The sequence below is a fragment of the Amycolatopsis sp. MEPSY49 genome, assembly GCF_051337345.1.
GTDB lineage: Bacteria > Actinomycetota > Actinomycetes > Mycobacteriales > Pseudonocardiaceae > Amycolatopsis.
In genome coordinates this window covers 47,040-157,145 of the sequence record NZ_JBDLYJ010000019.1, presented here as the reverse complement: position 1 = coordinate 157,145, position 110,106 = coordinate 47,040, and the positions used below count along the sequence as shown (strand labels likewise).

Annotated in this window: 113 protein-coding genes and 1 pseudogene; 67 read left to right on the top strand and 47 right to left on the bottom strand. The window is 71.1% G+C overall.

The genetic code is table 11. The features are described 5' to 3' along the window. Nucleotides 1-217: 217 nt before the first annotated feature. The 10 genes from ABFJ78_RS46160 (at nt 218) to ABFJ78_RS46115 (ending at nt 12,746) form a co-directional block, all read left to right on the top strand. Nucleotides 218-1,567, top strand: coding sequence for an MFS transporter (locus ABFJ78_RS46160; RefSeq protein ID WP_436393796.1), 1,350 nt, complete (start codon nt 218-220; stop codon nt 1,565-1,567). After that, entirely contained in the window at nt 1,564-2,184 is a 621-nt protein-coding gene (locus ABFJ78_RS46155) for a cysteine hydrolase family protein (protein WP_436393795.1), read from the top strand. The genes ABFJ78_RS46160 and ABFJ78_RS46155 overlap by 4 nt, the downstream gene beginning before the upstream one ends. Nucleotides 2,185-2,222: 38 nt before the next feature. Next, nucleotides 2,223-2,966: an alpha/beta fold hydrolase gene (locus ABFJ78_RS46150; protein ID WP_436393794.1), complete on the top strand. Its 744-nt coding sequence runs from the start codon at nt 2,223-2,225 to the stop codon at nt 2,964-2,966. Then, on the top strand, nt 2,963-4,552 hold the full coding sequence (locus ABFJ78_RS46145; RefSeq protein WP_436393793.1) for an FAD-dependent monooxygenase: 1,590 nt from the start codon (nt 2,963-2,965) through the stop codon (nt 4,550-4,552). Before ABFJ78_RS46150 ends, ABFJ78_RS46145 begins: the two co-directional genes overlap by 4 nt. Nucleotides 4,553-4,571: 19 nt before the next feature. Further along, complete coding sequence (locus ABFJ78_RS46140; RefSeq protein ID WP_436393792.1) at nt 4,572-6,674, top strand: hydantoinase/oxoprolinase family protein; 2,103 nt, start codon at nt 4,572-4,574, stop codon at nt 6,672-6,674. A gap of 7 nt (nt 6,675-6,681) precedes the next feature. Continuing rightward, entirely contained in the window at nt 6,682-9,105 is a 2,424-nt protein-coding gene (locus ABFJ78_RS46135) for a hydantoinase B/oxoprolinase family protein (protein WP_436393791.1), read from the top strand. Between the two features lie 158 nt (nt 9,106-9,263). Continuing rightward, a complete protein-coding gene (locus ABFJ78_RS46130; protein WP_436393790.1) occupies nt 9,264-9,827 on the top strand; it encodes a hypothetical protein in 564 nt (187 codons plus the stop codon). Nucleotide 9,828: 1 nt separating this feature from the next. Beyond that, a complete protein-coding gene (locus tag ABFJ78_RS46125; protein WP_436393789.1) occupies nt 9,829-11,247 on the top strand; it encodes a dihydrolipoyl dehydrogenase family protein in 1,419 nt (472 codons plus the stop codon). A 252-nt stretch (nt 11,248-11,499) separates the two neighbouring features. Next, nucleotides 11,500-12,102, top strand: coding sequence for a hypothetical protein (locus ABFJ78_RS46120; RefSeq protein WP_436393788.1), 603 nt, complete (start codon nt 11,500-11,502; stop codon nt 12,100-12,102). A 71-nt stretch (nt 12,103-12,173) separates the two neighbouring features. Beyond that, nucleotides 12,174-12,746: a DM13 domain-containing protein gene (locus tag ABFJ78_RS46115; protein WP_436393787.1), complete on the top strand. Its 573-nt coding sequence runs from the start codon at nt 12,174-12,176 to the stop codon at nt 12,744-12,746. Nucleotides 12,747-12,841: 95 nt separating this feature from the next. On the opposite strand, the gene ABFJ78_RS46110 is transcribed toward ABFJ78_RS46115, so the two are convergent. The 3 genes from ABFJ78_RS46110 to ABFJ78_RS46100 all read right to left on the bottom strand — a co-directional run bounded on the left by ABFJ78_RS46110 (nt 12,842) and on the right by ABFJ78_RS46100 (nt 14,640). Continuing rightward, nucleotides 12,842-13,270 carry a cupin domain-containing protein gene (locus ABFJ78_RS46110; RefSeq protein ID WP_436393786.1) on the bottom strand — a complete coding sequence of 143 codons (429 nt, stop codon included), beginning with the start codon at nt 13,268-13,270 and terminating at the stop codon, nt 12,842-12,844. Nucleotides 13,271-13,280: 10 nt separating this feature from the next. After that, the gene (locus ABFJ78_RS46105) at nt 13,281-13,613 is read right to left on the bottom strand and encodes a hypothetical protein (protein WP_436393785.1); all 333 of its coding nucleotides are present in this window, start codon (nt 13,611-13,613) and stop codon (nt 13,281-13,283) included. Between the two features lie 169 nt (nt 13,614-13,782). Next, on the bottom strand, nt 13,783-14,640 hold the full coding sequence (locus ABFJ78_RS46100; protein WP_436393784.1) for a TIGR03620 family F420-dependent LLM class oxidoreductase: 858 nt from the start codon (nt 14,638-14,640) through the stop codon (nt 13,783-13,785). 90 nt (nt 14,641-14,730) lie between these two features. Between ABFJ78_RS46100 and ABFJ78_RS46095 the strand changes: the two genes are divergently transcribed. Both ABFJ78_RS46095 and ABFJ78_RS46090 read left to right on the top strand, forming a co-directional pair. Beyond that, the gene (locus tag ABFJ78_RS46095) at nt 14,731-15,558 is read left to right on the top strand and encodes a LysR family transcriptional regulator (RefSeq protein WP_436393783.1); all 828 of its coding nucleotides are present in this window, start codon (nt 14,731-14,733) and stop codon (nt 15,556-15,558) included. Next, nucleotides 15,551-15,742 carry a hypothetical protein gene (locus ABFJ78_RS46090; RefSeq protein ID WP_436393782.1) on the top strand — a complete coding sequence of 64 codons (192 nt, stop codon included), beginning with the start codon at nt 15,551-15,553 and terminating at the stop codon, nt 15,740-15,742. The genes ABFJ78_RS46095 and ABFJ78_RS46090 overlap by 8 nt, the downstream gene beginning before the upstream one ends. Here ABFJ78_RS46090 and ABFJ78_RS46085 read toward each other — a convergent pair. Continuing rightward, nucleotides 15,735-15,914 (bottom strand): annotated as a pseudogene (locus ABFJ78_RS46085) (hypothetical protein); the annotation flags it as partial. The gene ABFJ78_RS46090 and the pseudogene ABFJ78_RS46085 sit on opposite strands and share 8 nt — an antisense overlap. A 156-nt stretch (nt 15,915-16,070) precedes the next feature. Here ABFJ78_RS46085 and ABFJ78_RS46080 point away from each other — a divergent pair. Next, a complete protein-coding gene (locus ABFJ78_RS46080; protein WP_436393781.1) occupies nt 16,071-16,286 on the top strand; it encodes a hypothetical protein in 216 nt (71 codons plus the stop codon). A 140-nt stretch (nt 16,287-16,426) separates the two neighbouring features. On the opposite strand, the gene ABFJ78_RS46075 is transcribed toward ABFJ78_RS46080, so the two are convergent. Further along, a complete protein-coding gene (locus ABFJ78_RS46075) occupies nt 16,427-17,584 on the bottom strand; it encodes an epoxide hydrolase family protein (RefSeq protein ID WP_436393780.1) in 1,158 nt (385 codons plus the stop codon). A 90-nt stretch (nt 17,585-17,674) separates the two neighbouring features. On the opposite strand from ABFJ78_RS46075, the gene ABFJ78_RS46070 reads away from it, so the two are divergent. Next, nucleotides 17,675-18,268, top strand: coding sequence for a TetR/AcrR family transcriptional regulator (locus tag ABFJ78_RS46070; RefSeq protein ID WP_436393779.1), 594 nt, complete (start codon nt 17,675-17,677; stop codon nt 18,266-18,268). Nucleotides 18,269-18,289: 21 nt separating this feature from the next. On the opposite strand, the gene ABFJ78_RS46065 is transcribed toward ABFJ78_RS46070, so the two are convergent. Beyond that, nucleotides 18,290-19,180: a helix-turn-helix transcriptional regulator gene (locus ABFJ78_RS46065; protein WP_436393778.1), complete on the bottom strand. Its 891-nt coding sequence runs from the start codon at nt 19,178-19,180 to the stop codon at nt 18,290-18,292. A gap of 129 nt (nt 19,181-19,309) precedes the next feature. On the opposite strand from ABFJ78_RS46065, the gene ABFJ78_RS46060 reads away from it, so the two are divergent. The 3 genes from ABFJ78_RS46060 to ABFJ78_RS46050 all read left to right on the top strand — a co-directional run bounded on the left by ABFJ78_RS46060 (nt 19,310) and on the right by ABFJ78_RS46050 (nt 22,925). Beyond that, a complete protein-coding gene (locus ABFJ78_RS46060; protein ID WP_436393777.1) occupies nt 19,310-20,263 on the top strand; it encodes an aldo/keto reductase in 954 nt (317 codons plus the stop codon). A 388-nt stretch (nt 20,264-20,651) separates the two neighbouring features. Continuing rightward, complete coding sequence (locus ABFJ78_RS46055) at nt 20,652-21,839, top strand: cupin domain-containing protein (RefSeq protein WP_436393776.1); 1,188 nt, start codon at nt 20,652-20,654, stop codon at nt 21,837-21,839. A gap of 111 nt (nt 21,840-21,950) precedes the next feature. After that, entirely contained in the window at nt 21,951-22,925 is a 975-nt protein-coding gene (locus ABFJ78_RS46050) for a sucrase ferredoxin (RefSeq protein ID WP_436393775.1), read from the top strand. A gap of 5 nt (nt 22,926-22,930) precedes the next feature. Here ABFJ78_RS46050 and ABFJ78_RS46045 read toward each other — a convergent pair whose 3' ends face one another. The 5 genes from ABFJ78_RS46045 to ABFJ78_RS46025 are packed head-to-tail and all read right to left on the bottom strand — an operon-like array spanning nt 22,931 to nt 27,733. Further along, entirely contained in the window at nt 22,931-23,758 is an 828-nt protein-coding gene (locus ABFJ78_RS46045) for a class II fructose-bisphosphate aldolase (protein ID WP_436393774.1), read from the bottom strand. Then, entirely contained in the window at nt 23,755-24,690 is a 936-nt protein-coding gene (locus ABFJ78_RS46040) for a 1-phosphofructokinase family hexose kinase (protein ID WP_436393773.1), read from the bottom strand. Before ABFJ78_RS46040 ends, ABFJ78_RS46045 begins: the two co-directional genes overlap by 4 nt. Further along, a complete protein-coding gene (locus ABFJ78_RS46035; protein ID WP_436393772.1) occupies nt 24,687-25,625 on the bottom strand; it encodes a DMT family transporter in 939 nt (312 codons plus the stop codon). The genes ABFJ78_RS46040 and ABFJ78_RS46035 overlap by 4 nt, the downstream gene beginning before the upstream one ends. Next, nucleotides 25,622-26,593, bottom strand: a complete 972-nt coding sequence (locus ABFJ78_RS46030; protein ID WP_436393771.1) for an N-acetylglucosamine kinase — start codon at nt 26,591-26,593, stop codon at nt 25,622-25,624. Before ABFJ78_RS46030 ends, ABFJ78_RS46035 begins: the two co-directional genes overlap by 4 nt. A 3-nt stretch (nt 26,594-26,596) precedes the next feature. Beyond that, nucleotides 26,597-27,733: an SIS domain-containing protein gene (locus ABFJ78_RS46025; protein ID WP_436393770.1), complete on the bottom strand. Its 1,137-nt coding sequence runs from the start codon at nt 27,731-27,733 to the stop codon at nt 26,597-26,599. 184 nt (nt 27,734-27,917) lie between these two features. Between ABFJ78_RS46025 and ABFJ78_RS46020 the strand changes: the two genes are divergently transcribed. Continuing rightward, complete coding sequence (locus tag ABFJ78_RS46020) at nt 27,918-28,751, top strand: DeoR/GlpR family DNA-binding transcription regulator (protein WP_436393769.1); 834 nt, start codon at nt 27,918-27,920, stop codon at nt 28,749-28,751. Between the two features lie 55 nt (nt 28,752-28,806). On the opposite strand, the gene ABFJ78_RS46015 is transcribed toward ABFJ78_RS46020, so the two are convergent. After that, nucleotides 28,807-29,166, bottom strand: a complete 360-nt coding sequence (locus ABFJ78_RS46015) for a DUF742 domain-containing protein (protein WP_436393768.1) — start codon at nt 29,164-29,166, stop codon at nt 28,807-28,809. A gap of 312 nt (nt 29,167-29,478) precedes the next feature. On the opposite strand from ABFJ78_RS46015, the gene ABFJ78_RS46010 reads away from it, so the two are divergent. The 3 genes from ABFJ78_RS46010 (at nt 29,479) to ABFJ78_RS46000 (ending at nt 33,979) form a co-directional block, all read left to right on the top strand. After that, nucleotides 29,479-32,463 carry a family 16 glycoside hydrolase gene (locus ABFJ78_RS46010; protein WP_436393767.1) on the top strand — a complete coding sequence of 995 codons (2,985 nt, stop codon included), beginning with the start codon at nt 29,479-29,481 and terminating at the stop codon, nt 32,461-32,463. Nucleotides 32,464-32,571: 108 nt separating this feature from the next. After that, on the top strand, nt 32,572-32,949 hold the full coding sequence (locus ABFJ78_RS46005) for a MerR family transcriptional regulator (RefSeq protein WP_436393766.1): 378 nt from the start codon (nt 32,572-32,574) through the stop codon (nt 32,947-32,949). A gap of 106 nt (nt 32,950-33,055) precedes the next feature. Further along, nucleotides 33,056-33,979, top strand: coding sequence for an NADP-dependent oxidoreductase (locus ABFJ78_RS46000; protein WP_436393765.1), 924 nt, complete (start codon nt 33,056-33,058; stop codon nt 33,977-33,979). 65 nt (nt 33,980-34,044) lie between these two features. On the opposite strand, the gene ABFJ78_RS45995 is transcribed toward ABFJ78_RS46000, so the two are convergent. Next, nucleotides 34,045-34,428: a YegP family protein gene (locus ABFJ78_RS45995; RefSeq protein WP_436393764.1), complete on the bottom strand. Its 384-nt coding sequence runs from the start codon at nt 34,426-34,428 to the stop codon at nt 34,045-34,047. Nucleotides 34,429-34,782: 354 nt separating this feature from the next. On the opposite strand from ABFJ78_RS45995, the gene ABFJ78_RS45990 reads away from it, so the two are divergent. After that, a complete protein-coding gene (locus ABFJ78_RS45990) occupies nt 34,783-36,234 on the top strand; it encodes an arabinofuranosidase catalytic domain-containing protein (RefSeq protein WP_436393763.1) in 1,452 nt (483 codons plus the stop codon). Nucleotides 36,235-36,273: 39 nt separating this feature from the next. Here the strand turns inward: ABFJ78_RS45990 and ABFJ78_RS45985 are convergent, their stop codons facing one another. Then, a complete protein-coding gene (locus tag ABFJ78_RS45985) occupies nt 36,274-37,431 on the bottom strand; it encodes a hypothetical protein (protein ID WP_436393762.1) in 1,158 nt (385 codons plus the stop codon). Nucleotides 37,432-37,455: 24 nt separating this feature from the next. Here ABFJ78_RS45985 and ABFJ78_RS45980 point away from each other — a divergent pair, with 24 nt between their 5' ends. Then, complete coding sequence (locus ABFJ78_RS45980) at nt 37,456-38,040, top strand: DivIVA domain-containing protein (RefSeq protein ID WP_436393761.1); 585 nt, start codon at nt 37,456-37,458, stop codon at nt 38,038-38,040. 13 nt (nt 38,041-38,053) lie between these two features. Here the strand turns inward: ABFJ78_RS45980 and ABFJ78_RS45975 are convergent, their stop codons facing one another. Then, on the bottom strand, nt 38,054-38,500 hold the full coding sequence (locus ABFJ78_RS45975; protein ID WP_436393760.1) for a MarR family winged helix-turn-helix transcriptional regulator: 447 nt from the start codon (nt 38,498-38,500) through the stop codon (nt 38,054-38,056). A gap of 46 nt (nt 38,501-38,546) precedes the next feature. On the opposite strand from ABFJ78_RS45975, the gene ABFJ78_RS45970 reads away from it, so the two are divergent. Continuing rightward, entirely contained in the window at nt 38,547-39,233 is a 687-nt protein-coding gene (locus ABFJ78_RS45970) for a class I SAM-dependent methyltransferase (protein WP_436393759.1), read from the top strand. Between the two features lie 31 nt (nt 39,234-39,264). On the opposite strand, the gene ABFJ78_RS45965 is transcribed toward ABFJ78_RS45970, so the two are convergent. After that, entirely contained in the window at nt 39,265-40,029 is a 765-nt protein-coding gene (locus ABFJ78_RS45965) for a DUF1206 domain-containing protein (RefSeq protein WP_436393758.1), read from the bottom strand. 138 nt (nt 40,030-40,167) lie between these two features. Between ABFJ78_RS45965 and ABFJ78_RS45960 the strand changes: the two genes are divergently transcribed. Continuing rightward, a complete protein-coding gene (locus tag ABFJ78_RS45960; protein ID WP_436393757.1) occupies nt 40,168-40,491 on the top strand; it encodes a DUF6204 family protein in 324 nt (107 codons plus the stop codon). A gap of 26 nt (nt 40,492-40,517) precedes the next feature. Here ABFJ78_RS45960 and ABFJ78_RS45955 read toward each other — a convergent pair whose 3' ends face one another. Then, entirely contained in the window at nt 40,518-40,931 is a 414-nt protein-coding gene (locus ABFJ78_RS45955; RefSeq protein WP_436393756.1) for an ATP-binding protein, read from the bottom strand. Nucleotides 40,932-41,069: 138 nt separating this feature from the next. Here ABFJ78_RS45955 and ABFJ78_RS45950 point away from each other — a divergent pair, with 138 nt between their 5' ends. Together ABFJ78_RS45950 and ABFJ78_RS45945 are read left to right on the top strand one after the other, a co-directional pair. After that, nucleotides 41,070-41,408 (top strand): helix-turn-helix domain-containing protein, encoded by a 339-nt coding sequence (locus tag ABFJ78_RS45950; protein WP_436393801.1) that lies wholly within the window; start codon nt 41,070-41,072, stop codon nt 41,406-41,408. A gap of 48 nt (nt 41,409-41,456) precedes the next feature. Beyond that, nucleotides 41,457-41,873, top strand: a complete 417-nt coding sequence (locus tag ABFJ78_RS45945; protein ID WP_436393755.1) for a VOC family protein — start codon at nt 41,457-41,459, stop codon at nt 41,871-41,873. A gap of 4 nt (nt 41,874-41,877) precedes the next feature. Here the strand turns inward: ABFJ78_RS45945 and ABFJ78_RS45940 are convergent, their stop codons facing one another. Further along, nucleotides 41,878-42,231 (bottom strand): hypothetical protein, encoded by a 354-nt coding sequence (locus tag ABFJ78_RS45940; RefSeq protein WP_436393754.1) that lies wholly within the window; start codon nt 42,229-42,231, stop codon nt 41,878-41,880. Between the two features lie 59 nt (nt 42,232-42,290). On the opposite strand from ABFJ78_RS45940, the gene ABFJ78_RS45935 reads away from it, so the two are divergent. Continuing rightward, complete coding sequence (locus ABFJ78_RS45935; protein ID WP_436393753.1) at nt 42,291-42,824, top strand: DinB family protein; 534 nt, start codon at nt 42,291-42,293, stop codon at nt 42,822-42,824. On the opposite strand, the gene ABFJ78_RS45930 is transcribed toward ABFJ78_RS45935, so the two are convergent. Both ABFJ78_RS45930 and ABFJ78_RS45925 read right to left on the bottom strand, forming a co-directional pair. Next, on the bottom strand, nt 42,799-43,743 hold the full coding sequence (locus ABFJ78_RS45930) for an aminoglycoside phosphotransferase family protein (RefSeq protein WP_436393752.1): 945 nt from the start codon (nt 43,741-43,743) through the stop codon (nt 42,799-42,801). The genes ABFJ78_RS45935 and ABFJ78_RS45930 overlap by 26 nt on opposite strands. A 91-nt stretch (nt 43,744-43,834) precedes the next feature. Further along, entirely contained in the window at nt 43,835-44,719 is an 885-nt protein-coding gene (locus ABFJ78_RS45925) for an alpha/beta fold hydrolase (RefSeq protein WP_436393751.1), read from the bottom strand. A gap of 84 nt (nt 44,720-44,803) precedes the next feature. On the opposite strand from ABFJ78_RS45925, the gene ABFJ78_RS45920 reads away from it, so the two are divergent. The 4 genes from ABFJ78_RS45920 to ABFJ78_RS45905 all read left to right on the top strand — a co-directional run bounded on the left by ABFJ78_RS45920 (nt 44,804) and on the right by ABFJ78_RS45905 (nt 47,341). Continuing rightward, a complete protein-coding gene (locus tag ABFJ78_RS45920; RefSeq protein WP_436393750.1) occupies nt 44,804-45,388 on the top strand; it encodes a TetR/AcrR family transcriptional regulator in 585 nt (194 codons plus the stop codon). A gap of 204 nt (nt 45,389-45,592) precedes the next feature. Further along, nucleotides 45,593-45,796 carry a hypothetical protein gene (locus ABFJ78_RS45915; protein WP_436393749.1) on the top strand — a complete coding sequence of 68 codons (204 nt, stop codon included), beginning with the start codon at nt 45,593-45,595 and terminating at the stop codon, nt 45,794-45,796. A gap of 119 nt (nt 45,797-45,915) precedes the next feature. After that, entirely contained in the window at nt 45,916-46,662 is a 747-nt protein-coding gene (locus ABFJ78_RS45910; protein WP_436393748.1) for a D-Ala-D-Ala carboxypeptidase family metallohydrolase, read from the top strand. An 82-nt stretch (nt 46,663-46,744) separates the two neighbouring features. Next, a complete protein-coding gene (locus ABFJ78_RS45905) occupies nt 46,745-47,341 on the top strand; it encodes a hypothetical protein (protein ID WP_436393747.1) in 597 nt (198 codons plus the stop codon). Nucleotides 47,342-47,386: 45 nt separating this feature from the next. Here the strand turns inward: ABFJ78_RS45905 and ABFJ78_RS45900 are convergent, their stop codons facing one another. From ABFJ78_RS45900 to ABFJ78_RS45880, 5 genes are all read right to left on the bottom strand, one after another. Continuing rightward, nucleotides 47,387-48,082, bottom strand: a complete 696-nt coding sequence (locus ABFJ78_RS45900; RefSeq protein WP_436393746.1) for a GAF and ANTAR domain-containing protein — start codon at nt 48,080-48,082, stop codon at nt 47,387-47,389. 198 nt (nt 48,083-48,280) lie between these two features. After that, nucleotides 48,281-49,486, bottom strand: a complete 1,206-nt coding sequence (locus tag ABFJ78_RS45895) for an RNA polymerase sigma factor (RefSeq protein WP_436393745.1) — start codon at nt 49,484-49,486, stop codon at nt 48,281-48,283. Then, the gene (locus ABFJ78_RS45890; protein ID WP_436393800.1) at nt 49,483-49,836 is read right to left on the bottom strand and encodes a YciI family protein; all 354 of its coding nucleotides are present in this window, start codon (nt 49,834-49,836) and stop codon (nt 49,483-49,485) included. The genes ABFJ78_RS45895 and ABFJ78_RS45890 overlap by 4 nt, the downstream gene beginning before the upstream one ends. Nucleotides 49,837-49,859: 23 nt before the next feature. Next, nucleotides 49,860-50,579 carry a dihydrofolate reductase family protein gene (locus ABFJ78_RS45885; RefSeq protein WP_436393744.1) on the bottom strand — a complete coding sequence of 240 codons (720 nt, stop codon included), beginning with the start codon at nt 50,577-50,579 and terminating at the stop codon, nt 49,860-49,862. Nucleotides 50,580-50,692: 113 nt separating this feature from the next. After that, nucleotides 50,693-51,436 carry an SDR family oxidoreductase gene (locus ABFJ78_RS45880; RefSeq protein ID WP_436393743.1) on the bottom strand — a complete coding sequence of 248 codons (744 nt, stop codon included), beginning with the start codon at nt 51,434-51,436 and terminating at the stop codon, nt 50,693-50,695. A 59-nt stretch (nt 51,437-51,495) separates the two neighbouring features. On the opposite strand from ABFJ78_RS45880, the gene ABFJ78_RS45875 reads away from it, so the two are divergent. The 5 genes from ABFJ78_RS45875 to ABFJ78_RS45855 all read left to right on the top strand — a co-directional run bounded on the left by ABFJ78_RS45875 (nt 51,496) and on the right by ABFJ78_RS45855 (nt 55,040). Next, entirely contained in the window at nt 51,496-51,873 is a 378-nt protein-coding gene (locus ABFJ78_RS45875) for a winged helix-turn-helix transcriptional regulator (RefSeq protein ID WP_436393742.1), read from the top strand. Nucleotides 51,874-51,963: 90 nt separating this feature from the next. After that, nucleotides 51,964-52,458, top strand: coding sequence for a SigE family RNA polymerase sigma factor (locus ABFJ78_RS45870; RefSeq protein ID WP_436393741.1), 495 nt, complete (start codon nt 51,964-51,966; stop codon nt 52,456-52,458). Next, nucleotides 52,458-53,351, top strand: a complete 894-nt coding sequence (locus ABFJ78_RS45865) for a hypothetical protein (RefSeq protein ID WP_436393740.1) — start codon at nt 52,458-52,460, stop codon at nt 53,349-53,351. Before ABFJ78_RS45870 ends, ABFJ78_RS45865 begins: the two co-directional genes overlap by 1 nt. Nucleotides 53,352-53,382: 31 nt before the next feature. Further along, on the top strand, nt 53,383-54,225 hold the full coding sequence (locus ABFJ78_RS45860; protein ID WP_436393739.1) for a serine hydrolase: 843 nt from the start codon (nt 53,383-53,385) through the stop codon (nt 54,223-54,225). A gap of 41 nt (nt 54,226-54,266) precedes the next feature. Then, nucleotides 54,267-55,040, top strand: a complete 774-nt coding sequence (locus ABFJ78_RS45855) for a maleylpyruvate isomerase family mycothiol-dependent enzyme (protein WP_436393738.1) — start codon at nt 54,267-54,269, stop codon at nt 55,038-55,040. 3 nt (nt 55,041-55,043) lie between these two features. Here ABFJ78_RS45855 and ABFJ78_RS45850 read toward each other — a convergent pair whose 3' ends face one another. From ABFJ78_RS45850 to ABFJ78_RS45830, 5 genes are all read right to left on the bottom strand, one after another. After that, nucleotides 55,044-55,970, bottom strand: coding sequence for a hypothetical protein (locus ABFJ78_RS45850; protein ID WP_436393737.1), 927 nt, complete (start codon nt 55,968-55,970; stop codon nt 55,044-55,046). Between the two features lie 6 nt (nt 55,971-55,976). Then, nucleotides 55,977-56,468: a hypothetical protein gene (locus ABFJ78_RS45845; protein ID WP_436393736.1), complete on the bottom strand. Its 492-nt coding sequence runs from the start codon at nt 56,466-56,468 to the stop codon at nt 55,977-55,979. An 89-nt stretch (nt 56,469-56,557) separates the two neighbouring features. Continuing rightward, nucleotides 56,558-58,003, bottom strand: a complete 1,446-nt coding sequence (locus tag ABFJ78_RS45840) for a flavin monoamine oxidase family protein (protein ID WP_436393735.1) — start codon at nt 58,001-58,003, stop codon at nt 56,558-56,560. After that, nucleotides 58,000-59,175, bottom strand: coding sequence for an LLM class flavin-dependent oxidoreductase (locus ABFJ78_RS45835; RefSeq protein WP_436393734.1), 1,176 nt, complete (start codon nt 59,173-59,175; stop codon nt 58,000-58,002). The genes ABFJ78_RS45840 and ABFJ78_RS45835 overlap by 4 nt, the downstream gene beginning before the upstream one ends. Nucleotides 59,176-59,318: 143 nt before the next feature. After that, nucleotides 59,319-61,607 carry an ATP-binding cassette domain-containing protein gene (locus ABFJ78_RS45830; protein ID WP_436393733.1) on the bottom strand — a complete coding sequence of 763 codons (2,289 nt, stop codon included), beginning with the start codon at nt 61,605-61,607 and terminating at the stop codon, nt 59,319-59,321. Between the two features lie 211 nt (nt 61,608-61,818). On the opposite strand from ABFJ78_RS45830, the gene ABFJ78_RS45825 reads away from it, so the two are divergent. The 9 genes from ABFJ78_RS45825 to ABFJ78_RS45785 all read left to right on the top strand — a co-directional run bounded on the left by ABFJ78_RS45825 (nt 61,819) and on the right by ABFJ78_RS45785 (nt 75,632). Next, nucleotides 61,819-62,301 carry a MarR family winged helix-turn-helix transcriptional regulator gene (locus ABFJ78_RS45825; protein WP_436393732.1) on the top strand — a complete coding sequence of 161 codons (483 nt, stop codon included), beginning with the start codon at nt 61,819-61,821 and terminating at the stop codon, nt 62,299-62,301. Nucleotides 62,302-62,727: 426 nt separating this feature from the next. Continuing rightward, nucleotides 62,728-64,509, top strand: coding sequence for a non-ribosomal peptide synthetase (locus ABFJ78_RS45820; RefSeq protein WP_436393731.1), 1,782 nt, complete (start codon nt 62,728-62,730; stop codon nt 64,507-64,509). A 57-nt stretch (nt 64,510-64,566) separates the two neighbouring features. Then, complete coding sequence (locus tag ABFJ78_RS45815) at nt 64,567-68,985, top strand: amino acid adenylation domain-containing protein (protein WP_436393730.1); 4,419 nt, start codon at nt 64,567-64,569, stop codon at nt 68,983-68,985. Nucleotides 68,986-69,035: 50 nt separating this feature from the next. Then, entirely contained in the window at nt 69,036-70,286 is a 1,251-nt protein-coding gene (locus ABFJ78_RS45810; protein WP_436393729.1) for a 3-deoxy-7-phosphoheptulonate synthase, read from the top strand. Continuing rightward, complete coding sequence (locus tag ABFJ78_RS45805; protein ID WP_436393728.1) at nt 70,283-71,050, top strand: 2,3-dihydro-2,3-dihydroxybenzoate dehydrogenase; 768 nt, start codon at nt 70,283-70,285, stop codon at nt 71,048-71,050. Before ABFJ78_RS45810 ends, ABFJ78_RS45805 begins: the two co-directional genes overlap by 4 nt. A gap of 19 nt (nt 71,051-71,069) precedes the next feature. Further along, nucleotides 71,070-71,714: an isochorismatase family protein gene (locus tag ABFJ78_RS45800; RefSeq protein WP_436393727.1), complete on the top strand. Its 645-nt coding sequence runs from the start codon at nt 71,070-71,072 to the stop codon at nt 71,712-71,714. Then, nucleotides 71,711-73,570, top strand: coding sequence for an anthranilate synthase family protein (locus tag ABFJ78_RS45795; RefSeq protein WP_436393726.1), 1,860 nt, complete (start codon nt 71,711-71,713; stop codon nt 73,568-73,570). Before ABFJ78_RS45800 ends, ABFJ78_RS45795 begins: the two co-directional genes overlap by 4 nt. Beyond that, on the top strand, nt 73,567-74,118 hold the full coding sequence (locus ABFJ78_RS45790; RefSeq protein ID WP_436393725.1) for a flavin reductase family protein: 552 nt from the start codon (nt 73,567-73,569) through the stop codon (nt 74,116-74,118). Before ABFJ78_RS45795 ends, ABFJ78_RS45790 begins: the two co-directional genes overlap by 4 nt. Further along, nucleotides 74,100-75,632 (top strand): 4-hydroxyphenylacetate 3-hydroxylase family protein, encoded by a 1,533-nt coding sequence (locus ABFJ78_RS45785; RefSeq protein WP_436393724.1) that lies wholly within the window; start codon nt 74,100-74,102, stop codon nt 75,630-75,632. Before ABFJ78_RS45790 ends, ABFJ78_RS45785 begins: the two co-directional genes overlap by 19 nt. A gap of 64 nt (nt 75,633-75,696) precedes the next feature. Here ABFJ78_RS45785 and ABFJ78_RS45780 read toward each other — a convergent pair whose 3' ends face one another. Further along, nucleotides 75,697-76,359, bottom strand: coding sequence for an O-methyltransferase (locus ABFJ78_RS45780; RefSeq protein WP_436393723.1), 663 nt, complete (start codon nt 76,357-76,359; stop codon nt 75,697-75,699). Between the two features lie 207 nt (nt 76,360-76,566). On the opposite strand from ABFJ78_RS45780, the gene ABFJ78_RS45775 reads away from it, so the two are divergent. The 5 genes from ABFJ78_RS45775 to ABFJ78_RS45755 are packed head-to-tail and all read left to right on the top strand — an operon-like array spanning nt 76,567 to nt 81,505. Beyond that, nucleotides 76,567-77,070 (top strand): VOC family protein, encoded by a 504-nt coding sequence (locus tag ABFJ78_RS45775; RefSeq protein ID WP_436393722.1) that lies wholly within the window; start codon nt 76,567-76,569, stop codon nt 77,068-77,070. Continuing rightward, the gene (locus ABFJ78_RS45770; RefSeq protein WP_436393721.1) at nt 77,070-77,984 is read left to right on the top strand and encodes a hypothetical protein; all 915 of its coding nucleotides are present in this window, start codon (nt 77,070-77,072) and stop codon (nt 77,982-77,984) included. The genes ABFJ78_RS45775 and ABFJ78_RS45770 overlap by 1 nt, the downstream gene beginning before the upstream one ends. 3 nt (nt 77,985-77,987) lie before the next feature. Further along, the gene (locus ABFJ78_RS45765; RefSeq protein WP_436393720.1) at nt 77,988-78,851 is read left to right on the top strand and encodes an LLM class flavin-dependent oxidoreductase; all 864 of its coding nucleotides are present in this window, start codon (nt 77,988-77,990) and stop codon (nt 78,849-78,851) included. Between the two features lie 10 nt (nt 78,852-78,861). Next, a complete protein-coding gene (locus tag ABFJ78_RS45760; RefSeq protein ID WP_436393719.1) occupies nt 78,862-79,731 on the top strand; it encodes a PhzF family phenazine biosynthesis protein in 870 nt (289 codons plus the stop codon). A 1-nt stretch (nt 79,732) separates the two neighbouring features. Further along, nucleotides 79,733-81,505: a gamma-glutamyltransferase family protein gene (locus ABFJ78_RS45755; protein ID WP_436393718.1), complete on the top strand. Its 1,773-nt coding sequence runs from the start codon at nt 79,733-79,735 to the stop codon at nt 81,503-81,505. Between the two features lie 3 nt (nt 81,506-81,508). On the opposite strand, the gene ABFJ78_RS45750 is transcribed toward ABFJ78_RS45755, so the two are convergent. Further along, the gene (locus ABFJ78_RS45750; protein ID WP_436393717.1) at nt 81,509-82,168 is read right to left on the bottom strand and encodes an SDR family NAD(P)-dependent oxidoreductase; all 660 of its coding nucleotides are present in this window, start codon (nt 82,166-82,168) and stop codon (nt 81,509-81,511) included. Nucleotides 82,169-82,267: 99 nt separating this feature from the next. On the opposite strand from ABFJ78_RS45750, the gene ABFJ78_RS45745 reads away from it, so the two are divergent. The 6 genes from ABFJ78_RS45745 to ABFJ78_RS45720 all read left to right on the top strand — a co-directional run bounded on the left by ABFJ78_RS45745 (nt 82,268) and on the right by ABFJ78_RS45720 (nt 91,377). Continuing rightward, a complete protein-coding gene (locus tag ABFJ78_RS45745) occupies nt 82,268-82,855 on the top strand; it encodes a TetR/AcrR family transcriptional regulator (protein ID WP_436393716.1) in 588 nt (195 codons plus the stop codon). A 218-nt stretch (nt 82,856-83,073) separates the two neighbouring features. Beyond that, entirely contained in the window at nt 83,074-84,123 is a 1,050-nt protein-coding gene (locus ABFJ78_RS45740) for a hypothetical protein (RefSeq protein WP_436393715.1), read from the top strand. Between the two features lie 11 nt (nt 84,124-84,134). Further along, on the top strand, nt 84,135-85,577 hold the full coding sequence (locus tag ABFJ78_RS45735; RefSeq protein ID WP_436393714.1) for a CHAT domain-containing protein: 1,443 nt from the start codon (nt 84,135-84,137) through the stop codon (nt 85,575-85,577). Beyond that, on the top strand, nt 85,574-88,708 hold the full coding sequence (locus tag ABFJ78_RS45730; protein ID WP_436393713.1) for a hypothetical protein: 3,135 nt from the start codon (nt 85,574-85,576) through the stop codon (nt 88,706-88,708). The genes ABFJ78_RS45735 and ABFJ78_RS45730 overlap by 4 nt, the downstream gene beginning before the upstream one ends. Continuing rightward, the gene (locus ABFJ78_RS45725; protein WP_436393712.1) at nt 88,705-89,850 is read left to right on the top strand and encodes a hypothetical protein; all 1,146 of its coding nucleotides are present in this window, start codon (nt 88,705-88,707) and stop codon (nt 89,848-89,850) included. Before ABFJ78_RS45730 ends, ABFJ78_RS45725 begins: the two co-directional genes overlap by 4 nt. Before the next feature lie 42 nt (nt 89,851-89,892). Then, nucleotides 89,893-91,377, top strand: a complete 1,485-nt coding sequence (locus ABFJ78_RS45720; protein ID WP_436393711.1) for an MFS transporter — start codon at nt 89,893-89,895, stop codon at nt 91,375-91,377. Between the two features lie 51 nt (nt 91,378-91,428). Here ABFJ78_RS45720 and ABFJ78_RS45715 read toward each other — a convergent pair whose 3' ends face one another. Next, a complete protein-coding gene (locus ABFJ78_RS45715) occupies nt 91,429-92,295 on the bottom strand; it encodes a helix-turn-helix domain-containing protein (RefSeq protein WP_436393710.1) in 867 nt (288 codons plus the stop codon). Between the two features lie 58 nt (nt 92,296-92,353). Next, nucleotides 92,354-93,256, bottom strand: a complete 903-nt coding sequence (locus tag ABFJ78_RS45710; protein ID WP_436393709.1) for a LysR family transcriptional regulator — start codon at nt 93,254-93,256, stop codon at nt 92,354-92,356. Nucleotides 93,257-93,343: 87 nt separating this feature from the next. On the opposite strand from ABFJ78_RS45710, the gene ABFJ78_RS45705 reads away from it, so the two are divergent. Next, a complete protein-coding gene (locus ABFJ78_RS45705; protein ID WP_436393708.1) occupies nt 93,344-94,132 on the top strand; it encodes an SDR family NAD(P)-dependent oxidoreductase in 789 nt (262 codons plus the stop codon). Here ABFJ78_RS45705 and ABFJ78_RS45700 read toward each other — a convergent pair. Continuing rightward, nucleotides 94,083-95,033, bottom strand: coding sequence for a LysR family transcriptional regulator (locus ABFJ78_RS45700; protein WP_436393707.1), 951 nt, complete (start codon nt 95,031-95,033; stop codon nt 94,083-94,085). The two genes, ABFJ78_RS45705 and ABFJ78_RS45700, sit on opposite strands and share 50 nt — an antisense overlap. Nucleotides 95,034-95,151: 118 nt before the next feature. On the opposite strand from ABFJ78_RS45700, the gene ABFJ78_RS45695 reads away from it, so the two are divergent. From ABFJ78_RS45695 to ABFJ78_RS45685, 3 genes are read left to right on the top strand one after another with little or no spacing between them, the layout of a single operon-like run. Next, nucleotides 95,152-95,859 (top strand): SDR family NAD(P)-dependent oxidoreductase, encoded by a 708-nt coding sequence (locus ABFJ78_RS45695; protein ID WP_436393706.1) that lies wholly within the window; start codon nt 95,152-95,154, stop codon nt 95,857-95,859. 4 nt (nt 95,860-95,863) lie between these two features. Next, nucleotides 95,864-96,211: an SgcJ/EcaC family oxidoreductase gene (locus ABFJ78_RS45690; protein WP_436393705.1), complete on the top strand. Its 348-nt coding sequence runs from the start codon at nt 95,864-95,866 to the stop codon at nt 96,209-96,211. A gap of 2 nt (nt 96,212-96,213) precedes the next feature. Continuing rightward, nucleotides 96,214-96,507: a muconolactone Delta-isomerase family protein gene (locus tag ABFJ78_RS45685; protein ID WP_436393704.1), complete on the top strand. Its 294-nt coding sequence runs from the start codon at nt 96,214-96,216 to the stop codon at nt 96,505-96,507. A 45-nt stretch (nt 96,508-96,552) separates the two neighbouring features. On the opposite strand, the gene ABFJ78_RS45680 is transcribed toward ABFJ78_RS45685, so the two are convergent. The 3 genes from ABFJ78_RS45680 to ABFJ78_RS45670 all read right to left on the bottom strand — a co-directional run bounded on the left by ABFJ78_RS45680 (nt 96,553) and on the right by ABFJ78_RS45670 (nt 98,919). Continuing rightward, complete coding sequence (locus ABFJ78_RS45680) at nt 96,553-96,915, bottom strand: HPF/RaiA family ribosome-associated protein (RefSeq protein WP_436393703.1); 363 nt, start codon at nt 96,913-96,915, stop codon at nt 96,553-96,555. A gap of 88 nt (nt 96,916-97,003) precedes the next feature. Continuing rightward, complete coding sequence (locus ABFJ78_RS45675; protein ID WP_436393702.1) at nt 97,004-97,753, bottom strand: NAD(P)-dependent oxidoreductase; 750 nt, start codon at nt 97,751-97,753, stop codon at nt 97,004-97,006. Between the two features lie 53 nt (nt 97,754-97,806). Further along, nucleotides 97,807-98,919, bottom strand: a complete 1,113-nt coding sequence (locus tag ABFJ78_RS45670) for an FAD-dependent oxidoreductase (protein WP_436393701.1) — start codon at nt 98,917-98,919, stop codon at nt 97,807-97,809. 79 nt (nt 98,920-98,998) lie between these two features. On the opposite strand from ABFJ78_RS45670, the gene ABFJ78_RS45665 reads away from it, so the two are divergent. Further along, nucleotides 98,999-99,712 carry a TetR/AcrR family transcriptional regulator gene (locus ABFJ78_RS45665; protein ID WP_436393700.1) on the top strand — a complete coding sequence of 238 codons (714 nt, stop codon included), beginning with the start codon at nt 98,999-99,001 and terminating at the stop codon, nt 99,710-99,712. Between the two features lie 249 nt (nt 99,713-99,961). Here ABFJ78_RS45665 and ABFJ78_RS45660 read toward each other — a convergent pair whose 3' ends face one another. After that, nucleotides 99,962-100,810, bottom strand: a complete 849-nt coding sequence (locus tag ABFJ78_RS45660; RefSeq protein WP_436393699.1) for a class I SAM-dependent methyltransferase — start codon at nt 100,808-100,810, stop codon at nt 99,962-99,964. A 78-nt stretch (nt 100,811-100,888) separates the two neighbouring features. Further along, the gene (locus tag ABFJ78_RS45655) at nt 100,889-101,290 is read right to left on the bottom strand and encodes a hypothetical protein (protein ID WP_436393698.1); all 402 of its coding nucleotides are present in this window, start codon (nt 101,288-101,290) and stop codon (nt 100,889-100,891) included. Between the two features lie 76 nt (nt 101,291-101,366). On the opposite strand from ABFJ78_RS45655, the gene ABFJ78_RS45650 reads away from it, so the two are divergent. From ABFJ78_RS45650 to ABFJ78_RS45635, 4 genes are all read left to right on the top strand, one after another. Next, the gene (locus tag ABFJ78_RS45650; RefSeq protein ID WP_436393697.1) at nt 101,367-101,639 is read left to right on the top strand and encodes a hypothetical protein; all 273 of its coding nucleotides are present in this window, start codon (nt 101,367-101,369) and stop codon (nt 101,637-101,639) included. A 75-nt stretch (nt 101,640-101,714) separates the two neighbouring features. Next, entirely contained in the window at nt 101,715-102,110 is a 396-nt protein-coding gene (locus ABFJ78_RS45645) for an Imm7 family immunity protein (RefSeq protein WP_436393696.1), read from the top strand. A 172-nt stretch (nt 102,111-102,282) separates the two neighbouring features. After that, entirely contained in the window at nt 102,283-102,852 is a 570-nt protein-coding gene (locus ABFJ78_RS45640; protein WP_436393695.1) for a hypothetical protein, read from the top strand. A gap of 263 nt (nt 102,853-103,115) precedes the next feature. Further along, nucleotides 103,116-103,613 carry a ParB/Srx family N-terminal domain-containing protein gene (locus tag ABFJ78_RS45635; protein WP_436393694.1) on the top strand — a complete coding sequence of 166 codons (498 nt, stop codon included), beginning with the start codon at nt 103,116-103,118 and terminating at the stop codon, nt 103,611-103,613. Between the two features lie 353 nt (nt 103,614-103,966). Here ABFJ78_RS45635 and ABFJ78_RS45630 read toward each other — a convergent pair whose 3' ends face one another. The 5 genes from ABFJ78_RS45630 to ABFJ78_RS45610 all read right to left on the bottom strand — a co-directional run bounded on the left by ABFJ78_RS45630 (nt 103,967) and on the right by ABFJ78_RS45610 (nt 108,038). After that, the gene (locus tag ABFJ78_RS45630) at nt 103,967-104,407 is read right to left on the bottom strand and encodes a hypothetical protein (RefSeq protein WP_436393693.1); all 441 of its coding nucleotides are present in this window, start codon (nt 104,405-104,407) and stop codon (nt 103,967-103,969) included. Between the two features lie 283 nt (nt 104,408-104,690). After that, nucleotides 104,691-105,206 (bottom strand): hypothetical protein, encoded by a 516-nt coding sequence (locus tag ABFJ78_RS45625; RefSeq protein WP_436393692.1) that lies wholly within the window; start codon nt 105,204-105,206, stop codon nt 104,691-104,693. 382 nt (nt 105,207-105,588) lie between these two features. Continuing rightward, the gene (locus tag ABFJ78_RS45620) at nt 105,589-106,245 is read right to left on the bottom strand and encodes an FG-GAP repeat domain-containing protein (RefSeq protein WP_086678512.1); all 657 of its coding nucleotides are present in this window, start codon (nt 106,243-106,245) and stop codon (nt 105,589-105,591) included. A 210-nt stretch (nt 106,246-106,455) separates the two neighbouring features. Continuing rightward, the gene (locus tag ABFJ78_RS45615; protein WP_436393691.1) at nt 106,456-107,244 is read right to left on the bottom strand and encodes a MerR family transcriptional regulator; all 789 of its coding nucleotides are present in this window, start codon (nt 107,242-107,244) and stop codon (nt 106,456-106,458) included. Further along, the gene (locus ABFJ78_RS45610) at nt 107,238-108,038 is read right to left on the bottom strand and encodes an alpha/beta fold hydrolase (RefSeq protein ID WP_436393690.1); all 801 of its coding nucleotides are present in this window, start codon (nt 108,036-108,038) and stop codon (nt 107,238-107,240) included. The genes ABFJ78_RS45615 and ABFJ78_RS45610 overlap by 7 nt, the downstream gene beginning before the upstream one ends. A gap of 521 nt (nt 108,039-108,559) precedes the next feature. On the opposite strand from ABFJ78_RS45610, the gene ABFJ78_RS45605 reads away from it, so the two are divergent. Continuing rightward, nucleotides 108,560-108,808 (top strand): hypothetical protein, encoded by a 249-nt coding sequence (locus ABFJ78_RS45605; RefSeq protein ID WP_436393689.1) that lies wholly within the window; start codon nt 108,560-108,562, stop codon nt 108,806-108,808. Between the two features lie 37 nt (nt 108,809-108,845). Here ABFJ78_RS45605 and ABFJ78_RS45600 read toward each other — a convergent pair whose 3' ends face one another. Together ABFJ78_RS45600 and ABFJ78_RS45595 are read right to left on the bottom strand one after the other, a co-directional pair. Continuing rightward, nucleotides 108,846-109,448 (bottom strand): NADPH-dependent FMN reductase, encoded by a 603-nt coding sequence (locus ABFJ78_RS45600; RefSeq protein ID WP_436393688.1) that lies wholly within the window; start codon nt 109,446-109,448, stop codon nt 108,846-108,848. After that, nucleotides 109,445-109,867 (bottom strand): MarR family winged helix-turn-helix transcriptional regulator, encoded by a 423-nt coding sequence (locus tag ABFJ78_RS45595; RefSeq protein WP_436393687.1) that lies wholly within the window; start codon nt 109,865-109,867, stop codon nt 109,445-109,447. The genes ABFJ78_RS45600 and ABFJ78_RS45595 overlap by 4 nt, the downstream gene beginning before the upstream one ends. Nucleotides 109,868-110,106: the final 239 nt, after the last annotated feature.

The following is a 110,106-nucleotide window of genomic DNA, read 5'->3' as shown; positions in this document are numbered from 1 at the left end:
ATGCCACCGGGGCGGGGCAACCTGCTGACCCGCAAGGCGGGCAAACAGCTGATCCAGGTGTCGTGGATCAACCCCGACTGAAGTACCGCACCGGCCACTGTGGATCGTCCTCCGTTCGAGCGCTGGTCAACTCGTCTCCGAAGTTGTAGAGTGAGCGCTACATACAGAGCTTCCCCGGGGGGACGTGTCCGGCCGCCGCAACGAAGCGAGGTTTCCCATGAACGCCCTTGAACAGGTGAAGAACTCACCGATGAGCCGGGCCCAGGTGAGAGCGGTCGCGCTCTGCCTCGTGATCAACCTGATCGACGGGTTCGACCTGCTGGTCACGTCGTTCGTCGGCCCGGCGATCACCAGGCAGTGGGGCCTGTCGCCCTCGTCGGTGGGTGTGCTGCTCAGCGGCGGGCTGGCCGGCATGGCCATCGGCGGGCTCTTCCTCGCCCCGCTGGCCGACCGCGTCGGACGCCGCCGGCTCACCCTCGGCTGTCTCGCCCTGGCGTCGCTGGGCATGCTCGCCGCCGCCGCCGCGCAGGACTTCGGCCAGCTGCTCGCCTGCCGGGTGGTGACGGGGGCGGCCGTGGGCGCGATGGCGGCCAGCCTCCCGGTGCTCACCTCCGAGTACGCGAACCACCGGCGCCGGGGGCTGGTGGTCGCGCTGATCACCACCGGCTACGGCCTGGGTTCCGTGATCGCCGGAATCGCGTCCAGCTTGCTGCTGGGCTCGTTCGGCTGGCGCTCGGTCTTCGTGTTCGGCGCCCTCGGCACGGCGCTCCTGTTCGCGGTGGCGCTGCGGTTCCTGCCGGAGTCGATGGACTTCCTGGTCGCCCGCCGTCCCCGGCAGGCGCTGGACAAGCTCAACCGGATCCTCGTCTCGATGGGCCGCACCCCGGTCGAAGACCTGCCGGCGGCGCCCTCGGCGGCGGCGTCGCGCAAGGTGGTTCTCGACTCGCTGTTCCGCGGGAGCAACGCGGTGCGGACCGTGCTGGTCTGGCTGGCGTTCGTCTCGGCGCAGCTGATGTTCTACTTCGCCAGCTCGTGGACCCCCAGCCTGCTGCTGAAGGCGGGGATGTCCAGCCGGCAGGGCATCAGCGGCGGCGTCCTCCTCAGCCTCGGTGGTGTGACGGGCGCGGTCCTGCTGGGACTGCTGGTGTCCCGGGCCGGCCCGCGGCGGCTGACCGCGGCCTACTTCGGCATCGGCGCCCTCGCGCTCATCCTGTTCTCCTTCTCGCTCGGCACGCTGGCGATCGCCCTGGTCGTGGCCGTGCTCGTCGGGTTGTTCCTCAACGGGACGGTCACCGGGATCAACGTCATCGTGCCGGGTCTGTACCCGGCCGAAGCCCGCGCGACCGCCCTCGGCATGGCGGTCGCCGTGAGCAGGCTCGGTGCGGTCCTGGCGCCCCTGCTCGCCGGATTCCTGCTGCAGGCGGGCTGGGCTCCGGCCTCGATGTTCCGCTTCTTCGCGATCCCCGGCGTCATCGGCGCCGTCGCGACGCTCCTGCTCGCCCGGTTCGGGCGGGCCGCCCGAACCGCCACGGACCGGCCGGTCGAAAGCGCGGTGGCGGACGCATGACCGAGTTCGACCCGGACCGCACCGCCGTGCTGGTCATCGACATGCAGAACGACTTCGTCGAGGAAGATGCGCCGCTGGAGTTCCCCGAAGGGCGGCGGGTCATCCCGGCGATCCAGCAGGTCCTGGCCGCCGCCCGCGGGCGGGGCATGCCGGTCGTCTACGCCGCGCACGTCCACCGCCCCGGCGGCGCCGACCTGGGAATCCACCGCGAGCTGTACCCGCCGGTGGCCGCGGGAGAAGCCCTCGTGGACGGCGCGCGCGGGGCCGGGATCCATCCCGAGCTGGCGCCACTGCCGGGCGAGCCGGTGGTCAAGAAGCACCGGTACAACGCCTTCTACGCCACGGACCTGGAGATCATCCTGCGCGGGCTCGGCGTGGAAACCGTGGTCCTCACCGGGATGACGACCGAGTGCTGCGTGCTCGGTACGGCCCGCGGCGCTTTGGAACGCGGGTTCCGGTCGGTGGTGCTCTCCGACGCGTGCGCGTCGTGCGACTACCCCGATCTCGGGGCCGGCGCGATGCCCGCGGCGGAGATGCACCTCGCCGCGTTGCGGGTGATGTCCCTGACGTCGTCGCGGCTGCTCGGCACCGGCGAGTTCCTGGCGCGGCTGCCGTGAGCCGCGGACCGACGTACGATCCACAAAGGAGGACGGACGTGCCGACCCTGGTGTTGCTCCACGGCGGCGGGCCCGGAGTGGACGCCGCGAGCAACTGGGCGAGCGTGCGGGCCGGGTTCGACGGCGAGTTCCACTGCCTCGCCCCGGATCTGCTCGGGTTCGGCTCGCAGATCGCCGGCACGGCCGGGCTCCGGGGGCCGCACGCCTGGGCGATCGCCCGGGCCCGGCAGGTGCTGGACCTGCTCGACCACCACGGCCTCGACCGCGTGCACCTGGTCGGCAACTCGGCCGCGGGCGGTGCCGCGGCGCTAGCGCTCCTGTCCATGGCGCCGCACCGCGTCGGGCGCGCGGTGGTCATGGGTGGCGCCGGGACCGGGCCGCTGCCGCCGTCGGTTCCCTTCTACGACAACCCGACGAAGGAGTCCATGCGGACCACGCTCGGCCGGCTGGTCGCGGACGAGAGTGTCCACGAAGAACTCCTGGACCGGCTCACCGATCTTCGGCTGCGGCAAGCGCTTCGCCCCGCCGCGGAGGGAGCGTTCCGCGCGATGTTCGCCGATGCCGCCGGCGGGCCGCCGCCGGTCGATCTCACGAAGATCACCACCCCGGTCCTCGCAATGCACGGCGAGCTCGACCGGGTGCAGCCGGTCGAAGTCTCCGAGCGCCTGGCCGGCGCGTTGCCGCACGGGCACTTGCACGTCGTGGCCGGGGCCGGGCACTGGATCCACGTCGACCGGCCGGACGAGTTCACCAAGCTGGTAGGGGAGTTCCTGAGCGCATGACCGAAATTCTGATCGTCGGCGCCGGTCCCGCCGGTCTGACCCTCGCCATCGACCTCGCGCAGCGAGGCGTCGCCTGCCGCGTGATCGAGGCGACCGAGGAGCGGCCCGGCAATCCCCGGTGCAACACGACGTCCGCGCGGTCGATGGAGATCTTCCGGCGGCTCGGGCTGGCCGACGAGATCCGCCGCGCCGGGCTGCCCGGGGACTACCCGACGTCGGTCCGGTACCGGACGACGTTGGACGGCGAGGAGATCTTCCGGATCGACCTGCCGTCCGCGCACGACGTCCTGGCGGGCAAAGGCAAGGACGACTGGCCCACCCCGGAACCGCAGCACCGGATCTCGCAGCTCTACCTCGAGCCCATCCTGGAGAAGCACGCGCGCAAGCTGCCCGGGCTGACCCTCGAGCGCGGCACCCGGCTGATCGAACTCCGGCAGCACGACGACCACGTCGAGGCCGTCGTGGAGACCGCGGGGGAGAGGCGCACCCTGCGCCCCGCGTATGTGGTCGGCTGCGACGGCGCCCACAGCACCGTCCGCCGGCAGCTGGGCATCCGCTACGTTGGCGTCGACGCGATCCAACGGTTCGTGTCGACGTTCGTCCGCTCGCCCGAGCTGGGCCGGCTGGCCGCGAAAGACCGGGCGTGGACGTACTGGACCTACGGCCGCCGGATCGCGTCGCTCATCGCCATCGACGGCGATTCGTTGTGGCTCAACCACGTCGCCTTCGCCCCGGACCACGAGACCGAGGGCGAGGACCCGGAACAACTGCTGCGGGAGTCCGTGGGCAAGCCCGTCGAGCACGAGGTGCTCGGCGTGGTGCGCTGGACCGGCCGCCGCCTGGTCGCCCGGCGGTACCGCGCCGGCCGGGTGTTCCTGGCCGGCGACGCCGCCCACATCTGGATCCCCGTCGGCGGGTTCGGCATGAACGCCGGCATCCAGGACGCGGCGACGCTCGCGTGGATGCTGGCCGCCGTCCACCACGGCTGGGCCCCGCCCGAACTGCTGGACGCCTACGAACTCGAGCGCAAGCCGGTCGGTGAGCAGTTCGCCACCGCGGTGGGCGCCCAGGCCCGCACGTCGTTCGCGGACGTCTCCCCGGACATCCACCTGACCGGCCCCGAGGGCGAGCGGGCCCGCGCGGAGTTCGCCGCGCGGCTGGCCGTCACCGAGCCGCGGCGGTATTCCCCCGACGGCTTCAGCTTCGGCTACCACTACGCGGCCTCGCCGCTGATCGTCGGCGGCGAAGACCAGGCCGAGATCACCATGGGGGACTACCAGCAGCGGCCGCGGCCCGGGTTCCGGCTGCCGCACGCCTGGCTCGACGACGGCCGGTCGGTGTTCGACGTGCTCGGCTCCGGCTTCACCCTGCTGCGAACCGATCCGAGGGCCGGGACGACGTCCTGGACCCTGGCGGCGCGTGAACTCGGCGTTCCGCTGGCCGTCGTCGACCTGCCCGGCCGCTACCCCGCCGCGCTGCTGCTGGTGCGCCCGGACCAGCACATCGCCTGGATGGGTGGCGTGGACGCTCGTCCGGACGAGCTCCTCCACACCGTCACCGGCCGCGTCCCGGCCCACCAGGCCTGAGAACACCAGGAGAACCGCAATGCCATACGCACTGGGCATCGACGTCGGCGGCACGTTCACCGACGCGGTCGCCTCCGACGGCGCCGGGCGGATCGTGTCCGCCAAGACGCCGACGACGCCGCCTAACCGCGAGGTCGGGGTCATGCGCGCGATCGAGGACCTCGCCGGGGAGCTGGGCATCGGTGTCGGCGAGCTGCTTTCGCAGACCGACTACATCGCCCACGGCACGACCGCGTCGATCAACGCCCTGGTCCAGGGGCAGGTCGCCGACGTGGGGCTGATCGCCACCAAGGGGCACCGGGACGCGATCTACATCATGAACGCCGAAGGCCGCACCCTCGGCCGCTCGGCCCACGAAATCCAGGACACGCTCCGGCAGCGCAAACCCGCGCCGCTGATCCCGAAGTACCGGGCCCTCGAAGTGACCGAGCGGATCGACCACGCCGGGAAGATTTTGGTTCCGCTGGACGAGGACGAGGTGCGCCGGGTCGCACAGTCCCTTGTGGACCAGGGTGTCGAGGCGATCGCGGTGTGCCTGTTGTGGTCGTTCAAGAACGGCGTGCACGAGCAGCGCGTCCGCGCGCTGATCCACGAGATCGCGCCGGACATGTACGTCACGCTGTCCTCGGAGGTCAGTCCCCGCATCCGCGAGTTCGCGCGGACCTCGACGACGATCATGAACGCCCAGGTCGGCCCGCGGCTGCGCACCTACCTGCTGCCGCTGCAGAAGCAGCTGGAGGAGGGCGGGCTCAGGGGACCGCTGCTGGTCATGCAGAGCGAAGGCGGCACCATCACCGCCGAACGGGCCCCGGAGCACGCCATCACCACCGTGGGGTCCGTGCTGTCGGGCGGGGTCGTCGGCGGGATGCGCCTGGCCGAACAGCTGGGCCACCGCAACGTCATCACCACCGACGTCGGCGGCACGACGTTCCTCGCGGGCCTGATCGTCGACGGCGAGCCGGTGATGGCGCCCGGCTCCATCGTCAACCAGTTCCCGATCAACGCGGCGACGATCCGCGTGCACACCATCGGGTCCGGTGGCGGCGCGCTCGCGTCCGTGGACGAGGGCGGCAACCTGCGGCTCGGCCCGCAGAGCGCCGAAGCCGTCCCCGGTCCGGCGTGCTACGGGAACGGCGGCACGCGGCCGACGAACACCGACGCGAACCTGGTGCTCGGCATCCTCGGCGAGCGGGGTCTGCTCGGCGGCCGCAAGCCGCTGCGCATGGACTTGGCGCGCGAGGCGATCCGCGAGCACGTCGCCGAGCCGCTCGGCCTCACCGTGGAGGAAGCGGCGATCGCCATCCACGAGGTGCAGAACGCGCAGGCGGGCGACCTGCTGCGCCGGGCCGTCGTGCAGGCCGGCTACGACCCGCGCGACTTCGTCGCCTACGCCTTCGGAGGAGCGGGACCCGCGCACTGCGCCGGGTACTGCCAGGACCTGGGCGTGCGCGAGGTCGTCGTTCCGCTCGGGCCGGTCGCGTCCGCTTTCTCGGCGTACGGTCTCGCGGCCTCGGATGTCTCGTTGAGCGCCGAGCTGTCCGATCCGTCGTCCTTCCCGGTCGACCACACCGTGCTCGAGTCCCACTTCGCGCGGTTGGAGGCCGACCTGCAGCGCGCTCTCGAGCGGCAGAAGGTGAAGTTCCACGACGTCTCGCTGCACCGGGAGATCGACCTGCGGTATTCGATGCAGGTCACCGAGCTCGCGACCACCGTCCCCGACGCGGAGTTCACCGAGCGCACCGGCGACGAAATCCTCGAGCGCTTCGAAGAACAGTACGAGCGCATCAACGGCAGCGGCGCCGGGTACCGCGAGGCCGGCGTCCAGGCGATCACCTACCGCGTGCAGGCCAAGGCCGGCCTCGGGTTCCCGATCGGGCTGCCGGCCGTCCCCGAGGCCGACGGGCCCGACCCGCGAGAGGCGCTGCTCGAAGAGCGCTCCGTTTGTCTCGACTCGCAACTCGGCTACGTGATGACGCCCGTCTACGACTACGCACGGCTGCGCGCGGGCCACGAACTCGCCGGACCGGCGATCGTCGACGTCCCGACCACCGTGGTCGTGGTCCCGGCCGGGGTCACCGGCCGCGTCGACCACCTCGGCAACCTCGTGCTGCGCTATCAGTGAGGACACCATGACTTCCAGGATTCCCGGAGCGGACGAGTTCACCAGCCGCCCCATGCCCCGCGAGGAACTGCTGCGGCAGATCTCGTCTTCCTTGCCGCTGCACCAGATCGACGACGCCGACGTCGACGCCCTGACCTACGAGGTCGTCCGGCACCGGCTGTGGGCGATCACCCAGGAGATGGGGGAGACGCTGCGGCGCATGTCGGGCTCGCACGTCGTCACCGAATCCAACGACTTCAACTTCTCCATCTGCGACGAGCTCGGCGAGCAGGTGCAGGTCGGCACCTACAACATCGGCCTGATCGGGTCGATGGACCTGGCCATCACCTGGACGTTGCGCAACCGCGGCGACAACCCGGGCATCGCCGAGGGCGACATGTTCCTGTGCAACGACCCGTGGATCGGCGGCGGCCTGCACCAGAACGACGCCGCGGTCCTCGCGCCGATCTTCCACGACGGCAAGCTGTTCGGCTGGACGACGGCCATCGCCCACCAGGTCGACCTGGGCGGTCCGCGGCCGGGGTCCTTCAGCCCGTCCGCGCAGGACGTCTTCGGCGAGGCCGTCCCGACGCCGCCGATGAAGGTCGTGCGCTCCGGCGTGCTGCAGCGCGACGTCGCCGACGCGTGGGTCCGCCGCTCACGGCTCCCGCACCTGGTGGGCCTCGACCTGCGCGCGAAGATCGCCGCCAACAAGAACGCGGCCGAGCAGATCCTGCGGCTCATCACCAAGTACGGCGCCGACACGGTCAAGTCCGTGATGCGCCGGATGATGGACGACGCCGAACGCCGGCTACGCGCGAAGCTCAAGACGCTGCCCGACGGGACGTGGAGCGCGGTCGGCTACCAGGAACAGTCGCAGACCGGCGACCGCGGCCTGCACGCGATCAAGGTCGCGATGACCAAGGAAGCCGACAAGCTCGTCTTCGACTTCCGCGGCACGGCGGAGCAGACCGGCATCATCAACTGCCCCTACCCGGGACTGCGGGCCGGCATCGTCTTCACGATGCTTCCGTTGCTGGCGGGAGACATCCCGTGGGCGGCGGGCGGGTTGATGCGCTGCTTCGAGATCATCACCGACGAGGACACCATCACCAACGCGTCCTTCCCGGCGGCGGTGGGCAAAGGCCCGTTCGGCCCGGCCTGGGGCTCGGGCAACCTGGTCGCCGAGGTGCTGGCCAAGATGCTGGACGCCGAACCGGACCACCGCAGCGACGTGCAGTCCATCTGCAACGGCACCACGGACCTCTGCGTGGTGTCCGGTGTGGACACTCGCGGCGGCGGCAGCAAGGGCTTCGTGTCGCCGGTGTTCGACGTGATGGCGGGCGGCTACGGCGCGCAGGTTTACCACGACGGTGTCGACACCGGCGGCCGGTTGATCATCCCCTCGGCGCGGGCGCCGGACGTCGAGATGACCGAGTACCTCTATCCCCTCGTCGCCCTGTGGCGCCGGGAGCAGACCGACTCCGGCGGCCCGGGCCGGCAGCGGGGCGGGATGAGCGGCTCGGTCTGCTACGTCCAGCACCCGGACCAGAACGGAACCCTGTCCCTGGTCGTGTCCGGCACCGGCAAGGTGGCGAACCAGAACGTCGGCCTCGCCGGCGGTTACCCCGGCAACTCCCAGCTCGACCTGGTCGTGCGGGGAGTGAACGAACCCCAGCTCGCCCAGGCGGTCACCATCCCCGGCCACCTGGGCGAGCTGGGCGGGGAGATCGAGGTGCTGCCGTGTGAAGGCGAGTCGAACCTGGGCCCCGGCGATGCGCTCTACCTGCACTGGCAGGCCGGTGGCGGATACGGCGACCCGCTGCTCCGCGCGCCCGAGAGCGTGCGTGAGGACGTGCAGCAGGTCCGGGTGACGGCGGACGCGGCCGAGGACGTCTACGGCGTGGTGCTCCGCGGCGGCGAAGTGGACGTGGCCGCGACCGAAGAGCGACGGGCGAAACTGCGGCGTCGCCGGGCTTCCGGCACCGGACTGACCGGGCTCACGCCCATCGGCACACCGGACCTGGGCGAGGTGCGCCGGCTCGACGACAACCTCGCCGTCCTCGACAGCGGGACGGTCGCGTGCGTCCACTGTGGAACGGAGATCGGGCCCCTGGAAGGGAGTGCGTTCGTCGCTTCGCTGGCCCGCCGGGACGCGGCGCCGACCGAAGCGGGTCCGCACATCTGGCACGACCCGCTGGAGTACGTCGACGCGGAAGTCGTGTTCCGCCAGTTGTGCTGTCCCGGCTGCTTCACCGCGGTCAACTCCCGCGTCGTCCCCGTCGACCACCCTCTTCNGGGTCCGCACATCTGGCACGACCCGCTGGAGTACGTCGACGCGGAAGTCGTGTTCCGCCAGTTGTGCTGTCCCGGCTGCTTCACCGCGGTCAACTCCCGCGTCGTCCCCGTCGACCACCCTCTTCCGGTCGACGAGTACCGCGGCTGGGCCTGAGCCGACCCAGCGGATCCCCGCGGATCCGCTGGGTCTTCCGGCACGTAAGGAATTGGATAGAACGATCTGTCTTGACTTCAGGTGACGAGGCCGCCATGCTGAGATGAGATAGAACGTTCGGTCTTGTCGGGGAGATTCCCCACAGCCTTGAAGGGATCATGGTGACTACTGTCGACTCGCCCGCCGTAGGTGGGTTCGCACCGGCTCTGCGCCGGTTGTACTTCGTGCGGTTCGCGTTCGCCATCGTGTGGGCGGTCCTGGTGTTCCTGACGACCAAGTCCGGCCTGGGGGCGGCCGGCGTCGTCCTGGTCGTCGTGTACCCGCTGTTCGACGTGGGCGCGGCCATTGTGGACGCCCGCTCGGCCAAGAGCGGCGGGTCGGTCACCGGCCTGTACGTGAACATGGCGATCAGCCTGCTGGCCACCATCGGCATCGGCGTCGCCGCCGCTTCCGGCGTCCCGGCGGTGCTGCGGGTATGGGGCGCCTGGGCGATCGTCGCCGGGCTGGTCCAGCTGATCGTCGCCATCAGCCGCCGCAAGATGGGTGGCCAGTGGCCGATGATCCTCAGTGGCGGCATCTCCGTGCTGGCCGGCGCCAACTTCATCATCGGTGCCTCCGGGGCGAACCCGTCGCTGTCCAATGTGGCCGGTTACGCCGTGCTTGGCGGCATCTTCTTCCTCGTCTCGGCGATCCGCCTCGGCCGCGCCGCGAAGGGGAACTGACGTGACCACCTACGACGTCGTCGTCATCGGCGCGGGCCCGGTCGGGGAGAACGTGGCCGACCGCGTCGTGCAGGGCGGGCTGACCGCCGCGATCGTGGAGCGGGAACTGGTCGGGGGCGAGTGCTCCTACTGGGCCTGCATGCCCACCAAGGCGTTGCTGCGCAGCGGTGCGGCACTCCGGGCCGCCCGGCAGGTGCCCGGCGCGCGGGAGGCGGTGACGGGCGAGCTCGACGTGGCCGCCGTGCTCCGCCGGCGCGACTCGTTCGCCTCGAACTGGAACGACGAAGGCCAGGTGTCCTGGCTCGACTCGGCCGGGATCCCGCTGCACCGCGGACACGGCCGGATCGCCGGCGACCGGGTCGTCGAGGTGACCGCCGCCGACGGCACCACCACGACGCTGACGGCGCGGCACGCGGTCGTGATCGCCACCGGCAGCGGCGCGCTGGTCCCGGACATCGAGGGCCTCCGCGACGCGAAACCGTGGACCAGCCGGGAAACAGTGGCGGCCAAAGAAGTTCCGGCCCGGCTCGCCGTCATCGGCGGCGGGGTGGTCGCCTCGGAGATGGCGACCGCGTTCTCCGAGCTGGGCTCGTCGGTGACGATGCTGGCCCGCGACGGCGTGCTGCACCTCAACGAGCCGTTCGTCGGCGAGCAGGTGGCTGCTTCCTTGCAGGACAAGGGTGTTTCGGTCCGCATCGGCGCCGAGGCAGGCTCCGTCAAGCGCAACGACGACGGCACGGTGTCGATCACGCTCACCGACGGCGAGCAGGTCGAAGCCGACGAACTGCTCGTCGCGATCGGCCGCACGCCGAACACCCAGGACATCGGCCTCGACAACGTCGGCCTGAAGCCGGGTGCCTGGCTCGCGGTCGACGGCACCATGCGCGTGGATGGCGTCGAGGGCGGCTGGCTCTACGCCGCAGGGGACGTGAACCGGCGCGTTCTGCTGACGCACCAAGGCAAGTACCAGGCCCGGGTGGTCGGCGACGTCATCGTGGCTCGCGTGAAGGAGGAGCCCGTCGACGACGCTCCTTGGGGCCGCCACGCGGCGACCGCCGACGAGCGCGCGGTCCCGCAGGTCGTCTTCACCGAACCGGAGATCGCGTCGGTGGGCCTCACCGCGGCCAACGCCGAGGCCGCCGGGCTGCGGATCCGGGTCGTCGACTACGACCTGGCCGCGACCGCCGGCTCCGCCGTGCACGCCGAGGGCTACCGCGGCCACGCCCGGATGGTCGTCGACGAGGACCGCAAGGTGATCGTCGGCTTCACCCTCGTCGGCCCGGACGTCGCGGAGATGCTCCACGCGGCGACGATCGCGGTGGCCGGCGAGGTGCCGATCGACCGGCTCTGGCACGCGGTCCCGGCCTTCCCCACGGTCAGCGAGGTGTGGCTGCGGCTGCTCGAAGCCTACGGCCGCTGACCCACCCGGTGCCCCGGCCCCGCCGCGATCCGGCGGGGCGGGGCGCCGGCACGCCTTCCTTCTCCTGCTTGAACAGCACAGGCGCACCGTGCTCGAAGTGGACGGAGCGCAGCACTGCTCGATCGCGGGTTCTCCAAGCCCGCCCGGTACGCGGAGACCACGCGCCGGGCGACCCGCGCATGGTCGTGGCCGTAAGGGTTCTCTAATCTCGTTGCCCGCTCGATCACCCGCGGGCCGGGCTATGGTCGCCCGGTGATCGGGTCACGATGGCGGCGCGGTGTCTTCTTCGCCGTGCCGGGACTCCTGCTCGCGGGCTTCGGTGCGGCGCATCCCGCGCACCTCGATACGGCCACCGCCTCCCGGTGGGCGTCGCTGCACGTCGTCCTGCTCCCGGTCTTCCCCCTGCTTGCCGTGGCGCAGTGGCTCCTGCTCACTTCGGCGCCACCCTGGCTTCGGTGGCCTGGGCGGCTGGCCGCGTTCGCCTTCGCGGCGTTCTACGGCGGTCTCGACGCCGTCGCGGGGATCGCCGCGGGCACGGTGGTGCACGCCCAGCACGGCGCTACCCCGGTGGTCGGTGCCGTCTTCGAAATCGGGGACCTGCTCGGGTCCATCGGCGCGGCCTGCTTCCTCGCCGCCACCATCTCGATCGTCGTCGCGGCCGCCCTGCGGGCGAGGTGGCGGGCGGCTCCGGGTGCCGTGGTTCTCCTGCTCGCGAGCGTGTCGTTTCTGGACAGTCACATCTTCTGGCCGCGTGGCGTGTTCACGATGATCGGCGTTGCCGTCGGGATGTCCTTGTTGTCTCTGGCCGGCGAGCGCGGCCTCGGCGTGCTCGAGTCGCCCGTAAGAGATCGGTAACCCGCGACGGGGCTCGGCTGGGCGATTCGTCCCGTTTAATGAGGCATCGGCGGACGATGGAGGAGACCGAGATGACCCGCACGAGGCGCCTGCTCACCCGGCCCTGGCTGATCGGCGTACTGGTAACAGGCCTGGTCGCGGTCACCGCGGGTTTGTACTGGTTCCAGCCGTGGCAGCTGTGGGTGGATGAGACGGTGCAGGAATCCCTCCCTTCCGCCGAGCCGGTGTCCCGGCCTCCGGTGCCGGTGTCGAAATCTTCGGCGCCGGCCGTACCGCCGTCCGTGCCGGTGGTGCTCGCGACCGGCACGCTGATCAGCCACGAGCACCAGACCAGCGGCACTGTCCGGGTCCTGCGCGCCGCCGACGGCTCACTCGTGCTACGCCTGGAAGACCTCGCCACCAGCAGCGGCCCGGACGTGCACGTCTGGCTCACCGACGCGCCGGTGAAGCCGGGCAAGGACGGCTGGGACGTCTTCGACGACGGCAAGTACCTCGACGCGGGCGAACTCAAGGGCAACAAGGGGAACCAGAACTACCCACTGCCGACGGGCACCGACCTGGCCGGCTACACCAGCGTCAGCATCTGGTGCGACCGCTTCGACGTCTCCTTCGGTGCCGCGGAACTGACCGGCCGGCCTGCTTGACGCCGACGGCGCGGGTCATCGCGGATCGAGTCCGGAGTCGATGTACTCGCTCAGCAGGCGGGATCGGTGTATTCGACGACGTCGAGCGCCACGGGTCAGTCCTCGGGCACGTCGACCGGGGACCACAGGCTGGGCAGGTTGACCACGATGCCCTCCTGGCTGCTGCGGGCGATGATCACGACGGCTTCTTCGTCGGTCGGGTTCTCCTCGCGGTGCGGCACGTACGGCGGCACGAAGATGTAGTCGCCGGGCCCGGTTTCGATGCGGATTTCCTCGTCGCCGTCGGCGAAGACGAACACCGGGTGGCCGGATTTCACGTAGATGGCCGTCTCGGCTTCGCCGTGGTGGTGGTCACCGGAGTTGGTGACCGGTGCGACGTGGGTCTCGCCCATCCACACCTTCGACGATCCGACCGTCTTGCCGGAGATGGCCTCCAGCCGGGTCATCCCGGTGGTCTGGTTGGTGTCGCCGGTCAGGTCCGCGCCGCGGATGTGGCGCAGCGGCTGGTGCCAGAGGTCGCTCATGGATGTCCCTTCAGGTGGCGACGCGGGCCGGGGCCGCGCCGGTGCCGTGGTAGCTCAGGGCGGGCCGGGGCTCGCCGCGGACAGCGAGGAACTCGCCGTCGACCGCCACCACGGCGTTGCGCACTGTGACCTCGCCGGCCGGGCGCAGGGCGCGGCTGACCGCCTTGATGAACGGGGCGGGGATGTCCTGGGTGGACGCGACGGCTTCGCACGTGATCGGCCACGTGGTGTCCGCGGCGAGCGCGAGCAACACCCTGATCGCGTAGTCCGCCCTGGCCGAGATGCGCATGCCCGCCATCATCCCCGGACCAGCGCCGGCGCGCGCTTCGCGGCGCACAGCCATTCCGGGAACTGGACGATCTCGGCGGCGACGCTGCGGTCTCGGGCGGGGCCACTCGGTCGGTCTCGCCGTGCAGGACCAGGACGGGCACGTCCGGTACGGCGGCCCGGCCCGGCCCCAGGCGCTCCCGACGCCGTCCAGGGCCGGTCCCAGCTGGAATGTCATGGACCGATCACCGCACCCTCACGCCAGTGTGAGGTTCGACCCGTCCCACTGCATGGGCGACGGCGCGGAGCGTGGCGATCGGGTCGTCGCCGAGGGGGTAGACGCCGACCTGGTCCGCGCCCGCGGTGCGGTGCGCCAGCAGCCGCGTCGCGACGGTGGCCGGGTCGCCGTGGGCGACGAGCGCGTCGAGGAGGCGGTCGCTGCCCGTGCCGGACAGGTCGTCGTCGGTGAAGCCGAGCCGCCGGAGGTTGGCGGCGTAGTTGGTCACGCCCAGCGCGGTTCCCGGCGGCGCCGATCGGGCGATCGCGCGAGCCCGTTCCGGATCGGGTTCGACCAGGGCGAAGTGGCCCGGCAGGACCAGTTTGCCCGCGCCGAGGACCGTCCTTGCCCGGCGGGTGTGCTCCGGGGTGACCAGGCACGGGACGGTTCCGGCGGCGCGGTCGCGAGCCAGGCGCAGCATCCTCGGTCCGAGCGCGGCGACCACGACCCGGCCGGCCGGCACACCGGCGGCGGTGAGACGGTCCAAATAGGACGCCAGCTTTTCGTGCGGCGAGGCGTATTCGGTATGGACCTCGCGGTGTCCGATTCCGACGCCGAGGAGAAAACGGCCGGGATGTCTGCCCTCGATCCGGTGGTAGGACGCGGCGACGGTCTCCGCGTCCGCGGTCCACACGTTCACCACGCTCGTGCCGACGAGCAGCCGCGTGGTCGCGTCGAGCAGCCTCTCGGCGAAGGCGAGGTCGGCGGGAGGTGAGGCGTCCAGCCAAAGCGTTCCGTAGCCGGCGCGCTCGACTTCCGCGGCGCTTTCCGGGGTCACTTCGTGCTCGCGCAGGTGGGCGCCGAGCAGACCGGGATCGAGGTTCATGCTCCGACTCCAGCACCGCGGGACGCCGCGAACCAGGGCCAGTGCGGACGCGCAGCGATAACCTGACGGCATCGTCGCAGGGGAGGACAGGTGGAACTACGGGCGTTGCGGTACTTCGTCACGGTCGCGGACGAGCTGCACTTCGGGCGGGCGGCAGAGCGGCTGCACATCGCCCAGCCGGCGGTCAGCAGGCAGGTCGCCCGGCTGGAGCGCGAGCTGGGGGAGCGGCTGTTCGACCGCTCGCCGCGGCGGGTCCGGCTGACCGCGGCCGGGCACCGGGTGCTCGCGGCGGCCCGGGACGCGCTCGCGGCCGCCGACCGGGTTCGCGGCGCCGCGGCCGGTCCCGCCGGGGCCATGCGCATCGGCACGGCCGCCGGGGTCGCCGCGCGGCTGGAACGGGGGATCGACGCGCTGCGTGCGCAGTCCCCGGCGTTCGAGGTCGTGCTCGTCGACCTGCCGCCGGCCGATCGCCTCACCGCGTTGCGGCAGGGCGAGATCGATTTGGCGCTGGTCCGAGGCGTGGCTGCGTCGCCAGGAGTGCGGGTGCTGCCGGCGTGGACGGAAGCGCTGTTCGCGGTCGTGTCCGCGCGGCACCCGGCCGCCGGTCGCGAAGTTGTGGGCGTCGCCGAGCTGGCCGACGGTGAAGTGCGGGTCCACGACTCCGCAGTGCTGCGCGAAGCCGGCGTGCGCGAGCCACCGCGACGCCCACCCGGCACGGTCCAGGACACGATCGTCGAGATCGGCTCGGATCCGCGGGCCTGGACGGTACTGCCGGCCGATCAGGTGGCGGAGATCAGATCGACGCGGGTACGGGCGATCCCGCTCGCACCGCGGACGACGATCACGGGTAGCGTCGTGGTCCCGGACGCCCTCCCGCACACTTGCGCGTCGGCCACCCGGGCGGCGTTCGGTGACTGACGCCGGACCGTTGCTGGTCCTTCCCACCGCGCGGCTGCGCGACGCCCGGCTCGCCGCGCACGCGGAGTGGGGGCCGGGCCCGCACGAGGACGGTTTCGGGCCTCGGCGCGCGGCCGCGGTCTGGCCGGGTGGGCGCTGGGGCAACTGCTCGCCGAAGCCCATAGCCTCGGAATCGATCACGTGACGCTGTCTGCGAGGCAGGCAAACCGCCTCGGCGAAAACGATCGAACCCCGCGGCGGAGCTTCGGTGAGCCGACATCGCTCAGACCACAGCGGTAGCCGACTCCGCGGACGGTGGTGATCGGATCGACGTGCGGCTCGAGTTTGGCCCGCAGCTTCCGCACGTCCACGGTCCGGTCGTTGCCGTCGCTTCGCGGTCGTCACCGGCGAAAGCCGTTCCGCATCAGCACGACAAGATGCCTGATTTGTCCGGTATGGTGAAAGCCGGCCGCACCTCGAGCGCTGGATGAGCGCGCCGGGTGGCATTCCAGTCGATCGAAGAGAGGCACCTGATGAGCCTGTTCGACATGATCAAGGACAAGGCTTCCGAGCTGCTCGGCGGGGCGAGCGACAAGCTCGCGGAGGCCACCGGTCAGGTCGAGCAGTCCGTGGCCGGGGTGGCCGAGTCGGGGCAGGGCGTCGTCGACGCGGTGAGCGGGCAGGGGGCGGACGTCCTCGACGCGACCGGCGCGGTCGGGGACGCCATCGACCCGGATGCTCGCAACTGATCCTGTCGCATCACGCGTTGTCGGTTTCGGATCGCGGGGGCGGGCGAGCTGGTCGACCGGGCCTGGCCCGCAGGGCAGCACTGGACGGGTAGCTCCCCTGCGGTGCCGTCACTGTCGTGGTGCTTACCGGATGCAGAGGTTCATGTCGGCGTACCGGAACGAAGGGTGCGCAGGCCGGTGCGGATTTCGCCGACCAGGATTTCGGGCTGTTCCAAGGCCGCGAAGTGCCCGCCCTTGTCGGCCTCGCCGTAGTGGATCAAATTGCTGTAGGTGTCTTCGATCCAGCTTCGTGGCAGGCGTGGGATGTCCCTCGGGAAGACGGTGACCGCGACCGGAAGCGTCAGTTTCGGGCCGGCGAAAGTGAGCCCTTTGTTCTCCCAGTAGATGCGGCCGGACGACGCTGCGCTGTTGGTGAACCAGTAGAGGGATATCGCATCGAGCATGGCGTCGATGCTCAGGGTGTCCTCGGCGAGCCCGTGGTTGTCGGTCTTGGACTGGAACTTCTCGTAGATCCAGGCTGCCTGACCGGCGGGAGAGTCCGCCAGGGCGAATCCGACGGTCTCCGGCTTCGTGCCCTGGAGGTGGTTCGACCCACCGAGCTCGCCGGTGTAGCGGGCGAGGGTCTCCACCGCGTAGCGCTCTTCAGGTGACAAGGTGTCGGGTATCCGGGCGGGAAAGGCGTACTGGGTGTTCAGGTGGATTCCGAGCAGCCCCTCGGGTCGCATGGCTCCGAGTGCGGTGGTGACGACGGCGCCCCAGTCGCCGCCTTGCGCGGCCCAGCTGGTGTAGCCGAGACGCTTCATCAGTTCCACCCACGCGCCGGCGATGCGCGACACGGTCCACCCGGTTTCCGTGGGCTTCCGGGAGAACCCGAACCCGGGGAGCGACGGGATGACGACGTCGAAGGAATCGGCGGCGTCCCCGCCGAACGAAACCGGATCGGTCAGCGGGCCGATCAGCTTGAGGAATTCGACGATCGAGCCCGGCCATCCGTGCGTGAGGAGCAGCGGCATCGCGTGGGGATTCCCGGACCGGACGTGGATGAAGTGGATGTCCAGCCCGTCGATCTCGGTCAGGAACTGGGGGAAGCGGTTGAGTTCGGACTCGAAGCGCCGCCAGTCGTAGCGGTGCTGCCAGTGGTCGACCAGAGACCGGGCGTTCGCCACGCGAACCCCTTGCGACCAGTCGTCCACCGTTTCCGGATCCGGCCATCGGGTTCTGGCCAGCCGCTGCTGGACGTCGTCGATCTCCGAATCCGGGATCGAGACGGTGAACGGGCGGACGAGGGTCGAGGTCATGGCCTTGCTCCTGAGCTTCGACGCACAACTCTTCGTTGCACACTGGTGTGCAATCTACGTCATTGCACACCGGTGTGCAACAATGCTGCCGTGTCCGCCGAGTCCTCCCGTGCGCGCTCGACGAAGGAGACGCGCGATCGCATCCTCGACGTCGCCCTCGACTTGCTGGGCGACGACCCCGACGCCGGGATGGGCGACATCGCCGCCGCGGCCGGCGTCGTCCGCCGCACGGTCTACGGCCATTTCCCCTCGCGCCTCGACCTGGTCCGGACGCTCACGGAACGGGCCGTCACCGAGATGACGGCCGTGCTCACCGGAGCCGACGCCGCCGACGCGGACGCGGCGTGGAGCGAATTCGTCGCCCGCGTCTGGCCGGTGGCGCACCGGTACCGAGTGCTGCTGGCGCTGCGCCGTGGCGAGTACGGCGAGGCGATCCACGGCCTGCTCGGGCCGGTTGACGAGCTTCTCGCCGACCTCGTGGAACGGGGCCAGGACAGCGATGTGTTCGCACGGCACCTGCCGGCCGGCATGCTGAGCCAGCTCGCCTACGGCGTCGTGTTCGCGGTCGCGGACCACGACCTGTCGAACGGGCCCCTCGGCGCCCGGGCGGCGACGATCACGAGCCTGCTGCTGCTGGGAGTTCCCGAGGCGCGCGCGATCGCTCTCGTGGGCGACCAGCCCTGAGTCCGTGCCCGGGGCACGGACTCAGGGAGACTCCGCCCGGGATCGCGTCGCCGCCCAGCTGGCGAGGACCTTGAGCCGGTCTTCGGACGCGGTGCCGGGTTCGGCGGTGTAGCTGATCAGGTTGTGCACGGCGCGGCCGGACAGGGGCAGGTCGAGGGACTGGAAGGTCAGGTCCAGGTCGCCGACGTCGGGATGCCGGAGTCGTTTGCTGCCGTCGTGGTGGATCAGGACGTCGTGCGCGGCCCACCGGCGGCGGAACTCGGGGCTGAGGGTGGACAGCTCGCCGATGAGCTCGCGCAGTGCCCGGTCGTGGGGCTCGCGCCCGGCCTCGGCGCGAAGCAGCGCCGCGGTGGCACTGCATGCGGCGTCCCAGCCGACGAAGAAGCCGGGTGCGCCGGGGTCGAGGAAGATGTAGCGGGCGATGTTGGGGCGGCCGCGCCGGTCGACGGTGGCGCTGCCGAACATCGGCGCGTACACGGCTCGGGCCAGGGGATTGCTCGCGACGACGTCCGTCCGGCCGTTGCGGACGAACGCCGAGGACAGCGTCATGGAGTCGAGCAGCCACTGAACCCGCGGCGGGACCTCGACGTCCCGGCGGCGAGACGGCGTGCGGTTCCCCGGCCGCGACGACCGGGCCACGTCGAACAGGTAGGTGCGTTCGTCGTCGTCCAGCCGCAGGGCGCGAGCGACCGCGTCGAGGACGTCCTCGGACACGCCGCCGACGTGCCCCTTCTCCAGCCGCGTGTACCACTCCGTGCTCACGCCGGCGAGGACGGCGACCTCCTCGCGCCGCAGCCCGGCGACCCGGCGCCGAGCACTGGTCGGCAGCCCGGCCTGCGCCGGGGTGATCCGGGCGCGTCGGCTGGCGAGGAAGTCCCGGATTTCGCCGCGGTTCCCGTGCTGCTGGTCCATGCCCTTGACGGTAACCGCCGGTCAGGGCGCGAGGGGGGTGGAGCTTGTACCCCCGATAACCGCGACCTTCTCCGGTGGCGGCGATCGCGGTCTCCTGGGGATCGACCGTTCCGTATGGAGGTACGAGACATGACGAGCAAGACGCTGACCGCGTCGCCGGTGGCGCTGGGCACGTGGGCGTGGGGAGACAGCGGCGAGGCGGGCGACGGCCATTTCGGCAGCCGGCTGACCGAGTCCGGCCTGCGAGAGGTCGTCGAGAAGGCGCACTCGAACGGGTTCACCCTGTGGGACACCGCCGTGGTGTACGGCATGGGCCGCTCGGAAACGGTCCTCGCTCAGGCGCTCAAGGGCTACGACCGCGACGAATACCAGCTGTCGACGAAGTTCACCCCGCAAGCCGCGGGCGACGGCGACAACCCGGTCGCGGACATGCTGGAGCGGAGCCTCGACCGACTGGACACGGACTACGTGGATCTGTACTGGATCCACAACCCGGCCGACGTGGCCCGGTGGACGCCCATGCTGATCCCGCTGCTGCGGAGCGGCACGATCAAGCAGGTCGGCGTGTCGAACCACACCCTGACGCAGATCGCGTTCGCCGACCGGATCCTCGGCGAGGCCGGCTTCCGGGTGGAGGCGGTCCAGAACCACTACAGCCTCCTGCACCGCAGCTCCGAGCGCGCGGGCATTCTCGACCACTGCCGCGAGCACGACGTGCGGTTCTTCTCCTACATGGTCCTCGAGCAGGGGGCGTTGTCCGGCAGGTACGGCCCGGCCCACCCGATGCCGGAGGGCAGCGACCGCGCGGCGGCGTACAACGGCATCCTGCCCCGGCTGCGGGCGCTGACGGACCGGATGGGAGCGATCGGCGCGGACCGGGGCGCGTCCGCCGCCGACGTCGCCACCGCGTGGGCCATCGCCAAGGGGACCACCCCGATCATCGGGGTCACGAAGGCCGGGTACCTCGACGGGTTGGTCCGGGCTCGCGGAATCGAGCTCGCCGCCGAGGAGATCGCGGAGCTGGAGGCACTGGCGGACGCCGCGGACGTCGACACGCGCGGCTGGTGGGAACCCGACATGTAGCACCTTGACGACCAAGGAAATCCGGAGACCTCCATGGCCACTCCGGGGGGCATGACCTGATCGAAGTGCATGGGGCCGAGGTGCTGAAGCCGGCGACGATTTCGCCGGCGGCGATAACGCCACCGGACCCGCGCCGCGATCTCCGGACCGGCGCCGGGCCGACCAAGAACAACTCAAATGACCGATGCCCGGCCCCGCGCTCTCACGTAGCGTGGGAAGCCCAGTCGTCGACGTTTGCGAGGTTCCGGATGGGTCAGGGACAGACAACCGACAACGAAGTGACCGCCAGTGGCCTGCTGCTCAGTGTCGAGCCGTTGACCGCCGCCGTGGACCGGGGCAAGGCCAACGGTGCCGTGGCCGACAACGACGGCAACGACTAGCCGTTGCCGTGACGGAGATCCCCGGACTGGCCGACCTCGTGGCTCCGCTCGAGGTCGGCCAGTTCTTCGACGACGTCCTGGGGAAGGCGCCGCGGCGCTTCCCGGGGGAGCGGGGCCGGTTCGCCGGCCTGCTCCCGTGGCCGGAGGTGGACCGGGTGCTGCGGCAGCACCGCCTGGAGTTCCCCCGGCTGCGGCTGGCGCTCGACGGCGACGTCGTGCCCGCCCACACCTACACCGAGATGGTGTCGACCCGGCGCAACGGCCTGGTGCCGCGCGTGCTGCCGGCGCCCTTCGCCGAGCACTTGCGCGACGGCGCGACGCTCGTGGTCGACTCGGTCAACGAGCTGGTCGACGGGGTCGGTGAGCTGGCGGGCCGGCTCGAGCACGACCTGCGCGAGCGGATCCAGGTCAACCTGTACGCGGGCTGGGGCACCACGCACGGCTTCGACGTGCACTGGGACGACCACGACGCGTTCATCATCCAGCTCTCCGGCCGCAAGCGCTGGCGCCTGCACGGCGTCACCCGGCGCTCGCCGCTGCAGCGGGACGTCGAGCTGCCGGAACGTCCCGAGGGCGATCCGCACGAGGACTTCCTGCTCGAGGACGGCGACGTCCTCTACCTGCCGCGCGGGCACTGGCACGACGTGTCCGCCGTCGGCGAGGAGTCGCTGCACCTGACCATCGGGTTCACCGCCGCCACCGGCGTCGACCTCGTCGCGTGGCTGGCCGACCAGGTGCGGGCCGACGAGGTGTTCCGCGAGGACCTGCCCCGGTTCGCCGGCCCGGCGGCTCGGGCTGCGCGGGCCGAGGCGCTGCGGCACCGGCTGGCCGAGCTCGTCGCCGGGGACGTCGTCGACCGGTTCCTCGCCGACCGCGACGCCCAGGCGCCCGCGCAGACCCGCGTCGGGCTGCCGTGGGCGGCGACGGCGGCGCTGCTGCCCCCGGACGACGACTTCGAGGTCCGGCTGCTCGCCCCGCGGGCCGCGCTGACCGACGGGGACGGCACGGTCGCCCTGGTCGCCGCCGGGAAACGCCTGGTCTTCGCGGCGCCCGCGCGGCCGGTCCTGGCCGCGCTGCTCGGCGGTCTCCCGCAGCCGTTCAAGGTGCTCGCCGACGCCGCGCCGGGCGTCGATCGGGCGACGGTGCGTGCGTTGCTGGGCGAGCTGGTCACCCAGGGGCTCGTCGCGCGAGCGTGAGGCCACCCGGAATGCCCGGTTTGTCGCCGTGTGCCGCCTGATCGGGCGGCGGTGCACGGCGAGCCGGTCACATAGGGGGATTGTCGCGCGGAGATTCGGGTACGCTTAGGCATGCCTAAGTCGAGCTCTCTGGCTGAGGCGCCCCTCTGTTCCTCGGGACCGGGCGCGGCGCCTGGCTGCGCCGCGCTGACCCGCGACCTCGGCGGCGACCCGGCCGGGACCGCCGCCCGCATGACGTCGTGGCTGCTCGTCGAGCAGCCCGGGGCCTGGTCGACCGGCGCCCTCGAGGACGTCATGGCCGAAGCCTTCCCCGTGGCGGCGCTGGACGCCGCGCGGGACGCCGGCCTGCGTCCGCTGCTGATCCGCAAGCCGGGCCGCCACGCCCGCGTCCCGGGCGCCCCGCGCGCGGTCTACGTCGCCAGCGGCCGGCCCGGGCACCGCTGGCTGGAACGCCTCGACGTCACCGACCTCGGCGAACTCGCCCAGCTGGACCTCGAAGCCGTGGCCGCCGGGCGCCGCGGGCACGGCGAGCCGGTGTCCGGCCCGCTCTTCCTCGTCTGCACCCACGGCAGCAAGGACATGTGCTGCGCGGTCTTCGGCCGCCCACTGGTGAGCGGCCTGGCGCAGAACCACCCCGGCCACGTGTGGGAGGTCAGCCACGTCGGCGGCGACCGCTGGGCGGGCAACCTCCTGACGGTGCCGGACGGCTTCCTCCACGGCAGCCTCGCGGTGACCGAGGCCGAGCTCGTGGCGAAGGAGGCGCTCGGCGGCAACGTCCGCCTGGAGCACCTGCGCGGGCGCACGTCCGCGCCGAGCCCGTGGGCGCAGTTCGCCGAGATCGAGGTCCGCGGCCGCACCGGCCTGCGCGGGATCGACGCGGTGCTGGCGGTCGAGGAGGAGACCGACGGCGACGACCGGCGGGTGCTGGTGAACGCGGGCGGCCGCCGGTACGAGGTCGTCGTGCGGCGGACGCCGGGGACCGCGTCGGGCCACAGCCGGTGCTCCGAGCGCGTGGTGCTGTCGCGGTTCGAGGCGGAGTCGGTGCGAGACCTGGGGCGTGCGCACCGCCGCGGCGACGTCGAGTAGGAGCCTCAGCGCGCGCCGGCCAGGAGCTCCACCAGCCGCGCCACCTCGTCGCGCATCCGGTCGCGGCCGGGGGAGAGGTACCGGCGTGGGTCGGTGAGGCTCTCCCGCTCGGCGAGGGTCGCGCGGACCGCGCCGGTCAGGACCTGGTTGAGCCGGGTGCCGACGTTGACCTTGCGGATGCCGCGCCCGACCGCCCGCCGGACGCCGTCGTCGGGCACTCCGGACGAGCCGTGCAGGACCAGCGGCACGGGCACCGCGGCGGCGAGCCGGCCGATGAGTTCGTCGTCCAGCACGGCGTCGCGGCCGGCCATCGCGTGCGACGACCCGACGGCCACCGCGAGGGCGTCGACGCCGGTCGCGGCGACGAACGCGGCCGCTTCGGCCGGGTCGGTCCGGACGCCCGGTGCGTGCGCGCCGTCCTTGCCGCCGATCTCGCCGAGTTCGGCCTCCACCCAGCACTCCGCGGCGTGACACCGTTCGGTGACCGCCCGGGTGCGCGCCACGTTCTCCGCGTAGGCCGAGCTCGCGGCGTCGAACATGATCGACCGGATGCCCAGCGCGAGACCCTGGTCGACCAGCGTCTCGTCCTCGATGTGGTCGAGGTGCACCAGGACCGGCACCGCGGCGGCGGCGGCCATGCTCAGGCACGCGGTGCCGAACGGGTCGAGTGAGCCGTGGTAGCGGACGGCGTTCTGGGAGATCTGCAGGATGACGGGGAGGCCGGCCTGCTCGGCGCCCGCCACGATGGCCTCCGCGTGCTCCAGGAGGATCGCGTTGAACGCCCCGACCGCCCCCCGCAGGCCGGTGAAAAGGGTCCGGGCATCGGTGTTCACGCGATCTCCTTCACAGCGAGCGCGGCGAGCCAGCCGGCTCGGGCCTCGAGGTCGACTTCGCCCGCGACGGGGCACAGGACAGCGGCGGCCGACGTCGCGACGACGTCGGCCAGCGCGGCGGGCCAGTCCACTGTGGACACACCGGCGGCCGCCAGGTGGCGGGCGAGCGCGGCGGCGGCCGCGTCGCCGGCGCCGGTGGGGTTGCCGACGACCTTTTCGACCGGCCGGACGACGAACTCGTGGCCGGCGGTCACCGCGACCACACCCTCTTCGCCGAGCGTGGCGACGACGGCGGCGGCGCCGTCCCGGACCAGCTGCCGGCCGGCCGCGACGACGTCGAGGCGCTTTCCGCACAGTTCGGCCAGTTCGTCACGGTTCGGTACGAGCACACTTCCCGTCGTCGCCGCGGCGCGCAAAGCGGCGCCGGAGACGTCGGCGATCACCGGGACGCCGGCTTCGGCGCCGAGCTCCGCCAGCCGCGCGGGCACCTCGTCGCCGAGCCCGGGCGGCACGCTCCCGGAGACGACCACCGCTCCCACACCGGCCGCCAGCTCGGCGCGGAAGGCCGCCACGACCTCGTCCCGGGTGCCGGCCGCCACGGCCGGACCACGCTCCTGCAAGCTCGTCGTGACGCCGTCGTCCGCCACCACCGCCACGGTCCGGCGAACCGCGGCCAGCGCCGGGACCAGGCGGTGGGGGAGACCGAGCCGGTCGAGCCCGGCCCGGAACTCGTCCGGCTCCGCGCGGGCGGTCAACGCCAGCACGCGGCTGTCGCTGCCCAGCTGCCGGGCCACCGCGGCGACGTTCACGCCCTTGCCGCCGGCGCGGCTGCGCACGCCCGCCACGCGAACGGTCTCGCCGACCGCCAGCCCGGCCACCCGGTAGGTGACGTCGATCGCGGGGTTGAGGGTGACGGTGAGGATCGTCGTCACGACGCGGCTTCCCGCCGATCGGCCGGCGCGGGGGCCACGGACGGTTCTTCGCCGCTCTTCTCGGTGCTGTAGACCATGAGCGAGGAGCCCACGAGCGCGAGCACGATGCCGGCGACCTGGAAACCGCTCGGCAGGGTCTGGAAGACGATCAGCGAAAGCACGATGGTCAGCACGGGCGCCAGCGCGTTGGTGATCGGCGCGACGATCGTGGCCTTGCCCCGGCTCATGGCCATCACGAGGAACAGCGCGCCCACGGCGTTGAGCAGCTGCGTGATCGCGGTCAACGCGGGCGCCTGCCACGGGAACGCCAGCGGAAGCCCGCCCATCATGATCAGCGCGACCGGGATCAGCAGCAGCCCGCTGACGGTCATCCAGCCGAACGTCGTCGCGTCGTTGACCCCGACGACCGCCGCCTTGCGCATGAAGTACGCCTGCACGCCCCAGGCGACGCAGACCAGGATCGCGAGCCACAAGTAGGTCCCGCTCGTCTCCTGCGAGTCGCCCGAAGACACCGAGAACAGGACGATCGCGACCAGCGCGAGGACGACGCCGATCCAGCTGAGCGCGGTGAGCCGTTCCCGCAGGGCCGCGAACGCCATCAGGACGGTGATCGCCGGGGAGAGCGCCACGATCGGGAAGATGATGTAGGCCGGCCCGATGGTGAGCGCCTTGAACAGCACCAGCTGCCCGCCGGCGCCGGTCAGGCCGATCAGCAGGCCGTAGACCGCGGCGATCGGGCGCCGGTCGATCTTCTGCCCGCGCAAGGAAAAGTACGCGGGGATGAGCATGGTGACCGACCAGATGACGTAGACCATCGGGTCCGGGTAGCCGTAGCGGGAGGTGGGCAGGCTGGAGAACGCGCCCCAGACACCCCAGAACAGGACCAGCAGGCCGGCGTAGGGAATCCAGGCGGCGCGGCGCTTCGATGCGCTCATGACAACCCCTCCAAGGTGGGGACGGCGGAAATCCGGTCGAGCGGGATGGGCCGGCCCGCCAGCCGGGCGGCGTAGACCGCCGCGCCGACGTGCGGCGGCAGCAGGGGCTCTCGCAGCTCGTAGCCGTGGCTGCCGTGCTGGAGCGCTTCGCGGAAGGACCCCAGGAGGTGCGCCGAGCCGAACATGCCGCCGGAGTAGGAGACCGGCACGGTCTCCTCCGGCTCGAACCCCAGCGCGGCGGCCCCGGCTTCGACGTGCAGGGCGAGCTCCCGCCCGGCGCGTCCGAGGATGACGGCCGCGGTGGGGTCGCCCGCCTCCGCGGCCCGGGTGACGACCTTGCTGAGGTCCGCGATCTTCCCGCGGTCGCCGTGCCACCGGTTCATGACGATGTCGATGGCGTCGAGGTCGGTGGTCACGCCGAGCGTCCGGCGCATCTCCTCGGCCAGCGCGCTCGCCGGCTGGCGCCCGTCGCTCATCCGGGAGAACGCGCCGAGACCTCGGACCGCCACCCAGTAGCCGGAGCCTTCGTCGCCGAACAGCTCGCTCCAGCCGCCGGCCCGCCACCGCCGTCCCCGGTGTTCCCCGTAGGCGATGGACCCGGTGCCCGCGACGACGTTGATCCCGTCCGCGCCGCCGAGGGACGCCGCCCAGCCGCAGATCATGTCGTTGCCGCACGCGTAACCGACGTCGCCCAGGATCCGGCGGGGGAGCGCGTCGAGCACCGGGACGTCGGCGGAAATCTCGCCGTAGCAAGGAATGCCGAAGAAGGCGTAGGAGAGGTCGGCGACGTCGATGCCCGCGGTGGCGCACACTTCGCCGATTCCCTGACGCAGCAACGGTTCGACGATGCCGATGCCCTGCTGCAGGTAGTAGAGGCCGGCCGTGCGGGCTTCCGCGACGACGCGTCCTCCCGCGTCGATCAGGCAGAAGGCGGTTTTCGTGCCGCCGCCGTCCACACCGAGGAACATGGCTCAGCCCTCCGCCGGGTTCGGGAACTCGTGGATGACGACCCCGCGGACCACGCGGTTGACTTCCCCGCCGGGGAACGGGTTGTCGGGGGTCAGGCCGTGGGCGAGCGAACACGCCAGGGCGATCGACTGCGCCGGGATGGCCGCCACGATGGCCCGCACGGAGTCGGGCAGGTGCGCGATTCCCGGGATCGGCCAGCCGCCGGCGTCGGCGCCGACGACCAGGACCCGCTCGGCGCCCAGGGACTCCACCAGTTCGCGCGTGATGTCGTCGTCGTAGCGGCGGGTGTACGGGTCGCCGGACGGGAAGACGACCGCGACGGTCCGGTCGTCGAGGACCGACTTGGGGCCGTGGCGGAAACCCAGCGGGGTGTCGGCGACCGCGACGACCGCGCCGGCGGTGAGTTCGAGGCACTTCAGCGCGGCCTCGCGGGCGAGCCCTTTGAACGCGCCGGAGCCGAGGTAGACCAGCCGGGCCGGATCGGCGGCGGCGACCGCTTCCGCCCGGCTCGCCGCGCCGGCCAGGACGTCTTCCGCGGCCCGGGCCGCGGCGTCGACGTCGACCTCGAGGCCCAGGGCGAGCAGCGCCGCCAGGGTCATCCCGGTGAACGACGACGTCATGGCGAACCCGCGGTCGTTCAGCCGGTCGGGAAGCGCCACCACGACCGCGTTCTTGGCGTCCGCCCAGCGGCGGGCCAGCGCGCCGGCGGGATTGCAGGTGATGACGATGTGGTGCAGCGCGGGAGTGAGCCGCTGCAGCAGCTCGGCCGCGGCGGCCGACTCGGGGCTGTCGCCGCTGCGGGCGAACGACACCAGCAGCACCGGCCGGTCGTCGGCGACGGACGACGGGCCGGCGACGATGTCCGTCGTCGCGATCGGCTCGATCGGCCGGCCGAGGTGCCGGGCGAGGTCGGGGGCCACGACTTCCCCGATGTAGGCCGAGGTCCCCGCGCCGGTGAGGACGATCCGGGTCCGCGGATCGACGAGCGCGTCGCCGAGCAGGCGGTCGATGTCGGCCCGCGCGGCGGCGACGGTCCGCGCCACCTCGGGCCACGTGCCGGGCTGCTGCCGGATCTCGCCGGCGGTGCGGCTTTCGCCCGGCTGCCGCCGGTGCCCCGGTTGTTCTTGCTGCGCTGACACCCACATCACCTTTCGGTCGCGGCCGGTTCGGCCGAGCGGTCCGCTCTTGGTACGTCGTGCCGGGTCCGGCGAGCAAGAGTTGCCGCGCAAACGCGCATCGCGGATGTTCGTTTGCCGCGTTACCGCTGGTGAGTTGTCGGATCGATGCGTGAAAGTGTTCGAAACAGTCGTATAGTGTGCAAGTATGAGCCTTGCTGATGTGCGGGTCCGAGAGCGCGCGTCCCGGTCCGAACGGATGGCGGAGATGGTGCGCGAACTGGGCGAAACGGGCCGCCTGCGCGTCGGGGAGCTCGCCCGCCGGTTCGGCGTCTCCGAGGCCACGCTGCGCCGGGACCTGACGGCGTTGGAGGAGCAGCGGCTGCTGACCCGGACCCACGGCGGCGCGCTGGCCCAGGGGGTGGCCGACGAGCTGCCGGTCCGGTACCGCGAAGGCCAGTCGAGGGACGCGAAACGGGCGATCGCCCGGCTGGCGGTGCGCAGGCTGCCCGCCGGTCCGCACGTGATCGCGCTGACCGGCGGCACGACCACGGGTGAGCTGGCGAAGGAGCTGCCCGACCGCGCGGACTTCACGGTGGTGACGAACGCGCTGAACACGGCCATGGAGATCGTGCTGCGGCCCCGGGTGAAGCTCGTCGTCGTCGGCGGTGTCTCCCGGCCGCGGTCCTACGAGCTCGTCGGCCCGTGGGCGGAGCAGGTGCTGGCGTCGATCAACATCGGCACGGCCTTCATCGGGGTCGACGGCATCGACGCGGCGGGCGGCATCACCACCCACGACGAGAACGAGGCGAGGACGAACCGCGCGATGCTCGCCCGCGCGCAGCGGGTGGTCGTCATCGCGGACGGCAGCAAGCTCGGCAAGCGCACGCTGGCGCGGATCGGGGACATCACCGAAGTCGACGAGCTGATCACGGATTCCTCGGCCGACGCGGGCAGCGTGGCGGCGATCCGGGCGGCGGGAGTGCGGGTGACGGTCGTCGAAGTGCCCGCACAAGCGGAGAACGGCCGATCGATCGCGTGAGAAGGTGCTCGTGGCGCGGGAATCCTTTGTGGACTGACGCCGACCGCGACCGTGGCTACGTCATCGCGTGAAGCCCACGCAGAACCCGCTCCATGAAGTTGATGCTGGGACGATCGCCGGTGGCCTGCTGCGTGTCCTGAACCGTCACCAGGCCGCGGTCGGCGAGGTCGGACACCAGGACTCGGGCGACACCAAGGGGAATCCGCCGGTACGCGGCGATTTCCGCGACCGATTGCGACGAGCGGCACAGGAGGCAGATCGCGGCCTCTTCGCGGGAGCAGCCGTGCTCCGGGGTACGGCCTCGCTCGGTTGCCGCGATGAGCGTTTCGAGGGGGAGCGTGCGCGTCGGCCGCGTACGTCCATGAGTGCGGAAGTACGGCCGGACAAGATCTGCCGTGCCCGGGTCGAGCCCCAACGCCGGCTCCACATCGGCTCCTCACTGAAACCATCGACTGACGGAAAGCATTCGCCGGTCGGCCAATCATCGGCAATCGACCGAACGGGTAAGGGCTGGTGACAGTCGGCAGTTTCGCCGCCTGCTCGGGACCCGGGAAGCCGCGCCGGCCGGGCGAGCTGCCGGACGGCGTCATCGATCGCTTCCGACTTATGCGTCTGTACGGCGTAATTTCGCTCAAACAGGACATACTTTCGTTGACTTCGTGCAAAAGTCGTCCCTACGCTCACCGAGCGTCAGGTAGAGACCCTGGCTCTTCCCCGGGGAGCAAAGATGCTTCTTGCCGTCCGCGAACGCTGCCGCCGAGCGCTCTTGACAACAACAGCCCTGTTCACAGCCCTGTCAGCGGTCGTCGCCGTGCCCGCTCACGCCGCCGTGCCGCCTCAAGAGCCGGGTGTGACCCTTCGGGTGTTCGACATGCAAACCGAGCTGAACAAGCTGTGCACCATCAAGCCCGGGTTGACCCCCAACGTCGACAAGCTGATGCCGACGGTCAACTGGAGCAGCACCGCCGACTTCGGTGTCGGCGACTTCTTCGTGTCCGAGGTGACCGGGAACATCGCCATCGCGACCGCCGGCACCCACCAGTTCCGGCTGACCAGTGACGACGGCTCCCGGCTGAGCATCGACGGGCAGCCGGTGATCACCAACGACGGACTGCACGGCTCGGCCGCGGTGACCGGCTCGGTCCCGCTGACCACCGGCTACCACGCGCTGCGGATCGAGCACTTCGACAACGCCGGCGAACAGCAGCTCCTGCTCGAATGGCAGCCGCCCGGCTCGTCGGCCTTCGCGATCGTGCCCAACTCAGTGCTCAGCACCGACGCCGGGGTCGTCCGGGTGACCTCGCCGGGGAAGAAGGAATGCGAAGGCACCGCCGACTCCCCGGGCGACGGCCTGCCGCTGACCGGCGTCCACCCCGGCTTCACGCTGACCGACCTGCGTCCCGACGGCTTCCAGCCGCAGGTGACCGGGATGGATTGGCTGCCCGACGGCCGGCTCGCCATCGCGACCTGGGGCGGCTCGAACAACACCGCCGGCGAAGTCCAGCTGATCAGCAACGCCACCGGAACCACGGATCCGTCCCGGGTGCGGACCCAGCGGATCGCCAGTGGCCTCAAGGAACCGATGGGCGTCAAGTACGTCGACGGCAAGCTGTACGTGTCGGAGAAGACGCGGCTCGTCGAACTGAACGACACCAACGGCGACGGCGTCACCGACGTCTACCGGACGGTCGGGACCTGGCCGTTCGGCGGCAACTTCCACGAGTTCGCGTTCGGCCTGCTGTACAAGGACGGGTTCTTCTACGTCAACCTCTCGGTGGCGATCGACCTGGGCGGTGCGACCACCAACCCGCAGCCCGCGCCGGGCCGCGGCGTCACCATCAAGGTCGACAAGAACACCGGTGCCGTCTCGACCATCGCCGGTGGCCTGCGCACCCCGCACGGCATCGGCTGGGGTCCCGAAGGCGACATCTTCGTCACCGACAACCAAGGCGGCTGGCTACCGGCGAACAAGCTGGTGCGCGTCAAGCAGAACCGGTTCTTCAACCACTACACGAACCCGGCGGGCCCGTTCGACGCGCAGCCGGTGACCGCGCCGGTGGTGTGGTTGCCGCACAACGAAATCGCCAACTCGCCCAGCAACCCGGTCCAGCTGACCCAGGGCACCTTCGCCGGCCAGCTCGTCTACGGCGACGTGACCTATGGCGGCCTCCAGCGGGTCCACCTGGAGAAGGTCAACGGCGAGTACCAGGGCGCGGTGTTCCGGATGACCCAGGGCCTCGAGTCCGGCGTGAGCCGGATCAGCCTCGGCCCGGACGGCGCGATCTACACCGGCGGCATCGACGGCGGCGGCAACTGGGGACAGCCGGGCAAGCTCGCCTACGGCCTGCAGAAGCTGACTCCCAACGGCACGAACGCCTTCGACATCCTCGCCATGCGGGCTGTCGCGGGCGGCTTCGAAATCGAGTACACCCAGCCGCTGTCCGCCGCGACCGTGCAGGACCTGAGCAGGAAGTACCAGGCCTCCCAATGGCGCTACGTGCCGACCGCCGCTTACGGCGGCCCGAAAGTGGACGAACAGACGCTCGCCGTCACGGGCGCGACGGTTTCCGCTGACCGCAAGAAGGTCACGGTGCAGATCTCCGGCCTCCAGGCCGGCCGGGTCGTGCACGTGCGGTCGCCACGGCCGTTCGCGTCGGAATCCGGCACGGCGTTGTGGAGCACCGAAGCGTGGTACACCCTGAACTCGCTTCCGGGCGGACCGCCGGCCAGTGTGACCTACGAAGCGGAGCGGGCAACCCTGACCGGCGGCGCGGGCGTCAACACCGACCACCCGGGTTACCAGGGCACCGGGTTCGTCGACGGGTACTGGAACTCCGGCGCCGCCACGACGTTCGCGGTGAACGTGCCCACGGCCGGGACCTACAACGTCGGCCTGCGGTATTCGAACGGCCCGAACCCCAGCGCCGGCACGAAGTCGGTGAGCGTCTACGTCAACGGCACCAAGGTCCGGCAGACCCGGCTGGCGAGCACGACCACGTGGGACAACTGGGCGCTGCAACCGGAAGCGCTGCCGCTCGCCGCGGGCGCGAATTCGATCTCCTACCGGTTCGACGGCGGCGACGCCGGCAACGTCAACCTCGACAACATCACCGTCACCGCGGCCACCCGCGTCCCGTTGTTCACCGGGTCCACTTTGGACGCCTGGGAGCTGCGTTCCGGGGGCGCGGCCCCGTGGCCGGTCGCGGGCGGCTCGATGGAAGCCCTCGGCGGCGACATCCGGACGCGGCAGAAGTTCGGCGACTTCAAGCTGCACGTCGAGTGGTACGAGCCGAACTACCCGCCGGAGGTGACCGGGCAGGCACGCGGGAACAGCGGCGTCTACCTGCAGGACCGGTACGAGCTGCAGGTGCTCGACTCCTACGGCGACACCAGTCTCGCCAACGACGAGGCCGGCGCGATCTACTCGCAGAAGGCGCCGGACGTCAACGCCGCCACCGCGCCGCTGACGTGGCAGACCTACGACATCACGTTCCGGGCGGCGCGGTTCGACAGCGCCGGGACCAAGACCGACAACGCCCGGGTGACCGTCGTCTGGAACGGGGTGACCGTCCACAACGACGTCGCCATCACCGGCCCCACCGGGGGCGGCGACCCGGAAGGCCCCGGGCTCGGCGCGATCCGGCTGCAGGACCACGGCGACGCCGGCGAGAACCCGAGGTTCCGCAACGTCTGGGTGGAACCGATCGGCTGACCATCGGCCGGCGGGGCTCGTTCATCGGGTTCCGCCGGCCGACGGGCCACCCCGCGGGGTGCTCGGACACGGGGCCGCCGCCGTCGCCCGCGGCGTAACCTCGTCGGTATGAGGATCGGTGAACTGTCCAAGCGGACCGGCGTGAGTTCGCGCTCACTGCGGTACTACGAGGCGCAGGGCCTGCTGACCAGTTCCCGCTCCGACGCCGGCCAGCGCCACTATTCCGACGCCGAAGTCGAGCGCGTGGCGCTCATCCGGCAGCTGTTCGACGCGGGGATGTCCAGCCGGGTGATCGCGGCCGTGCTGCCGTGCGTCGAGCTCCCGGGCGACCCCGACGTCGTCGAGGCGGCGTTCGCCACGATGGCGCGCGAGCGGGATCGGATCGACGCCGACATCGCGCGCCTGATCGAAGCCCGGAACGCGCTCGACACGGTGATGGCGGCCAACCGGCGGCACCAGGCGGGACTGGTGACCCGGCCGGCTTGACGCTGTGACCCGCGCCTCAGCCGGTTGCCTCTGACACCGGTGTGAACGGTGAGGATGGCCGCAGGGCCCGGAACCACCGGGCCGGTCACCCGGAAGGCAGCGGAAAATGGGACAGGCGTGGGGTTTCGGCAGGTACGGCGGGCCCGAGGTGCAGGAGTTCTTCGATCGTCCCGATCCCGTCCCCGGTCCCGATGAGGTGCTGATCCGGGTCGACGTCGCCGGGGTGAACCCCCTTGACCACCTCCTGCGCGCGGGCCTGGTGCCCGGGCTCGACGGCGGGCGTCCGTTCCCCCTCGTGCTCGGCATGGAGGCCGCGGGGACCGTGCTCGCGCTGGGGGAGGACGTCGACGGGCTCGAGGTGGGCGACGCGGTCTTCGGCTTCGCGCTGACCGGCGGCGGCACGTACGCCGAGACGACGGTGCTCTCGGCGCCGAACACCGCCCGCATCCCGGCGGGCCTGTCCGCCGCTGTGGCGGCGACGCTGCCGGTCGCGGGAACGACCGCGGTGGACGCGCTCGACCAGCTCGGCCTCCCGGCCGGCGCCACGATCCTGGTCAACGGCGTCGGCGGCGGGGTCGGCCTGGCGGTCGCCCGGCTGGCCGCCGCGCGCGGGCTGCGGGTGTTCGGTACCGGCAGTGCCGCCAAGCGCGAGCAGGCCGAAGCGGCCGGAGTGCGGTTCCTCGACTACACCGCCGAGGACGTCGTCGCCGCGGCGCGCGAGCTGGTTCCCGGCGGTTTCGACGGGATCGTCGACCTGGTCGGCGGCACCTCGCTGCGGGCGGTCGCCCCGCTGGCGCGCGAGCCCCGCAACGTCATCGCCGTGGGCGATCAGTCCGTGCCCGACCTCGGCGGCCGGTTCGTCGAGCGGCGTCTCGACCGCGCGAACCTGGAGCGTGCCGCCCGGCTGGCGGTGGACGGAGTCCTGGCCCCGGTGATCACCGCGGTCCACCCGCTGGCCGACGCCCCGGCCGCGCTCGCCGCCGTCGAGAGCGGTCACCCCGCGGGCAAGGTCGTCATCAAGGTGACCTGAGCGGTGCTAGGTGAGTTCCGGGGACCGGCGAACCCGCCGATCCCCGGAGCCCGACGATCGGGAAATCAGGAATCCGCTTCGACGATCGACGCTCCCGCGGCGGCTCTTCGGACGGCTTCACAGCCGGCCCGGGCGCTCGATTTGCTTTCGTAGGCCTCGCCGGTGGCGACCACTTCGCCATTGCCGGCTTTGAGGCGGAAGCGGTACTTACCGGCCTTGTCCTGGTAGACCTCGAACTTTCCGGCCACGGTGACCTCCTTGTCCCGCGAGCGTTCGGTGTCGGTCGACGCTACTCCGAAAGCCGGCCGCGGCGTGATCAATCCCGCCGCCCGCTCGCGGCAGATCCTGTTAACGCGAACATTCGGCCATGATCGCCTGACTGCCTGACAGCGGCCGGTCGCGGGTTTGCCCAGTTCTACGGGATGTTCAGCCAAGATTGCCGGACTCATCGGCTGAACATGGACTGTTAGCGATAACAGAAGGTCCTTGTCGCTTCCGGCTGTGGCCGTTATCGTGCTGGGTGTGCTTCCGGTGGTCCTGACCCGGGCACGACCGGTGACACGTCAAGTTCTGCTCGCAAGGAGGCGGCGCATGAACACTCACGCGAACGTGGCTCCCGGCTAGTCGCCGTCCCGCATTTTCCGGCCGGCATTCCACGGGATCGAGAACATCGACGATCCCCTCGACGAAACGGTTTCCGGAGTTTCCCGTACTGACGCACCGCTTCCGGGTTCGCAGGCACACGAAAGGAGACAGCAATGGGTTTTCGGGTTCTCCGCAGCCGCTGGCGAAAGGTGCTCGCGGTGGGAGCCGCCGCTCTGCTCACCGGCGCGGCGCTGACCGTCACGACGGGCACGGCCACGGCCGCCGGCACCGGGCCGTGCGACATCTACGCGTCCGGCGGCACTCCCTGCGTCGCCGCGCACAGCACCACTCGCGCGCTGTTCGGGTCCTACGGCGGGTCGCTCTACCAGGTCCGCCGCTGGTCCGACGGCGCCACCGCCAACATCGGCGTGCTCAGCGCCGGCGGCTACGCGAACGCTGCGGCGCAGGACTCGTTCTGCTCGGGCACGTACTGCACGATCGTGCGGATCTACGACCAGACCTCGCGCCACAACGACCTGACCATCGCGCCCGGCGGCGGCGCCAACCCCACCGCCGACCAGGGCGCGAACGCCGCGGCCCTGCCGGTGACCGCGGGCGGCCACAAGGTGTACGGCGTCTACATTTCGGCCGGCAACGGCTACCGCAACAACAACACCAACGGTATCGCCACCGGCAGCGCCCCCGAGGGCATGTACATGGTCACCGAGGGCACGCACTTCAACGACCGCTGCTGCTTCGACTACGGCAACGCCGAAACCAGCAACAACGACACCGGCAACGGTGACATGGACGCCATCTACTTCGGCACGCTGTGCTGGTTCTCGCCGTGCAGCGGCTCGGCCCCGAAGGTGATGGCCGACCTGGAGAACGGCCTGTTCGCCGGCGGGAACGGCTCGAACACCGCGAACACCGGCCGCGGCAGCGCGTTCGTCACCGCGGTGACCAAGAACAACGGCACCTCGACGTACGCGATCAAGGACGGCAACGCCCAGTCCGGCGGCCTCGCGACCCGGTGGAACGGATCCCTGCCGACGCAGGGCGGCTACCAGCCGATGACCAAGCAGGGCGCCATCATCCTCGGCATCGGCGGCGACAACAGCAACGGTTCGGTCGGCTCGTTCTTCGAAGGCGTGATGACGTCGGGCTACCCGTCCGACGCCACGGAGAACTCGGTGCAGGCGAACATCGTCTCGGTGGGCTACGCCAAGAGCGTCACGTTCCCGGTCAACGGCGCGAGCTACCGCCTGACGAACCTGGCGGCCGGCAAGGTGCTCGACGCGGCCGACTGCGGCACCGCCAACGGCACCGCGGTCCAGCTGTGGCAGAACCTGAACAACGCCTGCCAGCAGTGGCGCTTCACCAGCGTCGGCGCGAACAAGTGGACCATCACCAACGTCAACTCGGGCACGGTGCTCGACGCGGTCAACTGCGGCTTGGCGCTCGGCACGGCCACGGACCTGTGGCAGTCGCTCGGCAACAAGTGCCAGCAGTGGGCGGTGATCCCCGCCGGCAACGGCCGCTACGAGCTGGTGGTCGAGAACAGCGGCATGGTCCTCGACGACCAGAACTGCGGCACGGCCAACGGCACGAAGGCGCAGATGTGGATGTGGCTCAACAACACCTGCCAGCTCTGGTCGTTCTCGTCGTAGGCCCTCGGCTGCGGCGCGGGCGACCCACCCGCGCCGCGGTCACGGTCGCGCGGTGCCGGCACGACGAAGGCGCTCGCGGGCATCGCTCTCCGACAGCGAGGTGACGGGCAGCCCGGTCGCGTGCTGGAACTTGGCGTCGCAGGCCCTGGTCCACACGCCCGCCGCCCATGCGCGTTCACGTTCGTCGGCGCTGAGGTCCCGGCCACGCGCAAGGCCGTACGCGACGAGGAACCGCTGCGTGTCTTCGACGGTGGCCAGCTCGTTCGCGTCGACGGTCGAGTACAGCGCGGCGGCGAAGCCGGCCAGGACGTCTTCGCTGTCCGCGGTCACGCTGTCCCAGTCGTGGACCACCAGCAGCGCGTCTTCGCTCCAGCGGAGGTTGCCGGCAAGCCAGTCGCAGTGGCCGATCACAGCGGCGGACTCGCCGATCCGCAACCGATCGCGAGCCCGGCGCCCGGCGTCGTCGATCCACTCCGCGCCGGCCGCGGCATCGAGGTCGACCTCGGAGTCCTCCGGGCGCGGCCACAGGCCGTCCCCGGCGTGCTTCCAGTCCGCCCACGACGGTGCCGGGGCGAGCGAGGACACCTCAGCCGGACCGGGGGCCAGCCGGATCAGCCGCGCGAACGCCTCGGCGAAGGCAGCGGGCGCGCGGTCCGCGCTCGGCAGCACGGCGCCGCCAGGGACGTAGCCCTCCGCGGTGGCGACGTCACCACCGAGGGGAGCGGCGCCGGTGAGCGGCTCCGGGCAGGGATAACCGGCGTGGAACAAGTGACGCTGGACTTCGACACACGCCGCCACCCGCGGCGCGTCCGGACGAACCTTGACCACGACCTCCCGGCCGTCCGCCAGCCGCAGCCCGATGACGACGGACAAGTGCCCGGACCTGAATATTTCCTCCGTCGGCGAGCTAGCCAGATGTTCCCGGCACCAGTGCGCGAGAACGCCGGGATCGACCGCACGCGCGCGAGGTGGCATCTCGGCATCCTGACAGACGAACCACCTCGCCGTGTGCTCTTCGAGCAACCCGGCCCGACCCGCCGAGCCGGCGTAGCGGGCCGAGCCCGGCCAGGAGAGCGGGAAAATAAACATCACCATCGGGTGAATGCGGGTTGGCGTGCCCTTTTCGCCGAACAGAAGGAATGATTCCACCGAAAGTGCTCTTGGCGCACCGATCGGTGTTTTCGGATTGCCGGTCATCTCGAACTTGCCGACACTCGGGGCATGGAGAACACGGTTTCCGAACCCGAGGCAGCGCCGGAGTCCGACGTCCGGTTCCCGATCGTCCTGCGGGGTTACGACCGCCGGCAGGTGGACGAGTACGTGCGGGTCGCGGAGAAGCGGGTGGATCGGCACGAGAAGGCGCGGCGGGTCGCGGAGCGCAGGCTGGCCAAGGCTCAGGTACCCGCCCCGCGGGCGCCGGAACCGGACGGTGCCGCCGGGCTCGGCAAGCGGATCGAAAAGATCCTCCAGGTCGCGAAATCCGAGGCCGCGGAGATCAAGGAACAGGCCCGCAAGGAGAGTGAGGCACTGGTGGCGGCCGCGGAGAAAACCGTCGCCGAGGCGGAAAGCGCCGCCGCGGAGACCGACCGCGCCGCGCAGCGGGACGCCCAGCTCACCCTTTCCCGTGCGGAGGAGGAAGCCGCCGCCATCCGGGCCGCCCACCGGGCGGTGCTGGACCAGCTGGGCCGGATCGTCGACGCCGTCGAGGAACTGCGTGACCGGTTCGGCGGCGAGGCCGACGCCGACGCCGGTGGGGAGAGCCCGGCCGAACCCGGGACTGTGGACTCCGTGCCTTCCCCCGCTTGACCGGAGCCAGGCGTCAGGGGCGGTGTTCCGGCCGCCGGGACACCACCTGGCCGGCCGCGACGAGGAGCCTCCGGAGCTCGCGCCGATCCTGTTCGCCGAGCCTGGCCAGGACCCGATCCTCGGCCTCGGCCACCTCGGGGTCGAGGCGCGCGAGCAGGGTCGCGCCCGCGTGCGTCAACGTGGCGGGCAACGACCTCCCGGACGACACCGTGGCGGGCCGCGTCACCAGACCGCGATCCTGCAGCTCGCGAACCACCTTGTTCATCGCCTGGGGGGACACCTGGGCCTCGCGGGCCAGCTGGGCGTTGGACTTCGGCGACTGCGACAGCATCCGCAGGCAGAGGTACTCGGGCGCCGCCAGCTCCGCCGGCCCCAGCACAGTCGCGGCCACCTCGGCGCGCAAGGCCGCGGTGACGCGGTGCAGCAGGTAGCCGAGCGGCTCGCCCCGGACTCCTTCCATGTCAACCATGTTGACATATATCAACCGGGTTGACACTCTGGGGTGCATGACGAGCTCACCGAGCGACGCGTTGTTCGAATCCGCCTATCGAGGCCAGGCTCCCGAACTGGGGCAGGGCTCCCGGCCGCCGTGGAGCATCGGCGAACCGCAACCCGAGATCGCCGCGCTCATCGACGCGGGCGCCTTCCACGGCGACGTCCTCGACGCCGGCTGTGGTGAAGGCGCGACGGCGCTCCACCTCGCCGAGCGGGGTTTCCCGACCGTGGGTCTGGACCAGTCGCCGACCGCGATCGCGCTCGCGCGTGCCGAAGCCGCCCGCCGCGGCTTGGGCAACGCCGGCTTCGCGGTCGCCGACATCAGCACGTTCACCGGGTACGACGGCCGTTTCGGCACCGTCGTCGACAGCACCTTGTTCCACTCGATCCCGGTCGGGCTGCGCCGGGGGTACCAGGAATCGATCGTGCGCGCCGCGGCGCCCGGCGCGTCCTATTTCGTGCTGGTGTTCGACAGCGCGACCGTGCCCTCGGGCAAGGTCAACCCGGTCTCGGCGGCGGAACTGCGGGAGGTGGTGGGCGCGTACTGGACGATCGACGAGATCCGGCCGGCCCGCATCCACGCCAACGTCCCCGAGAACTTCCCGGACTTCGCGGACTTCGCCGGCCGCGATGTCCGAGACGAGGGCAACGGCCGCAAGTCGGCACCTGCCTGGCTGCTGTCGGCGCACTTGTCCTGACGGTGTCGTCGGACGGACACCGTGCCGAGCCTCAGATCTTGCGGTACCGGCTTTCGAGCAACGCGAACACGCCGAAGACGGCGATGCCGGCGGCCAGCGCCAGCAGCAGTGCCTGTCCGTAGGGCTGGAGCGCGAGCGTCTTGAGCGCGGGGTCCAGGCCGCCGGCTTTGGCGGGGTCGTAGTCGACGGCGGCGACGACGAACATCGCGCCCACGGTGCCGTAGGTGACCGCCATGGCGCACCAGCCCACCTGGCCCAGCCGCTCCGTCGACCGCCGGAGCGTCCGGGAGGCGCCGTCGAGGTCGAGGTCGTGGACGAACTTCTTCTTGATCCCGCGATAGGCGAGGAAGGCCGCGACCACGATCACGCCGCCGCCGGCCGCGATCACCGCGGCGGCTCCCCAGGGCTGGGCCAGGACCGTGGCCACCACCGATCCCGCTTTCCCGGAGCCGCCGGTCGCGATCTTGCCGGCGCTGTAGGCGACGAGGCCGTACAGGACGACCTCGACCCCGCTGGTCGCCCGCCGCACCCACCGCCGGCGTGGTGCCACGTGCCGGTGGCCGGTGATCGCTTCGGCGAGCTGCCACAGCGCGAGCAGGCCGGTGCCGGCGGCGACCAGCCAGAGCAGCCACGCTCCGCCGCCCGCGGCGACGATCTGCAACGCGCCGGCCTTGTCGGCCTTCTCGTTGTCGCCGAGGGCCACCTGCGCCGCCAGCCACGCGACGACCAGGTGCACGAAGGCGTAGCAGGTGAGGCCGATTCGGGCGAGCAGGGTGAAACCTCTGAAGTCGGGCACCCGGGGGATCCTGGTTCATTCCGGCCCGGTTGGCCAGGCCCCGGCGCGACTTCGCCGGTGCGGCTCTGCCGGAGGCTGCTTTGGCGCACCGCGAAAAACGAGTTCGTCCGCGGAACCGGCGTCGCTACCCTGACGCACATGCCGGCCTACCGCGTCCTCGTCCGGGGCAAGTTCGACCGGCCGGCCGGGGCCGTCCGCGAGAAGCTCCTGGCCAACGCGAACGATGGTGCTCTCGCCGACTTGTCGTTCGGCGAAACGGGAACGCTGACCTACAGCCGGCACCTGGGCGGGTTCAGCTTCCGCGTCCGGATCGACGTCGCCGCGGGCGAAGGCGCCGAGCGGCGGGCGCACGAGGACGCCGAACTGCGGGCGACGGACCTGCTGGAGCGCGAAGGGTATCCCTACCGCGACCTCACGGTCAGCTCGACCTGCATGGACGACGTCCGGACCACGCGCCGCTGAGCGGTCCGCCGGTCAAGCAGGCGTTCTCATCCGGACGGCCGGACGGTCGGGACGATCTCGGCCCATACCGTTTTCCCGGCCGGCCGCTGGTCCTGCCCCCAGGCGATGGTGCAGTGCTCGACCAGCGCGAGTCCCCGCCCGCCGGTTTCCGAAGGCGGGCGCGGGCACGCCGGATCGTGGCACGAGTCGTCGACTTCGATGCGCAGCCAGCCCGCCCGGCGCAGCAACCGCACCTGCCGGGGCGGGGTCCCGTGCCGGAGCGCGTTCGACACGAGCTCGTCCAGCACCATGATCGTGTCGGCCAGGTCCGCTTCGGACAGATCGCTCAGCGCGGAGCGGGCCCATCGGCGAACCCAGGACAGTTCGGCCAGATCGTCCTCGACGTCCAGCACCCGGGTTTCGACCTGCTCGCCGGTCACCGGCGCGTATTCGGTCGGCATCGGACCCCGCTTTCCTCGTCGGTCTTCGGCCGGGTACCCGTGATCGGTGCGGTGACACCACGAACGTTGTGGTGTGATCGGGACGTGAGCCGTGCCGGGGAGGAGACCAACCGCCGCCTGCTGCGGGCCCGCGACACCATGGACCGCGACTACGCCAAGCCGCTGGACGTGGCCGCGCTGGCGCGGGTCGCCCACGTCTCGGTGCCGCACTTCAGCCGGACCTTCCGGGCCACCTTCGGCGAGACCCCGCACCGCTACCTGCAACGCCGCCGGGTGGAGCGGGCCATGTTCCTGCTGCGCTCGGGCGACCGGAGCGTCACCGACATCTGCCTGGAGGTCGGCTTCACCAGCCTCGGGACGTTCAGCCGGACCTTCCGGGACATCGTCGGCGAGTCGCCGACGGCCTACCGGGGGCGCGGTCCGCTGGCGGACGTGCCGACCTGCTTCGCCATGGCGTGGATGCGGCCGCGGAGCTGATCGTTTCGGATAAGCGTCCCGGCGCTCTGCTGCACTACCGTCGCCGCCATGCTCAACGCAATCACGATCTCTCAGATCTTCGTGCTCGACCAGGACGAGGCGCTCGACTTCTACGTCGGCAAGCTCGGCCTGGAAGTCCACACCGACGCCGACCTGGGCTTCATGCGGTGGCTGACGATCAACGTGCCCGGCCGGCCGGACCGGGAGATCCTCCTGGAGAAGCCCGGCCCGCCCCGGATGGACGAGGCCACCGCGAACCAGGTCCGCGACCTGCTGACGAAGGGCGCGATGGGTGGCTCGCTGTTCTTCACCAGCGACGACTGCCGCAAGACCTACGAAACGCTGCTGGCCAAGGGCGTCGAATTCACCGACGAGCCGACCGAGCGCCCGTACGGGATCGACTGCGGCCTGCGCGACCCGTTCGGCAACAGCATCCGGTTCAGCCAGCCGCTGTCCGGCTCCTGACTCCTCAGCGCAGCCAGCGCACCGCCGCGTCGGCGCAGTCCTCGGGGCTGCTGTTGAACGCGATGGCCGCGTCGGGCGCGTGCCGGCGGACGAGGTTGACCACTCGCTCGAAGAGCTCGAGCAGGGGCTCGTGGGTGCGGATGCCGCCACCGATCACGACGCAGTCGTAGGTGTGGCCGGTCAACGCCTCCGCGACGGCCTGTTCGGGACGCTCGTCGGGGGAGACCAGGCAGTAGTCGGCCGCGATGCCGTGATCGTCGAACCGGGCCCGGCCGCGGGCGATCGCGGCCTGGACCGGTTCGGGGTCCCAGCCTGCCAGCTTGGCGGGGTCGAGACCGATGACCAGCACTCGTGTCATCGCCGAGACGATACGCGGACCGGTTGCCGGGCAACGCCTTTTCCGGCGACCATGGGGCCATGTCCGCCGGCATCCCCCCGCTGGCCGGGGAAGACCACGCCTGCGCCGAGTGCGGGCTGTCCTATCCCGCGCTCACGCTCGACGCCGCCCGGGCGATCATCGGGTCGCTGCCCGGCGCGGTGGACGCCGTGGCCGGGCCCGCGTCGCGGGAGGACCTCCGGCGCCGGCCCGCGCCCGGCCGGTGGTCGGCGTTGGAGTACCTCGTCCACCTGCGCGATGTCTGCGTCACGTACACGATCCGGGTGCACCGCGCCCGCACCGAGGACCGGCCCGTGCTCGAGCCGATGCTCAACGACCTGCGCGCACGACGTTTCCGCTACAACGACCGGTCGTTCGACGGAGTGCGAGACGAACTCGCGGCCTGCGCCGCCGGGCTCGGCGACGAGATCGCGCGGCTGGAACCGGCGGACTGCGAACGCGTCGTGACCCGCCTGCCGGGCGAGCACCGCACGGCCCGGTGGCTGGTCCGCCAGGCGGCCCACGAGGTCAGGCACCACCTCGAAGACATCAGGCGCTGCCTGGCCGCTTGCTAGCCTGACCCTCGAGCCGGTGCAACGCGGCGCCGAGGAAGGCGTCCCGCCGGTGCCCGAGAAGGCCGGCGTCGAGGTCCCGTCGGCCCCGGTCGTGGAGTGCCGGAACGCAGAACGCCATGTCGGCCAGGGTGCCGGACGCCGCGACGACGTCCCAGTAGGCGACCTGATCCGCCCGTCGGCCGGTTGCCCGCTGCCAGCCTTCCAGCACCAGCTCGGCGGCGGCCGGCCCGAACATCAGGGCGGCGTCGAAGCGCGCCGCGCCGAGGTCGATCCCCGGCGGTCCGGCACCGGCGCAGTCCCAGTCGACCAGGCCGGTGCAGTGGTCGCCGGACCACAGGGTGTTCCCGAACCACAGGTCGCCGTGCACGAAGACCGTCGGGCTTTCGGGCACGGGCAGCCGGTCCAGGAGTTCCTCCGCGGCCGCCAGTAGGGCGGTGGTGCCCTTTTCCCGGCGTTGGGCGGCGAAGTCGACATCCGCTATCGAGCGGGTCCGCGGCGGCAGCGCGGGCCCGGGCGCCAGCGGGACCGACTGCAGCGCGGCCGCGACGGCCCCCAAGCCCCGCAGCCGTTCGGTGGAGGCGACCGCCGGGATCCGGCTGTGTCCGGGCAGGACCGTGGTCAGCACCGCGAGCGCACCCGCCGCGGCACCGTCGAGATCCGTGGCGACGAGCCGGGCGGCGGGCAGCCGATGGTCACCGGCGACTCGCAGGGCCGCCACCTCGGTGGCGAACCGCCGGCAGTGGTCGGGATCGGTGGGGTCGCCGAGCCGCAGCACGGCCGCTTCGACCCGGCCGGCGGGTTCGAACCGCAGCAACCACGGATTGGCGTCCTCGCGCAAGCCGGTCACGGCGGCCACGCGGACGTCGCCTCCCGCCGCGCCGGTCACCCAGCGCAGGACCCGCTCGGACAGCTCTGGCACCGCAATCACCCCTGTCGCGCCGGGAAACCGAGGAGCCACGATGCCACGAGTTCTGTCGGCGACGGCGCAAGCCGGGCCGCGCGCCCGCGGTTCACGTCCGCGCTTCGGCTTCGGCGAAGAACGCCAGCACCCGTTCGTTGACCGCGTCGGCGGCTTCGCCGGCGATGGCGTGGGTCGCTTCGGGCCAGACCTCGACGCGCGCGTCCGGCAGCAGGGCGCGTGCGCGAGCGCTCGCCTTGACGGCGTCGTGGATCACGCTGCGGCCGGCGATCAGCGCGAGGACGGGGAGCCCGATCGACCGGAGCTGCTCGTCGGTCAGCAGGTCCGGGGTGGGCAACGCGATCCGGTAGGCGCGGATGCCCGCCTCGATGACCGCGGCGACCGGGTCGTCCGGGGCGACCTGCGCGCCGCCGGAGATCCACCGGATGAAGGCCGGGCGGCCCCAGTGGCCGATGCCGGGGATGAGCGCGAGGGTCGTGCGGAAGAGCAGGGAAACCGGGAGCTCGCCGAAGGTGCGGACCGGGTCGATCAGGGTCAGCGACGCCAGGCGCTGCCCCGAGCGTGCGGCGTGGTTGGCGGCGAGCCAGCCGCCGAACGAGTATCCGACGAGGTGCACGGTTTCCGCGCCGAGCGCGTCGAGGACCTCGGTGAGCCACGCGGCCTGGCCGGCGCTGTCCCGGATCGGGGCGGTTTGGGTGCTCCGGCCCGGCTCGCCGATCAGGTCGAGCGCGTACACGGGGCCGCGGCGCGCCCACGCCGGGAGGTTCGGTGCCCACATGACGGCGCTGCCGGCCCGGCCCGGCAGCAGCACCGCGGGGATCGCCGGCCCCGAGCCGAACCGGTAGACCCGCGCGGTCCCGAAGGACGTCTCGACGTCGTGCTGGGCGGCCGGTGCCGGCAGCGCGGCCAGCCCGCGTTCGTACACCGCGTCGTACTCCCGTTCGGCGTGCCCGGAGGTGAACCCGCTCAGCTTCATCGTGCCCCCTTGTTTTGCGATACGATCGGATTGTAAAGAAGCGGCAGGCCGGTTCGCAAGCCGACCGTATTGGAAAAGGGACCCGTGCCGAAGGTCGTCGATCACGAGGAACGCCGGCGGCGGATCGCGGCGACACTGCGCCGCATCGCCGCCGACGAGGGTCTCGAAGCGGTCAGCCTGGGCCAGGTCGCGGCGGCCGCGGGCATCTCGAAGGGACAGGTGCAGCACTACTTCCCGAACAAGAACGCGATGCTGCGCTACGCGGTCCGGACACTGCGCGATCAGGTCGAGCGCCAGGTGGCGACGGAGGCCGCGGACGCGCCACCGGACCTGCGGACGGTCCTGGTGGCGCTGCTGCCCCTCGACGACGAGAGCCGGACGGAAGCGCTGGCGGCCAACGCGTTCGTCTGGCGCGCGTTCAAGGACGACGAGATCGCCGCGTGGTTCCGAGCCGGGTACGACCAGCTGCGCGAGGCACTCGCCGCCCTGGTGACGGCCGAGCACGGCCTGACCGGCGTCGACGCCGCCCGCGAAGCGGATCTGCTCCTGGCGCTGACAGCCGGTCTGGCCGACGCGGTCCTGCTCGGGCACCGGACCGGGGCCGAGGCCGTCGAGCTGATCGACCTCCAGCTGCGGCGGCTCACCGGTGGCTTGACTTCAAGCACTTGAAGTTCCGCATGCTGGTCCCGTGGCGACAGGAATCGCGCGCAAGCAGGTCTGGCCGACCATCCTCGAGGCGTCCCGGCGCGCCTGAAGGCGCGGCTCTGGGACGCCCGCGACCGCGGCGACACCCATCGTGCGGCTGCTGGCCGACGGGCACCGGGTCCGCGCCACCGTACGTTCGGTTGTCGTCGTACAAGCAAACAGTCCTTTGTGGATCGTCAGAATCGTGATCTCGACCGGGAAGCGGAGGTCCGGGCCGCCGCCGAGAGCGACCCGGCCATGCGGGAAGCGGCCGCCCGCCTCGGGCGCGTGCGGGTCATCCGCACGGAAAAGGCGCGGAGGGTGCTCGGTTGGCGTACTCGCCCGGTCGGGGAGACCGTGGCCGACACCGCCCGCGGCCTCCTGGCCGGTTGAACGGACTTGTGGTGCGAACGCCCCACAGTGCGGTGCTCGCACCCGCTCTACCGTGCTGGACAGTGAATCGCAGACCGGCTGCGGGTCTCACCTTCCCCGTTTCGAAAGGTGTTCCTGTCATGCGCGTTCGTCTTCTGCTGCCCCTGCTCGCCCTGCTCTCGGTGGTGGCCGCTCCGGCTTCCGCGGCCGCCGATCCCGATCCCGTGACGGCGATGTCGGTCACCGATGCCTGCTACACCTGGGGACGCACGCTGGCGCAAGGCGCGTCCGGCGACGACGTCCGGCAATTGCAGATCCGGGTCGCGGGTTACCCGGGGTACGGCGGTGTCCTGGCCATCGACGGCCAGTTCGGGCCGGGGACGAAGGCGGCGGTCACCCGGTTCCAGCAGGCCTACGGCCTCGGCGCGGACGGCATCGCCGGGCCCGCGACGTTCGGCAGGATCTACCAGCTGCAGGACGACGACTGCACGCCGGTCAACTTCAGCTACGCCGAGCTGAACAGGTGCAACGCGGACTGGTCGGGCGGCAACGTCCCGCCGGCGACCGCAAAGGCCAACGCTCTGGTGTCGATGTGGAAACTGCAGGCGATGCGGCACGCGATGGGCGACCGCCCGATCGTGGTGAACGGCGGTTTCCGCAGCGTGGCGTGCAACAACGCGGTCGGCGGAGCAGCGGCCAGCCGGCACCTTTACGGGGACGCGGTCGACCTGGGAGCAGGCGCGCAGGGGTTCTGCGGATTGGCGCTGCAGGCCCGCAACCACGGGTTCAGCGAGATCCTCGGACCGGGCTACCCGGGCCACAGCGACCACACCCACGTGGCGCACCGCTCGACCCGCTTCTGGTCGGCGTCCTCCTGCGGAATCTGACGGTCTGGCCGGGGCCACACCGCGGTTCGCACGAGCAAATAGCTCCGTGTCGTTTCGGCCGGTCCGGCCTTACCTTCGGGCGGTGGCGAACGAACTGACCATTCCGCTCCTGCCCTGTCCTTCCATCGACGAGATCGCGTCGTTCTACGAGATGCTCGGCTTCGAGATCACCTATCGGCAGACGCGGCCGAACCCGCACGTCGCCGTGCGACGCGAAGACCTCAACCTGCACTTCTTCGGCATGGACGACTACGACCCGGCGCAGTCGTACAGCACGTGCCTGGTCATCGTGGCGGACACCGGCGAGCTGTTCGAAGCCTTCGCGGCGGGGATGCGGTCCGTGCACGGAAAACTGCTCGTCTCCGGCATCCCGCGCATGACCCGGCCGCGGCTGCGCAACGACCGGTACACCGGGTTCACCGTCGTCGATCCGGGTGGCAACTGGATCCGGATCAACCAGGCCGCCCAGGAACCCGAGCCGCGGACCAGGCTCGCCAAAGCCATGGAGAACGCCGCGCGGCAGGCGGACGCGCGCGGCGACGAACGCCAGGGCCTGAAGATCCTGGAAGGCGCGTTGAAGCGGGCGACCGGCGACGAACCGGAGTTCCAGGCGGCGCGGGAGTACCGCGACGAGCTCCTCGACCGGATCGAGGGGGCCGAGCCGCGTCCTGGCGCTTGAGCGCGGCTTCGGCAGCTCGCCAGGTGGGTGCACAGGACCTCGTGCTTACAGCTCGCGTCGGTGTTCGACGAGCCAGGCGGCGACCTCGTGCAGTTTCGTGTTGGTCCGCTGGGAGTACTCGACGAGCAGCCGGAACGCCTCGACGGGCCTGAGGTCGTGGCGTTGCATGAGGATGCCCTTCGCCATGCCGATGGTGTCGCGGTTCTCGACGGCCGTGTGCAGCTGAGCTTCGGTTTGCGCGCCGACGAGCGCGATGGCCGCGTGGGTGGCGAAGAGGGCGCCGTCGGCCTCGGTCCGGTCGCTGAACGCGTCCCGTGCGCGGGAGTACAGGTTCAGGGCGCCGAGGGTGGTGTCGGTGACGAACAGGCGGTAGGACAGCACCGAGCGGATCCCGGTGCGGGCTGTTTCGGGGGAGAAGACCGGCCAGCGGTCCTCTTCGGTGAGGTCTCCGGTCCGGTACACGTGGTGTTCGGCGATGGCGTCCAGGGCGGGGCCTTGGTTCGTGCGGTGCTGGATTTCGTCGATGGTGGCGACGAGGTGGTCGGTGGGGGCGACGGTGCGGACGCCGCCGCCTTTCGCGATCAGGGCGATCCCGGCGTATTCGGCGCCGGCGACGTGGTCCACGGCGGCTTTGACGATCGCGGCGAGGGTGGTGTCGACGTCGGGCTCAGCCTGCAAAGTCCGAGCGATTTCGCTGAGCACGATGCTCAGATCCGGCGAACCGTATCCCTCGTCAGTCATACCGTTCCCTCCCGTGCTGACCTGCGTATCAGCGTATCGGGACCGGTCGTTTCGCGGGCGCGTGGGCCGCCGCCCCCGGTTTCCGCGAATAGCGGATCCAATCCACTTTTTCCCTGAAATCACTCTGCCGAGGTATTGTGTTCGACAATTTCGGGACCGTTGTTCTTTGGATTGTTGACCGTTGTGCGGCGCAGCCGGTCACTCCAGCCGCGCGGCCCGGGTCAGGAGATGGCGTTTCTCGGGTTCGCTGGTGGTGCGCCGGGCCGCCTCCCGGTAGCCGACCCGGGCCGCGTCGTGGTCGCCGGCCATCTCCAGCAGATGAGCCCGTACGGACATGAAGTGATGGGACGCCGAGATGCGCTCGTCGGCCGAGAGGGCGTCCAGCAGGGCCAGCCCGGCCGCCGGTCCGTGGACCTCGGCGACCGCCACCGCCCGGTTGAGCGTCACCGTCGGATTGGGTGCCACGCGCTCGAGAACCGTGTAGAGCGCCAGGATCTGCCGCCAGTCGGTGGCTTCGGCGGTGGGTGACTCGTCGTGGACGGCGGCGATGGCCGCTTGCAACTGGTACGGCCCGACCGGGCCCTTCGGCAGCGTGTCGGTCACCAGGGTCACGCCCTCGGCGATCGCTTCGGTGTCCCAGAGCGTCCGGTCCTGCTCGCTCAACGGCACCAACGACCCGTCCGTCGCCGTGCGGGCTCCGCGGCGGGCGTCGGTCAGCAACAGCAGCGCCAGCAGCCCGGCCACCTCGCCGTCGTCCCGGACCAGCCGGTGCAGCTCGCGGGCCAGCCGGATGGCCTCGGCCGTCAGCTCGGCCCGCACCAGCCGCGTCCCCGACGTGGCCGTGTAGCCCTCGTTGAAGACCAGGTAGATCACCTGGAGCACGACGCCGAGCCGCGCCGCCTGCTCGGCCGGCGGTGGCAGTTCGAAGCCGGCGCCCGCTGCCTTGATGCGGTGCTTCGCCCGGCTGATGCGCTGCGCCATCGTCGCCTCGGGCACGAGGAACGCCCGGGCGATTTCGGCGGTCGACAGGCCGCCGACGGCCCGCAGGGTCAGCGCGATCTGCGACGGGGCCGTCAGCACCGGGTGGCAGCACAGGAACAGCAGCGTGAGGGTGTCGTCACCGGCCTGGACCTCGGCACCGGCGGGAGGAGCGCGGAGGGCGTCCGCCTCCTCCCGCCGGCGACGGGCGGCGTCGCTGCGCACCTGGTCGGCGAGGCGCCGCGACGCCACCGTCACCAGCCACGCCCGGGGGTTCTCCGGCCACCCCCGCACCGGCCACTGGGCCGCTGCCTCCGCCAGCGCCTCCTGGACGGCGTCCTCGCAGGCGTCGAACTGGCCGTACCTCCGCACCAGCGCCCCGAGGACCTCCGGAACCAGCCGCCGGACGGCCTGCCAGCCCGTCACGGCGCGACGTCGGCCTCGTCCATCAGCGGCCGGACCTCGACACCCCAGTACCGCGCCGACGGCGCGCGGGCCGCGATCTCCAGGGCCCGCTCCAGGCTGTCGCAGTCGATGATCGAGAAGCTGCCCAGGAACTCCTTGGCCTCGGCGTAGGGGCCGTCGGTGATCACCGGGGTCCCGTCGGTGACCCGGACCATCTTGGTGTTCACCTCGTCGGCGACGCCGTAGGCGCCGATCAGCTCGCCGGACTCGGACAGCTCCTGGTTGAGGGCGTCGGTCTCGCGGATGATTTCGGCGAGGGTCTCCGCTCCCACCGAGGTGAAGGCTTCCTCGTTGCCGTAGATCAGCAGCATGTACTTCACGGGTCGGTCCTCTCTCACTGCCGGGCCGCGGTGACCAGGTCGCCGCCGGCGCCGCGGTCGTCCAGCACCAGCTTCGACCGCCCGCCGACGGTGTAGCGGAGGTGGGTGACCCCGGGCGCCTCGACGACCCGGACCGGGACGAGCTCGATGCCGTCGTCCGCGCCGAGCCCGAGGCCCGCGTCGAACAGGCGCTGGCCGTCGCCCAGCAGCACCGGGCTGACGTGCAGCTCGAGCTGGTCGAGCAGCCCGGCGGCCAGCACCTGGCGCAGCAGTTCCCCGCCGCCCGCCACCGCCACATCCTTGTCCCCGGCGGCGGCCCGGGCCAGCTCGACCGCCCGTTCGGGTCCGTCGGTGACGAAGGTGAAGGAGGTGCCGCCCCGGCGTTCGAGGACCTCCCGGGGCCGGTGGGTGACGACGAACACCGGGGCCCGGAACGGCGGTTCGTCGCCCCAGGGGACCTCGCCGGCGTCGAACATGCGCCGGCCCATGACGTAGGCCCCGGCCGCCGCGAACGTCTCCGCGACGATCTCGGAGTCGACCGACTGCTCGCCGCCGGCGAAGCCCTGCCGCTCGCGCCAGGCCATGGCGTCGACGGCCCAGCGGGTGACCCGGAAGAACCCGGGCGCTTCGGGGCCGCGCAGCCAGCCACTGAGGTCGTGGGGGTGTCGTGCGTCCCGCGGTCCGGTGTAGAAGCCGTCGAGGGACACCGACATCTGGGCGGTCACCTTGGTCATCGTTCGTGCTCCACTCGTGCTGGCGGCCCTCTTGGCCGCCGATGCCCCTCAGTCGGAGCCGGCCGTCCGTTCTCGACACCGCCGGCGAGGAATTTCCTCGACGCTCACCCCGGTCAGGACGCACTCCTCGTCAGCCCACCGTCGACGTAGGTCGTCGTGCCCGTCACGTACGCCGCCCGTGGCGAAGCCAGGAACGCGGCGACGTCGGCGAACTCCCGGACGGTTCCCCAGCGCCGCACCGGGATCTCCTCGGCGAGCCCGGGCGGCACGCCGTCCGGGAACACGGCGTCCCGGCGCGAGGTGGCGATCCGGCCCGGGGCCAGGGTGTTGACGGTGATGCCGTCCGGTCCCAGCTCGTCGGCCAGGGTTTTCAGGTACCCGTGGATCCCGGGACGGACCGCGTTCGACGCCGCCATGCCCGGCGTGGGCTCCCGGACCCCGGTCGTCGTGATCGCCAGGATCCGCCCGGCGGAACTGCGGCGCAGGTGCCCGACACCGGCCTGGACCAGCCGGACGAGCGGGAGCAGCACCACCTCGGCGGCCTCGGCGACGTGCTCGGCCGTGAGGTCCAGTGCGCTGCTCGGGGGTGGCCCGCCGCTGTTCCACAGCAGGATGTCCAACCCCCCGAACCGCCGCACCGTTTCCGCGACGATCCGCGCGGGTTCATCCGGCCGGCTCAGGTCGGCGGGCACCGCGTGCGCGCCGATCCTGGCGGCGTGGCCGGCCAGCACGTCGGCGCGCCGGGCGGTCATGACGACGTCGGCGCCCTCGTCCGCCAGTACTTCCGCGATGCCCAGGCCCAGTCCGGACGACGAGCCGCTGACCAGGGCGATCTTGCCCTTCAGCTCCAGATCCATGCGGGCGAAGGTATCTTCGGAAGATCGGTATCTTCAACGAAACCCGAAGGGACCAGGCGATGGGTGCCGCGCACGACCTGCCGGCCGCCCGGTGCCCGAGCTGGGCGGCGCTCAACCTGGTCGGCGCGCGCTGGGTGCCGACCGTGCTCAACGCCCTGGACGCCGGCCCGATGCGGTTCACCGAGCTCAAGAAGGCCGTCGAAGGGGTGACGGCCAAGGCGCTGACGGAGACGCTGCGGACCCTGGAGTGCGACGGGATCGTCGACCGCGCCGAGACGCCCGCGGCGACGCCGCCGAGGGTGGAGTACTCGCTCACCCCGCTGGGGCGTTCGCTGTTCGAGGTGCTCACCCCGGTGCGGGAGTGGGCCGAGCAGCACGCCGGCGCCATCGCCGCGGCCCGCCGGCGGTACCGGCCGGACGCGGCGGCGGCCCGCTGATCGGTTCGCCAGTGTCGGGCGATCCCGGCGTCCGGAGAATTTCTCCGCCGCAACCGCAACAGACCGCGGGGGCAGCGGCATCTTACGGGTGTGCAGTTCGAAGAGTTCTCGCGCGAGCAGCTGCCCGGACTGGTGCGGTTCGCCGCCGTGCTGACCGGGGATCGGGAACTGGCCCAGGATGTCGTGCAGGACGCGCTCGTGCGGGCGCACCAGGGGTGGCGGCAGGTGGTCGCGGCCGATCGGCCTGACCTCTACCTGCGGAAGATGGTCGTCAACGGCTATCTCGGCTGGCGCCGCCGGTGGTACCAGCGGTCCGTGCACCCCACCTCGGACGTGGGCCGGTTCCGGGAGCCGACCGCGCCCGATCCGGCGCGGCGGATCGCCGACGCCGACCAGCTCAGCGGGCTGCTCGCGCGGCTCAGCCGGGCCCAGCGGGCGTCCATCGTGCTGCGGTTCTACGAGGACCGCGACGACGACGACATCGCCGCCGTGCTCGGCTGCGCGCCCGGGACCGTGCGCAGCCACATCTCGCGCGGCCTGAGCTCGCTGCGCGTCGGGATCGAAGAAGGCAAGGAGAGCGTGTGATGACCGACCTCGACGAGCTGCGCCGCGTGCTGCGCGCCCAGGAGTCGCTGGCCCCCGACCCCGGTGCCGTGCTCGCCGGCGCCACCCGCCGGATCCGGCGGCGACGGGTGACCAGCGTCGCCGCGGTGACGCTCGCCGTGGCCGCCCTCGGCGCGGGTGCCGTCGGGCTGCTGAACCGGGGTGCCCCCGCGGCGGTGCCGCCCGCCACGCTCGCGAGCCCGGCGTCGTCCGCCGCGGCGAGCGAGGCGCCGGACGCCGCGAAGGTGCCGCCGGCCGCGCCGGCGATCAGCCTCGAGGACAAGTCGTGGACACTGCTGGTCTGGTCCGTCCGCCCGCACTCCGCCAGCCTCCACTACGGGCAGGACAGCCGGTACGGGTTGGACATCGACGTCCAGGACGGCACCGCCCCCGGGAGCGTGCTGCCCGCCAAACCCACGTCCGCCGGTCAGCTTTCGAACCCGAAGACGGTCATCTGGCAGGACGGCCCGCAGCGGTGGATCCGGGTGCGGACCACGAAACCGGTGACGGCCGCGGAAATGGTCGGCCTCCTGGCGAAGATCGGCACGAAACCGCCGGTGCTCGCGTCCCCGCTGAAGTCGCTGCAGGTCCCCGCCGGGCAGAAGGTCGCGGCCTTCAGCAGCGAGCCCGAGACCAACACCCTGGTGCTCTGCCCCGACCTCGAGGCGGACATGGCGCCGCTCGACCCCGGGTGCTTCTCCCTGTTCGTCTTCGTGACCGGCACCGGTGAATCGACCGGCGAGGTCGATCCGAAGGACCCGCTGCCCGCGCACCAGAGCCGGCACCTCGGGGGGTACACCCTCGAACTGAACAGCTCGTACCCCAACAAGGCGGCCGGGCTGGCCCTGCTGGATTCCGTGCGGCTCAACCGATAAGCGCGGGCGTCGCCCGGCCGAGGGGGTTCCGATGCGTGTTTCCGTGCTCGTCGTCCTGGTCTGCCTCGTCTTCGGTGCGCTCACCGCGGCGGTCTGCCTTCGTCCCGCGAAGGCGCCCGCCGCGGCGGGACGGCCGGTGTCGTACGTACCGCCGCCGCCGGCCACGATCGTGCCCGTGCCGGCGGAAGCCGAGGTGACCGTCGACGTCCGCGGCGAGTGGTCGTGGTCGTTGCGGGACCTCGGCTCCGGCGCCGTCGTCGGCGACGGAACCCTGCGCAACACGACCGAGTCCATGATCAAGGTCTGGCTCGCCGTGGACTTCCTCGCCTCGCGGGACTCGCGCGTCACGGCCGAGGACGAGGCCCGGGTGACCCGGATGATCCGCGGCAGCGACGACCGCGCCGCGCAGACGCTGTACCTGCGCCTCGGCGGGGACGCCTCGATCGCACGGATGATCCGGACCTGCGAGCTGCGGGAGACGGCGATCCACCCGGGCTGGTGGTCCAAGACCACGATGTCCGCGGCCGACGCGACCGCGCTCGGCCGGTGCGTCGCCCGCGGCCCGGGTGTGAGCCCGCGGTGGCGGGACAAGCTGCTCGGCCTGATGCGGTCGGTCGACGCGAGCGACGCGTTCGGCATCCCGGAGGCGCCGGCCTTCGCGGGCCTGCGCCCGGCGGTCAAGAACGGCTGGACCCGGCACGGCACCTGGTGGGCGGTGAACTGCCTGGCGCTCTGGGACCGCTGGGTGCTCGCGGTCATGGTGCACTACCCGGAGCAAGGAGACGGGCACCGGTACGGCGCCGGGGTGTGCGGGAACGTCGCCCAGCAGCTGTTCGGCCGCGCGGACCCCGGTACGCGCCGAATCGGCGGGTGATCCACGGAACATCCGCGGCCACCCGCGAGTTGACGTCTGGCATGAGCCCACTCGTGGACCGCACGATCACCGCCCTGCGCGCCGAGCACGACGTGCTCGCCGCCCTCGTCCGCACCCTCACCGACGAGCAGCTGGCCGCCCGCAGCGGCGCCTCGGAATGGACCGTCGCCCAGGCCCTGTCCCACCTCGGCAGCGGCGCGGAGATCGGCCGCGCACCGATCGCCCGGGCCGCGGGGGAGACCGTCGAGGCCGAAGACAACCAGACGATCTGGGCCCGCTGGGACGGTTCCACGCCGCGCGCGCAGGCCGAAGGCTTCCTGGAGCACAACGCCCGTTGGCTGGACCTGGTCGAGGCGCTCACGCCCGAGCAGCGGACGTCGCTGACCGTCGACCTCGGCTTCCTGCCGGAGCCGGTTCCGCTGGTGACCGCCGTGGGCATGCGGCTCAGCGAGGTCGCCAACCACTCGTGGGACGTGCGGGTGGCGTTCGACCCGGCGGCCGGGGTGGACGCCGGCTCGGCCGAGGTGCTCGTCGACCTCCTGACCGGGCCGATCGGGTTCATGGTGGGCTTCCTCGCGAAGCCGGCCGAGCTCGCGCAGCCGGCGTCGGTCGCGGTGCCCGGTGGCGGCCTGGTGATCGACGACGCCGTGACCGTCGTGGACCACCTCGAGTCGCCGTCCGCGACGTTCACCGGCTCGGCCGAGGCGTTCGTCCGGCTGCTCAGCGGCCGGCTCAAGGCGCCGTACGACAGTGGGGTCACGGTCGAGGGGAACATCACGCTCGACGACCTGCGGCGGGTGTTCCCGGGCTTCTGAGGATCAGCACGTCCCGCCCGGCCTCGTGCCGGGCGGGGCGAATTCCAGGCGCAGCGCGTCCGAGCGGGGGACGACGAACGACACGCCGTTCGACGCCCGCCAGCCCGCGGTGACGAACACGTACTGCCCGCCGGACTGGAGCAGCAGCTTCAACCCCGTGTACCGGTACTTGTACGCGGCTTCCGGCTGTCCACAAGCGACTTGCCGGACACCGTCCGCTTCGAGGCTGAGGCTGCGCTCGCTGTAGACGGTCACGGCGGGCATCGCGGAAATCCGCGCCGCGGTGGTGAACGCCTCCCGGACGCCGACCTGGGCCGAGTAGTCGGAGACCGCCCAGAACAGCCCGAACGCCACGAGCAGGTACGTGGTGATCCATTCGGCGACGAGGAACGCCGGGGCGTGCGTGCCGGGCACCAGCCGGCGCCAGCCGACCACCGCGAGGACCACGCCGGCCGCGAACGCGAGCCCCGGCACCCCGGCGTAGAAGTCGAACAGGTCCCCGCCGAGTACCTCGGGCACGGTGACACCGACGAGGGCCAGGCCCGTGACCGCCGCGATCGGGGGACCGAACCGGGCCAGCCTGGCCCGGATCCGGTCCGGCAGCAGGAACCGCGCGAGCCGGACGACGGCGAACAGGACGAGCCCGATCCCCGCCGCGGCGCCGATCGGCAGGTGCAGCCCGAAGGCGCCGCGCGCGAGGATCTCTTCCGCGGTCTGGTCCAGCACGGTGTAGTGCACCCGGAAGTAGCCGAAGAACTGCTGCGTGTAGACGAGTCCGAAGAAGTACAGCAACGCGCTGAACAGCGCGAGGTTCGCCGCCACCGACGCGATGACCTTGAGCGCCTGCGAAGCCCCGGCCTTCGTGCGGGCGGCACCGTCGTCGGGTTCGGGCCGCCGCAGGCCGGTGCGGCGGACACTGCGACCGGGCACCGGGACCTACGGTGTTTCCGAAGGCGTGTCCGACGTGCTTTCCTCCGGCGGAACCGGCTCCCGGGTGTCCGGGCACGGTGCGGTGTGGACGGTGATGACCCCGCCGCGCCCGACCTCCAGGGGCGGGGTGAGCAACACGGCGCACGCGGTTTCACTGCCGTCGATCCGGACGGTGATCCCGCACCGCGGTCGCGGGCACCCCAGGCCCTGGGTGTCTTCGTCCAGTTTCCCCTCGATGGAATCCCGGACGTCCTTGGCCAGGCGGTCGCGCGACCCGACCTGCGTGCTGTCGTACTTGATCGGGCTGCCCACCGCACCGGGCGGGTCCGAACTCTTCGGCGGATCCGATTCCGGTTGCCCGGAAGGCTCCGCCGAGGGCCCGGACGTCGCCGAACCCGATTCACCGGATGTCGCCGCCGGGTTTTCGGGCGCGGACGTCCCGCCGCACCCCGCCACCAGAATCGCGGCCGCTGCCGCCGCGCTCCAGAACACCTTCATCGGAGTCGCCCCCTCACCTGGACTTCTTGGGTAGAGGAGGCGCGGATCCGCGGAAAAATACAACCACCGATCCGGTGATCCGGGGGAATTCAGCCGGCCGTGCTCAGTTCGACAAAAGCGCGGACGCCCGATTCGAGCGCGTAGTTCATCGATCCGCCGTTGGGTTCGAAACTGGTGTGCTCACCCGCGAAGTGGATGCGGTTCTCCGGCGCGCGGATGGCCGGCATCAGCTTGCTGTGGCCACGCTCGGGCAGGACGTACGACCCCTCGATCCACGGCTCGTGGTCCCACGCCACCGAAACCCCCAGTTCGAACTGCTCGTGCGCGCCCGGGAACATCGTGTCCACGTGGTCCAGCACGAACCGCACGCGCTCCTCGGCGGTCATCGCCGCGATCGCGCGGGCGCGCCAGCCCGTCATCAGGACCTCGAGGATCCGCCTCGGACCGGGCTGGTTCGCCGTCGCGTCGCGGACCCAGCGGATCGGCAGGTCCGTCGACACCGACACGTTGTGCCCCTTCCAGAACTGCTCGCGCACCTGGAGGTAGACCCGGACGATGGACGCGTACCGCAGCTTGCGCATCGCCTCGATCTTGGCCTCCGTCAGCCGGGCGTGGCTGACGTCGACGTGGCGGATCGCGCTGAAGGGCACCGTCACCACCACCCGGTCGGCGCTGAGCCGGGCCAGCCGGCCGTGGTCGAGGTAGGTGACCGTGGCCGAATCGCCGTCCTGGTCGAGCCGGACGACCGGCGCCCGGTAGCGGATGCGGTCGCGCAGCTCGTGGGCGAAGACGCGGGGCAGCTCGTCGGTGCCGCCCTCGATCTTCCCCCACCCGTCGGTCGAGGTGAGCAGCGAGCGGTAACCGCTTTCATGACGCAGCCACGACAACGCCGACGCCGACAGCAGGTCGCCGCCGCGCATCTCCAGGAACATCGGTTCCATCAGGTCGATCGCCGTTTGCGAAGCGCCGCGGGCGCGCAGCACTTCGTCCACAGAGGATTGATCGAGCTCCTCGAGGTCGGCCGAGGGTGCCCAGTGCGGCGCGGTCAGGGCGGCGCCGAGCTCGTCCGCGGCCGCCGTGACGTAGCGGGCGATCAGCTCGGGCACGCCGAGCCCGCGCTCGTGCTCGGCGAACGGAAGATCGGCCGCCGCGAGGGAATCCGCGTCCGGGCGGACGAACTTGCCGTCGACGAAGTAGGAGAAGTCCTGGTCGAGCAGGTCCGACCGGTCCAGCCCGACGCCGAGCCGCCGGCGGTAGTGGGTGACGTAGTGGCATTCCGGGGTCACGGTCATCGCGCCGGCCTCGACGTGCAGGCCGTCCGCGAACGGCTGCCGCAGCGTGCGGGCACGGCCGCCGGCGCGTTCGGTGGCTTCGAGCACGGTGACTTCGCAGCCGGTCCGGTGCAGCTCGTAGGCGGCGGCGAGGCCGGCCAGCCCCGCCCCGACGACGATCGCCGTCCGGGGCGGGCGCAGGCCGCGCAGGTCGTCGCCCAGGTGCCGGCGCAGGTCCGCCGGGGTGAGGGAGGGCACGGTCACCAGCTCCAGCCGCGCTCCGCGGGCGGGGTCCAGACGTTCGCCTTCTCCAGGTACGGGAAGACCTCGCCCATCAGCTCGATCTGCTCGGCTTCGTACATCACCGGCAGGAACATGAAGCCGCGCACACCGGTCTCGCGGTGCAGGTCCAGCAGCTGCCCGGCGACCGTCTCCGGCGAGCCGACCAGCACCTTGCTGCCGCACGCCAGGCCGAGGGTGCGGGCGATGTCGTCGAACTCGCCCTCGTAGTTCTCCTGGTAGGTCTCGCTGCCGCCCATCAGCTCGGTCGCGATGTCGCGGGCGGCGCCCATGTCGAGCGAGTCGCGCACCCACGAGAACTTCTCCTGGGCCTCGGTGTCGGTCTTGCCGAGCAGCACGCCGACGGCGCCGGCCATGTTGACGTCCAGGGGGTCCCGGCCGGCCGCTTCGGTGCGCCCGGCCAGCGAGTCGACCGTCTTGCGGACCTTCGAGTAGTCGTCCGGCAACGGCGTGAACGCGAAGTCGCAGGTTTCGGCGATCAGCTGCTGGCCCGCGGCCGAGACGCCGGCGTTGAACAGGCACGGCCACGGCTGCTGCTCGATGTGCGGGCCGATCAGGCTGCCGCGCAGGTCGTGGTACTCGCCGTGGAACTCGACGTGCTCGCCGCGCGCGGCCCACAGCGCCTTGACGGCTTCGACGGCCTCGGTGGTGATCTTGTAGCGCAGGTCGTGGTCGGTGTCGGTGGGGGCGCCGAGCAGTTCGGCTTCCGGCGTCTTCCAGCCCGGCACGATGTTCCAGCCCCAGCGGCCACCGCTCAGCGCGTCCAGGTTGGCGCCGAGGCGGGCGATGACACCGGGGGAGAGGTAGCGGGTGTGCATGGTGGTGACGACGCCGATGTGCTGCGTCGCGGCCATCACGACCGGCGCGTAGACCGGCGCCGAGATATGCGGCTGGGCGTGCCCGATGCGGGCGCTGTTCTCGCCGTGGGTGATGTAGCCGTCGGCGAAGAAGACGTAGTCCATGCCGATGTCTTCGACGCGGCGCGCCAGGTCCATCTGCGTGGCCGGGTCGAGCGAGTCCGGGTTGCGGTCGGCGACCGCCTTGGACGTCGCGGTGGGCGTCGGCGAGCTGAGCCACATGAAGCCGAATCGCAGCTGCCCGTCGGGGAGGCGGTCCTTGGTCGTGCCACGGGACATGCGCATCTCCTGTCCGATAGTTGCTTTCCGGAAACCATGGTAATCACGCTATCAGGTGAGATGTCAACCGTTTCCCTTGTGGATCAACTAAGATCCACTAGTTATCGAGTCCATTGTGGACTGTTAACGAATACGGCGGGAAATCATTTTGAGTGTTCGAGGTCCGCCCGCAGGTATTCGGCCGTGTAGGACTCGCGGTCCTTCAGCAGCTTCTCCGGCGTCCCCTCGAACAGCACGCGCCCACCATGGCGCCCGGCCTCCGGGCCCAGGTCGATCACCCAGTCCGCGTGCTTCACGACGTCGAGGTCGTGCTCGATCACCACCACCGTGTTGCCGCCGTCCACCAAGCGGTCCAGCAGGTCCAGCAGGTGCCCGATGTCGGCCATGTGCAGGCCGGTGGTCGGTTCGTCGAACAGGTAGACGTTGCCGGTCTCCCGCAATCGGTGCGCGAGCTTGACCCGCTGGCGCTCGCCGCCGGACAACGTCGACAGCGGCTGCCCCAGCGTCAGGTACGGCAGGCCGACCTCGGCCAGCAGCTCCAGCTTGCGCGTGATCGGCTCTTCGGCGAAGAAGCCGAGCGCCTCTTCGACGGTCAGCGCGAGGACGTCGACGATGTTCTTGCCCCGCAACGTCTTGTCGAGCACCTCGGGCCGGTAGCGCTGCCCGTCGCACGCCTCGCAGATCGTCGTCACCGGGTCCATGTACGCCAGGTCCGTCTCGATGACGCCGCGGCCCTTGCACTCCGGGCAGCCGCCTTCGGAGTTGAAGCTGAACAACCCCGGCTGCGCGTTGTTGGCCTCGGCGAACAGCTTCCGGATGACGTCCATGACGTCCAGGTAGGTCGCCGGCGTCGAGCGCGTCGACACCCCGATGGCCGACTGGTCGATCATGACCGCGTCCGGGTGCTGCTTGCGCAGTGCGCCCGAGACGAGGGTGCTCTTGCCCGAGCCCGCCACCCCGGTCACGACGGTGAGCACGCCGGTGGGGACGTCGACCGTCACGTCGTGCAGGTTGTGCAGATCGGCCTTCTCGATCGGCAGCTGCCCGGTCGGCTCGCGGAACTCCTCCTTGAGCCCCGGGATGTGCGTCAGGCACTTGCCGGTGAGCGTCGACGCGCGCCGCAGCTGCTTGACCGTGCCTTCGAAGACGACCTCGCCGCCGTGCGTGCCCGCGCCGGGGCCCATGTCGACGACGTGGTCGGCGATGGCGATGACGTCGCGGTCGTGCTCGACGACCAGGACCGTGTTGCCCTTGTCCCGCAGCTCGCACAGCAGTTCGTTGAGCCGGTGCACGTCCCGCGGGTGCAGCCCGACGCTCGGCTCGTCGAAGACGTACGTCAGGTCGGTGAGGCTGCTGCCGAGGTGCTTGACCGTCTTGAGGCGCTGGCCCTCACCGCCGGACAGCGTCGACGTCTCACGGTCGAGGCTCAGGTAACCCAGGCCTATCGCTTCGACGCGCTCGAGCGCCGCCAGCGCGCCGGCCAGTACCGACTTCGCCGCCGGGATGTCGAGCGACTTCAGTTCGGCGATCAGCTCGCTGACCTCCATCGCGCAGTGGTCGGCGATGGTCTTGCCGTGGATCTTCGACGCCAGCGCGGCCTTGTTCAGCCGGCCGCCCTTGCAGACCGCGCACGGCCCTTCGACGACGATCTTCTCCACCTCGCGGCGGTCGCGCTCCTTGAGCGTGTCCAGGCCGTTCTTGAGGTAGCGGCGGGTGAGCTTGACGACGACGCCTTCGTATTCGTTCGAGTAGTTCTGCCGCTTTCCGGAGCGGTCCACCCGGAACCCGCCGCCGTGCAGCAGCAGGTCCCATTCCTTCTTCGTGAACTTCTTGAGCGGCTTGTCCGGGTCGAACAGCCCGGACTGGGCGTAGAGCTGCCACATGTAGCTGCCGATGGCGAACAGCGGCGAGTCCAGCGCGCCTTCGTTGAGCGTCTTGTCGTAGTCGATCAGCAGGTCGAGGTCGAGCTTCGTGGTCTTGCCCAGGCCCTGGCACTCTTCGCACATGCCCTGGGGGTCGTTGAAGGAGTACAGGTTCGACGACCCCGCGCTAGGCTTGCCGTACCGGGAGAACAGCACGCGCAGCATCGCGTGGATCTCGGTCATCGTGCCGACGGTCGAGCGGGCGTTGCCGCCGATCGGCTTCTGGTCGACCACGATCGCCGTGGAGAGGTTGCTCATCCGCTCCGCGCGCGGCCGCTCGTGCTTGGGCAGCCGGTTGCGGACGAACCAGCTGAACGTCTCGCTGAGCTGCCGCTGCGACTCGACCGCGATCGTGTCGAACACGATCGACGACTTGCCCGAGCCCGACACGCCGGTGAACACGGTGATCTCGCCCTTGGGGATGCAGAGCGAGACGTTCTTCAGGTTGTTCTCGCACGCACCCTCGAGCACGATGTGGCCGCCGGTGCGCCGGGTCTGCCCGTTCGCCATGACCTGCGCCTCCTCGTCCCGGGGCGGCGGGTGCGCGGCACCGGGGTCGATCGGACGATTGGTTTCCGTTCGGCAATCACTTTACCAGCTCGAGTCCTTCGCGGCCGCGCGAGGAGCCCAGTGGGCCGACGGTGACCTGCGGGCGAACGGGAAGTGATATCCTCTGATCTTCCGAGTGCGGCGCGCTTTCCCTCGAAGGTTGAGGTGGGCAATGACCAAGTACCACGGTTCCCCGACCGCCCCGCCGGGCCGTCCCGGCGAACTGGAGAACGCGCTCTCCTACCTCCAATGCGTGCTGGTGGCGCGGCGCACGCGCGCGACTCCGGAGAAGATCACCTGGTCGCAATACGACGTGCTGGAGACGCTGCGGATCCACGGCCCGATGACGCCCTCGGCGATCGGGGAGTCCCTGGGCATCTCGCGGCAGAGCACGTCCAAGCTGCTGCGCGTGCTCAAGGACCAGTTCCTCATCGAGCAGACCTCGCGCGGCACCGACCGGCGCGAGCAGACGACGTCGCTGACCGAAGAGGGCGAAGAGTTCCTCATGCGCGCAGCTCAGGGCCGCCGGGAGACCGCGAAGGTCGCCGGCGCGGCGTTGACCGCGGGCGAGGCGAGCCTGTTCGCCGAGCTCTGCCAGAAGGTCGCCGACTCCCTGCACTCCACACCCCAGCCTTTCCCGCTCCGCGACGTCTGAGCCGCGCCGGTCACGCCCGGCCCCCAGTCGTGCACACCCGGTGGCGGATGCCCCGGCTCCCGGGCGCCCAAACGCGCCGGTCGCGATGTCACCCCGCGTACACGCCGACCGCGCTCGCGCGCCGTTGCGCCGATCGGAGCAGCGCGCACCGCTGATGGTCGTCAATCCGCACCGGATCCCCGGGCCCGGGTTGCACCGGCCACAATGGCCGGTACCGTACGCGCGCGAATTCACGGCTATTCACTATTTTCTCGGGTAATCGTTTTCAGCCGATAAACGCGACCCTCGGTTATTTGAGCATTCGACGATTTCCCGCGGGTTGACAGCCCTGGGTGCCCTTTGCATACTGGTTGCTGAAAAGAAATCATCTCTCCCGAATTGATCATTGCTGCCGCCGTGCGCGGCGCCACCGGAGGAGGGGGATCCATGCCCGTTGACGGAAATCCGGCCGGGCGCGAAGAACTCGTGCTGCCGCGGCTGTTCGAGCGCGCCGCCGCCGGCCATCCACATCGGACGGCCCTGAGCGGTGACGGCCCCGAAGTGTCCTATTCGGACTTGAACGCCCGGGCCAACCGGCTCGCCCGGACCCTGCGCACGATGCAGGTCCGCGGCGGCGCACCGGCCGGCCTCTACCTGGACCGCTCGACGGACCTCGTGGTCACGCTGCTCGCGGTCCTCAAGGCCGGCGGGTGCGTCGTCCCGCTCAACCCGGCCTACCCGGCCCGGATGATCCGCCACATCGTCGAGGCGACCGGCCTGCGGACGATCGTCCACCAGGGACAGCCGTCGCTGGCCGAAGCGGGCCTCCCGGTCCGGCAGGCGCACGTCGCCGACCTGGTGGGGGAAAGCGCTTCACAGGAGGACGGTAACCTGCCCGCGGCACCGGCCGCCGGGGACGACGCGTTCGTCCTGTTCACCTCCGGGTCCACCGGACGGCCCAAGGGCGTCCGGCTGGCGCACCGCGGCCTCGCCCGGCTGGCGGTCGCCGACCCGAAGCTGACCATCACCCCGGACGACTGCCTGGTGCAGCTGGCCGCGTTCTCCTTCGCCGCCTCCGGCAACGAGTTCTGGCTGAGCCTGCTCAACGGCGCCGAGCTCGTCCTGCTGCCGCCGGGCCTGCCGTCGCTGTCCGATCTGCGGGACGTCGTCAAGAAGCGCGGGGTCAGCGTGCTGAGCCTGCCCTGTGGATTGTTCAACCTCCTGGTCGACAACGAACTGGACGTCCTGCGCGAGCTGCGCGTGATCATGGTCAGCGGCGACTTCCCGTCCCCGGCGCACCTGGCGACCGCCGCGGAGCACACGACCGCCGCGATCTTCAACGGCTACGGCTGCACCGAGAACTCGGCGATCTCGTCGCTGTACCCGGTCACGCCCGAGGTCCGCGGCCTCGACCGGGTGCCGGTCGGCAAGCCGCTGTCCGGTGTCACCATGGACGTGCTCGACTCCGACCTCAGGCCGTGCCCGGCCGGCGACGTCGGCGAGCTGGTCATCGGCGGCCTGGGCGTCGCCAACGGCTACCTCGACCTGCCGGACGTGCAAGCGGAAAAGTTCGTCGACGGCGGTACGCGCTACCGCACCGGCGACCTGGCCCGGCTGACCCCCGACGGCGACGTCGTGCTCGTCGGCCGGTCCGACAGCCTCGTCAAGATCCGCGGGTTCCGCGTCGAGACCAGCGCGGTCGAGCTCGCCCTGAAGTCGTTCGACGACGTCGAGCACGCCGTCGTCAAGGCGTTCGGCAACGAGGCCGGCGAAAAGAGCCTCGTCGCGTTCTACACCACCTGGAGCGGGCAGGAGATCGGCGCCGGCGAACTGATCGCCCAGCTCGCCGACTCCCTGCCGGAGTACATGATCCCGTCGGACTTCCACCGGCTCGACGCGATGCCGGCGAACCTCAACGGAAAGATCGACCGGGCCGCGCTGCACGACCCGCGCGCCCGGTCCCGGGAAGAAAAGGAGCACCCCATGACGAGCCCCCTCGAGACGGTCATCCTGCAGATGTGGCGCGACATCATCGGCACGGACGACTACTCCGCCACCGACCCGTTCGTCGGCCACGGCGGCAATTCCCTGCACTTCGTGAAGTTCGCTTCCGGGCTGCAGTCGGTCTTCGCGGTCGAAGTGCGCCCCGAAGACGTGTTCCGGCACGGCACCGTCCGCGGGCTGGCCGAGCACATCGAGTCGCTGCGAGCGGGCGCCCCCGCCCGCTGAGCCGGCCGACCGAACCGACGCACGGGGGGCCGCGATGATCGGAGAGGTACGCACACCATGGACAACCCACTCGAGTCGGTGATCCGCCGGGCCCGCTCCGGCGTCGCGGGGGGCTCCTCCGCGGCCGGCGACGAGCAGCTCGCCGGGCTGCTCAGCGCGTTGCTGGGGGTCACCCTGGGGGCCGAAGACGTCCGGCGCCACGATGATCCCGCCGACCTGGCCCGGCACATCGACGACCTGCGGGGCGGCCCGCCCGGGCTGACCGCGACCGCGGCGGACGGTCCCGCCCCCGCGTCCTACGGCCAGCGCGGCATCTGGTTCATCGACCAGTACTCGCCGCGCCCGGCGGCGTACAACGCGCCGTTCGTGTTCACCGTCAAGACCCCGCTCGACACCGGCGTGCTGCACGAGAGCCTCCGCGCGCTCGTGGCCCGCCACGAAATCCTGCGCACCACGTTCACCGCCGCGGACGGCGACGTCCGCCAGCACGTCGGCGCGGAGCCGGCCTGCGACTTCTCGACCGTCGAGCTGAGCGAGGCTCGTCAGCTGGACGACGTCGTCGCCGAGGTCGTCGACACCGAGTTCGACCTGGCCGCCGGACCGCTGGTCAAGGTGGTCTGCGCGGTCGAGCCCGACGGGCCGGTGCACGTCGTGAGCGTCATCCACCACATCGTCTTCGACGCGGCCTCGGCCGGGGTGTTCCTCACCGAGTGGTTCACCCGCTACCACGCCGCGCTCGCCGGGGACGCCTACGACGAAGGCGAACCCCGCCCGCAGTACCGCGACTTCGCCCGCCGGCAACGGGAAACCGTCCGCGGGGACCGCCTGGAAGAGCTGCTCGCGCACTGGGAGTCCCGGCTCGCCGGGCCGCTGCCCCTGCTCGACCTGCCCACCGACCGCCCGCGGCCGCAGGAGCAGTCGCACCGCGGCGACATCATCCGGTTCGACCTCCCGCCGGAGCTCACCGACCGGCTGCGCCGCCTGGCCGCGGACGAAGGCGTCACCCTGTTCATGCTGCTGGAGGCCGCCTACGCCGCGTTCCTCCACCTGCACACGCGCCAGGACGACCTCCTCGTCGGCAGCCCGGTCTCGCTGCGGGACCTGCCGGAGACAGCCGACATGCTCGGCTACTTCGTCAACATGGTCGTCTTCCGCCACACCGTGCGCGCCGACCTGCCGCTCCGGGAGCTGTACGCGCAGGCGAGCACGGAGGTCACCGAGGCGCTGCGGCACAAGGACGCACCGTTCGAGAAGGTCATCGAACGGGTCAACCCGCCGCGCAGCCCGAGCCACGCGCCGGTGTTCCAGACCATGTTCGTGCTGCCGGACTCCGACTGGGCGGCCCTGGACCGGCTCGGCCTGGACGCCGACCTCGACCTCTACGTCAGCCGCAGCTCCAAGTACGACCTCTCGCTGATCGTCGAGCAGGACGGGACCGCGCTGCGCGGGGTGTTCGAGTACGACACGGCGTTGTTCGAACGCGAAAGCGTCGAGGCCTTCGGCGACCGGTACGTCCGGCTGCTCGAGGCGCTCGTCGAAAACCCCGGCGGCACGGTCGGCGAGCTGGGCCTGCTCTCGGAAGAGCAGGAGCGGGAGGTCCTGGACTGGTGCGCGCCGCCGCCGGAGGACACCACCCGCCGCCCGGTCGCGGAGCTGTTCGAGACGCAGGCCGCGGTCACCCCGGACGCGCCCGCGCTGGAGCACGGCGACCGCGTGCTGACCTACCGCGAGCTCAACGGCCGCGCCAACCGCCTGGCCCGGGACCTGCGGGCGAAGGGCGTCGGACGCGGCGACCGCGTCGGCATCCACATCCCGCGGTCGCCGGAGATGGTCGTCGCGCTGCTGGGGGTGCTGAAGGCGGGGGCCGCGTACGTGCCGGTCGATCCGTTCTACCCGGCCGAGCGGATCGAGTACATGCTGGCCGACTCCGGCGTCGCGCTGGTGCTGGAGTCCGGGGAGCCGGAGTCCGCCGACGAATCGGACCTGGGGCGGCTGAAGAGCGGCGACGACGAGATCTACGTGATCTACACGTCCGGGTCCACCGGGCGTCCCAAGGGCGTCGTGCTCACCGAGGCGACGGTCACCAACCTCGTCGAGTACATGCGGCGGACCTCGCCGATCGGCGCGACCGGCCGGACGCTGCAGTACATGACGCTGTCGTTCGACGTCTCGGTGATGGAGATCCTGGGGACGCTCTGCGCGGGCGGCACGCTCGTGCTGATCGACGAAGACCTGCAGAAGGACCTGCACCGGCTGACGGACTTCCTGCGGGAGCGCCGGATTTCGCGCACGTACCTGCCTTATGTCGCCGTGCAGCAGCTGGCCGCGGTGGCCGAGGACAAGCCGTTCCCGGACCTGGTGGAGGTCGCCTCCGTCGGCGAGCAGCTGGTGATCACCCCGCAGATCCGCGAGTTCTTCGCCCGGCGCCCGGAAATCCGGTTCCTCAACATGTACGGCCCGTCCGAGACGCACCTCGCGTCCGCGCACGAGCTGACCGGGGACCCGGCCGGGTGGCCGGAGGCGCCGTCGATCGGCGGCCCCATCGGCGGCCTGTCGATGCTGGCCCTCGACGAGGGCGGCCGGCTCGTCCCGCCCGGCGTGCCGGGGGAGCTGTACCTCGGCGGCGACCTGCTCTCGCCCGGCTACCACGGCCTGCCCGAGCAGACCCGCGAACGGTTCGTGGAGACGCCGTTCGGGCGGCTCTACCGCACCGGCGACCTGGTTCGCTACGACCGCGACGGCGAGTTCGACTACCTGGGGCGCGCCGACACCCAGATCAAGATCCGCGGCTACCGCGTCGAACCCGCCGAGGTCGAGGCGGCGCTCAACGAGCTGCCCGGCGTTCGCGTCTCCGCCGTCGCCGCCGTGGCGTTCGGCGCGGGGGACCGGCGGCTGGCCGGCTACCTGGTCACCGACGACGAGATCGACCCGGTCGCGGTGCGGGCCGCGCTGGCCGGGACGCTGCCGGACTACCTGGTGCCGTCGCACTTCGTGCGGCTCGCCGCGCTGCCGACCGCGCCCAGCGGCAAGATCGACCGCAAGGCGCTGCCGGACCTGTTCGACGCGGGTGCGAAAACCACGTCCCGGCCGCCGGAAACGCCGACCGAGCTGGCCGTCGCCGAAGCGTGGACGGACCTGCTGGGCACCGGCGGGGTCGGCGTCGACGAGGACTTCTTCGCCGCCGGCGGGCACTCGATCCTGGCGACCGAGCTGATGTACCGGCTGCGCAAGCGGTTCGCGGTCGACGTCCCGCTGCGGACGCTCTTCGACGACCCGACCGTCGGCGGGATGGCCGCGCGCATCGACGCCCTGGTGACCGGCACCGACGACGGCGGCCGCGTCGACCTGCGCGCCGACGTGAAGCTGCCGGAGCACATCCGGGCCACCGAAGGTCCGGCGACCGCCGAGGACGTGCTGCTCACCGGCGCCACCGGGTTCCTCGGCATCCACCTGCTGCGCGAGCTGCTGGCCGAGACCACCGGCCGGGTGCACTGCCTGGTCCGCGCCGCGGACGCCGAGAGCGCGTGGAAGCGGATCGCCGGGACGGCCGATCGGTACGGCATCGGGGAGTTCCTCGACCGCGACCGCGTCACCGCCGTGCCGGGCGACCTCGCCGCCGACCGCCTGGGACTGTCCGAACCGGACTACGACGACCTGGCTCACCGCGTCGGCACGATCCACCACACGGCGGCGCACATCAACTTCGTCGCCCCTTACGCTTCGGTCAAACAGGCCAATGTGGACGGTCTGGTCCGGGTCGTCGAGTTCGCGGCGGCCGGGCCGGTCAAGCCGGTGCACTACACCTCCACCGTGGCGGTGTTCTCGCCGAAGCCGCGGGCCGAGCCGATCACCGAAGACGACGTCCCGGACGACTCGGACGACCTCACGATCGGCTACACGCAGAGCAAGTGGGTCGCCGAGGAGGTCGCGCGGCTGGCCCGGGACCGCGGGGTGCCGGTGACGATCTACCGCATCGGCCGGATCGCCGGCGACAGCGAGACCGGCGCGCTGCAGACCGAGGACTTCCTCTGGCGCCAGGTCAAGAGCTTCCTCGAACTGGGTGTGGTCCCGCCGCCCGAGGAGCACGACACCGACCTGCTGCCCGTCGACTTCGTCGGCCGCGCCCTGGTCCGGCTCGCGCGGGCGCGGCCCGCCGAAAACCGGACGTGGCACCTGTTCAACCCGGACATCAAGACGTTCGACGTCGTCTACCGGGCCATCCGCGAACTGGGGTACCCGCTGCGGGAGATCCCGGTGGGGGAGTGGCGGGCGGCGCTGGCCGACCGCGCCAACCCGCTGTCCGCGATGGCCCCGCTCTACCAGGAAGGCGCGCTCGACATCGGCGACAACGTCTACGCCAACGAGCGAACCGGACGCGAACTGGCCCGGCTGGGCCTGCGCTGGCCGGAAATCACCCCGGCCGTGTTCACGAGAATGATCGGCTACTTCCGTGAAACGGGCGAATTCACCGGCTGAGGCGGTCTCGCCCCCGTTCCCGATTTTCCCTCTCCAGCAAGGAATGCGCGATGAGGAAGACGCTGCCCGCACGAGCCCGGCCGGTGCTGCACCGCACCCCCGAGCCGGGCGCCGAGACCCTGGCCGGCTACCCGGCCGCCCAGCAACCCGAGTGGCCCGACCGAGCGGAGCTCGCCGAGGTCCGCGACACCCTGGCCGGGCGTGACGACGTCGTCGGCCCCGCCGAGGTGCTGCAGCTGCGGTCCCTGCTGGCCCGCGCGGCCGAAGGCGAGTTCTGCGTGCTGCAGGCCGGCGACTGCGCCGAGGACCCGGCCGACACCGGGGTCCGGGCGGTCGCCCGCAAGGTCGGCATGCTCGACACGCTCGCCGAGGTGATGCGCGTCGGCTCCGGCCGCCCGGTCCTGGAGGTCGGCCGGATCGCCGGCCAGTACGCCAAGCCGCGCTCGGCGAACGTCGAGGAGGTCGACGGCCGGGAGCTGCCGGTCTACCGCGGCCCGATCGTCAACAGCCCCGAGCCGACGGCGGAGGCCCGCACGCCCGACCCTGCCCGGATCCTGGCCGCGCACCGGGCCGCGCTCGGCGTCCGCGCGTCGCTCGGGCGGCTCGGCCGCGGTGCCGGCGCCGACCCGGCCGACCGGATCTGGACCAGCCACGAGGCCCTGCTGCTGGACTACGAAGTCCCGCTGGTGCGCGGGATGCCGGGCGGGCGCCGCTACCTCGCCTCGACGCACTGGCCGTGGATCGGCGAGCGGACCCGGCGCCCGGACGGCGCCCACGTGCACCTGCTGTCCACTGTGGTCAACCCGGTGGCGGCCAAGGTGAGCGCGAAGGCGTCGATCGAAGACGTCCTCGAGCTGTGCGGGCGGCTCGACCCGTTCCGCACCCCCGGGCGCCTCACGCTGATCCCGCGGTTCGGCGCGGCCCGGGTCGGGCAGCTCGCGCCACTGGTGCGGGCGGTGCGCGCCGCCGGGCACCCCGTGCTGTGGCTGTGCGATCCCATGCACGGCAACACGGTCGTCGCCGACGACGGGCTCAAGGTCCGCTGGCTCGAGGACATCATGAACGAGCTGCGCCAGTTCGTCCGGATCGTCACCGTCGAAGGCGGCGCGTGCGCCGGGCTGCACGTGGAGGCGTCCCCGAGCGAGATCTCGGAGTGCCACGGCGCCGGCATCACGGCGGCGCGCGGACCCGGCTACACGACGCTGTGCGACCCGCGGCTGAACCTGACCCAGGCCGTCGCGCTGACCGCGCACTGGCAGCCCGCGGCCGCCTGCGAACTGAGGACGGAGCTGGCGTCGTGAACGTGACCCTGGTGACCGGCGCGGCGAGCGGGATCGGCGCCGCCACGGCGGCCCTGCTGGCCGAGCGCGGGCACACCCTCGCCCTGTTCGACCGCGACGAGGCCGCCCTGACCGACGTGGCGAAACCGCTGCTGGACGCCGGCGGCAGCGTCTACACCTACACCGTGGACGTCACCTCCAGCGCGGAGGTCGACGCCGCCGTCGAGCGGGTCGAGAACGGCTTCGGCCCCATCTCCGGCCTGGCGAACGTCGCCGGCGTGCTGCGGATGGGCCGCGTGGCCGAACTGTCCGACGAGGACTGGAACGCGACCTTCGCGGTCAACGCGACCGGCGTCTTCCACGTCTGCCGGGCCGTGTCCCGCCGGATGGCCACGCGGAAGACCGGCTCGATCGTCACCGTCGCGTCCAACGCCGCCGGCGTGCCGCGCAGCCACATGGCCGCCTACGCCGCGTCGAAGGCGGCCGCGACCAGCCTGACCCACAGCCTCGGCCTGGACCTCGCCCCGCTCGGCGTCCGCTGCAACGTCGTCGCGCCGGGCTCGACCGACACCCCGATGCTGCGGTCCATGTGGACGGACGAGACCGGCTCGAAGTCCACTTTGGACGGGGATCCCGGCCGGTTCCGGCTGGGCATCCCGCTCGGGCGCATCGGCTCGCCCGAGGACGTCGCCCGCAGCGTGGCGTTCCTGCTGTCCGACGAAGCCCGGCACGTGACGCTGGCGACCCTGCTCGTCGACGGCGGCGCGGCCCTCGGCGCCGTCTGAACGAGCTGAAGGAGGCCTGATGAGCGGCATCACGATCGAACCGTACGACCTGCCCACGACCGTCCCGGTCAGCACCGCGGGCTGGCGGCCCCACCCGGGCCGCGCGGCCCTGCTGATCCACGACATGCAGCGCTACTTCGTCGGCTTCTACCCGGAGGACGGCGTCCTGCGGCGGACGCTGGTCGGCAACATCGTCCGGACCCGGGAAACCGCGGACCGGCTGGGCATCCCGGTGTACTACACCGCGCAGCCCGGTTCGATGACGCCCGAGGACCGCGGGCTGCTGCGGGACATCTGGGGTCCGGGCATGAAGGCCACCCCGGCCGACCGGCAGGTGATCGACGAGCTCACGCCGACACCGGCGGACCTCGTGCTGACCAAGTGGCGCTACAGCGCGTTCCACCGCACCGACCTGCTCGACCGGTTGCGGGCGGCCGGGCGCGACCAGCTGATCGTCTGCGGGATCTACGCGCACGTCGGCTGCCTGGTCACCGCCGTCGAGGCGTTCACGCACGACATCGAAACGTTCTTCGTCGCCGACGCGGTAGCCGACTTCGGCCCGGCCGAGCACCGGCTGGCCGTCGACTACGCGGCGCGCAACTGCGCGGTCGCCACCACCACCGCGGCGCTGGTCGGGGAGCTGGAAGGCGCGGTGGTCGCGTGAGCCCGCTGCCGATCCGCGCGGGGTCGCCGTACGCGATCCTGCACCGGCCCGGCAGCGGCCGCGGCGACCAGGTCGAGGTCGTCTCCGGGCCGGTCCGCACGGCCGGACGGCTGGCCGACCTGACCCTGGACGAGGGGTCGTGGGAAGGCCGGGGCCGGCACACCAAGCTGGTCCTGCTCCCGTACCGGCAGCTCGCCGAGCGCGGCTACGACTGCCCGGACGACCGGGTTCCGCTGCAGGTGATGGACATCGAATCCCAGGCGACGCTGACCGTCGCCGAGACCCTGGCCGCGCTGCCCGACCGCGCCCCGCCGCTGGAGGACCGCGCGTTCGACCTCGGCGACGACGAGTACGCCCGCACGGTCGAGCGGATCCTCGACGACGAGATCGGCGCCGGCGAGGGCGCGAACTTCGTGCTCTCCCGCAGCCTGCGCGGCCGGTTCCCGGGCTTCGACGACGACGTCGCCCGGGCGGTGTTCAAGCGCCTGCTCGGCGCGGAAGCCGGGGCGTACTGGACGTTCCTGGTCTTCACCGGCGAGCGCTACCTGCTGGGCAGCACGCCGGAGCAGCACGTCCGGCTGTACGACCGCACGGTCACGATGAACCCGATCAGCGGCACCTACCGCTACCCGGAAGGCGGCGCCGACGCCGGCGGCCTGCTCGAGTTCCTCCACGACGAGAAGGAGGCCGACGAGCTCTGCATGGTCGTCGACGAGGAACTGAAGATGATGGCCGAGCTGTGCGACCGCGGCATCCGGGTGTCCGGGCCGCGGCTGCGGCGCATGTCCCGGCTGGCGCACACCGAGTACTCCCTCGAAGGCGAGACCGGCAAGCCGCTGACCGAGGTGCTGCGGCACACGCTGCTCGCGCCGACCGTCACCGGCAGCCCGCTGGTCAACGCCTGCCGGGTGATCCGCCGCTACGAGCCGAAGGGACGCGGCTACTACAGCGGCGTCATCGGGCTCGTCGGCAGCGACGACGACGGTCGCCGCTCGCTGGACTCGGCGATCCTCATCCGCACCGCGGACATCTCGCCGGGCGGCGACGTCCGGCTGGCGGCCGGGTCGACGATCGTGCGCGAGTCCGCGCCGCTGTCGGAAGCCGCCGAGACGACGGCGAAGGTGTCGGCGGTCCTGAAGTCGCTGTCCGGCGAAGCCCGCCAGGCCGCGACACCCCCGCCACCGACGTCGTCGGACGAGGTGCGCTCGGCGCTGAAAGCCCGCAACAGCGGGAAGTCCCGGTTCTGGCTCGACGGCACCCGGCCCGGCACCGGCTCCCGGGTGCGGATCGCGGTGGTCGACGCCGAAGACGCGTTCACCGCGATGCTGGCCTACCAGCTGAAGTCGGTGAACTGCGCCGTGACGACCGTGCCGTGGGACGCAGGCGAGCTGCCGGAGCACGACCTGGTACTGCTCGGCCCCGGCCCCGGCGACCCCAACGACGTCGAGGGCGCGAAGGTCGGCCGGCTGCGCTCGCTCGCCGCGGACCTGCTGCGCTCGGGCCGTCCGCTCGCCGGGGTCTGCCTGGGCCACCAGGTCCTCTGCGCCGAGCTGGGATTGCCCGTCCGGCGGCTCGCCCGGCCCAACCAGGGGCGTCAGGCGCACGTGACGATCGACGGCGCGCGCCGGGCCGTCGGGTTCTACAACAGCTTCGCCGCGCGCACCGCCGACGACCGCGTCGCCGTGCCCGGCCGCGCGCCCGCCGAGGTCGTCCGCGGCCTCGACGACCAGGTCATCGGCCTGCGCGGGCCACGGCTGGCCACCATCCAGTTCCACGCCGAGTCGTTCCTCACCGAGGACGGCCCGGCGATCCTGCGCGACGTAGTCGACCACGCCACCGAAGGAGGAAACCCGTGACCACGACCGCCCCGGCGTTCGACCGCGCCCGGCTGAGGGCCTTCCTCGGCCACTTCACCACCGGCGTCACCGTCGTGACCTACCGCCGCGGCGAGCTGGTGCGCGGCGCGACCGTCAACGCGTTCACGTCCGTGTCGCTCGACCCGCCGCTCGTGCTCGTCTCGCTGGACCGGCGCAGCCGCTCGGTCAACCACCTCGGCGACGGCCCGTTCGTCGTCAACATCCTGGCCGAGGGCCAGCGGGACGTCGCCCTGCACTTCGCAGGCAAGCCGATGGCCGACGACGCCGTGCCGTGGGCCGACCTCGACTCGCCGGTACCGCGCCTCGCGGGCACGGTCGGGCACGTCGAGTGCACGCCGTGGCGCGCCTACGACGGCGGCGACCACGTGCTGCACGTCGGCGAAGTCACCGGCCTGGACCTGGCCGGCGGGCGGCCGCTGCTGTTCTTCGGCGGCGACTTCCCGCGCCTGGCAGAAGATCCCGAAGCACCGCACTGGTCGTGGTCGCTCGACGGCCCGACCCCCCAACGATGGGAGGCAATCAGGTGAGCGAGACGACGACCCGGCCGCTGACCGGGGACGAGTACCTGGAAAGCATCCGCGACGACCGCGAGATCTGGGCCTACGGCGAACGCGTCGACGACGTGACCAAGCACCCCGCGTTCCGCAACACCGCGCGGATGACCGCCCGGCTGTACGACGCCCTGCACGACCCGGAAAAGCAGGACGTGCTGACCACGCCGACCGACACCGGCAGCGGCGGGTTCACGCACAAGTTCTTCCGCGCCCCGAAGTCCACACAGGACCTACTGGGCGACCGGGACGCGATAGCCGAGTGGGCCCGGATGAGCTACGGCTGGCTCGGCCGCAGCCCGGACTACAAGGCGAGCTTCCTGGCCACCCTGGGCGTCGACCCGGGCTACTACGGCGAGTTCGAGGGCAACGCGCGCCGCTGGTACGCCGAGGCGCAGGAGAAGGTCCTGTTCTGGAACCACGCGATCATCAACCCGCCGGTCGACCGGCACAAGGCGGCCGACGACGTCGGGGACGTGTTCGTGCACGTCGAGGAGGAACGCGACGACGGCCTCGTCGTCAGCGGCGCCAAGGTCGTCGCGACCGGGTCCGCGCTGACCCACGGCAACTTCATCGCCCACTACGGGCTGCCGGTGAAGAAGCGCGAGTTCGCGCTCGTGGCGACGCTGCCGATGGACTCGCCGGGGCTCAAGCTGATCTGCCGGCCGTCCTACGCGCTGCAGGCCGACACGATGGGCAGCCCGTTCGACTACCCGCTTTCCAGCCGCCTGGACGAGAACGACACGATCTTCGTGCTCGACAAGGTGAAGATCCCGTGGGAGAACGTCTTCGTCTACGGCGACCAGGCCAAGGCGGCGACTTTCCTGTCGGCGTCGGGATTCCTGAACCGCTCGACGTTCCACGGCGTCACGCGGCTGGCCGTCAAGCTGGACTTCCTGGCCGGGCTGCTGCTCAAGGGCGTCGACGTCACCGGCACCAAGGACTTCCGCGGCATCCAGACCCGCATCGGCGAGGTCCTGGCGTGGCGCAACCTGTTCTGGGGCCTGAGTGACGCGATGGCGCTGAACCCCGACCCGTGGAAGGACGGCGCGCTGCTGCCGAAGCTCGACTACGGCATGGCCTACCGCTGGTTCATGACGATCGGCTACCCGCGGGTGCGCGAGATCATCCACCAAGACCTCGGCAGCGCGCTGATCTACCTCAACTCGCACGCCAGCGACTTCCAGAACCCGGAGCTGCGGCCCTACCTGGACAAGTACGTCCGGGGTTCGTCGGGCTACGACGCCGTCGAGCGGGTCAAGCTGATGAAGCTGATCTGGGACTCCGTCGGCACCGAGTTCGCCGGCCGCAACGAGCTCTACGAGCGCAACTTCTCGGGCAACCACGAGAACGTCCGGATCGAGCTGCTCACCGCGCAGCAGATGTCCGGGCAGGTCGACGGCTACAAGGGTTTCGCCGAGCAGTGCCTGGCCGAGTACGACCTGGACGGCTGGACCGCCCCGGACCTGATCGACCCCGATCGGCTCTGACGTGTGTCCCGGATGGACGGAGGGCCTCCCCGCGGTGCGGGAAGGCCCTCCGGTCGTCCGGTGCTCAGCTCTCGACGAGCATCAGGCAGAACCCGTCGTGGCCGCGACTGCCGACGGTCTGCACGGTCGTCGCGGTGACGCGCGGCTCGTCGGCCACCAGCTGGTTGAACCGCCGCACGCCCCGCACCGCGGGGTTGGGGCTGCCGGCCTCGACGACCAGCCCGTCGAGCACCACGTTGTCCACGACGATCACGCTGCCCGGGCGGGTCAGCTCCAGCGCCCAGCCGAAGTACTCCGGGATGTTCGCCTTGTCGGCGTCGATGAACACGAAGTCGAACGGCTCGCCGCCCGCCAGCGCCGGCAGCGTGTCGAGGGCCTTGCCGACGCGCAGGTCGACCACATCGGACAGGCCCGCGTTGTCGATGTTCCGCCGCGCGACCGCGGCGAAGGACGGCTCGGCCTCCAGCGTGGTCAGCGTGCCGCCCTCGGGCAGCGCCCTGGCCAGCCAGATCGCGCTGTAGCCGCCGAACGCGCCGATCTCGAGGATGCGGCGCGCGCCGTGGGTGCGCGCGAGCAGGTGGAGGAACTTGCCCTGGTTGGGTGCCACCGCGATCTCCGGCAGCCCGGCCTCGGCGCTCGCCTTGGCCGCGAGGTCCAGGGCGGCGTCGTGCTCCACCATCAGGGTCGAGGTGTAGGTGTCGATTTTCGTCCACTGGTCTTCGCTCATGCCTCCCGATCGTACTTGAGGAACGCGCTCGGCTATAGGGATAATCGAGATTCTTTTGCCGCCAACTTGATTTCCCGGCGGCAACCAATGTAGGCTCGAAGGAGATCGGGCGGTTGATTTCACAGCCACCCCCGCTGATCGATCAAGGCCACTCTCGAGGCGCTGTCTGGGAATGTTCACCCGGCGCCGGAAGAAAGGATGGCGACCATGACCGAGCACGCCGTGGCGACCCTCGAGTCGCCCCGTCTCGCCCCGCTGCGCGCGGCCACGTTCCACCACCTGGGGATCCAGACCGCCGACCTGGACAACTGCGTCTCGTGGTACCAGGACTTCTTCGGCTGCAAGGAAAACTGGTCCCTGGCGGAGTTCTCCGAACTGACCACGAGCCGGCTGCCCGGCATCGTGAAGCTCGTCGAGCTGCGGGCCGGCGGCACCCGGTTCCACCTCTTCGAGCGCGCCGGCGAGGGGGCCGAAGCACCCGATCCCGGCAACGCGCAGTTCCAGCACGTCTGCATGGAGGTCGGCTCGCCCGCGGAAATGCGCGCGTGGCAGCGGCACTGGACAAAACTGTACGAGTCCGGCCGATATCATTTCACCCGCGACGAACCGGCGACGGAGATCGTCACCGACGCCGACGGCGTGCAGAGTTTCTACGCGTTCGACGTGAACGGCCTGGAATACGAATTCACCTGGATTCCGGAGGTCGCGTGATGACCGTTCCCGTGCTCACCGAGGTCCCCGTGCGCGAGGGGTGGGACTTCGGCGACTTCCCCTACGGTCTCGAACCGCTGACCATCCCGGACGCGGGCACCGAACCCGACGGCGACGGGCCGTGTTCCCGGTTCGCCGGCTTGTGCGCGCACCTGGAGCACCTGTCCCGCGAGGGCGCGCCGGGCACGGTCGAGCCGGTCGAGTCGTCCGACCGGCTCTACTGGTTCCGCTGGATCACCGGCCACCAGGTCACGTTCGTGCTGTGGCAGCTGGTGGCCCGCGAACTGGCGCTGGCCGAACGCGGCGAGCGTGATCGCGAGGCCGCGCTCGCGTCGGCCGCGCTGTTCACCCGCGGCTTCAGCGCGATGCTGCTCTACACCAGCTCGACGCCGATCGACGTCTACCACGAGGTCATCCGGCCCAGCATGTTCCTGCAGCACCGCGGGTTCAGCGGCACCTGGGCGCCGGACTTCGCGCCGGTCCGCGACCTCTACCGCGGCAAGGGCCTGCCGGACGACGACTCGCCCGGAGTCAAGGCGCTGCGCGACGAAGTCGGCTTCTACCAACGGGTGCACGGCGGGATCGCGGCGAAACTGGTCCCCAGTGGACGGTCGCTGCTGCAGGACGCGTCCGGCGCCGCCGAGACCCACCACCCGGACGTCCTCGGCGTCGTCTACGACAACTACTTCATGACGCTGCGGGCGCCGACGTCGCTGCCGGACGTCGTCGCGCAGCTGCTGCGCCGCCTCAACGCCGTGGCGCTCGACGTGTCCGAGAACGGCGTCGACTCCGTCTCCGACGCCGAGGACCCGCCGAAGGAGCTGACCAGTCCCGAGGTCCGCGCCTGCGAGGCCGGGTTCGTCGGCCTGCTCGCCGACGTCGCCGCGTGCGCCGCCGGCTCACCGGCGGACTGAGCCGTGCGCCACGGCATCGTCCTGCTGCCCGAGCAGCGCTGGTCCGCCGCGCGGGACCGCTGGCGCCGCGCCGAAGAGCTCGGGTTCGACCACGCCTGGACCTACGACCACCTGATGTGGCGCTGGCTGCGCGACGAAACCTGGTTCGGCTGCCTGCCGACGCTCACCGCCGCGGCCGGGGTCACGTCGAAGCTGCGGCTCGGCTCGCTCGTCGCGACCCCGACGTTCCGCCACCCGATCCCGTTCGCCAAGGAACTGATGACGCTCGACGACATTTCCGGTGGCCGGCTGATCTGCGGCGTCGGCTCGGGGGCCGGGGGATACGACGAAAGCGTCTTCGGCTCCGCGCCGCGGGGCAGCCGCCACGGGCGGTTCGCGGAGTTCCTCGAACTCACGGAACTCCTGCTGCGGCAACCGCTCACGTCGTACGAAGGCCAGTACTACCGCTGTGAAGACGCGCGGATGGAGCCGGGGTGCGTGCAGCGGCCGCGGGTGCCGTTCGCGGTCGCGGCGACCGGCCCGAAGGCGATGGGCCTGGCCGCGCGGTACGGCGAAACGTGGCTCACCGCGGGCGCGCCGGGCCGGTTCGACGCCCGCCGCTGGGACCTGGTCGTGCCGGCGCTGAAGGACCAGCTCCGCGCGTTCGAGGACGCCTGCGTCGCGGCCGGGCGGGACCCGGCGTCGGCCGGGAAGCTGCTGGTGACCGGCGCGACCGTCGGGGGCGTGCTGGACTCCGCACAGTCCTTCCGGGACGCCTCGGGCACGTTCGCCGACCTCGGCTTCACCGACCTGGTCGTGCACTGGCCCCGCGAATCCGAGCCCTACCAAGGGGATGAGCGCGTCCTCGACTCGCTGGACCTGTCCTGAAGGGAGCGGCATGCCCGCGTACGAGATCGTCAACATGTTCGCCGACCACGTCTACGCCGGCAGCGCGCTCGGCGTCGTCCCGAAGGCCGGCGACCTCGACACCGCGGGCATGCAGGCGCTGGCCCGCGAGATCAACCACACCGAGACGGCGTTCGTCCTGCCGCCCACCGGCACCGGGGCCCACTATCGCGTCCGGGTCTTCACTCCCGAGGCGGAATCGCCGTTCGGCGGGCATTCCAGTGTCGGGACGGCGGTGACGCTCGCGCGGCTCGGCCTGGTGCCCGCCGGGCGGGTCGTACAGGAGTGCGGGCCGAAGCGGCTGCCCCTGGACGTGTCCGCCGAAGCGGGCAAGATCACCGCGAACGACCCTCTGGCCAGCGAACCACTCGACCCGGGGACCCTGCTCGGCGCCGTCGGCCTGCCCGCCCCCGCAGCCGACGGCGCCCTTCCCGCCGCGTGCGGTTTCGGCCCGGCGTTCCACTTCCTGCCGGTGCGCGCCGACGCCGTCGCGGCCGCGGAACCCGACTTCGCCCGGATGGCCGCCGCCGGCCTCGCCGACGTGCTCGTGTTCAGCTGGGACCCGGTGACGAACACCGCGCACGGCCGCCTGTTCGCACCCGGCTACGGGATGCCGGAGGACCCGGCGTGCTCCTCGGCCGCGCTCGGCCTCGGCGTCTGGCTCGTCGAGGCGGGCCGGCTCACCGGCGACGGCGTGCACGACTTCACCTTGCGCCAAGGCCGTGAGCAGGGCCGTCCGTCCACTTTGTACTGCTCGGTCCGGGTCGCCGACGGCCGGCCGGTGTCGGCGTCGGTGTCCGGCGCCGTGCTGCCGGCCGGGTCCGGCGAGCTGGCCGACCCGGACCGCGAGAAGGGAAGCTGACGTGCTCGACCGACCCGAACTGCTCGGCACCCGCGGAGCCGTGTCCTCCACGCACTGGCTGGCTTCGGCCGCCGGCACGGCGATGTTCGACCTCGGCGGCAACGCCTTCGACGCGGCCGTCGCGACGGCGCTCGTCATCCAGGTCGTCGAACCGCACCTCAACGGCCCGGGCGGCGACGTCCCGATCCTGGTCCACGACGGCGCGACCGGCGACGTCGAGGTCGTCTGCGGTCAGGGCCCGATGCCGGAAGCGGCGACGCCCCAGGCGTTCCGCGACCGCGGCGTCGACGGGATCCCCGGCTCGGGCCTGCTGCCGGCCGTCGTGCCCGGCGCGTTCGGCGCGTGGCTCCGGCTGCTGCGCGACCGCGGCCGCCTGGATCTGGGTACCGTGCTCGCCCCGGCGATCGCGTACGCCGACGACGGTTTTCCGTTGCTGCCCAAGGCGGCGGACATGATCGAGGTCCTCGAACCGCTGTTCCGCGAGGAGTGGACCGCGTCCGGCGAGGTCTACCTGCCCGACGGGCGGCCGCCCCGGGCCGGCAGCCGGCTGCGCAACCGGCCGCTGGCCGCGACCTACCGGCGGATCCTCGCCGAGTCCGAAGCGGCCCCGGGCGGGCGCGAGAACCGGATCGACGCCGCGGTTGCCGTGTTCTACCAGGGGTTCGTCGCCGAGGCGATCGACAAGCACCTCGCCACGGCCGAGCCGCTGGACTGCACGGGCCGCCGCAACGGCGGCCTGCTCACCGGCCACGACCTGGCGTCCTGGCGGCCGACGATCGAGCCGGCGGTCACCGCGGACTACCGCGGCCACACCGTGCACAAGGCGGGCCCGTGGTCGCAGGGCCCGGTGTTCCTCCAGCAGCTGGGTTTGCTCGAAGGGTTCGACCTGGCGGCGATGGACCACGGCGGCGCGGAGCACCTGCACACGGTCGTCGAGTGCGCGAAGCTCGCGTTCGCCGACCGGGAGGCCTTCTACGGCGACCCGGCGTTTTCCGACGTCCCGCTCGACCGGCTGCTCGATCCGGAGTACGCCGCCGCCCGGCGTGACCTGGTGGGGGAGCGGGCGTGCGGTGCCCTGCGCCCGGGCCTGGACGGCTGGTTCCCGGAGCCGCCGCTGCCCGCTCCGGCCGACCCGGACTGGCGGGCCCAGCTCGCCGACGGCATCCCGGCGGTGGTGAAGCTGACCGCGGCCAAGGGCGACACGTGCTGCATCAGCGCGTCGGACCGCGAAGGCAACATGGTCGTCGCGACCCCGAGCGGCGGCTGGCTGAAGAGCTCGCCGGTCATCCCCGGGCTCGGCTTCCCGCTCGGCACCCGCGGGCAGATGGCGTTGCTGGACGAAGGCCACCCGAACACGGTCGCGCCGGGCAAGCGCCCGCGGACCACGCTCAGCCCGACGCTGGTGACCAAGGAGGGCCGGCCGCACCTGGCGTTCGGCACCCCGGGCGGCGACCAGCAGGACCAGTGGACGCTGAACTTCTTCGTCGGCCACGTGGACGGCGGTCTGCGTCCGCAGGCGGCGATCGAGCAGCGGGCGTTCCACACCGACCAGGTGCCGTCGTCGTTCGCGCCGCGCTCGGCCCGCCCGAACCGCCTGGTGGTCGAGGCCGGGTGTCCGGCCGACGTGGTCGCGGAGCTGCGCGAGCGGGGCCACGACGTCGTGCTGGCGCCGGAGAAGTCCCTGGGCAAGGTGTGCGCGACGGGGTTCGACGACGGTTTCGTCCTGGCCGCCGCGAGCCCCCGGGGGCAGCAGGCGTACGCCGTCGCCCGGTGAGCCCTACCACGGCACGGGCTCGCCGTGGCGGTCCAGGAACCGCAGGCCGGGCTTCCGCGCCTCGGCTTCGAGGACGTCGACGACCTCCGGGATGCTCTTTTCGGGGTCCAGCGGCGCGTCGGGCCCGCCGAGCCGGGTGTGGTTGTGGCCCGGGTCGATGAGCAGCTTGGTCCGCCCGTCCTCGACCGTCCGGGTCGCGTAGCTGCGCATCAGCTGGTTGAGCGCGGCCTTGCTGGCCTTGTACAGCTCGTAGCCGTCTTCGGTGTTCAGCGAGACGCTGCCCTGCTCGGATGACATGACGGCGATGGTCCCGTCGGGCGCGACGAGGTCGCTCAAGGCTTCGACGGTCCGCAGCGGGCTCAGCGCGTTGGTGACCATCACCTCGGTGAAGACGTCCGTGGGGACCTCGCCGATCGGCGTGTTCCCGCGGTCGATCGCGGCGTTGACGAAGAGGAGGTCGAGCCGGCGTCCGGTCAGGCGCTCGCGCAGGGCGGCCAGCTGCTCGGTGCTCGTCATCTCCAGGGTTTCGATCTCGAGCCGGTCGTCGGGGCGGTCGCCACGGGTCGTCGCGATGACGTGCCAGCCGCGGCTGGTCAGTTCACGGGCGAGGACGAGCCCGAGACCGCGGGAGGCGCCGACGACGAGGGCTTGCTTGGGGGACACGGGAGCTCCTTCGGGTGGTGAGCCACCGAGACTAGACGCGACGTTGCGTCTAGACAAGACGCGGCGTCCGGTCAGGGGCGGCCGGGTAGGGTGTCGCGCATGCCCGACAGCCCCCGCCCGCGTTCCGGCAACCGGCGCGACGAAACCGCGCGCCTGGCCGTGCTGCACGCCGCGGACGACCTGCTCGCCGAACACGGCTTCGCCGCGCTGACCGTCGAGGCGATCGCGCGCCGCGCCGGCGTCGCCAAGCAGACGATCTACCGCTGGTGGCCGTCGAAGGTCGAGATCCTCCTCGACACGCTCGTCGAGGACGGCGCCAAGCAGTTTCCGGTGCCGGCGGGCAAGGCCACGGCCGAAGCCATCCGCGGCTACCTCCGCGCGTTCGCCCGGTTCCTCACCCGCGACCCGCCGGGCAAGGTCCTGCTCGCGCTCCTCGCGCAGGCCCAGCACGATCCGGCCACGGCGCAGAGCTTCCAGGAGCGTTATCTGGGGCCACGCCGCGAGCAGGAGCGCGCGTTGCTGACCCGAGCGATCGAAGCGGGCGAGATCGCTCCGCGGCTCGGGCCCGACGCCGCCCTCGACGCCCTGGTGGGTCCGCTGGTGTATGCCGCCCTGACCGGCGCGGCCATTCCGCGGGGCATGATCGGCACGCTCGTGGAAGACGTGCTCAAGCCTCGCTCGAATTGACGGCCGCGCAGCGGATCGATCGCCGGCTCGAATATTTGACGGAATTGCCCGCCGTCGTGTCGGCGGCGAAGAAAAAATGACGGTCACGCATCCGTCGCGGTGAATTGCTGCCGCGCAGTGCGCGTTGGGGTGGTCCATCGGCCACCCCAACGGCCGTTGTCGAGATTCTTTCCGCGTCGTAGAGTATTTCCTCTCACGCGGGAGCGAGGGCGGAGCGCATGGGTAAACTGGAGCAGCGCAGCGGCGAGCTGCTTTCCTGGCTGCGGGCCGGCTCGCCGCCGGGAAGCGCGTGCCTGCGGCTTCCCCCGGAACGGGTGGATCCGCCCCCGCTCGCGGAGCCGTTCCAGGCGAGAGCGCATTACTTCAAGGTCCGCGTGCACGAGATGTGCCTGTCCCACCGGCGGCGTTGGTTCGCCACCTATGACCCGCTGGTGTTGACCGCCACCGGATTCCGCTACAGCGGTGAACCGAGGACCTTGCCTTTCACCATCGGGCCGTCGTTGATCAAACAGAACTTGAGCGAAGTGCCCGGCGGATTCCGGTTCACCGACACGACGGTCGCCGGCCCGCACCCGTATCAGGGCGGCGTGCTCGACCTCACGATCGTCCTGTACCGGCTTCGCGGCGACCAAGTGGCTCGCCGGCTCCTGTCCCTGGTCGACTCCTGCAGCAGGCTGATCGATTTCGGCACCTCGTTCGACGCCTACTCGAAGGTCGCGAACGTGGTGCTCGACGGCCTCGACCAGGTGCTCGGCCTCCAGGAGACGGTGCCCATGCTCGGTCACCGGATCGAGTTCGACCCGGTGGACGAGTTCCGGGCCGGTCACTACGTCCTCGCGCTGAGCGGTGAGCTCGACCCGGGCGAGTTGTGGGTCCGACACAACCGGCTCGAACGCGGCCGGACGCCGGACACCGCGAGCCCGGTGGATGACGCCGACTACGTGCTCTACAGCCTCGCACGGGAGGACGACCGCAACGACGCCGAGGAACTGCCGTGGTTCCGGCCGCTCTGGCAACGCGTGGTGCGCGAAGCCGGCGTGCCCAGGGAAGACGCCTGGCGCACGGCCAAAGCACACATGGCCGTGCTCGGCGAGGCGCTCGAGCTCAGCCCGGACCTCACCCGAGGTCAGGCCCGCCGGCTGCGCGACGAACTGATCACCGACATGAAGACGGTGCACGACCGGGCGCTGAGCCTGGCCGAGCTCGGCCCGGCCGGCGCGGCCGTGGACGAGGTCCGCCGGGACTTCGCCGAAATCCTCGACCTGTGAGCTGACTGGCGATGGCCGAACTGCCCTGCCGCTTGGAGTTCCTCAGCGACGACGAAGTCCAGTACCAGGACTGGGCCCAGCGCGAAGCGTCCGGTGAGATCGACCGGTCCGGTCTTCTCTGGCGCACGACCGAGTGGCTGTGCAGCTACCTCGAGGACCGTGGCGATGCCTGCAAACGGACCGAGATCGAGCTCTTGGGCCGGCACCTGTACGAACTGGCTTTCGACGCCAGCCAGCGGCAAGGCCGAAACGCGGTGCGTGAGTGCTTCGAGGCTTCGTTCGAAGCCTTCGACAAGCTCCGCGACGAGCAGACCACGCGTCTTCGGATCGAGCTGGTCTTCCACCAGAAGGCCGAGTTGCTTTCCCAGCTCCCGTGGGAGTTCCTGTTCAAGCCGGGCACGTCCGGCACCGGCGTGTTCCTGGCGGGGCGGAGCCGCCTGGTCCTCACCCGGCACGTGCCCGAGCACACTCCGTCGAACGGTGGACCCGCGCGCAAAGTGCACATCCTCGCCGCTCACTGCCAACCCGACGGCCAGAACGAGATCAAATCCGGGGAAGTGGTGCTCGCCGCCCTCCGCGACCTCGAGGCGACCGGCTCGGTCGTCGTGGACGAGGCGGCCAACCCGACCTACGAGCAACTGCGTGACCAGTACGCCCGGGTCCGGCCGCAGCTGCTGCACCTCGTGGCGCACGGCGAGGAGGGCGGCGTCCTCATGCAGCGCCCGCCGGAGGAGATCGAACGTGACATCTCCCTCTGGAAAGCCGCGAAGAGAGCGGGTCAGGACCCCGAACCGGTCCGGACGAGCCGGACCGTGTCCGCGGACGACCTGATCGCCATGTTCGGCGAAGACGCGCCGGAGCTGGTGTTCCTCCAGGCTTGCAAAGGAGGCGCGCGAACCAGGCAGGGGATGTTCACCACGGCGCAGCGGCTGGTGCACGGCAGGGTCGCCGCCGTCGTCGCCATGCAGTACGCCATCGTCGACTTGGACGCCCAGCTGTTCGCGGATCGGTTCTACCGGACGATCGCCGACGGTCGCTCCATCGGGGACGCGGTCACCGCCGGCCGGCGCGCCCTCGGCCAGCGGGCGGACCACGCGGTGCACTGGGACGACCCGGCGTTCGGCACCCCGGTCCTGTACCTCCAGCGCGACAGCGACAGCCCGTTGGTGCTGAAGCCCGAGAACGAGCTCGCGGTGCCGCCCGCGGTCGCCAGCCCCAACCGGGTGGTGCCGCCCACGCCGAGCAAGTGCTCCCGCTGCACCACGCTGACGACCGAGTACTTCTGCATCGAATGCGGATATCCCGTCCACTGCCGCAGCTGCGGCGAGCACATCGCCGGCCCGGCCAAGTTCTGCGGGCAATGCGGAAATCGGATCCAGCACGCGGCCGACCGCGCCGAGCGTTCGGTGGCGTCCAACTCGCCGATGCGCACGGGGAAGGACAAGCTGTTGTGACGACGAGTCCGGTTCCCGGAGCCACCGAAGTCCGTACGTGCGTGCGCTGCGGTGCGCACGTCGACCGCTGGCTGAACTTCTGCACGAGCTGCGGGTCGTCGCTGAGCGGTCAGACCCCCGTCAAACGGCTCGCCCCGCCGGCCGTGCGGGAGTTGCTCGCCCGGCATCGGGACGACGTTCGCGCGGCTTGGTTTCACCTCGGCGCGGTTCTGCTCGAGCAGAACCGACACGAGGAAGCGAAGAGCGCACTCGACAAGGCCCGGTACGAGTCGGGGAACACGCCGACCGACGCCGAGGTCGGCCTTCTGCGGGCGTGGGTGCTGGACGAGTCCGGTCAGCTGTCGGCCGCGCTGCAGGCCTACCTGGACGTGATCCTTCTCGACCCGCAGCTCACCGGCGACGTCCTCCCCGCCGCGCAGACGCTGCTGACCGTCGACGAGGCGGCGATGCTCGGCCCCTGGATCAGAGCGACATGGCTGCCCCGGCTTCGCGCGGCGACCGGTGCCGACCAGCGCGCGCTCGTCCTCTTCCAGACCCGGCTGGCCGTGCTCACCGGCAACGGGCCCGAAGCCGCCGCCGCGCTCGCCGAGGCGCTGCGGTCGGGCGTTGTCGCGGGCGCCGACGAGCTGGCCGGCCTGCCGGACGCTCCGTTGCCCGAGGCGCAGTGGCGGTTCCTCCTCGGTCTGGCCCTCAAGGAGCTCGGCGAGTACGAAGCAGCGTTGGGGTTCATCGGCGAAGCCCAGGCACGGCAGCTGCCCGACGCCGGGGCGTTCGGCGCCGCGGAAGCCATGGCGGCGGAGGCGGATCTGCGCGACACCCTCACGCCGGACTCGGCGGAAGCCGAGGAGATGCGGTACGAGGCGGCGAACATGTTCGCGACCGTCGGCGAGCACGACCGCGCGATCGCGCTGTTCGCGCGGTTGGCCGTCCGGTCGGGGAAGAACCCGGAGTTGCACTGGAGCTGGGCCGACTCGATCAGGATGGCGAGCTACCGGAGCGAGCTGCCACCGGCCGAAGTGTGCCGGCAGATCATGGATCGGTGGTGGGCCGGCAGCTCGATCGCCTTGCCCGAGGAATCCTCAAGCTGGGCCTATCTGGTGCCGGCCCTCGCCATGGAAACACTGTCCTGGCGGGACCCGACCCGCCCGCGCGAACCGCTTTGGCAGGCGTGCCTGTTCGCCGAACGGATGGTGCACCTCGGTCCGGCCGACATGACGCCCCACTTGATCCTCGCCCGCTGCCACCGCCAGCTGGAGAACTACGCCGTCGCGATGGTTTCGGTACTCGCGGCGATGGAAGTGGCACCGGAGGGCAGCACCGACGCCGCCGACGAGCACGCCGTGCTGATGAGCTACCTGTATCCCGAGCAGGCGCGGGCCGAACTCGCCGACGCCGCCGAGGCGGCCGGCGAAGAGGCGTGGCCGGCTCGATGGGAACTCGTGCTGAGCGCAGCCCGGTCCGGCGACGCGGAGAGTGCTTCCGCCGGCCTCGCCGGGTTGACGCCGGATGCCGCGGACCCATGGCAGGTGTGGGCCTACGGCTACGTGCTGCGCCTGCTGGACCGGGACGACGAGGCGGTGGCCTGGTTCACCCAGCTTCGCGAAGCATCCGCGGCGGACCGGTCCTGGACCTGGTTCCGGGCCTATGCCGCCTACGCCCTGGGTGACCTCGATGCGGCGGTGGCCGAGGTCGACGGATTCCTGAGCGAGGTCGCCGCGTCGAGCCATCGCCGGCACGACTTCCTGGTGCTCGGCGGAATCTGCAGGCTGGCGCAGGGCAGGCGGGCGCTCGGGGACAGGGTATTGCGCGAGGCCGCCGGGCTGATCCGCACCCAGCGTGACGCGCTCGACGCGGTGGCTGATCTGCGTGCCCTCGTGGTTCGCGCAGGCGACCCGGAACTGGTCGCTTCGGCCGCCACGTTGACCGAGCTGTTCCAGCACCGGGCCGCCGAACTGGCCGCACCCGTGTTGGACGTGAAGGCGGCCCGCGCGGAGCTGGCCCGGATCGTGGGGGAGGCCACCGGCCCGGCCGCGATCGCCAGCCTGGCGACGTTCGCGCGCTTGTCCTGCAACGAGAATGTCGCGGAGGCGATCGCCGGCTACCTCACCCTGATGGAGCATCGCGAACTCTTCCCGGAAGCCGCAGTGGGCCTTTGCGACGCAGGTCTGATCGATATCGACGACCGGCTTCGCCGGTCGGACCCGGCGGCCGCGGTGGATCTGATCGGCGAACTGCGCGAGCCGCTGACCACCGCGGCCGAGACACGAATCGCCTGGCAGGCGAATTTCGATGCGCGAGAGGCATTCGCGTGCTTCTGGCTGGGGCAGCCGGAGACCGGCCGCGCCCGGTTCGCCGAAGCGGTGGCGGGAATCCGGGCCCAGTTGGAGTCGGCCGGTGCCGAAATCGGAGACCTCTGGCGGCAGCTGGTGCCGGATCCCAAGGCTTACTGGCGGATTGCGGACCACCTGACGGGTCCGCTCGACGATGATTTGCGATCAGCTGTCGGCCGCCTCGCACACTGTCTCGACGAGTTCCTCGGTTGCATTCCGGACGGCTTCGAGGTCGCCCCCTGTGAACTGGTGATCGGATATGCCCTCGTGCCGGCCGGCGACGCGGTGGACGACACTCTGTTCACCGACCTTCTCCCCGCGATGTTCGAGGAGGTTCAGTCGGCCTCCGGCATGCTGCTCCCGCAGGTGGCCGTCCTCGCGGACCCGGGCCTCGGTCCGGCGGAATACCGGATCAGCCTCTGGGGCAACGAGCTGTGCGCGGGGACGGCGCCGCCCGGCGACCCGCAGCCGCTGGCACTGGTGACCCGGCGGCTGGGCGAAGTGCTGCGGGCGAACCTGCCCGACCTGGTTTGCCTCGACATGACCGACAAGCTGCTGACGCGCTGGACCGCCGATCGGCCGGATCTGCTCGGCCGCGCGATCCCCGACGACGCCGCCTTGGTGAAACTCAATCTCGTCCTTCGCGGGCTGCTGGCTCGCGGCCTTCCCCTCGGCGACGGACAGGCGGTGCTGGAGGAGTTCGCCGGGCTCAGCTCGGGCAGGGGCGTGCAGGTCGGCGAGCTCATCGACTCCTGCGCGTACCGCCTCACCCCGGCGACCGGTGCGGAGCCGCGGTCATGACCGCGCGAATGACCCTGCGCCTCGAGGTCGACGCCGATGTGCTGTCCGGGTGCGACGAAGAACTCGCTTCCCGGCGTGCGGTCGCGGAGATCGCCGGGTTGCTGACCGGCCTGGGAGTCGATGTCCCGGTGTCGGTCGCGGTCACTGCCACATCCGACTTGGATGCGGTGGCCGTGCTGTGCCGGGAACGAGAGACCGTCGCGACCCTTTCGAAGCGCCGTCGCCGCAAACCGGCTCTCCCCGGCCTCGTTCCCGACCTGGTTACGTCGCCACCGGCCGAGGCGGCCGAGCTGCTGGGGCTCGTCGCCCGGCAGCTCGCGGCCCAGGACCTGCCGCGCCTGCTGGGCGAGGACGTCGTGCGCGATCTTCCGGTACCGGCCGGCGTGGCCCGGCATCTGCTCGACCTGTGGACCCGGATCCCCAATGCCGTGGCCGCGGCCGAGTTCGGAGAGGAGTTCGGGCCGGACGAGCTCGCCGAGGCGATCTTCGCGGCGAGCCGGCCGGCCGAGGTCCGGTTGCGGATCGCACCGGACTACCTGCGTGCGATCACCGGTCCGGCGCACGAGGAAGCCTTCGCGTTCGTCCGGCCGAGGCTGAGCCGGGCGCTCGGGCTACCGCCGCCACCGCTGCACTTCGAGGCCACGTCGGAGATCAGCGGGCAGCTGATCCAGCCGGTGGTCAACGACGTCCCGACCATGCCGATCCGGGGTCTCGCACCCGACGCGCTGATGGTGGCGGAGCGAGCGGATCGGTTGCGGGAGGCGGGGTTCACGGCGGAGCCGGCGCCGGCCGGCGAGTTCGCGTACGTGCCGGCTCACGAACTGCCCCGGTTGACCGGAACGTACACCTGCTGGAACCCCGCCGAGGCGATCGCGGCCTGGTGGGAAGAGTTCGCGCCGGTCATCGCCTGGCGGACCTTCGACGCGCGAACCGTCGAACAGCTGATGGATGCGATGTGGCCGCGCTTGCCGGTGTTGGTGCGCGTGGCCGGCCAGTTCCCCGCCCGGCGGCTGGCCGGCCGGCTTCGCTCGCGCTACCGGTCGGACTCCAGCCTCCACCAGCTGCCCCTCGTGCTGGAACGCGAGCTCGAGAGCTTGCTGCTCGGTCCGTCGTCCCCGGTGACAGGCGAAATCCGAGACTGAGGCCGGCCCCGCGTCTCGGTTCCCGCACGTAGCGTCGAGTGCATGCGAGCGGAGCTCGAAGCGACCGGTGATGTCGTGCTGTCGACCGGCCGTCGCGCGTGGACGGTCGGCGTCATGTGCACCGCCGTCGGCCTGGTGATCGCCATGGTCACCATCGTCAACGCCGCCCTGCCCGCCCTCGCCGCCGACACCGGCGCGAGCCAGGCGGACCAGACGTGGATCGTCGACGTCTACACGCTGGTGCTGGCCGCGCTCGTGCTGCCGGCCGGCGCGCTGGGGGACCGGTACGGGCGCCGCGGCGTGCTCGTCGCCGGCCTGCTCGTGTTCGCCGTGGGCTGCGCCGCGCCGGTGTTCCTCGACACGTCGACGTGGCTGATCGTGGCCCGGGCCGTCACCGGGTTCGGCGCGGCGATGATCATGCCGGCCACGCTGTCGATCATCACCGCGAGCTTCCCGGCGCGGCGGCGCGGGCGGGCCATCGGGATCTGGGCGGCGGTGGCCGGCGTCGGCGGACTCGGCGGCCTGGTGCTCGCCGGGGTGCTGCTGCAGCACTTTTCGTGGCACTCGGTGTTCCTCGGGCCGGCGGTGCTGTCGGTGGTCCTGGTGGCCGCGAGCCTGACCGTGCCGACGTCGCGCGGGCCGGCGGACTTCGACGTCGTCGGCGCGGTGCTCAGCGCCCTGGCGATCGGGGCGGTGGTGTTCGGCATCCTGCGCGTCGCCGATCTGGGCTGGGGCCACGGCGTCGTGCTCGGGTCGATCGCGGGCGGGCTGGTGCTGGGCGCGCTCTTCGTCGCCTGCGAGCTGCGGCGGGCGTCGCCACTGCTGGACGTCCGGCTGTTCGGCAACGCGGCCTTCGCGGCCGGCTCGGTTTCGGTGACCGTCCAGTTCACCGCGGCGTTCGGGATGTTCTACGCGCTGGCGCAGTACCTGCAGCTGGTGCAGGGGTATTCGGCGTTGAAGTCGGGGTTGGCGCTGTGGCCGGTCGCGGTGTCGCTCTTCCCGCTGTCGCTGGCTTCGGCCCCGCTGGTCCGCCGGTTCGGGCTGCGGGCGGTGACGTGCGCGGGGCTCGCGGTGATCGTCGTCGGCATGGTCCTCATCGGACAGCTGGACGCCGGAAGTGGTTACGTGGCCTTGGCGATCGCGGTGTGCGTGCTGGGCGCGGGCATCGGCGTGACGGCCCCGGCGGCGACGAGCGCGATCCTCGACAACGTACCGCCGTCGCAGTACGGCGTGGCATCGGCGGTGAACGACGCGACACGCGAAGTCGGTGCGGCACTGGGGATCGCGCTCGTGGGCAGCGTCCTTTCCGCCGCGTACACGGATTCCGTCCGTTCGGCGACGGTGTCGTTGCCCCCGGCGGCGCGTGAGATCGCGGAGGGTTCGCTGGCGGGTGCGCTCGCGGTGGACGTGCATCTGGCGCCGGCGGCCCGCGCGGCTTTCGCGCACGGCATGGGGATCAGCATGCTGGCGCCGGCGGCGGTGGTGGTGGCGGGCATCGTCGCGACGGCGGTGCTGGTGCGCCGCTAGCCGGTGCAGCCGAGCTGCGCAGGTCTGCCGCGACTCCTGGCGCCGGCCGGGTCAGCGGGTCCGATCGGGTGTGCCGGCGGGCTCGGCCGCCCACGAAGCCAGGATCCGCAGCCCATCGCGGGCGGCCGAGCCGGGTTCCGCCGTCAGGACCATCAGGCGTTGCCCGCTGCCGTCCGGGCTTTCCCACATGTCGCAGTCCAGCGTGAGTTCGCCGACCACCGGGTGGTGGTAGCGCTTGACGCCGTAGCCCTGGCTCGTCACGTGGTGCGCCGCCCACCACGTGCGGAACTCCGGGTGGTGCACCGCCAGCTCGCCGACGAGCTCCGCCAGCTCCGGCGCGTCCGGGTCGCGCGCGGCTTCCAGGTGCAGGGCCGCCACCGCCGTGCGGGCCGCCTCGTCCCAGTCCATGTGCAGCGCGCGCACCTGCGGGTCGGCGAAGAGCAGGTACACGTAGTTGCGGCGGTTCGCCGGGTAGCGCGCGAAGTCGGTGAACAGCGCGGCGGCCGACTCGTTCCACGCGACGACGTCCAGCCGGCGGCCGAGCACCATCGCGGGCGTCTCGGGCAGCTGGTCGAGGAGCCGCTTCATGGCCGGACGCAGCTTTTCGCCCGCCCGGCGCCGCGGCCGGCGGAAGGGCTTGCCCGCCAGTTCGTACACATAGGACTGCTGGTCGTCGTCCAGCCGCAGCGCGCGGGCCAGGGTGGCGAGCACCGACGACGACGCCTGCACGCGCCCCTGTTCGAGCCGCGTCAGGTAGTCGACGCTGATCGCGGCGAGCTGCGCGACCTCTTCCCGGCGAAGCCCGGCCACGCGCCGCGGCGAGGACGGCTCCGGCAGGCCGAGGTCACGCGGGTTCAGCTGCGCGCGACGCGCCTTGAGGAAGTCGCCGAGCTCCTTCGGCCGTCCGGTGGGCTCCATGCGTCCGATTGTCCCCCGGGACGGGCGGTCGTGGGTGGGCAGGTTTCGTCCCCCGCTGTCAGCCGCGCAGTTCGGCGGCCTGCTCCCGGAGTGCCTCGACCACGGCGGTAGCACCCGCCGAACGCCCCGGCCGGGTGACCACCACCGCGCTCCGGCCGCGCCACGCCGGGTCCTCGACCGCGACCACCACGACCCCGTCCGGCACCGACGCCGCCGCGACGCCCGGCAGCAGCGCGATCCCCAGCCCGGCCCCCACCAGGCCCAGCCGGGTCGTCCAGCTCCGGACCGCCCAGCCGACCCGCGGCTCGGACAGCGTCGGCCACGCGCCGAACTGCGGCTCGCCCCGGCCGCCGCGGCCGACGATCCACGTCTCCTCGGTCAGATCGGCCACCTCGACCCGCCGGTGCCGGGCGAGCCGGTGCCCGGCCGGCACCGCGACGCGCAGGTCGTCCTCCGTCAGCACGTCCTGGTGCAGGCCCGCGAGGTCGTAGCCCGGCAACCCCTCGCCGACGCCGATCACCACCACCTCCGTGCGGCCGCCGCGCAGGCGGGCGAGCAACGCCGGCGTCGCCCCTTCGTCCAGCGTGACGACCAGCCCGGGGTGCCGGGTCCGCAGGACGGCCAGCGCGCGAGGGACCAGGACCGCCGCCGCGGCCGGGAACGCGCCGACCGACAGCCGGCCCGCCAGCCGGTCGCGCAGGCCGGCCAGTTCCTGCTCCGCCGTGTCGACGACCGCGAGCGCGGTGGCGGCGTGCCGGGCCAGCGCCGCGCCGGCCGGCGTCGGGCGCACCCCTCGCGCGTGCCGCTCGAACAACGCCGTGCCCGCGGCCGCCTCCATCATCGCCACCTGCCGCGAGATCGCCGACTGCGTGTAGCCCAGGGACGCGGCCGCCGCCGTGAACGAGCCGGTCGCCGCGACCTCGCGGACGACCCGCAAGCCGGTCAGCGTCACTTCGCTCATGCCGCCAGCCTAGCCATGACGAGATCGCATGGCTTCCATGAAAAGGCATCGCTGGTGCTCATGGGAGACCGAGCGCAGCATGGAAGCATGATTTGGTTCATCACAGGATCTTCGAAGGGCTTCGGCCGCCACTGGGCCGAAGCCGCCCTCGACCGGGGCGACCGGGTCGCCGCGACCGCGCGGCACCCCGAGCAGCTCGGCGACCTCGTCGAAAAGTACGGCGACGCCGTCCTCCCGCTCCGCCTCGACGTCACCGACCGCGCCGCCGCGTTCGCGACCGTCCGCCAGGCCGCGGACCACTTCGGCGGGCTCGACGTCGTCGTCAACAACGCCGGCTACGGGCACTTCGGCCGCGTCGAGGAACTCACCGAAGACGACGTCCGCGCCCAGCTGGAGACGAACTTCTTCGGCGCCCTCTGGGTCACCCAGGCGGCCCTGCCGATCCTGCGCGCCCAGCGCCACGGCCACATCGTGCAGGTCACCAGCGAGGGCGGCGTGACCGCGTTCCCTGGCATCGGCGCCTACCACGCGTCGAAGTGGGCGCTGGAAGGGCTTTCCCAGTCCCTGGCGCAGGAAGTCGCCGAATTCGGCATCCACGTCACCAACCTGGAGCCCGGGCCGTACGCCACCGAGTGGCTCGACGTCGGCTCGCGCCGGAGCACCCCGAACCCGGACTACCCGGCCGCCGGCGAGGGCCACTGGGACGTCGGCGACCCGCACGCCACCCGGGCGGCGATCCTCGAGCTCGTCGACGCCGCCGACCCGCCGCTGCGGATGTTCCTCGGCAAGTCCCTCGCCGCGGTCACCGAGGAGTACCAGGCCCGGCTCAAGACGTGGAACGACTGGCAGGACGTGGCGGTGCGGGCGTTCGGCTGAGCGCCGCGTGCGGGTCGTCGGCGGGCAGCCACCCGAGGTCCGGCGAGCCGACGTCCCGGGTGAGGGCCTCGATGGCCGCGAGGACCGGCGCGCGCGTCTCGTCGCGCCGCGACACCAGCGACCACGTCCAGAACGGCGCCGGGCCGGCCACCGGGCGGCGCGCGAGATCCGGCGGGGCCGGTGTCGTCTGGCCCTTCGGGTTGTTGAGCACCGGGCGCCGCAGGCGGCGGACGTGGTCGAAGAACGCCGGCCCCGTCGACCCGCCCTCCTCGACGCGCACCACCTCGGCGCCGGTGGCCGAGGCGAACTCCTCGGCGTAGGCGTTCCACGACGCCCAGCTGGCGGTGTCGGCGTCGATCAGCACGACGACGTCCTTCGCCCGGACCTCGGCGGTCCGCGTGCCGGTGCCGAACGCGTGGAGCCGGTCGACGCCGAGCAGGCGGGCTTCGAGGCCGTGCTCGGCCAGGTCGGCGGCCCGCGCCCAGCAGATCGCCAGGTCGAGGCTCCGGTCGGCGACCCGCTGCAGCTGGGCGTGCGAGGGCAGCACCCACGTGTCGACGTGCAGGTGCGCGACGCCGGCGACGCGGTCGAGCAGGTCGGCGGGCCGCCAGCTGACGTACCCCAGCCGCACCGGCTCGCGCGCGGCGATCCCGGCCGCCGAGCGGCGCAGCGCGTCGGCCTGCTCCAGCAGCGCGCGGACCTGTGGCAGCAGCGACTCGCCGCATTCGGTGAGGGTGACCGAGCGGCGGTCGCGGTCGAACAGCCGCACGCCGAGGTCGCGTTCGAGCGCCTTGATCTGCTGGGACAGCGAGGGCCCGGCGATGCGCAACCGCTCCGCGGCCCGGCCGAAGTTCAGTTCTGTGGCGACGGCCACGAAGTACCGAAGCTGGCGTAGCTCCATACCGGGAGCTTAGTGCGGTGGGAGGTCCGGGCTCCCAGCTGAGAGCGAACCGGTCGTGGCGGACCGCGGCGGACGGGCACATCCTCGGCTCAGGAACCACATCCCACCAGGAGGTTTCATGAGCACCCAGAAGGTCGCGGTCGTCACCGGTGCCTCGCAGGGCATCGGCGCGGCCGTGGTCGAGGCGTACCGGAAGCTCGGCTACGCCGTGGTCGCGAACTCGCGATCCATCACCCCGTCGGGCGACGCCGGGATCTTGACCGTGGCGGGCGACATCGCCGACCCGGCGGTCGGCGCCCGCGTCATCGAGCAGGCCCTGGCGACGTTCGGCCGCGTCGACACGCTGGTGAACAACGCCGGCGTCTTCATCGCGAAGCCGTTCACCGAGTACACCGACGCCGACTACGAGCTGGCGACCGGCGTGAACCTGCGCGGCTTCTTCGAGGTCACGAAGCACGCCATCGCCGCGATGCTCGAGGTCGGCGGCGGGCACGTCGTCAACGTCACGACCAGCCTGACCGACCACGCGAACAGCGCCGTGCCGTCGGCGCTGGCGTCGCTGACCAAGGGCGGGCTGAACGCGGTCACGAAGTCCCTCGCGATCGAGTACGCGACACGCGGTGTCCGCGTGAACGCCGTGTCGCCGGGCATCATCCGTACCCCGATGCACCCGGAGTCGACGCACGAAGCGCTCGCGGGCCTGCACCCGGTCGGACGGATCGGCGACACCGGCGACATCGTCGACGCGGTCGTCTACCTGGAGGGCGCGCCGTTCGTGACGGGCGAGATCCTGCACGTTGACGGCGGCCAGAGCGCGGGACACTGACGCCATGGACATCCTGACCGGAGTGCTGGACGCCTGGAAGTCGGCGGTCGACGCGCACGAGCCCGAGCGTGTGGCGGCGGTCTTCACCGAAGACGCGATCTTCCAGGGCCTGCACCCGTACAGCGTGGGCCGCGACGGCGTGGCCGCGTACTACGACTCGCAGCCGCTCGGCATGACCGCGGACTACCGGATCGTGGAGTCCCGCCGGCTGGCGGAGGACGTGGTCCTGGGCTACGCGGCGGTCGACTTCGGCTTCACGGACCGGCCGACGCTGTCGGTGCACCTGAGCGTGGTCGTCCGTCGGGTCGGCGATGACTGGCTGATCGCCCACTACCAGGTCTCGAGGCTCTGACGATGGAATTCCTCGTCGACATGAGGACCACGGTCCCGCCGGGAACTTCGGACGAAGAGGTGGCGGACACGCGCCGTCGCGAGGCGGCGCGGAGCCGCGAGCTGGCGGCGCAGGGCCACATCCTGCGGTTGTGGAAGCCGCCCGAGGGACCGGGGGAGTGGCACACGATCGGGTTGTTCGCGGCCACGGACGAGGGAGAACTGCAGGCGGTGCTCGAGTCGATGCCGTTGCACGCGTGGATGGCGGTGACGGTGACGCCGGTGAAGCCGCATCCGAGCGACCCGGGCGGGCGCTGAGCGGAAGCCCCGCCCGCCGGTCACGGCCGGTGGGCGGGGCTTCGATCAGACCTGCGGCTCGTCTTCCGGAGGCGGCATGTGCCGGATGCTGTCGCTGCCCTTGTGGTCGTGGGCGCGCGTGTACCGGGAATCCAGCAGCCGCCCCAGTTTGTGGGCCGCGCCGCTGTAGGCGTCGTCCACAGTGGTCGCGTGGTGGGTGACCGCGACGGGTTGCTTGCCGCCCGGCCGGGCCTCGATCACGCACTTCTTGTCTTCCGGCTTGCTGCCGCCGTCCTCGCTGAGGTGCACCTCCACCCGGGTCAACCATCCGCCGAACCGGGAGAGGCTGTTCTCCAGTTCGGTGGTCACGTAGGTGGCCAGTCCTTCGCCACCGGGGATGTTGTGGTCGGTGTTGACCTGGATCTGCACGAGCACCCTCCAAAGCCGGGGACAGCGGTGAACCCGGTCAGTACCACGGTCTTGGCCGGCTCAAACCCGGCGGCCTGTCCGCCGGGTTTCAGCTTCTGTCCTTGCCGCGTGCGTTGGCGCGGAACCATGCGAGCAGGGTGGGATTGCCGGTGGTGGTGATGACGCTGACCGTGCGCCCGGCGTATCGGTTGCCCTCCACCAGGTCCAGCATGCTCGCCGCGAGGTCGACGCGCGCGGTGAACCTCCCGTCGGCGTGGCCGTCGGCGAGCGTGTAGCTCGTCGCCGCGGGCAGGTGGTACAGCCCGCTCGGCCGCACGACCGTCCACTCCAGACCGCTGGCGCGGACGAGTGCTTCCATGCGCCGCATGTCGTCGTAGAGCGTCTTGCCGAGCACCCGCGTCACGTAGGGCAGGAGCACCCGGTTGAACAGGAAGCCGCCGTCGGGGTACGGCCGCGGGTCGACGCCGCTCGAACTGACCACGACGAGCCTGCGCACGTCGTGCCGGCGCATCGCGGTGATGATGGTGGCGGTGCCTTGGGAGTAGGTCGTGATCGGCGCTTTCCCGGCGGGCACCCCCAAGGCCGACAACACCGCGTCCTGCCCGGTCACGGCGGTGCCGACGGCGTCCGGGTCGAACACGTCGGCACCGACGATCCGGAGCTGGTCGTGGTGCGCCGGAATCGAGCCCGGACGCCGGGTGACGGCGGTGACGTGGTGGCCGGCGGCGAGGGCGCGGTCGATGAGCAGGCGCCCGGTCGGCCCGGCGGCGCCGAAGATCGCGATACGGATGGCGTTCGTCCTTTCCGGAGAGGTGGGCGACCACAAGATGCCGGCCACCCCGTCCCCGTGACGTGACGCGTGCCACTCGCCGGAACCGGCGAACCGGGCCGTCAGCCGGCCGGTTGCGGGACGAAGTCGGGAAGCGCGCCGAGGCTGTGGCGCACGGCCTCGGCGCCGTACTCGAACATCTGCCGCTCGTAGTCGCCGACCGCGTCGAGGAGGCTTCCGCGGCTCTCAATCAGGCAGCGGCGCAGCAGGTCGGCGTCGCGCAGGGCGGTGTTCGCGCCGTTGCCGCCGGTCGGGGAGGTGGCGTGGATGGCGTCGCCGAGCAGCGTGACCGGGCCGGGCGCCCAGCGCTCGCGGGGCTCGACCACCCGGATGGACAGCAGGGTGCTGTTGTCCGGATCGGACTGCTCGATGAGCGCCCGCAGGTCCGGGTGCCAGCCCTCGGTCCTGGCCAGTACGGCCTCCTGCGGGGTCGCGGCGCCGACCGAGCCGTCCGGCGGCAGGATCATGGCCCAGCGCACGTAGTCGCGGACGTCGGGCAGGGTCACCTCGGGCGCCAGTGCTTCGGCCGCTTCCTTCGGCGGGGTGCGGAAGCGCATCGCGCCGAGCAGCAGGCTCACGCCGGCTCCGGCGATCTTCGAGCCGAACGCCCGCTCCAACCCGGCGAACTGCTCGGTCAGCGGCGTGCGGCCGATGACGAACCGGACGCCGGTGTCGGTCGGGGTGGTCCGCGGCGACAGCACCGCGCGGACGGCGGAGCCGACGCCGTCGGCCCCGACGAGCAGGTCGGCGACCAGCGGGTCGCTCTCCGCGAAATGGGCTTCGACCCGGCCGTCGTCGAGCACGTCGTAGCTGGTCAGCGCGGCCCCGGTGCGCACGGTTAGCCCGGTCAGCAGCAGGTGCCGCAGCACCTGCCGGTCGGCCACGGTCCCGGTCCGGCCGGGGCCGAGCTCGCCGATCTTGTTCAGCCGCGGGTCCAGGACCAGCCGCTCGCCGTAGGCGTCGCCGACGACCGCGTCCAGCAGCGGGTGCCAGCGTGGCGGCAGGCAGCCTCGCAGGGCGGCCAGCCCGGCCGGGTTCAGCACGAGCCGGTAGCCCTGGAACCGCGCGGTGATCGCGGGGTCGCGCTCGTGGACGTCGGCCTCGATCCCGGCCTGGCGCAGGCCCTGGGCCAGGCACAGTCCGCCCAGCCCGGCGCCCGCGATGGAAACTCGCATCACGCACCTCCTTCACGAACTTAGTTCGTCGATTACGAACTAAGTTCTACCACTCGAACTAAGTTCGCTTCAAGCTATAGTGACCGGCATGCCTTCCGACCCCCGGCGACGCCGGGCAGCCCGGCACGCCGGTGCCGCCACGGCGTCGCCCAAGAAGCCGATCACGGTCGACCGGATCACGGACGCTGCCCTGCAGGTGGTGGCGACCGAGGGCTACGACGCGCTGACCATCCGCCGGGTCGCCGCGGTGCTGGGCACCGGGCCGTCCTCGCTGTACGCGCACATCGTCACCAAGGACGACATCGACGACCTGCTCGTCGGCCGGCTCTGCGCCGAGCTCGTGCTGCCCGAACCGGACCCGGCCAGGTGGCGGACGCAGATCCTCGACGCGTACACGCAGATCCGCGACCAGTACCTGAAGTACCCCGGAGTTTCCCGGGCGGCGCTGGGCATGGTCCCCACCAACCTCGACGCGTTGCGGGTCCGCGAGCGGCTCTTCGCGATCCTGCTGGCCGGTGGAATCGAGCCGCGGACCGCGGCGTGGGCTCTCGACGCGTTGTCCCTTTACGTCAGTGCGTACGCGCTGGAGCAGTCGCTGGTCCAGCAGCGGCGGAAACACCCGGACGACGAGTGGGTCCTCGGCCGCGAGGAACTGGTGAGCCGGTTCTCCGCGCTGCCGGCGGAGACGTTTCCGCAGACCCGCCGTTATGCGGCGGAGCTGACATCGGGAAGCGGCCACGACCGGTTCGAGTTCACGCTCGGCTTGCTGATCGACAACCTCACGCGGCGGTAGTCCCACCAGCCCGAAAGGCGGCCCGCTCGGTCCTGTGCCGACTCATCGAGGAAGGCATCTTGCGTGGCGCTGTGCCGATCACGGTGCGGCCGTACGACCCGGCCAAGCTGCCGCTCTGGGGCAAGAAGCCCTGACGCGTCCCGGTGTACGGTCACGCGAGGACCGGCCTCCGCGAGTTCCGCGTGATGTGCCACGAAGCGGCCCGGCGCACCGGCGGGTGGGTGGCCGGGTTCCGCATCGCCGAGGGCGTCACACCGAACTTCCACCAGGGAGCCCTCGACCACGGCGGCCGTCGCTTGTCGATCGTGTGGTGGATTGTCCCAACCGCTTGACGCGCACCACGCCCGTCAACATCGGGAGGGTGAACTCGCCGCTGGTCGTTTCCGGTCTGCACGCGAGGAAAGCACGGATCCGGCCGAGCGTGGCCTCTCGTTCCCGCTCCGGCATGACCAGCACACCCGCGCGCGTCGCGATCGTCGCGACCAAGGTGTCGGCGGTGCGAACCTGCCCATGCGTGAACTCGGCTTGCTCGGCTGAGCCGAACCGAGCGACCTCGCCGGCGCCGGGAACGTGCAAGCCCGTGGTCGCGGCGCGCCAGTTGCCGAAAGTGTCGCGCGGACCGATGGCCGCGCTGCCGCTGATCCGCCCGAGTCCGGCGACCCAGGCCACCCGATCGTCCAGGACGTTCCACAGGCCGGCCAGGACGCCGCCGGGCCTGAGAACCCGGGCCATCTCCGGCCCGGCCACCGCCATGTCGAACCAGTGCAAAGCATTGCCGGCCAGGACGGCATCGACCGACGCGTCCGGCAAGGGAATCGCCTCGGCACTACCCGCCAGGGCATCGACACCCGGCAGCACACGGCGCAGTTCGGCCAGCATCGCCGGGTCGGGTTCGACCGCGGTGACGTCGGCACCCAGGGCGACCAGGGTACCGGTCAGCTTGCCGGTACCGGCCCCGAGATCCAGCACCCGCGAGCCGGCCGCGGGTTCCAGCGCCCAGCGCACCGCGGCCGAGGCATAATCCGGACGGTGCTCGGCGTAGGCGATCGCCGCCGCGCCGAAGGACGAGGCGTGCCGGAGCCGCGTTTCCGGGTGCATCGAATCACCCTATCTCCGCTCGTCGGCATGACCGGGCATCATGAATCGGTGACGTTCGTGAGCAACGCGCAAGCTGCGCTAGCCGGCCCACTGTCCCTTCTTCGGCCGGGTGAACCACTCCGCAGCGTGGCGGGCCAGGTCCTCGACTGACGCCCCGTTCGCCGGGAAAACCAGGCCGTCGGGCCCCGTCAGGTCGATCAGCGCCTCCTCGGCTCTCACCCCGTCGTCCCAGTTGAGACACGACGGACTCCAGCCACCGCGGATGCCACGGCCGTCGAAGTCCAAGCGAAGCGTCGCGCTGACGGTACGTCCCTCGATGAGATCCAAGGACACCAGGAGCCAGGGAGTGCCGTCATCGTCGGCGTGCAACCAGTAGTCCAGTCGTGGAAGCAGCGCGTTCAGTGAGGTCGCGAAGGCAAGTTCCGCTTGTGTCGGTTCGCCCTCGCGCTGTCCACCCCAGTCGATGTTCTCGGCGGTCACCCCGCGACCCTAGCGTCCCCTTGAGTCGCGGGACCTCAGCGTAACCGGACGCAAGCCCACCGAGGAAACTGGTCGAGTGCCGAGCAGCGAACGAAAGACCCGGGCGGCCATACGCCGTGCCGCGGTCGAAGGCGTAGCGGCCTATCTTGCCGACGAGGACGCGGAGGTCCACAACATCACCGAGGCCGCCGTCCGGGAGAACGCACTGATGGCAGCGTTGAACCTGACCGCGCTGGCGGCGGCGGCTGTCACGGCCCTCGCCGAGGCGACAGGCAGTACGCCATTTGATGCCCTGCGCTCGATCGACCAAGGAGCAGAACTGCGCTCGCGCCCGATGCACCACGACTGATCTGCGAAATCGGCGTACAACCGCAACGGTGCGGTGAGCGGGTTGAGCGGATGTTCGCATGGTTAGGCTTTCGCCATGTTCGAGTACCACGGGTGGATCACGCTTCGCTCGACGGCTGAAGCGCTTGACGACGAACCACCACTTCGCCTCGGTGAGATCGAGGCCTTGGTCGATGAATCCGCCGATTACGCGCTGATGGATCTTCAACCGATGAATGGCACGTACTACATCCACCTCGGCGGAAACCCGAACCGCCGTGGGCAACACGGTCGAGCGGTGATCGACTTGTTCGCCGAAGTCGGGCGGCTTGCGCCGGGGTCATACGGGCTGCTGTACGTCTACGACAACGAAGACCCGGAGCATATGCTGAGTTTCCGTGTCCATCGGCTGGTCCGGGGCACGGTCACCGAGCATGCGGACCACCTGCTCTCACCGGTGATCCCCACGCTGGAAGATGCGGACATGAGCTGACCATCACGACCACACTCCCGCTTTTCGGCATGAGAGTGCGCTGACCCGGCCGCCGCCCCATCCGCCTAGCCCGACGGGTGATTCCACCGGGGTTGCTCATCTCTTCATCGGTATGTGCGTCGCGAGTGGGCGAATGGACGTCCGAACGGCACTGGACCGGTAGTGTCGACCGGTGGGGTTCACCGAGCGGGCACGCAGGGTGCGTGATGGACGGTTGGCGCACGGCCGGCGGGTCGCGGCGTTGTGTTCGTGTGTGCACCTGTATCACCCGATCGGCTACCGGGCGACGCTGAGCTTTCTCGGTGAGCTGGCCGGTCCGTATCAGCGGCATGAAACGGCTCTGGTGCGGGCCTTGGAGGCGTTGGAGGCCAGTCGAGTGGCGTGGCGTGCCGAGGCGGTTTCGTACGTCGGCTTCCGCGTGCGGCAGAAGAGGCTCGGTCACCGCCTGCCTGCGCCTGGCGAGCCGCCGGTGGCCAGGATGGGCGGGCACTGGTACTCGTCGAACCCGGATGTGTCGCGCCGGGCGGCGTTGCACGCGCTGAAGCTCTGGGAGCGGGATAGTGACCCGGGCTCCGCGAACCACGACGTTGCGTCGATGGTGCGGTGCTGCATCGCCACCGGCGGGCGGCTGACGGAGGAGTGGCTGGAGGTTCTTGCGCGCCTACGAACGAGGGACGGGCCGGCGGAGGTTCGCTGGCCGATTTCGTTGGTGGTGTCCGCGACAGGCGCGGGCCAGGTGTGACTCGCCCAGTGGCAAGAGCGCGCGTTGCCCTGTCGCCATAGGCTGGTATTCGATCCGAGACGTGTACCGCGACGCGGTCAGTGATACCGAACGGAGCCCCCCTCGGCCGACTACGATGTTCGGTGATGAAGATCGGCGCGGTGCTCGGCGGTGGTGCCAAAGCCACTGTGGCCGCCTAGCAGTTCGAGCCGGCCGACACGGCCCGCGCCACTCGGCTGATCGGCCGAGCCCGCGTGAGCGTCGCGTTGCGGCATGCTCGGTGGGTGGACGACGAACAGCACAGGGACGAGTTCGTGGGCGAGCAGACCAGCCCGTTGATCTATTGGGTTCATTATGTCTTGATGCCGATGGGCCAGGTGCCTCGAGAGTTGCCTTGGCACGAGGACTGCATGCGCGACGCGGCGGGCGGTGAGACGCCTACTCGCGAGCGATCCGATGTTGCCGGCGTGCGGAATTGCTGCTGGTATCACGGTGGGGACTGGCATGCGGTCATCAGGACAGCGGTCCGGTTGATCGCTCAAGCCAAGGCGACGGGCGTGGAGCACAACTACCAGCTTTGCCGGGAAGTACATGACGCTGCTCGTGCGGACGGGATGGGCGGATGGCCATTGCAGGCGTTGACGAGTCTGGTCAAGAACCCGATCCTGATTCGCGAAGAAGCCGATTCGCGGTTCGTCATCGACGGTGGCCAGCACCGCATACGTGCCATGCGCGACGCCGGTGTCACTGAAATCCTCATCGGTAAACCGAGCTGGCGATGAGGTGTTCAGGAGTGTTCCGTCAATGCGAAGAAGCACACTTTGCCGGGGCACTATCCCGCGCTCGTCGGCGTCGTGAACTGCTATGGAGATCATGACCGCGCTGCGTGGGCTCGAGGTGCTCGCTCTTCGGCATGTGCGTGCGTCGCGGATCGCAATGTCAGGCCGATTTCGGTTGTCGGGCAAGGGTGGAGAGCGCGTCAAGGCTGTGGCGCACAGCTTTCACGCCGTACTCGAAACCTCCCCGGACAGAACACCTAGGTCAGGTAGCGGCGCAGCAGGGCGGCGTTCGCGTCGTTACCGCCGGTCGGGAAGGCGGTGTGGACAGCGTCGCCGCACCCCCAGGGCCTTGCCGCTCAAGTGTCGTACCTGCCGCTGTCCCAGGGCTCGGTGAACGCCATGTAGTTGCCTGGACGTAGCACCACCCACCACGGATCGTCCTCCTCGTCGCCGGGCCGGGGGATGAGACCGAAGGTGGTGCCGAACCGCTCGACAGCGAAGGGTGCGACCTCGATTCGAGTGAAAGTGACCTGGCCAAGTTCCCGCAGTCTGGCCTCATATCGACTCTGGCGGCGGTCCCGATCCATTTGGGCTCGCGGCCCGAACTCGTCGATCTTGGCTTCCAGTAACCGTCCGGATTGATCGAACAGGAACAGGGCAACGAACTCGTTCCCCGGGCCTTTCGCAGCCGATTCGAACGGCGTGGTCAGGAAGAATTGCCGACCGTCAGCCGTGCGGCCGACATGCTCGGCGTGGTAGGTGTCGTGGTCGATCGCGATGAGATCCGGTGCGCCCATGAGATCAGAGAGTAGCCGGGCGGGCGGACGAGGTGCGGTCACGTCAGGCAGTCAAACCAGCACGCTCATCGGCATGACCGGACGTTCGACTGCCGCCGCCGCGGGGGTCCCACAAGAGCTGGCAAACGAGACCATCCGGACCTGTACGTGCGCGCCAGTCGAGGGTGTGGGAGTGCTATCCGACTCGTACGTGTCAGGGGATTCGCTGCCCTCTCGGGGTGCGAGGTCATGTCGGCAGCTACACGTTCCACCATGAAATCGCGCCCTGCGCGCCTGTCCGGTGTCATACGGCCGATTCCCGGTAGAGGTCGAGGATGTCGGTCTCACGGGACTCCCAGACGTCGAAGAGCGCTGCGGGGTCGCCGTCGTGTTCGCGGACGAAGGTGAATTCGTCGAGGGTGCAGGGAAGCAGGGTGATGAAGCGCAGCGCGGGTTCGCCTCGGTCGTCGCGGTAGAGGTCGAACTCCTCGCCGGCGAACGGGTGTGGCGCGGCGAGCAGGAACGCGATGCCGGTGCCGGGAATCAGGGGTTCGGCGTTCACGTAGCCACCGCCGTAGGCGTAGCCCCGACGGCGCCCGATCGCCTCGCCGGCGATGACGTGCGCGAGATATCCGGCTTCGTCCACGTGCTCGGGCACGGCGGACACGACGAACTCCTGCGGCAGCGAGGCATCGATCTGCTGGAACCGCACACCAGTGGTCGCCGCGGAGACCATCCGCCGCCGCGGGTGTGTGTGGAAGCCGAGAGCGAACCCCCGGTTGCGCCCGTCTGGCCCCTTCGGGCTCTGCCCGTGCGTCACCGGCCCGAGATGGTGCTCTACGTGGGATCGCAGCCCTTCGTACCGCTTCGGGTCAGTGTGAGGAAAGCTCATCGCCCGATCCTAGGGAAGACGATGTCCCAGCATGGCGAGTCGGACGGGAACGTAACCGGTGGCGGAGTGCGCAGATACTTCCACAACGCCGGTCGCAGGTATGCCCGTGGCATGACGACGTCGCCGTTCGAGCCGGACCCGGAAGCGGGCGCAGGCGATTGTCGGCACAACAGTGGCCGGGCACGACCCGCGTGGTCCCCAAGACCAGTCGACGGTAAATGCGCCAGGTGCAGGTGGCGGGAAAAACGCCACCTGCACCCAGGGCCCTGCGTGAGTCGGCGAAGCCGTACGCTGATCGGGAGAACAGACCTCAGACGCAGCTCGCCGCGTCCACCATGGTCACCGGGTCTGCCAGTGGGCGGCTTGTGATCGCGTCCTGCTCCAGTACTGTCAGCGCGCCGGCGCGCAGGCTGTAGATCGTGCGCGTGCCCGTGTACGTGATTTCGCCGGCGGGAGCGCTGATGTCGTCCGCCGAGGAAACCACCGTCACGAACAACCGGTTGCCACCCGGAGCCATGCACATGTAACCGACGTGCGCGGCGATTCCGCCTCCCTCCGCGACTTCGAACGGCTTGTTGTCCGCGCCGACGACCTGGGTCAGGTTCCGGCCGTCGAAGTCCAGCACGGCGAAGAACGCCGTGTTGGCGCCCAACGTCGTCGCGACGAGCAGCTCCGCCCGGCCGTCGGCGTCGAGGTCGGCCACCCGCGGTGCCACGATGCCGAACCAGGGGTCCGCGGGCAGGACGATCGCCGTGCGCTTGCCGTTCACGGTCGCCGAAATCACTTGCTTGCCGTTGATGGCCGGTCGCGAGATCACGGTGTCGCGTGTCCCGTCGCCGTTGAGGTCTGCGGACGTGAAGATCGGTTCGCCGGCCGGCGCGGCCAGTGCCGGTGCGGCACCGACGAGGCCCAGTGCGGCAGCGAGGCCGGTCAGCGTGATCGTGCGAACGATTCCCTTGCGGTACATGGAAAGCTCCCTCCAGTCATCGGCGATGTGTTCGCCGGATGTGCTCTCCACGGGAAGACGGACAACCCCGTCCCGCGTGCAGCGCGGGTGTGATTTGCCACACAAACGCAACCTGGAGCGTGTGCGCGCCTGCGGGTGCAGCCAGACGAAAGACTGTCAGCGGCATGAGCGAACGTTGTCGAGCTGCGTCGCGGCACAAGGGAGGGTCCCTCACCGATGCCGGGTGGCGCCTTCGGCTGGTGTCGGGTCCACGTGTTCGAGCCTCGTCCAGCCGGTCCAGCCGCGCGTTCTCAGCAGCTGGACCAGCCGGCGAGCCGGCGGGGCGGTGTCGAAGGCCAGGGTGTCCATCAGTTCGGCGAACGGTGGCTCGACGTCGGTGTCGCTGCCACCGTCCTCGGCCATGTGCGTGATGTAGGCGGCCAGCTTGTCGGCCAGGTGGACCAGTTCCGGATCGCTGTCGGCTCGGTCGAGGGCCTGTCCCAAGGTCAGGTAGAAGTCGATGAGCGGGGGGTCGGTGATCTGCGTCCGCTTGCGCGCCGCCCACTCGGGGATCCGCTCGGGTGAGTGCGCGGCGAGCAGGATCCAGCCGTCCCGTTCGACCCGGACGATCCGCTCGTCGACGCCGAGCGCGCGCAGCCGGTCGAGGATCTGGACCACCTCGGCGGGCAGCGCCAGGCTGTCTCCGGAGGCGAGGCGGCGGATCCGCTCGCGATGCCGCTGCCGCTGCCGGATTTCCGCCCGCAGCCGCTTGTCGATGTCGGTGACCGCCGCGCCGAACTCCTCGTCGCCGGCCTGGAGCAACTCCCTGACCCGCGACAGCGGGACTCCTGCGTCGGCGAGGGTTCTGATCCTGATCAGCTCGACCACGGCGCCGGCGTCGTACCGGCGGTAGCCGGAGTGGTCGCGCTCGGGTTCGGGTAGCAGCCCTTTGGCGTGGTAGTGCCGCACCGTGCGCACGGTGACTCCCGCGTACGACGCCAGTTCGCCGATGGTCAGCATCGGTCCAGTGTCCTCGGTGTCCGCGTATCGTGGATCAGCCGGGCGATCTCCGGAGCGTGGGTGACGACGAGCCGGTGGTCGGCGTCGAGCCACGACGTGGCGACGTGCGGCCGCTCGCGCACGAGGCGCTCGATGCCGGCCCGCCAGTTCTGGTTGCGCCACCGCGTTCGCGCATCAGTGCTGTTGCCCGCCATTGTGGTCGACATGATCATGTGGATCGGGCGGTCGATCTCCCGGTACCGGTCGAGGATGCCGGAGCGCACCACCTCGATCTCGAGGTTGAGGTCCAGGAAGTCTTGCGCGGTCAGGAGCACCTGACGCGGGGTGTCCTTGGCCCGCTTGAGCTCGTGCTGCAGTTTCTCCGCCATCGCGCGGAAGTCCGGCAGGTCGGCGTCGGTGACGAACTGTTCGGGCACCGGGTTCGCGCCGTCGACGAGAACGAGTCCGGCCACCGCGCCGGGATGCGCGGCGGCGTAGTGCACGGCCAGATCCGCGCCCAGCGAATGTCCCACGAGAAGCGGCGAGCGATGTCCCAGCGCCGTCACGACGGCGCCGAGGTCGCCGAGGAAGGCCTCGAAGGTGTACCGGTCGGCGGGCGAGGAGAGCCCGTGGCCCCTGAGGTCGAAGGTCACCACGTCGTGGTCCCGGCGCAGCAGGTCGATCAGCTCGTGCAGGTCGGCCTGGGTGGTGAGGAGCCCGGGACACAGGACCAGCGGCTGTCCCCGGCCGCCACGGGAGACCGGGATCGTGACGCCGTCGTGGTGGACTTCGAACCGGCTGGCCTTTGTGGTCATGGCAGTCATCCTGCGGGGTTGACCTTGCGTCAGGGTCAAGGCGGCAGCGGGCGACGTCCGCTCGTCGGCATGAGCGCGCGTACCAACCGGGCGCTGGGCCTTCGAGGCGAAGTCCGCTCCGTCGGTCTGAAAGCCGTGCTTTCGCCGCCCGGCCAGGCACGTCCATGTCACGCTTCAGGGGCCGGGCCGGGCCATCGATTCTCGACTTCACGAGCACAAAGGGCGAGCTTTCAGTCGAAGGGGAAGACGTCGCAGGTACCTGATCCGGGGCCCGCTTCATGCCCGTCTTGCCTGGTTCATCCCAATGGTCGACTAGTTCGATACTCGACCGGTGTTCAGATGGTGACCGTACGTGTCCGTGTGTCGTCCTGCGCGGCATTGTGTCCGCCGGCGCGGCGGTCGGAATCAGTTTCTACGACAAGAATGGAAATCGAGCCAAAGATCCGCCGCCGACGCGCTGGTGGCTGTGCTCGCGAGGGCGAACACAACAACCGGAACGACGTCGCTGTGCCGACTGGCGGATGGCCGCAGCCCACCGGTTCGCTGAAGCCCGCGCCGCACTCGGCGAGGCGATCGACTACCACGAGAAGCGTAACAACCGGATCGGCCTGGCCGTCGCTCTGCTTCACGCCGCCCGCGTCGACATTGCCGACGACCGCGCGGAACGGGCCCTCGGGCAGCTGGTCAGAGCGAGGGAGCAGGTGACTGCTGTCGACGCCGACCATCCCTTGCTGGAAGACATCGAAGCCGAGCTAGCCGCGCTGGAGTGACACACGTGTCAGCCGGCGGCGCGGCTGGTCGGATGGTTTACCTGGTTGCCTGACCGGCAGCTTTGTTGACTGTCTTGAGTGCCCGGGTGTGCGTTGCGAGGTCGCGCAGGGATGCCGAAGCGAACTCGGCGACACGGCGTGCCCGATCGGATCGCTCGGTCAGTTCGCCGGTGGGTCCGATGAGCCGGTCGGCGTGGGCGACGGGAAGGCTTTTGACCAGTGGGAGCATCCCTGCTTTGCTGAGCGCCAGCCGCAGCTGCTGACCGGCGAGGGTCCCGCCGTGTGCGGTGGTGGAGTACGACACGATCGACGCGGGTTTGCCCGCGGCTTCGGTGGAGAGGAAGTCCAGGGCGTTCTTCAGCGCTGCCGGTGGTGCGTGGTTGTACTCGGGTGTCACGAAGACGTAGGCGTCGGCGGCCGCCATGGCCGCGAGCCAAGCCTTCACGGCCGCCGACGGCCGGCGGTCGGGGTTGGCCAGGGGTGCGAGTGGCTCGTCGAAGAACGGCATCGGGTGGTCGGCGAGGTCGAGCAGGGCGAACTCGGCGCCGTCGATGAGGGCTGCGCGGTTCATGATGAACCGGCAGACGCGGTCGCCGAGGCGTCCGGGCCGGGTGCTGCCGAGGATGACCTCGATTCTCATCGCCGCTCCTCGGTCTCCAGGAGTTCGCACAATGTCTTCAGGGTTTCGATCGTGGTGGACATGGCGGCGTCGGTCATGTGCTCGCCGCCGAGTCGCTCGTATTCGCGTTGCACGGCCAGACCTTCCTGCACGAGGGACCGGCCTGCGGGGGTCAGGGTCAACGCGTGTTCACGACGAGACGTGGACGAGGCCGAGACGGCCAGCCACCCGCGTTGCCGGGCAGTCTCGATGTGGCGGCTGACCGCGCCCTTCGTCAGGCTCAGGAGATCGGCGATCTCCTGTTGCGACGGGGGGACTTCGCCGGCGTCGGCGATCGACCGCAGCACGAGGAACAGGGTTCGTCCGATGCCGATCCGCTGCTGGAACCGGCGATCGCCTGCTCGTTCGCTCAGCAACGCCGCCCGGTGCAGGTACCGCATGAGGTCTCGTTGCAGAGGTGGTTGCGTGCCCATCTCGATAGTATAGATGTGAACAGTTCAGATGTGAACAGACCATCCGCCGATATGTTGTACGCGACCTGCAGTGCGAGAAGAAGGGTGGCCATGGCGGAGGTCCGGCTCGATCCGATGACCAGCGAGGAATACGCGGCATACCACCGCGACGCGGTACTGGCCTATGCCGAGGCCCATGTTTCGGCGAAGAGCTGGCCGGCCGATGG

Coding starts and splice junctions, on each gene's coding strand:
- ABFJ78_RS46160 (WP_436393796.1), top strand. CDS start 218: ATGAACGCCCTTGAACAGGTGAAGAACTCACCGATGAGCCGGGCCCAG.
- ABFJ78_RS46155 (WP_436393795.1), top strand. CDS start 1,564: ATGACCGAGTTCGACCCGGACCGCACCGCCGTGCTGGTCATCGACATG.
- ABFJ78_RS46145 (WP_436393793.1), top strand. CDS start 2,963: ATGACCGAAATTCTGATCGTCGGCGCCGGTCCCGCCGGTCTGACCCTC.
- ABFJ78_RS46140 (WP_436393792.1), top strand. CDS start 4,572: ATGCCATACGCACTGGGCATCGACGTCGGCGGCACGTTCACCGACGCG.
- ABFJ78_RS46130 (WP_436393790.1), top strand. CDS start 9,264: ATGGTGACTACTGTCGACTCGCCCGCCGTAGGTGGGTTCGCACCGGCT.
- ABFJ78_RS46115 (WP_436393787.1), top strand. CDS start 12,174: ATGACCCGCACGAGGCGCCTGCTCACCCGGCCCTGGCTGATCGGCGTA.
- ABFJ78_RS46110 (WP_436393786.1), bottom strand. CDS start 13,270: ATGAGCGACCTCTGGCACCAGCCGCTGCGCCACATCCGCGGCGCGGAC.
- ABFJ78_RS46105 (WP_436393785.1), bottom strand. CDS start 13,613: ATGGCTGTGCGCCGCGAAGCGCGCGCCGGCGCTGGTCCGGGGATGATG.
- ABFJ78_RS46100 (WP_436393784.1), bottom strand. CDS start 14,640: ATGAACCTCGATCCCGGTCTGCTCGGCGCCCACCTGCGCGAGCACGAA.
- ABFJ78_RS46080 (WP_436393781.1), top strand. CDS start 16,071: ATGAGCCTGTTCGACATGATCAAGGACAAGGCTTCCGAGCTGCTCGGC.
- ABFJ78_RS46075 (WP_436393780.1), bottom strand. CDS start 17,584: ATGACCTCGACCCTCGTCCGCCCGTTCACCGTCTCGATCCCGGATTCG.
- ABFJ78_RS46065 (WP_436393778.1), bottom strand. CDS start 19,180: ATGGACCAGCAGCACGGGAACCGCGGCGAAATCCGGGACTTCCTCGCC.
- ABFJ78_RS46060 (WP_436393777.1), top strand. CDS start 19,310: ATGACGAGCAAGACGCTGACCGCGTCGCCGGTGGCGCTGGGCACGTGG.
- ABFJ78_RS46050 (WP_436393775.1), top strand. CDS start 21,951: ATGCCTAAGTCGAGCTCTCTGGCTGAGGCGCCCCTCTGTTCCTCGGGA.
- ABFJ78_RS46035 (WP_436393772.1), bottom strand. CDS start 25,625: ATGAGCGCATCGAAGCGCCGCGCCGCCTGGATTCCCTACGCCGGCCTG.
- ABFJ78_RS46030 (WP_436393771.1), bottom strand. CDS start 26,593: ATGTTCCTCGGTGTGGACGGCGGCGGCACGAAAACCGCCTTCTGCCTG.
- ABFJ78_RS46020 (WP_436393769.1), top strand. CDS start 27,918: ATGAGCCTTGCTGATGTGCGGGTCCGAGAGCGCGCGTCCCGGTCCGAA.
- ABFJ78_RS46010 (WP_436393767.1), top strand. CDS start 29,479: ATGCTTCTTGCCGTCCGCGAACGCTGCCGCCGAGCGCTCTTGACAACA.
- ABFJ78_RS46005 (WP_436393766.1), top strand. CDS start 32,572: ATGAGGATCGGTGAACTGTCCAAGCGGACCGGCGTGAGTTCGCGCTCA.
- ABFJ78_RS46000 (WP_436393765.1), top strand. CDS start 33,056: ATGGGACAGGCGTGGGGTTTCGGCAGGTACGGCGGGCCCGAGGTGCAG.
- ABFJ78_RS45995 (WP_436393764.1), bottom strand. CDS start 34,428: ATGAGTCCGGCAATCTTGGCTGAACATCCCGTAGAACTGGGCAAACCC.
- ABFJ78_RS45985 (WP_436393762.1), bottom strand. CDS start 37,431: ATGACCGGCAATCCGAAAACACCGATCGGTGCGCCAAGAGCACTTTCG.
- ABFJ78_RS45980 (WP_436393761.1), top strand. CDS start 37,456: ATGGAGAACACGGTTTCCGAACCCGAGGCAGCGCCGGAGTCCGACGTC.
- ABFJ78_RS45975 (WP_436393760.1), bottom strand. CDS start 38,500: ATGGAAGGAGTCCGGGGCGAGCCGCTCGGCTACCTGCTGCACCGCGTC.
- ABFJ78_RS45970 (WP_436393759.1), top strand. CDS start 38,547: ATGACGAGCTCACCGAGCGACGCGTTGTTCGAATCCGCCTATCGAGGC.
- ABFJ78_RS45960 (WP_436393757.1), top strand. CDS start 40,168: ATGCCGGCCTACCGCGTCCTCGTCCGGGGCAAGTTCGACCGGCCGGCC.
- ABFJ78_RS45955 (WP_436393756.1), bottom strand. CDS start 40,931: ATGCCGACCGAATACGCGCCGGTGACCGGCGAGCAGGTCGAAACCCGG.
- ABFJ78_RS45950 (WP_436393801.1), top strand. CDS start 41,070: ATGGACCGCGACTACGCCAAGCCGCTGGACGTGGCCGCGCTGGCGCGG.
- ABFJ78_RS45945 (WP_436393755.1), top strand. CDS start 41,457: ATGCTCAACGCAATCACGATCTCTCAGATCTTCGTGCTCGACCAGGAC.
- ABFJ78_RS45940 (WP_436393754.1), bottom strand. CDS start 42,231: ATGACACGAGTGCTGGTCATCGGTCTCGACCCCGCCAAGCTGGCAGGC.
- ABFJ78_RS45935 (WP_436393753.1), top strand. CDS start 42,291: ATGTCCGCCGGCATCCCCCCGCTGGCCGGGGAAGACCACGCCTGCGCC.
- ABFJ78_RS45925 (WP_436393751.1), bottom strand. CDS start 44,719: ATGAAGCTGAGCGGGTTCACCTCCGGGCACGCCGAACGGGAGTACGAC.
- ABFJ78_RS45910 (WP_436393748.1), top strand. CDS start 45,916: ATGCGCGTTCGTCTTCTGCTGCCCCTGCTCGCCCTGCTCTCGGTGGTG.
- ABFJ78_RS45900 (WP_436393746.1), bottom strand. CDS start 48,082: ATGACTGACGAGGGATACGGTTCGCCGGATCTGAGCATCGTGCTCAGC.
- ABFJ78_RS45890 (WP_436393800.1), bottom strand. CDS start 49,836: ATGCTGCTGATCTACGGCAACGAGGAAGCCTTCACCTCGGTGGGAGCG.
- ABFJ78_RS45885 (WP_436393744.1), bottom strand. CDS start 50,579: ATGACCAAGGTGACCGCCCAGATGTCGGTGTCCCTCGACGGCTTCTAC.
- ABFJ78_RS45880 (WP_436393743.1), bottom strand. CDS start 51,436: ATGGATCTGGAGCTGAAGGGCAAGATCGCCCTGGTCAGCGGCTCGTCG.
- ABFJ78_RS45875 (WP_436393742.1), top strand. CDS start 51,496: ATGGGTGCCGCGCACGACCTGCCGGCCGCCCGGTGCCCGAGCTGGGCG.
- ABFJ78_RS45865 (WP_436393740.1), top strand. CDS start 52,458: ATGACCGACCTCGACGAGCTGCGCCGCGTGCTGCGCGCCCAGGAGTCG.
- ABFJ78_RS45860 (WP_436393739.1), top strand. CDS start 53,383: ATGCGTGTTTCCGTGCTCGTCGTCCTGGTCTGCCTCGTCTTCGGTGCG.
- ABFJ78_RS45855 (WP_436393738.1), top strand. CDS start 54,267: ATGAGCCCACTCGTGGACCGCACGATCACCGCCCTGCGCGCCGAGCAC.
- ABFJ78_RS45845 (WP_436393736.1), bottom strand. CDS start 56,468: ATGAAGGTGTTCTGGAGCGCGGCGGCAGCGGCCGCGATTCTGGTGGCG.
- ABFJ78_RS45835 (WP_436393734.1), bottom strand. CDS start 59,175: ATGTCCCGTGGCACGACCAAGGACCGCCTCCCCGACGGGCAGCTGCGA.
- ABFJ78_RS45830 (WP_436393733.1), bottom strand. CDS start 61,607: ATGGCGAACGGGCAGACCCGGCGCACCGGCGGCCACATCGTGCTCGAG.
- ABFJ78_RS45825 (WP_436393732.1), top strand. CDS start 61,819: ATGACCAAGTACCACGGTTCCCCGACCGCCCCGCCGGGCCGTCCCGGC.
- ABFJ78_RS45820 (WP_436393731.1), top strand. CDS start 62,728: ATGCCCGTTGACGGAAATCCGGCCGGGCGCGAAGAACTCGTGCTGCCG.
- ABFJ78_RS45815 (WP_436393730.1), top strand. CDS start 64,567: ATGGACAACCCACTCGAGTCGGTGATCCGCCGGGCCCGCTCCGGCGTC.
- ABFJ78_RS45810 (WP_436393729.1), top strand. CDS start 69,036: ATGAGGAAGACGCTGCCCGCACGAGCCCGGCCGGTGCTGCACCGCACC.
- ABFJ78_RS45800 (WP_436393727.1), top strand. CDS start 71,070: ATGAGCGGCATCACGATCGAACCGTACGACCTGCCCACGACCGTCCCG.
- ABFJ78_RS45785 (WP_436393724.1), top strand. CDS start 74,100: ATGGGAGGCAATCAGGTGAGCGAGACGACGACCCGGCCGCTGACCGGG.
- ABFJ78_RS45780 (WP_436393723.1), bottom strand. CDS start 76,359: ATGAGCGAAGACCAGTGGACGAAAATCGACACCTACACCTCGACCCTG.
- ABFJ78_RS45775 (WP_436393722.1), top strand. CDS start 76,567: ATGACCGAGCACGCCGTGGCGACCCTCGAGTCGCCCCGTCTCGCCCCG.
- ABFJ78_RS45770 (WP_436393721.1), top strand. CDS start 77,070: ATGACCGTTCCCGTGCTCACCGAGGTCCCCGTGCGCGAGGGGTGGGAC.
- ABFJ78_RS45760 (WP_436393719.1), top strand. CDS start 78,862: ATGCCCGCGTACGAGATCGTCAACATGTTCGCCGACCACGTCTACGCC.
- ABFJ78_RS45745 (WP_436393716.1), top strand. CDS start 82,268: ATGCCCGACAGCCCCCGCCCGCGTTCCGGCAACCGGCGCGACGAAACC.
- ABFJ78_RS45740 (WP_436393715.1), top strand. CDS start 83,074: ATGGGTAAACTGGAGCAGCGCAGCGGCGAGCTGCTTTCCTGGCTGCGG.
- ABFJ78_RS45735 (WP_436393714.1), top strand. CDS start 84,135: ATGGCCGAACTGCCCTGCCGCTTGGAGTTCCTCAGCGACGACGAAGTC.
- ABFJ78_RS45725 (WP_436393712.1), top strand. CDS start 88,705: ATGACCGCGCGAATGACCCTGCGCCTCGAGGTCGACGCCGATGTGCTG.
- ABFJ78_RS45720 (WP_436393711.1), top strand. CDS start 89,893: ATGCGAGCGGAGCTCGAAGCGACCGGTGATGTCGTGCTGTCGACCGGC.
- ABFJ78_RS45715 (WP_436393710.1), bottom strand. CDS start 92,295: ATGGAGCCCACCGGACGGCCGAAGGAGCTCGGCGACTTCCTCAAGGCG.
- ABFJ78_RS45710 (WP_436393709.1), bottom strand. CDS start 93,256: ATGAGCGAAGTGACGCTGACCGGCTTGCGGGTCGTCCGCGAGGTCGCG.
- ABFJ78_RS45705 (WP_436393708.1), top strand. CDS start 93,344: ATGATTTGGTTCATCACAGGATCTTCGAAGGGCTTCGGCCGCCACTGG.
- ABFJ78_RS45700 (WP_436393707.1), bottom strand. CDS start 95,033: ATGGAGCTACGCCAGCTTCGGTACTTCGTGGCCGTCGCCACAGAACTG.
- ABFJ78_RS45695 (WP_436393706.1), top strand. CDS start 95,152: ATGAGCACCCAGAAGGTCGCGGTCGTCACCGGTGCCTCGCAGGGCATC.
- ABFJ78_RS45690 (WP_436393705.1), top strand. CDS start 95,864: ATGGACATCCTGACCGGAGTGCTGGACGCCTGGAAGTCGGCGGTCGAC.
- ABFJ78_RS45685 (WP_436393704.1), top strand. CDS start 96,214: ATGGAATTCCTCGTCGACATGAGGACCACGGTCCCGCCGGGAACTTCG.
- ABFJ78_RS45670 (WP_436393701.1), bottom strand. CDS start 98,919: ATGCGAGTTTCCATCGCGGGCGCCGGGCTGGGCGGACTGTGCCTGGCC.
- ABFJ78_RS45660 (WP_436393699.1), bottom strand. CDS start 100,810: ATGCACCCGGAAACGCGGCTCCGGCACGCCTCGTCCTTCGGCGCGGCG.
- ABFJ78_RS45645 (WP_436393696.1), top strand. CDS start 101,715: ATGTTCGAGTACCACGGGTGGATCACGCTTCGCTCGACGGCTGAAGCG.
- ABFJ78_RS45630 (WP_436393693.1), bottom strand. CDS start 104,407: ATGGGCGCACCGGATCTCATCGCGATCGACCACGACACCTACCACGCC.
- ABFJ78_RS45620 (WP_086678512.1), bottom strand. CDS start 106,245: ATGTACCGCAAGGGAATCGTTCGCACGATCACGCTGACCGGCCTCGCT.
- ABFJ78_RS45615 (WP_436393691.1), bottom strand. CDS start 107,244: ATGCTGACCATCGGCGAACTGGCGTCGTACGCGGGAGTCACCGTGCGC.
- ABFJ78_RS45610 (WP_436393690.1), bottom strand. CDS start 108,038: ATGACCACAAAGGCCAGCCGGTTCGAAGTCCACCACGACGGCGTCACG.
- ABFJ78_RS45605 (WP_436393689.1), top strand. CDS start 108,560: ATGGCCGCAGCCCACCGGTTCGCTGAAGCCCGCGCCGCACTCGGCGAG.
- ABFJ78_RS45600 (WP_436393688.1), bottom strand. CDS start 109,448: ATGAGAATCGAGGTCATCCTCGGCAGCACCCGGCCCGGACGCCTCGGC.
- ABFJ78_RS45595 (WP_436393687.1), bottom strand. CDS start 109,867: ATGCGGTACCTGCACCGGGCGGCGTTGCTGAGCGAACGAGCAGGCGAT.